Below are 108246 nucleotides of genomic sequence, written 5' to 3' on the forward strand. Positions count from 1 at the left end.
GAACTGCCTTCCATTTCTTATGTTCAAGAAATGGAAGGCAGTTCAAAACGACGCGGAGGCCAAAGGAACTGCGATGCTTACGCAGCGTGTGCGAGCACTTACTTGCGGTTGCAAACCTCTGCAGCAACCTTTGCGCCAAGAGCAACGTTGTTGAAGACCAGCTGAATGTTGGACTCAAGGGAGTTGTTACCAGTGATCTCAGCAACCTTTGCCAGCAAGAATGGTGTGGACTCCTTGCCGTGGATACCGTTTGCCTCTGCCTCTGCAAGGGCCTTCTCGATAGCTGCGTCGATGGTGTCCTTATCCATTGCATACTGCTCAGGAATTGGGTTGGTGACCAGAAGACCGCTGTTCATGCCAATCTGCTGCTGGGTAGTGAAGATCTCTGCCAGCTCAGCAGGGGAGTCAACGCGGTAGTCAACGCTAAAGCCACTCTTACGAGTGTAGAACGCAGGAAGCTCCTCGGTCTGGTAACCAAGTACAGGAACGCCCTTAGTCTCCAGGTACTCAAGGGTAAGGCCAAGGTCAAGAATGGACTTTGCACCAGCGCAAATGACCATAACAGGAGTCTGTGCAAGCTCCTCAAGGTCAGCGGAGATGTCCATGGTGGTCTCAGCGCCACGGTGAACGCCACCGATGCCACCGGTTGCAAAGACGTCAATGCCTGCCATGTGAGCAATCATCATGGTAGTAGTGACGGTAGTTGCGCCGTCCTTCTTCTCAGCAATGATAACAGGGAGGTCGCGGCGGCTAACCTTAGCAACCTCGCGGCCCTTCTTGCCCAGGTAATCAATCTCGTCAGCGGAAAGGCCGGCACGCATCTGGCCGTTAATAATTGCAATAGTTGCAGGAATTGCACCGTTGTCGCGGATGATCTGCTCAACCTTCAGAGCGGTCTCGACGTTCTGTGGGTAAGGCATACCGTGAGAAATGATGGTGGACTCCAGAGCTACAACAGGCTTGTTCTGCTCAAGAGCCTCTTTGACCTCGTCAGATACAACGAGAAAATCCTTCAGGTTAGACATATATACTCCAATCGTAAACGACTAATGGAACCGAAAGTAGTGCCGTGCAGACGTACTGTGCCGTGCAGACGCGCTAAAGACCTGCGCGCTTGATGACCTCTTCAACGTTGAGTTCACCGTTGATGGTGTCCTCACCCTCAATGGCCATGCTGGAAGCAGCCATGCCTATCAGGCCGGTCTGCTCAAGCGTCATGCCCTGAGTATACGCCCAGGTAATTCCTGCCATCATGGCATCGCCCGCACCGGTCATGTTGACAAGCTTTGCAGGAAGCAGTGGCAAGCGAACGGTCTTCTCGTGATCAGCACAAAGAAGGCCCTTCTCGCTAAGGGAGATAAACACGCGCTTCAGTCCTGTTGCAAGCAGCCCGTGAGCTGCGGCTTCAAGGGAAGCGTCGTCAGTAATCTTGATGCCCGAGAGCATCTCGGCCTCAAGACGATTTGGTTTGAGCGTGTGAATCTTGCCCAGGACCCTCTTGAGCTTCTGCGCCTTGATAGAAGAAACGGGGTCGCAGAAGATAGGGCAAGTCACGTTCTTGGCAATAAACTCGATGGTCTGCTGAGGCAGGTTGGTGTCAATCACGCAAGCTGCGGCGTGCTGGATAACATCCAGGCGCTCCTCGATGCGCTCGGGGGTGACATACTCGTAAATCTGCATGTCATTGATGGCTTCCTGCATCTCACCGTGCTCGTCCATAATGAAGAGGTAGGTAGAAGTGGAAGCGCCCGGCACGGTAATAGAAGCATCGATGTCAATACCGCAGTCCAGGCAGCCCTCTTTGAGCTCGCGCGCACGATAGTCCTCGCCAAAAGCGGTGAGCAGACGAACGTCGCTGTCGAGAAGGGCCAGGTTGTGTGCAACATTTCTACCAACGCCACCAAAAGACATGGTGACCTTACCAGGGTTTGAATCTCCCGCCACAAGGGAAGTGTCTGGGCGGCCAGCAATATCCATGTTGGCAGCGCCAATCACAATAAAGTAGGGGCGCTCGCTCAAAATGTAGCGGCGGCCCAAAATTGCGCCCTTTGCGGTAAGGTTGGAGATGTGAACCGAAACAGAAGAACGCGAGATACCTGCTCGCTCTGCAATTTCCTTCTGAGTAATGGAAGGCTGCTCTTTAATCCAGTTGAAAATCATCTGTTCTCGATTGGTGAGCATCAGGCCTCCTAGCAGCAAAAATAGAATCCGACTAAACAGGTGCTTATATAAAACTTCTAAACAGGTGCTTATCTTATTTAAGCTAGTGCTTAAATCTTGCTTTGGACAACGATAAGACAGCAGCTAGAGTCTGTAAAGAATGAATTCATTAAATTTTTCCCTGGTGAGCTCAACGATTTTCTCGCCACATTGGCTTTACCTGCTTGATTTTTCTAAGCATTTGCTGCGTACCGTTTACAGAATTTTAGTATCTGCAAACGGTTGTATCGTGAAAATCTCTCTAAATTGGGCGTCGGCGTTATGCAACTGTAATAATATATTTAATGAATAGTAATGACTCGTCCACATAAGTTAGCTTGCGTATGTATCGTGCGCAAATGCTTGTTTCGGGCGTTTTAGGAGGTAGTATGCCTAAACGTGTTTTTGTAGTTGTTCTTGATAGTTTTGGCATCGGCGAAGAGCCTGATGCAGCGGCATACGGAGATGAGGGCAGCAATACCCTCTGTGCATGCGCAACAAGTGGCGTTCTTAACATCCCAAATATGACAAAGTTGGGCCTTCTTAATATTGATGGCGCGCTTGATACCGTGTATGACGTTGATCTGAAGCCAATTGAGTCTCCTGTGGGCGCATATGCTCGCATGCAGGAGAAATCCGCTGGTAAAGACACTACGGTTGGTCACTGGGAGATGGCAGGCGTCATTTCTCCAAAGAAGTTCCCAACCTATCCTGATGGTTTTCCACAGGAGGTCATTGAGGAGTTTGAGCAGAAGACGGGCCGTAAGGTTCTCTGCAACAAACCTTACTCCGGAACCGATGTTATTAGAGACTTTGGTAAAGAGCACGTAGAGACTGGTGCTCTGATTGTCTATACCTCAGCAGATTCTGTTTTCCAGATTGCTGCTCATGAGGACGTGGTAAGTCCCGAGAAACTCTATGAATATTGCCGCATTGCACGCGAGATTCTTCAGGGTGAGCACGGTGTTGCTCGCGTTATTGCTCGTCCTTTTGAGGGGGAGTGGCCATACCAGCGCACTTCTCGCCGTCATGACTTCTCGCTTGAGCCAACAGGTCCAACTATGCTTGACCGCCTTAAAGAGAACGGCTTTGACGTTCTTTCTATTGGCAAGATTTATGACATCTTTGCTCACCGTGGCATGACTGAGTTTGAGTTTACTACCTGCAATGCAGACGGAATTCAGAAGACTATTGAGGCTACCAGCAAAGACTTCAACGGTCTGTGCTTCACCAACCTCGTTGATACTGACATGATTTACGGTCACCGTAACGATCCTGTGGGATACTCCAACGCTCTTTCTTATTTTGATGAGCGCATTCCTCAAATTATTGAGGGTCTTCGTGAGGACGACCTGTTCATTATTACCGCAGATCATGGCTGTGACCCGGTAACACCATCTACTGATCACTCTCGTGAGTACGTGCCACTGCTTATCACGGGTCCAAAGGTCAAGCCAAACACTAACCTTGGTACAACCACCACATTTGCCGATATGGCCGAGACAATCCTTGATTATTTTGGTGTTGAGCAACTTGGTGTTGGAACTTCTCACCTGTCAGAGATTCTTAAGGAGAACTAATGGCTACTACCCCAACTCCCCATAACGCTGCTGTTGAGGGCCAGATTGCTAAGACCGTCCTCATGCCAGGCGATCCTCTGCGCGCTAAGCTTCTTGCAGACACGTACCTGGAGAACGTTGAGCAGTTCAACACCGTTCGCAATATGTTTGGCTACACCGGCACCTACAAGGGACAGCCAGTCTCCGTTATGGGTTCTGGTATGGGTATGCCTTCCATTGGTATTTATTCTTACGAGCTCTTTAATTTCTACGGAGTTGACAACATTCTCCGTATTGGTAGTGCTGGCGGCCTTGCTCCTGAGGTAAAGCTTAGAGACATTGTTATTGGCATGTCTTCCAGCACTGATTCTAATTATCCATCACAGTACGGAATGCCTGGAACCATTGCACCTACCGCAGACTTTGGCCTGTTGAGCAAGGCTGTTGCTGGTGCAGAAAAGCTGGGTTATCCCGTTCGCGTTGGTAATATCCTGGCAAGCGACGTGTTCTATACCGTAAACAACTCGCTTCCAAAATGGGCAAGTATGGATGTTCTTGCCGTTGAGATGGAGTCGGCAGCCCTGTATCTCAACGCCATGTACGCTCATAAGCATGCGCTTACGCTGCTAACTATCTCTGATTTGCCTCTTACAGGAGAAGCACTTACTGCTGAAGAGCGTCAGACTAGTTTCACGCAGATGATGGAGGTTGCTCTTTCTGTTGTTGCTTAAGGCACTTGTTGTGTAAAGCATCGCAGATAGGCAGTTTGCCATTGCTGTTTGTTTTGGAACCATGCGGATTTTCCGCTTAAGTTAGGGGAGTTTGGTCAACTTCTCATAAAGATCCAGCACTAAAGCTGGATGTTCCCGCCACATGAGGTAAGGAGAGCACGGAATGAACAAGAACGTTTCTCGTCGTAGTTTTGTGACTGGCGCAACCGGCGCTGGCGCATTTGCAGCACTCGCAGGTCTTGCAGGCTGCAACCAGAAGAAGGACGACGGCGGCCAGAAGGCATCAGGTGAGAAGAAAAAGAAGCTCACCATGGTTACCGATACTGGTGGTGTTAACGACCAGTCCTTTAACCAGTCCGCTTGGGAGGGCATGACCGAGCTCAAGGACAAGAACGGCTGGGATGTCAGCTACCTTGAGTCCAAGCAGGATTCCGATTATGCAACCAACCTTGATAAGGCTGTTGACGCAGAGTCCGACCTTGTTTGGGGCGTTGGCTTTGCTATGGCAGACGCAACCCTTAAGGCTGCTAAGGACAATCCAAACACCCAGTTTGCCATTATCGACAACGGCAACGAGTCTGAGGTTTCCAACTTCACCGGCGTAATGTTCCGTGCTCAGGAGCCTTCCTTTGTTGTTGGCTACATTGCTGCTCGCACCACAAAGACTGGCAAGGTTGGCTTTGTTGGCGGCATTTCTTCCGCACTTATCGACCAGTTTGAGTATGGTTACCGCGGCGGCGTTGCTTATGCAAACAAGGAAAAGGGCACCAACGTTGAGGTTTCTGCACAGTACGCAGAGTCCTTCTCCGATGCTGCAAAGGGCAAGGCTATTGCTAACTCCATGTACTCCGATGGTTGCGACGTTGTCTTCCACGCTGCAGGCGGCGTAGGAACCGGCGTTATTGAGGCAGCTAAGGACGCAAACAAGCTTGCTATCGGCGTTGACCGTGACCAGGCATATCTTGCTCCAGAGAACGTCCTGACCTCCGCTCTTAAGCGCGTTAACGTTGCTATCGTTGAGATTTCCGAGAAGATCTTGAAGGACGGCCAGAAGGGCGGCACTACTGTTTCCCTGGGCGCTTCCGAGGACGCTGTCGGAATTGCTGAGGATCACCACCTCATGGGTGAGGACACCTACAAGGCAGCTACTGACCTTCTCGACAAGATCAAGGCTGGCTCCGTTGTTCCTCCTGCAAGCAAGGACGACCTGGACAAGTTTGTTAAGTCTTTGAGCTAAGCTCTGACTTAGTTTTTAAGCCTTAGGGTTTCTCGCCAGATGGTTTTTGACCTCTGACAGGCCCAAAAGGTTGATGAGTTTGGATTTGCTGGTGAGGGGTGCTCTTTGGCACTCCTCACCTCTCGCAAGTGTGTAAAGGAGGTGGCTCGTGGAAGTCAGTTCGGATTACGCTGTTCAGATGCATGGCATTACCAAAGTTTTTGGATCGTTTAAAGCTCTTGACGCCGTAGACCTTAACGTGCGCAAGCAAACTGTCCACGCCATTTTAGGAGAGAACGGCGCAGGTAAAAGTACGCTTATGAACGTACTGTATGGCCTGTATTCTGCTGATGAGGGCGAGGTTTACCTCAACGGAGAGCGTGTATCCATATCTGGCCCAACCGATGCTATCGCTCACGGTATTGGTATGGTTCACCAGCACTTTATGCTGGTCGAGAACTTTACTGTTACAGAAAATATTGTTTTGGGCAACGAGGTCACCAAGGCTGGTGGCGTCCTTGATCCAAAGCGAGCTCGCGAGAAGGTCCTGGAGATTGTTGAGGAATACGGCTTTGACGTAGACCCTGACGCCAAGATTGAAGACATTTCTGTTGGTATGCAACAGCGTGTTGAGATCTTAAAGGCACTATATCGCGGCGCTGATACCTTGATTCTTGATGAGCCTACGGCAGTTCTTACGCCGCAGGAGATTGAGAAGCTTATTCAGATCATGCATGACCTGGTAAGCAAAGGTAAAACCATCATTGTTATTACGCACAAGCTTAAAGAGATTATGTCTTCTGCTGACGAGTGCACTATTATTCGTCGCGGCAAGTACATGAGCACCGTTGATGTCTCCAAGACATCCGAGACCGAGCTTGCAACACTTATGGTTGGTAGAAACGTTAACCTGCATGTAGAAAAGAAGCCAGCAACTCCTGGCGAGGTTGTTCTCTCTATTAAGGACCTCCACGTTAAGGACGAGCGCGGCATTGAGCAGGTAAACGGCTTTAATTTGGATATTCGTGCTGGCGAGATTGTTGGTCTTGCAGGCATTGACGGCAACGGCCAGAAAGAACTTACCGATGCCATAAACGCACTGGTCAAACCTGAGTCGGGCACCATTGCTGTCAAGGGTGAAGAGATTCAGGGCACCACCCCAAAGACGGTTATTGACCACGCAGTTGCAACTATTCCTTCAGACCGCCATCGTTGGGGCCTGGTTCTGCCCTTTACGGTTGCCGAGAACATGGTGCTTGAGCGCCACAACGAGGAGACCTTTGGTAAGAGCATTGCACTTGACCTGGCAAAGATCAAGGAATTCTCTCAGAAGCTGATTGACGAGTTTGATATTCGTCCTGCAGAGTGCGTAGATCATCAGGCAGTGGGACTTTCCGGCGGTAACCAGCAGAAGGTTATTATCGCCCGTGAGGTCTCTTCCAACCCAGACGTCCTCATTGCCATTCAGCCAACGCGCGGCCTTGACGTTGGCGCAATTGAGTTTGTCCATAAAGCGCTAATTCGCGAGAGGGACCGTGGAGCAGCAATTTTGCTGATTTCCTTTGAGTTGGACGAGATTATGGACGTTGCCGATAAGATGGCAATTATTTACGCTGGCAAGAATGTTGGCGAGTTTGACCAAGGTACTATCACTGAAGAGCAGGCTGGCCTGCTGATGGCAGGAGGTGACGCCGAGTGAGTACGCTTACAAAGATAATGAGAAAGCCCATTACGTCAGCAATTGTTGCTATTTTTGTTGGCCTGTTGGTTGCTTCTATTATTTTGGTTGTTGCAGGTTATGATCCTATCAGCTCGTTTGAGGCACTTATTGGCGGCATGGTAGGTAAGCCAAAATACATTTCTAACGTCATTATTAAGGCAACACCTCTGCTCTTTACGGGTATTGCCGTTGCCTTTGCATTCCGCGTTGGTCTCTTTAACATTGGCGCTGAGGGTCAGTACATTGTTGGTACCATCCTGGCCGTTATTGTTGGCTACAGCCTTGACCTTCCTCCTGTGCTGCAGATTCCTGTAGTTGTTTTGGTAGGTACCGCAGGCGGAGCAGGTATTGGCGCCATCATTGGATGGCTTAAAGCCCAGTTTGGCATCAACGAGGTTATTACCAGCATTATGTTTAACTGGATCAGCCTCTACCTCTGCAACTTTGTGGTCTCTCTTCCACAGTTCCACCAGCCAAACTCAACATCTTCGTACCCCATTAATGAGTCCGGTTATACCACGCTGTTCTATGGTATGAAGAATTCCGAGGACGGCGCTGAGGCAATTCGCAATATCCCTGTTATTGGTGACGCTATTATGCGTACCGATGTAAACATTGGTATTTTTGTTGCTATTTTCGCAGCTATCTTCATTGGCTGGCTGCTTATGCGTACCAAGGTTGGTTATGAGATGCGCGCTGTTGGTTTTAACCGCGATGCTGCTCAGTTTACCGGCATCAACGTTAAGAAGAACCTCACACTTTGCATGGCTATTTCTGGTGCACTCTGCGGACTTGCAGGTGCTCTGACCATTACCGGTATTGCTCCTCACAGTATTGCAACGCTGGCAGCATTTGAGAACAACGGCTTTAACGGTCTGTCCGTTGCGTTTATCGCTAACTGTAATCCTGTGGCATGTATTCCTGCATCCTTCCTGTTTGCTGGTCTTCTTTATGGTGGCCAGACTGTTCAGCAGACGGTTGGTGCACCTTCCGAGATTATCAACATTGTTATTGGTACCATCGTGTTCTTTATGGCTCTGGGTGGCGTTATTCCAATGCTTGCCGACCGTCTTGATCACAAGCGTGCCCAGAAGGCTAAGGAAGAAGAGGCAAAGCTTGCTGCTCAAGTGAGTGATGCGTCCGACCCTTCTCAGGAGGAGGCAAACAATGCTCACTAACCTGATTCTTCTTGTTTCCGTTACCCTCATGTACTCGACACCTCTTATTTTTGGTGCTCTGGGCGGCGTTGTCTCCGAGCGCTCCGGTGTTGTCAACATTGGTATTGAGGGCATGATGGGCGTTGGTGCCTTTGCAGGCGTTGCGGGCAGCTACCTCACCGGAAACCCTTGGATTGGCTTCCTTTGCGCAGGTATTGCAGGCGGTCTTATTGCGCTTTTGCACGCCATGGCATCCATTACGTTTAACGCTGACCAGACAGTTTCTGGTGTTGCAATTAACCTGCTGGCACCTGGCATTGCTCTGTTTGCCTGCCGTCTTTTGTTTGATGGCGCCGCAATGTCTCCGGCAGTCACCAAGCTCCCAAAGCTCTTTGGTGAGGGTGCCTTTAACGACACACCTTATTCCAGCTTGAACGTAGACATTACCGTGGTACTTGCACTTTTAACCGCCCTTCTCGTCTGGTTTGTGCTTTACCGTACCAAGTGGGGCCTGCGTATTCGCTCCGTTGGCGAGCATCCACACGCATCCGAGACGCTGGGCATTAGCGTTCGTAAGACTCGCTACCTCTGCGTTATTGTTTCTGGTGTTCTTGCAGGATTTGGTGGCGCTTCTGTAACGCTGGCAATTATTTCTCAGTTTACTCAGACCGCTATTTCTGGTCAGGGCTTTATTGCACTGGCAGCGGTTATCTTTGGTAAGTGGAAGCCTCTGAACACCTATGCAGCTTGCCTACTCTTTGGCTTTACTCAGGCACTTGCAATTCTTCTTGGCGGTGGCGCAACTCCAATCCCAAGTCAGATTATTGCAATGCTTCCATACTTCATCACCATCATTACGCTGGTCCTCTTTGTTGGTAAGTCTGTTGCTCCTAAGGCAGACGGCGTGCCATACATCAAGGGAAGTCGTGCATAATGGCCGGGGTAGAGGGTTCTTGCCACGTTTCTAACGAGGCTCTTGTTCAGCTTGCCATTGAGGCGCGCAACCACGCCTATGTACCGTACTCTCACTATGCTGTTGGAGCTGCACTATTGTGCTCCGACGGTACGGTGTACGGCGGCGCCAACCTAGAAAACGCTGCGTATACGCCTTCTAACTGTGCTGAGCGTACGGCGTTTTTCCGCGCGGTATTTGAGGGTCGCCGAGATTTTGTGGCCATTGCGGTTGTTGGTGGTCCTGAGGGAGAGGCTCCAACAGCTTGGTGCACTCCTTGTGGTGTATGCAGGCAGGTTATTCGCGAGTGGTGCGATCCTGCTACATTCCGTATTGTGCTGGGCAAGGTAGACGCGGCTCCTCGCGAGTATCTGCTCCAGGATATCTTGCCTATGGGATTTGGACCCGAAGATCTGGGTGGGTCCAGTCCTGCCGGCGCATCGGGTGACGACGCCGTGAAGGGTGCCGACGGTGGTCACGAGCACGGTTGTGGCTGCGGGTGCAGATAACCTGATAGGTTACATGAAATTGCGAGCCGGTAGAGTTTCTCGCTACCGGCTCTTTTACTAGAGAGTTAACGCGAACGGCAACGAACGCGCCTGACGGAGCCGCGAACGGCAACGAACGCGCCTGACGGCGCCGCGAACGGCAACGAACGCGAACAGCGAAAAGAGGTTCAACTATGCGCATGTACGACGTGATTGAGAAGAAGCGCGACGGCGACGAGCTTACCGACGCCGAGATTGATTACTTTGTCTCGGGCTATGTAGCTGGGGATATTCCCGATTATCAGGCTTCCGCGCTTGCGATGGCTATTTTCTACAAGGGCATGACCGCGCACGAGACGGCTCACCTGACCATGGCGATGGCTGAGTCCGGCGACATGATGGACCTCTCGGCAATCCCTGGTATCAAGGTGGACAAGCACTCTACCGGCGGTGTTGGCGATAAAACCACGCTGGTAGTGGCTCCAATTGTTGCATCTCTTGGCGTCAAGGTTGCTAAGATGAGCGGTCGCGGTCTGGGTCACACGGGCGGTACGCTGGACAAACTTGAGGCAATCCCAGGTCTTTCCATTGAGATTTCCGAGCCTGATTTCTTCAAGCAGGTCTCCGAGATTGGCGTTGCCGTTGCAGGTCAGACGGGCAATCTTGTCCCCGCGGACAAGAAGCTCTACGCGCTGCGCGACGTTACCGCAACCGTCGACTCGGTGCCTCTGATTGCGTCGAGCATCATGAGCAAGAAGATTGCTTCTGGCTCCGACTGTATTTTGCTGGACGTTAAGTGCGGCTCCGGCGCCTTTATGAAGGACGTTGACTCCGCAATTGAGCTGGCAGATGCCATGGTTTCCATTGGCGAGCACGTCGGCCGCACCACCGCAGCGCTGATTACTGGCATGGATCGACCTCTTGGCAAAAACGTGGGCAACTCCCTCGAGGTTATTGAGGCAGTGTCCACGCTCAAGGGTGAGGGTCCTGAGGATCTGACCGATGTCTGCGTTGAACTTGCTGCAAACATGCTTAACCTCGCAGGTAAGGGAAGTGTTGAGGACTGCCGCAAGCTGGCTCGTCAGCAGATTGCAAACGGCGAGGGTCTGGCTAAACTGGCACAGATGGTCAAGGCTCAGGGCGGCACCGACGAGGTCATCTTTGACACCACTAAGTTTGAAGCTGCGCCATTCCGCCGCGACATTGTGGCCGAGACCAGCGGATATATCACTTCTATGAACGCTGAGCTGGTGGGCATTTCCTCTGTTGCTTTGGGCGCCGGTCGCGAGAAGAAAGGCGATCCGATTGACCCAGCAGCTGGTATTATCCTTGAGCGCAAGACCGGCGATTATGTCGAGAAGGGCGATGTTATTGCAACGCTTCTGACCTGCGATGAAAGCCGTCTTGATGAGGGCGAGCGCATCTTCCGTGAGGCTCTGGTCTTTGGCGAGAACGTTCCTGAGCTGGAACCGCTGTTCTTTGCACGCGTCTCCAAGGACGGCGTCGAGCGCTTCGCGTAAATGCAGGTAGCGGCCGCGCGGCTCCGCGGGGGTCCGAGCTCCACATAACATGCAGGTGAAGAGCGCGCGAGCTCCGAGCTCCACATAACATGCAGGTTAGACCGGTGTTCACGCAGGTGGGCACCGGTTTTTTGTGTGGTAACAGTGTCGTGTGCGGGCAAACTCGCAGGTCAGTGCGCGAAGCGCCGGCGGCGAGTGCACGGGTTTCTCGCCAGGCGCGCCATAACAGCATGCGCGCCTAAAAAGTGCAAAGAATCTGTATTTTGAATACAGATTCGTTAACGAAATCAGGCAAATCCACAGTTTCTTTTACATTTTTAGGCAATATTTACCGATTCTTTGCTGAAATCAGGCGCGCTAGCAGGCCAAAATAGAACCCTAGTGATCAAAGTAAATCTGGCGAGAAAATCGGTCTTCTCGCGGTTGCAGTTATTGCACAGAGTGTGTAATAATACTCAGTATGTGCAATAAGTCGGGTGCTACGGTGTTGTTGTGCTGCAGCGCACCCGCACCGCGCCACCCGCGCCGCTCACACGCGCCGCTCACACGCGCCCGCGCACCCAGTACGTACCTGCAACCAGGAGAGGCTTCAGAAACGTATGACGCAAACATTGTCTGCACCTGCTGTTTTGTCAGCTTGCAAGCTTGATCGACGTACCGCCAGAACTCGTGCGGCGCTTAGAAAAGCCCTGGCAGAAGAGATAGACGTAACCGGCGACCTTACCTCCGTGACCGTCACGGGCGTAACGGAGCGCGCCGGCCTCACGCGCCGAACTTTTTACTCCCACTATAAAGACATCCCGGACCTGGTGCTTCATATCGAAAAGGAAGCGCTGGCAGAGCTGCGACCTGCTGTTGAGCAGCTTGCTCGCGTCAACCTTGTTGAGCTCAGAGAGGCCATTGACTCCTACAAGCCATGCCCCGGCGCAACGGAGATGCTTCGCAGCATTCGCAAACACGGCTTCTACCTGCGTCCTTTGCTGGGCAACGGTGGAGACCCTGCGTTCCAGGATAAGCTAAAGCACCTGGTACACGAGGTTATCGCCCAGCGCGCCCTTCACGACCTTGATCCGCGCGCACTTGGTCCCTTCTTTGACTACTATCTGACCTTTGCAATTTCTGCCGAGGTCGGCGTCCTTATCCGCTGGTTAATCGGCGGCATGCGCGAGAGCGACGAGCAGATGGCAGGCCTTATGACCGGCCTCATGTTTGTTGCACCTGGCGATCTGTACGGCAAGCCAATCAAGCTAGATGTTCCACGATTTGCGCTTGCAACTCTTGTTCTCGGAGAGGAAAACAATGATTAGTCCAAAGTTTGAGCTGGTAGAGAATGGTGCCGAGCTTGCACCAAACGTCCCACTTGACCTGTCTCAGGCCCACCTTATGCTGGGCATCGACGTTGGTTCCACAACCGTAAAGCTGTCCGTCATCGACGAGGACGGCACGCTGGTTTACGCAAACTACGAGCGTCACCACACCGACGTTCGCGCAACCGCGCGCTCCTTGTTCGTCAAAGCTCAGAAGCACATTGGCGAGACACCTATGTACGCCGCAATCACCGGTTCCGGCGGAATGCTCTTGGCGCAATGGCTTGACCTGGAGTTTGTCCAGGAGGTTATCGCTTCCAAGCGCGCCGTTGAGACGCTGATCCCTCAGACCGACGTTGCTATTGAGCTGGGCGGCGAGGACGCAAAGATCATCTACTTTGACAACGGTATTGAGCAGCGCATGAATGGTACCTGCGCAGGTGGTACCGGTGCGTTCATCGACCAGATGGCGTCTCTCCTCAAGACCGACGCAACTGGTCTCAATGAGCTGGCAAAAGACGTCAAGCAGATCTACCCAATTGCATCTCGCTGCGGCGTTTTTGCTAAGTCCGACGTTCAGCCGCTGCTCAACGAGGGTGCCGCTCCTGCCGACATCGCTGCTTCCATCTTCCAAGCTGTTGCAAACCAGACCGTTTCTGGCTTGGCCTGTGGACACCCCATCCGCGGCTACGTCGCGTTTCTCGGCGGCCCGCTGCAGTACCTCTCTGAGCTGCGCCGTCGCTTCTACATCACGCTTAACTTGGACGACGAGCACATCGTCTTGCCAAAGAACGCCCACCTCTTTGTTGCAACGGGCGCTGCTCTGGCGGGCGAGTCCGACCGACCAATCACCTTTACGCAGGTCATGGAGGCACTGGACAACCTTAAGGACATCCAGGGCTCTGAGGTTGCTCGTCTGGACCCACTCTTTGCCACTCAGCAGGACTTTGACGACTTCAAGGCCCGCCACGACCAGGAGGTAGTCCCCAAAGGCCAGCTGGCCAACTACCACGGACGCGTGTTCATTGGCATCGACGCTGGTTCTACCACTATGAAGGCTGCTGTTGTTGGCGAGAAGGGCGAGCTGCTTTACACCTGGTACGACAATAACAACGGCGATATCCTGGGCACTGCTCGCAAGATCATGGACTCTATCTACGACGAGATGCCTACCGACTGCATTATTGGTCACGTCACAACCACCGGTTATGGCGAGGGTATCCTGATTGAGGCTCTGCGCGCAGACTCTGGCGAGATTGAGACCGTTGCTCACCTGCGTGGCGCTAAGGCATTTGTCCCAGACGTTGATTTTATTCTTGATATTGGCGGCCAGGACATGAAGTGTCTACAGGTCAAAGACGGCGTCATTGAGCACATCATGCTGAACGAGGCTTGTTCTGCAGGCTGCGGCTCCTTTATTGCGTCCTTTGCCGACTCCATGAAGATGGACGTCCGCGAGTTTGCAACCGCCGCAACCAAGGCAACACTCCCTGTTGACCTGGGATCTCGCTGTACCGTCTTCATGAACTCCCGCGTCAAGCAGGCGCAGAAGGAGGGCGCAACCATCGGCGACGTTGCTGCTGGTCTTTCGTACTCCGTCATCAAGAATGCCCTGTTCAAGGTCATCAAGCTCCGCGACTTCAGCGAGATTGGCGAGCACTGCATTGTTCAGGGCGGCACCTTCATGTCCGACGCAACGCTCCGTGCTTTTGAGCTGCTCACCGGCAGAGACGTCATCCGTCCTGATATCGCAGGCGTCATGGGTGCCTACGGCGCCGCTCTTCTCGCCCGCGATCGCGCAGGTATTGACGGCGTATCCACCCTGCTTGACCGCGAGTCCATCGACAACCTACAGGTCAAACTTACCAACACGCACTGCCGCATCTGCCCTAACAGCTGCATGCTTACCATCAACGACTTTGGCAGCGGCCACAGGTTTATCACCGGTAACCGTTGCGAGAAAGGCGCAGGTAAGAAGCGTGGTGCTAAGAAGAACGAAGCACCAAACGTCTTTGCGTTCAAGAACAAGCTGCTGTTTGATCGCGAGTCGCTTCCTGCAGACGAGGCACCTCGCGGCACAGTGGGCATTCCTCGCGCGCTGAACATGTACGAGAACTATCCGTTCTGGCACACGTTTTTCACTAAGCTGGGCTTCTCGGTCATTTTGTCCGACCAGACCACCGCAAAGACGTACGACGCAGGTATCGAATCCATGCCTTCTGAGTCCGCCTGCTATCCCGCGAAGCTTTCCCACGGCCACATCATGAATCTGCTGGCCAAGGACCCAGACTTCATTTGGATGCCGTGTATTCGTTGGGAGCGCAAGGAGGACGACTCCGCAACCAACCACTACAACTGCCCAATTGTCATGAGCTACCCTCAGGCGCTGGGCCTCAACGTGGACGAACTCTCCGATCCTTCCATCCAGTACATGGCTCCGTTCATTCCGTATGACAAGAAGAACGAGCTCAAGCGTCGTTTGTACGAGCTCATCAGCGAACAGCGCGAGAAGGACGCCCAGGTAGGCAAGGGCCGCTTCCGCGGCGAGCACATCACGCGCACCGAAATCGACGCCGCTGTTGAGGCTGCATGGCAGGAAGATATCAACGTCAAGGACCAGATGCACCGCGCAGGTGACGAGGCTCTTGCGTGGATTGAGGAGCACGACGCTCACGGTATTGTTCTTGCAGGTCGCCCATACCATAACGACCCAGAGATTAACCACGCCATCCCTGAGCTGGTCTCTTCGTTTGGCTTTGCCGTGCTCACCGAGGATTCCATTGCTCATAAGATGATGCCTGAGCGCCCCATCCGTATTGTTGACCAGTGGATGTACCACTCACGTCTGTATCGCGCGGCTCGCTTTGTTGCATCCCGAAACGACCTGGACCTCATCCAGCTCTTCTCGTTTGGTTGCGGCCTTGACGCGCTGACCACCGACCAGGTCCAGGAGATTCTTGAGGCTTCGGGCAAGATTTACACCATGCTCAAGGTTGACCAGGTCTCCAACTTGGGTGCTGCACGTATTCGTATCCGCTCGCTGATGGCTGCCCTGAACGAGCAGCAGGCAGAGCTGGAGCGACTTGCAGCTGCCGGCTTGGTTACCGAGGCTGTTCCACAGGGCGTTCGCATGGCCGATGGCTCTCTGGAAAAGGCCAGGAGCGCAAGTTCTTCTCGCCGTGCGCCGGTGTACCGCGAGGCAGAATCTGCAGCTTACGAGAAGGTCCGCTACACCAAGGAGATGCAGGAAGCGGGCTACACCATCCTGGCTCCACAGATGGCGCCGATTCACTTTGAGCTGGTAGAGGAGCTGCTGAAGGGTGCGGGCTACAACGTTGTACTGCTGCCTTCGGTTGACCAGGGTGCCGTTGACATGGGCCTTCGCTACGTCAACAACGACATCTGCTACCCATCCATCCTGGTCACGGGTCAGATTATGGAGGCAGTGCTTTCCGGCAAGTACGACCTGACCAAGACCGCGGTTCTGATTTCGCAGACCGGCGGTGGCTGCCGTGCAACCAACTACATTGCACTGATTCGTAAGGCACTCAAAGACGCAGGTCACCCAGAGATTCCGGTCATTTCCGTCTCTGCTGCTTCCGGCCTTGACGAGGACAATCCAGGCTTCAAGCTGTTCAAGCCCGATTTGCTCATCAAGGCAGTCTACGCGCTGCTGTACGGCGACCTGATCATGCAGCTGCTGTATCGTGTTCGTCCCTACGAGGCAGTCAAGGGTTCCGCAAATGAGCTGTATGACCAGCTCATGGCCGATACACGCTCCAAGATCAACGGAATTTCTCGCAAGGAATTCTACAAGCAGTGCCAGCGTACCATTGAGCTGTTTGACAGCCTGCCCGTGGTCAACGACCGCCAGAAGCCACGCGTCGGCGTCGTCGGCGAGATTTTGGTTAAGTTCCACCCAACGGCTAACAATGAGCTGGTCAAGGTCATTGAGTCCGAAGGCTGCGAGGCCAACGTTCCAGGTCTGGTCGACTTCTTCTTGTTTGGTCTCTCCAACGCGATCAACACGCACAAGGAGCTGGGCACTTCGCTTAAGAGCCGCATGACGCACATCGCGGGCATCAAGATGGTCCAGGGACTGCGCGCGCCAATCAACAAGATGCTGGAGAAGTCCGAGCGCTTTGAGCCGTACCCCAACATCGACGAGCTGGCCGAAAAGGCTGGTCAGATCCTTTCGCTCTGCAACACGATGGGCGAGGGCTGGCTGCTCACCGCTGAGATGTGCGACCTCATTGAGACTGGCACGCCAAACATCGTCTGCGCTCAGCCATTTGCCTGCCTGCCCAACCACGTTGTGGGTAAGGCGGTCATCAAGCGCCTGCGCCAGATGCACCCCGAGTCCAACATTGTTGCCGTCGACTACGACCCAGGCGCGTCCGAGGTTAACCAGCTCAACCGTATCAAGCTGATGATTTCGGTGGCTAAGGAGAACTACAAGAACGGCGTAAATGGCGAGTTCAAACTAGAAAACGCTGACGATCCAGTTACCAACGACGCAACCATGCCGTATACCGGCCGCGACAAGTTTGGCCTGGATTCCGTTGTCCGTGAGGGCGGCCATTCTTGCTCTTCGCACCACATGTCTGCGCTGGAAGCAACTGGCGCTAACCTGGGCGATCTTGGTCGCACCGCGCCTGACCACGGAAAGGATTACGGTTCCATTAGGCTTTCCGAGGAGCAGATGGCTGCTATCGAGCGCGCCAAGAAGAAAGCCGGCGTCAAGTAGCGCGATCGACGCGGCGAACGGGCTGCAGAGCTGCGGCGAGCGCGTGGCTGCGAGCGCGCACCCCTTGCCGACCGGTCGTGCAACCAGCGTAATCGGCTGCGAAGTTGGCGCGCAACCAGCTACAAAGTTGTAATTTGCACGTTAATGAGCCCCAAACTTTAGTTTGGGGCTCATTTTTGGCGATTGTGGGCCCAAAAAGGTAAAAAATGCGTTTAGTTGGTGTATTCATTTTGAAAATGAGATGTTTTGACTCAATTAGTAAAAGAAATAGTTAAAACTTTTTTGCTTATCCTGGGCAAACGCTAATATAAAAAGTTGAACTAAATTCCTTCATTCCCAACTAAACGCATTTTTTACCGCCTGAAGTCCCAAAAACGGCAATTTTCCGAGTCCTGTGAAAATTTTGCTTATAAAACGTGTGAAATATGCAATTTCGTGCATAACCAGTAAATCAACGACAAATAGCCGGCGCTTCTATGGTGACGGAATCAAACTGTCGCCGGTAGTCTTACTAAGTTACTCGATTAGGCTGTATTCTCGTGAGCTAGCAGCAACAAAAGTGCTGCTCAACGTTAGCCGCTCAGATGCAGGGAACCAGCGTGTCGAGAAAACCGCACGTCCATCGTTCAGATAAATCTCCACGGTAGACCCATCAACAATAACGCGCAGGTCAAAAAGCTCCTTTAGCCTAATAGAGCGTTGAGTTCTGCCTGCAGCGGTGTCCTCGTCAATGAATTTCAGGGTAAAAGTGCCCTTGGAGTAAGAAAGCACAAGCGCGTCGTTGAGAGTAAGAGTTCCGTCTCCGGATATGTCCGTAATCTCAATATCTGCAGATAGTTGATCTATTTTGACGACAGCGTCGGCGACAAATTCCACACATTCTCGTCGCTTAGCATCAAGCTCTTTAACTGGATGTTGCAGGATAACACCATCATCAGACAACGAAAGTTCTCGGGGCAGAGTAAGGTTGTGGCAGAATTCAATGCCTTCAGGATAACTATGGTAAGTCGGATCGATGATGCCCATCCATCCAATCAAAATGGTTCGGCCAGAATCGTCGACGAACGTTTGAGGTGCGTAGAAGTCAAAACCATGATCCCAGAGCACAAAGCTATCGGTGAAAACAGTTTCGACATTGATAAGCCTTTGGCCCTCTGGAAGCGGAAAATAGCCCGACTGCCAGATGTTTTGCCACTTGTCGAGAGGCTCGCTTGAAGCACTTTCTTGCAAGTTAGCAGAATCGTTTAAGTGCGACCCCTTGGACGCACCGGCGCTTGGCTCCGTACCGGCGCTTGGCTCCGTACCGGCGCTTGGCTCCGTACCAGTGCCTTCTCTTAGCCCCTGCGGACACACAGACAGAAACTCCTGGCCATCTAGCTGCACCAAAAAAGGACATTCCCACATGTAGCCAAACGCCTCGCGCTGACCCAGGGCATTAGTCCCGCGTATAACCGAGTGGAGCGTCCACGACTCGCCACAATCATTTGAGTCGTAAATCAAAACCGCTCCCGAATCATGTCGTTCATCTGCGGTTCTTACGTTACCAGCTGCAGCATCTCTCTCGCGAGCGCCTAACAGCATGCGGAGAGCCCCGTCTTGCTCCCAAACCTTCGGGTCGCGCACGTTGTTTGTGCAGGTATCGGGGTAGTCGGCCGGCTTCAAAACAACGCACTTTGGCGAGAAATTCAGTCCATCTTCAGAGGTCACCATGACCTCATAGGCTTCTCGACCGACGTCAATGCCGTCGGCTTCTGGGTGTGTTTCGTCCATAACGTTGCCGGTGTAGAAGAGTCGCATGACCTCGCGGGCCGCTGCACTGCCGCGGGCGTCGTCGTTGCCGTCGCCGGCTGCCACAATGCCGCCGTGACCGCAGTCGCCGGCCGCCACACTGTCGTGACCACAGCCGCCTGCTGCGTCGTGTGTCTCAATCCAGGCCGAACCCGAAAACACACCGTCCTTATCGCAAGCTGCGTCTGGAGAAATCGCAATAGGTAGCGTCTCCCAAGAGAGCAAATCCTTGCTCACAGCATGTCCCCAGTAACGCAGCTCGTTGGCAGGCCACTCGGGAGTGTACTGGTAAAACGCGTGGTAGACGGACTTAAACTGACAAAGTCCGTTTGGGTCATTCATCCAACCCTGAGGTGGGAAGAGATGAAACTGTGGCGTCCAAGAGTCGTTTGTCATAGCGCTCCGCCTTTCGCATTTCTTGCAATTATTATGGCATGCGCGCGCAAAGTTCGTGCAGGTAGGTTTAATTCGTTTTGAGTTGCGGTACAGTAAATGCATACAACATCCAAGGCCGCCGGCTGCGACCCGCACCCGCGTGACCGCACGACCCGCGCTCGCACCACCCGCACCGCGCCGACCTTGCCCGAACCAGAGAGGATGCCTATGTCTGAAACCGCAACTAACCAGCTCCCCGATGTCGCCGAGCGCTTCATGCGCTACGTGCAGGTCGACTCCCAGTCCAACCCTGACAACGACACCGTCACCCCTTCAACGCCCGCTCAGCACGAGATGGCTCGCTACCTGGGCGAAGAGCTCAAGGTACTGGGCTGCACCGACGTCACCGTCGACGAGCACGCCTACGTCACCGGCACCTTCGCCGCATCCAAGGGCGCCGAGTCGGCTCCCGCGATGATGCTTTGCTCGCACCTGGACTCCGTCATCGACGCGCCCGCCTCGGGCATCAAGCCGCACGTCGTCCACTACGAGGGCGGTGATCTGGTCGCCGGCGTCGTTAACGGCAAGACCATCGCAACTACCCAGGAGCAGGTCCCTGACCTCAAGGATTTTGTGGGCATGGACATCATCTGCTCCGACGGCTCCACGCTGCTTTCTGCTGACGATAAGGCCGGTGTGGCCGAGATCTGCGCGCTACTCAAGCGTCTGGGCGACAACCCCGAGCTTGCGCACCCTACGCTCAAGATTGCGTTTGTTCCCGACGAGGAAATCGGTCACGGAGCAAGCCTGCTTGACCTGGACAAACTCGGCGCAGCGTACGGCTACACCGTCGACGGCGAGGCTCTCGGCGAGTTCAACTACGAATGCTTCAACGCCGCCCACGCTGACGTCTACTTCAAGGGTGTCATGGTGCACCCCGGCAGCGCCAAGGACGTCATGATCAACGCAATCACTGTGGCATCCGAGTTCCAGCAGATGGTCCCCGCTTTCGAGCGTCCTGAGCACACCGAGGGCTACGAAGGTTTCTACCACCCAATCGTCATCGAGGGCTCCGCGTCCGAGGTTAAGCTCAGCTACATCGTCCGCGACCACGACGCCCAGATTTTTGCCAACCGCCAGCAGGTCCTGCAGGATATCGCCGCGTTCTTGAACAAGCGCTATGGCGAGAATACCGTCCGCGTTGAGATTCACCAGGAGTATCGCAATATGGCCGAGAAGTTCGACGGCTACGAGTTCCTGATTGATTATGCGCTTGAGGCAAATCGTGAGGTCGGTATTGAGCCTAAGCCAGTTGCCGCTCGTGGCGGTACCGATGGTGCCCAGCTCACCTTCCGCGGACTGCCATGCCCCAACATTGCTACCGGTGGATATAACGCCCACTCCGTGCGTGAGTTTGTCCCCGTGCCAAGCCTTGAAGTTACCGTTGACCTTCTGGAGAAGCTCGTCGCCAAGTTTGCTGCCCGCAGCTAGCACCTGCGCTGACCGCGCTGCTCGCGCCGCGCGCTGTCCGCGAGTCGCGCCGCCGTGCCGCGCTCGCACTGCCCGCGACCCGCGCCGTCGCATCGCGTGCAACCGTTTGACGTGCTACTTTGCCATTCATAGCTAGATTTCTACCGTCTACGCTCCCGTTCACCCTTGTCAATAAATGGTGTGCGGGGGCGTAGCATAATTATGAAGGGTCATTGTTCTTTTTTCACGGAGTAAGGGAGGTCGCAATGCTCGCAGTGTTTTTTGGAATTGTTGTCGTTGCGGCACCCGTCGTAGCTGCGGTTTTAGAGCACTCGGGAAACGTTGGAATTTCTGAGCGTCGCCACAGCCATCACGATACCTACGTGACTCCCGCCGCGCTTACACGTTCGCTCATTATTGACATGGCATTTGTCAGTGCCATTGCAGTTATTCTCGGCTGGCTTTGCTACGTTAACGTGTTTACGCCAAATCCAGACATTGTTATGGCGTTTTTTGCGTCCTTCTCGGTTGTCATGTTTATGGCGTGGTACATCTTGAGTCGTTATAAGGTCTCGCTTTTTGATGACGAGATGGTTGTAGTGCCCTTTGTAGGCTCTGAAATTTCCATCAACTACCAGGACATTAAGCGCATGGAGTGGGTTGGCGGCCGTCGGGGCTCCGGGTTTAGAGATCTTCTAATTTTGACTTCGAATGCGTCAAAGGTGCGTCTCTCGGGTATGATTGGACTAGACCAAGTGTTGCTCAAGATTGATCGCTTTGACGTCTTGGCACATAGTTCAAATATGTAGAAGTACAAAGATGCAGCTTGGAGCTGTGTCAGCTTTAAGTCACATTGCTTACGTCAACTTGAAGCTGCGACGTACCATGCGTCCACACCAACCTGCGCAGCGTACAGCAACGGGGGACGTTTGTGATTAAGCTTGTTTTATCTGATATGGACAACACGCTGGTACCTTTTGGCAACAGACGCGTGTCGGACTTCACACGCAAGGCTATTCACACGCTCCTGGAAGAAACGGACATCGCGTTTGGCCCCTGTACCGGCCGAGATTACGTTGAGTTGATGCGTCTCTTCAGCCTCGACGAGGCGTGCATGCAAACAGGCGTCATGTCCACGGGCAAGCGCGTGCTGTATAAAGGCAAGACCATCTCGCTCTCCATCTTTGACCACAAAACGTTGCAGGGTGTCGCAGATGCTCTTGCTGACGAGAAGAACATGTTCTTGGTCTGCTATCCAGAGAAGACCAACCTCTTTAACCCGGCATATGTTGTCGGCCCGCTGGACAAAGACATTCTCGCCGATTACGAGCGCAAACTGGTGTTTGTCTCGGGCATTGTTGATCAAGTCCCGGACGACGTCGATTTTGTCGCCGCAACAATTGCGTGCCCAGGCACGGAGGAGGACATGGAGCGCTGTCGCCAAAAGGTGGCCGCAGCTTGTCCAGACGTGTACACCATGTCGGTTGTCCCTCAGTGGTTTGACGTGCTTCCCAAGGGTGTGTCCAAGCTGACTGGTTTTGAGACACTCCTGGAAAGAACAGGCATTTCTCCAGAAGAGGTGCTCGTTTTTGGAGATGGCGAGAATGACGTTGAGATTTTAAGTAAAGTTCCGCACTCGGTGGCGGTGGCAAACGCAATTCCAGAGGTCAAGCAGGTAGCAAGGCACCACGTAGGTGCATCTGCAGATGACGGCGTTGCGCATGCCTTGCTTGAGCTGGTACGCGCAACAAAAGCAGGGGAGACTCCCCGTTTTATGATGGAGAACTAGCATGATTAGACTCATTGCATCGGACATGGACGGTACGCTACTGGACCAGAACTCCGAGGTTCCGCCAGAGACATTTGAGCTTATCGAAGAGCTGTACAAGCACGGCGTTCACTTCGTGGCAAGTTCCGGTCGTCGTTACGATACACTGCGTTGGCTGTTTGAGCCGGTTGCAGATAAGATTGACTACGTGGCCTCTCTTGGCACGCAGGTCTATGTTGAGAACGAGGTCATCGACCGCGAGGTTTTCTCGTCAGCTTCTATTCGTAAGCTGTTTGAGTTGACGTCTGAGTTTGACTGCATTCATCTGGTTGTTTATGACCGCACGCATACGTATCTGTTGGACGATCAGAGTTCGTTTGTGCGTGAGCTGGATAAAGACCTGCCAAACGCCGAGCGCGTGTTTGATCCGCCTTCACCTGACGTTAGTATCATCAAGGCTGCTATTTGCTGCGATTCAAGGGCTCGCTCCATGGATATGGCTATGATTCTTGAGCGCGAGATGGGCGATAGGCTTTCGTTCATGCCTTCTGGAGAGACCTGGATTGACGTGGTGCCTCGTGGTGTGAACAAGGCTACGGGACTTGAGCAGATCCGCAGGTACTATGGCATTTCTCGTGACGAGATTGCCGTCTTTGGCGATTCTATGAACGATTACGCTATGCTGCGTTACGCCGGCACTGCGTACGTTATGGACAACGCTCGCTACGCGCTCAAGACGATTGCCTCCAAGGTTATTGCGCCTAACATCGAGCAGGGTGTCCAGAAAGAAATGCGTCGTATTCTGGAAGAGCTGGCGTAAGATTTGTGCAAAGGTCGTGCAATGAAGGTGCAGAATTCATAATTGCCGCCGAAGAATTGTGGAAGCTGTGATAAACTTCTACAGTCACGGGCGATTGGCGCAGCGGCTAGCGCAGGTGCTTTACACGCACAAGGCCGGGAGTTCAAATCTCTCATCGCCCACCATGGAACCTCACGCGGCGCCCTCGGGTGTCGCGTTTTTTCTTAGGAGTGCAATGAATAACCAGGTAGAAAACGCGTTTTCTGGCGAGAAGCCCGCGCAGACTGACACCGCCGCGCAGGTTGCGCGTTCGTCCGACCGCGCGTGGGACCAGATGCGCCCCGTCACCCTCGAGCGCAACGTTATGAAGAACGCAGACGGATCGTGCCTGGTCACGTTTGGCGACACGCGCGTCCTGTGCACCGCCACCGTCGAGGAAGGCGTTCCCGCGTGGCGACGCAGTTCTCGCGCGGGTTGGGTCACGGCTGAATATGCCATGCTACCTGCGTCGACTAACCGCCGCACCAAGCGAGAGCGCGCCAACCGCAAGGGTCGCTCCATGGAGATTGAGCGCCTGATCGGCCGCTCGCTGCGCTCCGTTGTTGACCTCAATCGCCTAGGCGAGTACACCATTACGCTGGACTGTGACGTTCTTCAGGCAGATGGCGGCACCAGAACCGCCAGTATCACGGGCGCTTGGGTGGCGCTTCACGACGCACTCTATTCACTTGTCGAGAAGGACCTCCTGCCCAGACTTCCTCTTACAGGTCAAGTAGCTGCGATTTCTATGGGATACGTAAACGGTCAGCCGCTGCTGGACCTTGACTATCCCGAGGATTCTCATGCGGACATTGACATGAACCTTGTGGGAACAGAAACTGGACAGATAATTGAAGTACAAGGAACAGGCGAGGGCGGTCCATTTGATCGCGGGCAACTCAACCAGCTGCTCGACCTTGGTCAAGCAGGCATCGCTCACCTTGTTGACCTGCAAAATCAAGTGACTGGATTTAGGGAGTAACCATGAGTCAAAACAGTGAAAATCAAGGTTCTAACGCTGTGACCTTTGATCCAAATACAACCGTGGTAGTTGCAACGGGCAACGCTCACAAACTTGTTGAGATTGAGGCTATCCTCTCTAAGGTAATGACTGGTATGAGCTTTGTAGCGCTTGGTCAGCTGGGCGATTTTCCTGATCCAGAGGAGAACGGTCAGACGTTCCGTGACAACGCTCTGATTAAGGCAATGGCCGCGCTTGACGAGGTAGATTGCGTAGCGGCTATTGCAGACGACTCCGGCATTTGTGTTGACGCTCTGGACGGAGCTCCTGGAATCTATTCTGCTCGTTATGCTGGCGAGCATGGCAATGATGCTGCAAACAATCAGAAACTGCTGGCAGAGCTTGCTGACGTTGCTGATGAGGACCGCACTGCTCGCTTCCACTCCACCATTGCTCTGGTCTACAGAGACGGATCTGTGCTGGTAGGAGAGGGTGACTGCGAGGGCGTTATTGGCCACGAGCCAAAGGGTCACAATGGCTTTGGCTACGACCCACTCTTCTGGCCAGAGGATGCTCCAGGTAAAACCATGGCAGAGCTTGAGCCTGACGAGAAGAACGCTATATCGCATCGTTTCCACGCTCTGCAGGATCTTTCCAAGCAGATTCTGGGATAGGCGACGTCGGCTCTGCGTCAGATTTGCGTCAGGGTCATGTCAGGTTTGCGTCAGATTCCTGACAGATAACTGCCGCTATGTCAGACTCACGTCAGAATCGCGACAGATTCCTGACAGATTCCAGACAGAAAACTACCGCCGCGTCAGACTTGCGTCGGCTTCACGTCAGAAACACGTCAGAATAGCGACAGAATAGCGACAAAAACACGCCATATAACAGGTCAAAACCGGTCAGCGAGATATTTGTTCTTCTCGCCGACCGGTTACTTTTTTGCTTGTTTCAAATGTTAAACTAAATATAACTGTGACTTCTGTCTTGGAGGAAAGCATGAGGATTGTTCGCACTCGCGATTACGAGGACATGAGCAGAAAAGCTGCAAATGTTATTTCTGCACAAATCATTTTGAAGCCAAATTGCGTTCTTGGCCTGGCAACTGGTTCAACGCCAATTGGCACCTATGCTCAGCTCGCTGATTGGTGCAAGAGGGGAGACCTGGACTTTTCGCAGGTTTCTACGTATAACCTTGACGAGTACCGCGGTCTTTCTCACGACGATCCTCAAAGCTATCACTATTTCATGCGCAAAAACCTCTTTGACCTGGTAAATATTGATCTTGAGAACACTCATGTGCCCGATGGCTCTAATCCTGACGTCGAGGCAGCTTGCGCCGAGTACGATAGGCTTGTTGCTAAGGCTGGCTATCCTGACCTGCAGCTTCTTGGTATTGGTCACAACGGTCACATTGGCTTCAACGAGCCTGACGACCATTTTTCCAAGGGTACGCACTGCGTTGACCTCACCGAGAGCACCATTCAGGCAAACAGCCGCTTGTTTGAGCGCATGGAGGACGTCCCTCGTCAGGCTTACACCATGGGCACGCAGACCATCATGTTCGCGCGCAGCATTCTGATTGTGGCTAGCGGCGAGGACAAGGCTAAGGCTGTTTACGACATGTGCTACGGCAACGTTTCGCCTCAGTGCCCAGCCTCTATCCTGCAGCTTCATACTAACTGCACCGTTATTGCTGACGAGGCCGCCCTCTCGCTCTGCCCAGCTGAGTAAAACTTGGTTGATCCAAAACATCCAAAAGGTATCCAAAGGGCATCTTAAAGGCGCCTTAAAAGCTTTAAATAGCATCTGCCGAGAAAACAAAACTCCCATTCAGGTGAATGGGAGTTTTTTCTTGCAGTTTATGATGTGTAAGCGTTGTACGCGGGTGTTTAACGACGCTCTGAAAATTATTAATAATCCTTGAAGTAACGACTGAGAGCAAAAAGGACCTGGTAGTTAAGGCCAAGCACATAGTCGCCGTTATTGGTATGAACCGTGCGAAGCGTAAACTCAAGATTGTCACCAATCGTGATTTTATCGCCATCTTTTTTGCCAACACGAGACATATCACCAGTTGAAAGTGGGAAAACTCTACCGGCTGGATTGACCGAAGTAACAAAGAATATAAAAGGCTCGACGGCGTTTTCACCAGGGTTAATGTGCAACTGTTTGAAAATCTGACTGTTTGTTGACACGTAGACTACTTCGTTTTTGTCGAGCAGCTTCTTCAGTTCAGGAAGAGTCGCTGCTACCCAAGGTAGATCATGATGAACAAAGGGATTGTCGCTCGCGAGCGACTGCGCGATAGGCGAGCCGTACTGATAGACATAAACCATCTTGTTGTAGAGCTCGTTGACGTCATTAACAGAGGTCTGAGCTGGTGCGGCTTGGTTAGCCTGGACAAGCTCGATAAGGTTCATGGAATTGAGCTGTTCAGATGAAGCGCCTTTGGACTGTGCTTCAGAAACAGTCAATCCACCAAATGCGAACGACCCTACGCTAAATACCAGGCAAAGCGCTGATAAAGCAACAAGAGCTTTAGATGATTTCTTTTTGGAAAGGAATGCGATTCCGATAGCAAGAGCAACAAAAATAAGCACGATATACCAGGTCTTACTGATGGCATATCCCAGAGTCTCAGTCATTGGGCCTCCTTGTGTTTTGAAGTTAGTTACTAATTTTATCAGAGGACCCCTATTTGTCATAAATTTGTTGGGGTTCTGACGCGCTGTCGTTGCAAGTCCGATGCCAACCTGACGCAAATCTGCTGTGAACCTGACACGATCTTCTCGCGATCTTGACGCAAACCTGACGCGAATCAGACAGCACGACTGATGTTGTTCCCGTGACATTTGTCGTAAAACCTTGAGATTTCATTTTTTACAACGTATAGTGGAGTTTCGGAAATTCTGACTATTGTTTGTCGACCGGTACATATCTCCGACACATCAACGTGTCGCATCGCAAACGTACTGATTGACTTGGAGGATTGATGGAAAACGAGATTCCACCAGTTAATCGTGTAGACGAGATTCACGAGAAGCTCAGCGCACTTCAGGGTCAAAAACTCAAGGTCAAGGCTAACATGGGACGTTCTCGTATTGTTGAGCGCACAGGTACCCTGGTTATGGCCCATCCATCTCTTTTCATCGTTGAGGTTGGCGAGCGCCGCGGTCGCACTGCCCGTCAGTCCTACCAGTACGTTGACGTCCTGACCGGCACTGTTGAGCTTTTTGATTTTGAGACCGGTGAGCGTTTGTTTGACTTTGAGTTTGAAGAGTAGTTCAGAAGCGCACACATTACTTCGACTAGGCTCACACTCATGGCTGCCTCTTCGTCCAATTTTGGACGCCAAACCATTCAGATTCCTTGCAAGGTTAACCTTCACCTGGGCATTCATGCCCAGAAAGACCAGCGAGGATACCATAAAGTAGATTCACTCATGGTTCCCGTTGCGCTGTACGACACAGTTGTTGTCGATGACGCGCCGGAGCTTACGGTTACGCATGAGCCGCAGCTTTGCGTGTTGCCCGAGCGAACAACAACTTGGAAAGCCGCGGTTCTTCTTGCCAATAAGCTGGGCATTTCTCCAGATGTTTCCATTGACGTGCAAGTGCACATTCCTGAGAAGGCCGGTCTGGGTGGATCGTCTGCCGATGCTGCCGCAACGCTCTATCTACTTGCTCAGCGTTGGGGCATTGACCCACTAGATCCGCTGGTAGTTGAGGTAGCCAAGGCTGTCGGAGCAGACGTTGCGTTCTTCTTAGACCCACGGCCATCGCTTATGCTTGGCGCCGGGGATACGCTGGTAGAAACCTATACGTCTACTGTTGACGCTCCGCTTACCATTGTTTTACCAGCAGAAACTGGCGTTGTTACCAAGGAAGCTTACGACCAGTTTGATGCGTCTCCAGTTGCTCCGGAGTCTTACGAGCAACTATCTGCACTTCTTCGCGCTGCTGGCCAGGTCGTTTCAGACAACCAGCTTATCCAGCAGGTGGCAAAACTTCTCTTCAATAATCTTGCTCCTGCAGCAAAGTCACTAAAGCCACAGGTGGCCGAGGTAGAGGAGTGGCTGAAGGCACAACCTGGCGTTCTTGGTGCTCAGGTTTCTGGCTCTGGTAGCAGCTCGTTTGCACTTTGCGAATCCCAAGAAGCTGCCGATGCAATTGCCGCTGCAGCTCAAGCAAAAGGTTGGCGAGGCTTCTCCACTACCTGCAAGTTGTAGTGGTAACATAGAGCGGCAAATGTTTGACGGTTTTATCCCGTTGGACAAGGCAAAACATAACGGGTTGTGGCTCAGCTTGGTAGAGCGCTCGGTTCGGGACCGAGAGGTCGCTGGTTCAAATCCAGTCAACCCGACCATTTTTCCTCCTAAATCGTGAATCCACACCGTTTTTTGCCGTGAAATAGGCGCTTTTGCTGTCAAAGTGGTAAAAAATGCGTTTAGTTGGAATATACAAAATCAAACGAATTCTATGCAGAGCATCTACCAGCGTAAATCCGCGGGCAAATTTGATTGAAACTTTTATAAGAAAACTCAACTGGGCAAACGTAAGTGCCAAAACGTCGAGTTAGAAAATTAATTTCCAACTAAACGGATTTTTTACCCAAATTAGACACCGCTTTCCAATACATCAATTTCTTGATTAGTTTTCGTGCATATCAGAGACTGTTTATACGGTTTCTGATACAAGTGATAAGTGGCTATTTCCAAAATCTACGAAGACGGCCAATAGCGTACAGCAGGATCGTTTTTGAACTCCCTACCTCCATCATATGAATAATATGAATGTTTTGAACGTTTGACCTTAGCAAAACATAAATAATTTTGCACAAAATAAACACAAATGGATTACAATCAGTTAAAAGCGCCGGGCTCGTACCGTCGTGCTGCAGGACCGCACGTGCACCAGGCTCGTACTGTCGTGCTGCAGGACCGCACGTACACCGGGTTCGTACCATCGTGCTGCAGGACCGCACGAACTCGCAGTTTGTTGTGTCAGTTTGTTATGTCAGTTTGTTATGTCAGTTTATTGTATTGCGTTTTGTTGAAAGGGGTTTTGTATGCCTGTTGTTGAGTTTTTTGTAAACGTGTTATCAACACCAGCTATCCTAGTTGGCCTTGTTGCCCTGCTAGGTTTGGCGCTTCAGGGAAAGCCAATTGAGGATCTCATCAGAGGCACTCTCAAGACCATCGTTGGCTTCCTCGTTCTTTCTGCGGGCGCAGGTTTCTTGCAGACCGGTTCCCTCCTGGCCTTTGGCGAAATCTTCAACTTTGCCTTTGACATGCAGGGCGTCGTCCCAAACAACGAGGCTGTCGTCTCGCTGGCACTTGGCGAGTTTGGTCAAGCAACCGCAATCATCATGTGCATCGGCATGGTCCTGAACATTGTCCTCGCACGTTTTTCTCGCTTTAACTACATCTTCCTCACCGGCCACCACACTCTCTACATGGCAGCTATGCTCGCCATCATCCTGCACGTCGGCGGCCTTTCCGGTTGGATGCTCTACATCTCCGGCGCATGCCTGCTTGCTCTGATTATGGTTCTGTCTCCTGCATACTGCCAGCCAACCATGCGCAAGGTTACCGGCAGCGATTCCGTTGCACTTGGCCACTTCGGCGGTGCTGGTTACTGGCTTGCTGGTATGGTCGGTAAGCTCTTTGCTTCCGATCGCGAGAATAGCACCGAGAATATCAAGTTCTCCAAGCGCCTCATCTTCCTGCGCGACAATACCGTTTCCATTGGTCTGACCATGATCGTCATGTTCTTGGTTATCACCGGCGTTGCTGTTAGCCGCGGCCTTCTAACCCTGGTACCTGCAGGAACTACTGCTGCAGAGTTTGCTTCTAACCCACAGTATGCGGGCCTTCAACACCTCGGCGACCTGCTGAACATTGGTACCGAGACCACCACTAACTGGATTGTCTGGGCATTTACCCGCGGCCTCTCCTTCGCTGGCGGCGTTTACATCATTCTGTCCGGTGTCCGTCTGATCATTGGCGAGATTGTTCCTGCATTCAAGGGCATTGCTCAGAAGCTTGTCCCTGGTGCAAAGCCTGCAATTGACTGCCCAATCGCATTCACCTATGCTCCAAACGCCGTCATCATCGGCTTCCTGAGTTCCTTCGTCGGCGGCATCCTTGGCCTGCTTATCCTGGGTGTTATTAACGCACAGGTCGCAGCCGTTGCCCTAATTCTCCCAGGCGTTGTTCCTCACTTCTTCTGCGGCGCAACCGCAGGTGTCTTTGGTAACGCAGAGGGCGGCATCAAGGGCTGCATTGCTGGCTCTTTTGTCCACGGCCTGCTCATTACCTTCTTGCCTGCACTGTGCATGCCAGTCTTTACTCTCATGGGCTTCACCTCCGCTACCTTCTCCGACGCTGACTTCTCCATCATGGCGCTGATCTTTGGTAACGTTGCTCTGAACGTCCAGGGTGCAGTTCTCACGGGCATCTGCGTTGTCTGCTTCTGCCTCCCAATTCTCTTCAATCTTGTTGCTCCTAAGAAGGCAGAAGAGAAGAAGGCCGAGTAGCATCCGCTCACAGAATTGCAGATAAACATCGCAGTTGCTGCAGAAAATGCGAGTAGAATCTAAGTATCTAGGTCGGGCTTCGTCCTTGGATGGGGCCCGACTTTTTAACCCACGTAACCCACATATCACACGTGGTGAATTGAAAGGGGCTTTTATGGCTATCCAGAAGATCCTTTGTTGTTGCGGAAGTGGACTTGGCTCCAGCCTTATGGTTGAGATGCAGATCCAGGACGTCCTGAATGAGCTGGGCGTGAGCGGCGTCGAGGTTGAGCACTCAACCGTTTCCGACGTTACTCCTGGCGCAGCTGACCTCTTTATTGTTGCTCGCGACCTTGAGGATTTTATCGCCGGCATTCCAGAAGACGAGAAGATCGTTCTCTCCAACATCCTTGATAAGGATGAAATGAAGGAAAAGCTTACCGAGAAGTTCGGTCTGTAAGCGCTGACTCGCACGCAGCTCCGGCTCGCGCGTGGTGCCGACCTGCTGCGGTTCTCGCACGTAGTACGTGAAAGGAAATTACATGGACGTCGACCTTAAACAGGTTGCTCGTGAGGTGCGTAAAAGCATCCTCACGCAGGTCTTTACGGCCAAATCCGGCCATCCCGGTGGCTCGCTTTCTGCAACAGAAATCCTGACCTATCTCTACTTCAAGGAGATGCACGTAGATCCTACCAAGCCTAACTGCCCCTGCAGGGATCGCTTTGTGCTCTCAAAGGGTCACGTTACTCCAGCGCTTTACGGCGTTTTAGCTGAGCGCGGCTTCTTCCCCAAGGAGGAGCTTAAGACTTTCCGCGCGCTCAACTCGCGCCTTCAGGGTCACCCAAACATGAACGATACTCCTGGCGTTGACATGAGCACCGGCTCCCTGGGCCAGGGTGTTTCTACCGCTGTTGGTATGGCGCTTGCTGGCAAGAAGTTCAACAAGGACTACCGCGTTTATGCGCTTCTGGGCGACGGCGAAATCGAAGAGGGCCAGGTCTGGGAGGCTGCCATGTTTGCGGGTAACCACCAGCTTGATAACCTCACGCTTATTGTTGACAACAATAACCTGCAGCTTGATGGCTCGCTTGATCAGATCAACACACCAAACCCAATTGACGAGAAGTTCAAGGCGTTCAAATTCCACGTTATTGATGTAGCTGATGGACACGACTTTGACCAGCTTGCTGCTGCATTTGCCGAAGCTCGTACCGTTAAGGGTCAGCCAACCGTTATCATTGCCCACACCGTAAAGGGCAAGGGCGTCTCTTTCATGGAGAACCAGGTAGGCTGGCACGGCAAGGCTCCTAACCAGGAGCAATACGAGCAGGCACTTAAAGAGCTTGAGGGAGAGGTGGCATAACATGGCAGATGTACAGAAAATTGCCACCAGAGAGGCTTACGGAAAAGCCCTGGTAGAGCTTGGTAAAGAGCACGACGATCTTCTCGTCTTTGATGCTGACTTGGCAGAGGCAACTCGTTCCGGCAAGTACGGCGAGGAGTATCCTGAGCGCTTCGTGGACTGCGGAATTGCTGAGGCCAATATGATTGGCATGGCAGCTGGTGTTGCAGCTACGGGTCACAAGGTCTTTGCAACTTCGTTTGCAATGTTTACGTCTGGTCGTGCGTTTGAACAGATCAGAAACTCGGTAGGTTACCCTCACCTAAACGTCAAGATTGGCGCTACCCACGGAGGCCTCTCGGTAGGAGAGGACGGCGCTACTCACCAGTGCAATGAAGATATTGCTGTTATGCGCACCATTCCTGGCATGACGGTCATTATTCCATCCGACGCTGTTGAGGCTGAGGCCGCTGTTAAGGCCGCTTACGACCATGACGGTCCTGTTTATATGCGCTTTGGCCGCCTCCCTGTTCCTGTTTTCAACACCAATCCTGACTACCACTTCGAACTTGGCAAGGGTATTGTCCTCAAGGAGGGTACTGACGTTACGCTGGTAGCTTGTGGCCTTATGGTTCCTGTGGCTCTTGAGGTTGCCGAGCAGCTGGCAGCTGAGGGTGTCAACGCCGAGGTTATCAACATTCACACCATCAAGCCTTTGGATACCGAGCTGATTACTGCTTCCGCAGCAAAGACCGGCAAGGTTGTGACTATCGAGGAGCACTCCGTTATCGGCGGCCTGGGCAGTGCAGTCTGCCAGGCACTTTCCGAGAACGCTCCTGTTCCCGTTAAGGTTATCGGTGTTCAGGACACCTATGGCGAGTCCGGACCAGCGCTTCAGGTTCTTGCTAAGTACGGCCTGGATACTCCAAGCGTCCTCTCATCCGTTAAGGATTTCTTGAAGTAAGCGCTTCGAGCTCCAGTGGATTTCCGCGCCCCGGAGCACGGCACCGCGCCCGTCGCGTGTCAGCACGTCTCAACAGTGCACGTTACCGTCGCACAAACAAAGCCCTTCTCGTCATCTGGCGAGAAGGGCTTTTTGCATGCAAGTTTATTAATCTGTTAGTAAATCAACTGTAGATAAGTATTCCTGAGTATTAATATAAAAAGAAATCGATTTAGTTTATTTTGCTTTGCAGTGTTGATTTGGTTTAATTCTTTATCAATTAAGGATGGTACTAATGGACGCTAATGTTGATAATCCAATCGTTCTTTATAATATCGTAACTCCAAATCAGCGATTATTACCTGCTCCATCAAGCTTAAGAACGAATTTAGTTTCTAAGGAAGATACACCTGCTGTACCAGAACGACTTTGTGAACAAATTGAATGGGAGTCGCACGTAAATGAGGCAGATAAACTTGACTATATAGTTGCTGTTTCAAGTGGAGTAATTGCTGGAGTAATAGACGTTGTATTTACAGGCAAGTTTTCTCTTGAACGTGCAAGTGAATGGGGCACAAAGCAGGTTAATAATTTTGTACTGAAGATTGCTCAAGTCGATGGTTATAAAGGAGATAACTTAAAAGAAGCAATAGCTTATTTAGAAAATAATCATCCTCTGGCTGCCGATGGAAATATAAATGATTTCGGAGGCGGACGTCAACATCACTTTCGTGATTTTTCTCATCACTTTAGCATCGGTGGATGTGCTGCTTCTATTTTTACTCAATTTACTGAGTTATCAATTGGAACTGACACTAAAGGAAACTTATTAGTCGTCCCTATTCCAGAATCTCATAAGAAATATATTGGAAAAAACATTCAGGAGAAAATTGTATTTGGTGTTATTGAATGGTTCTTCCATATGGTTAGTGACATGGCTGGTTCTAGTGGAACGTTTGGTAAAGGAACGGGAATCCCTGGTCCTATAGTTTCTCTAATAAAAGAGCTATCAGCACTACCATTTTTCAAAGATTCAGCAAATGATGAGGGTAATTTTAGACAATTTATATCCAAGTTGTTTAATGGAACATATTTGGCTAAGAGAGATGCACTTGGCAAAATTATTAAGGGTACAGAAGCTCCATTTGATTTAAGAATGGAGATTGGTTTCCTTGGCGAAATTGCAAGGCAAGCAATTCCAGTAATTATTAATCAATGTGTTGTAAGAGGATTTTATTTTTGTCGAAGACTGACAATGGAAATCAAAGATCTTAATATCCAAAGTATCCGCGATTTGAGTCGAATAGCTCCAGAAGATATTCTTCCATGGAATACACCTGCAGTTTTACGCATGATTACTGTATCGAGCGCAGTATTTACAGGAATCGATATAGTAGCCGCTGGAGTAATGGCTGCTCCCAGGGAGAAAACCGCAGAAGAGTTCTTTTTGCGTATAAATTACGTGGGTATAGCGGTTTTTGTAATAGCATGCAGAAATGATTTTATAGCTATACAAAATACTAGGAAATTAGAGCGAGGAGAATCCGCTGAAGATAGGTATGAACTCGATGTCTCAAAATTGAGTTGTTTAAAATTAGATGATGCGAAAGCTCAAATTCTTTATTCGCTTATCAGACAAATTGTTCTCTATGATATTGAAAAAGAAAAGCATGATAAAAGGGCTGCTAAAAAACTTGAATGGTTGAATGAGTGGACCAATAAGTTCACAGAGATGATGCAATTTTCCTATCAAGTTGATACAGATTATTTAATGGACGAAGCAACTCTTTATGATTCTCTTAAGAGTTCGATCGACGATTCTAATGACTCATCTTGGGTTTTCTTAATAGCTTTGGAAGCAATGATGTTTAAGCCATATTTTGCTTTGCATGATAAAAATGACAAGGATTATAAGGGCTTAACTATCCAGTCTGATTATCTAACAGAAGTGTTTTGCAAAAGACAGAATGTTGTTACCAGTGATGATTTAGAACAGCTAAGGACCTATATAGATCACGCACAGAAAGTATTAGATAAAACTTTCGGTAAACATATGGCTATTGCGGCTGGCACTCTAGCGATTGTAGTCTTAAGTGGCGGTATAGCATTTTATGCAGCTCCAGCCATCGCACCAATAATTGCTGGCGTATTAGGTGCAGAAATTGCCGCGTTGTCGGGAGCTGCGCTTACAAGCGCTAGTTTGGCTTTCCTAGGAGGTGGCGCACTTGCTGTTGGTGGTGCTGGTATGGCCGGTGGGGCTATGGTCATTGCTGGCGGCGGAGTTTTACTTGGAGCTGTTGGAAGTGTCGGAGCGGCAACAGCTGTAACAATGGCTTTTGCAACGAACGGTGGGTACGTTCTAAATGAATGCACAAAATTAATCGCTTTTAGCGAAGAAGTGCTTCTTAAAAGATATAACGACACTTCTGCAGTAAGTGACATCATTGATTCGCTTAATTATCAGATTGTACGTCTAGAATCAGATATAGAATCTTTGGGCAATGAGTCGGCTGATGAAAAGAAAAAAGATTCAGAAACTAAAAAAGATGAGATTAGTCCTCGTCAGATGTTAAAAATACAAAAGAAATGCCATAAATATTTAGTAAGAACTCGAGACGAACTTTTAAAAGCTCTTGAGAAAAGACAGAACGAACAGAACAAGAAATCTAAAGACAATCAATAAGTGATAGATCTTGTTTATAAAAATTATCAGTAAATAAAGACAAGGCCCTTCTCGTCATTTGGCGAGAAGGGCTTTAGAATCACAGCGGACTTCAAGGTTTGACCATCCCCAATAATCTGCCGAACAAGTACAAATTGATGGCCCACTAGATGACAGATACGTTGGTCTTCTCACAGACGGTTCCAATGGAGCATACGGCTATTTGGGCGTTGGCCTAGCGAAGAAACCAAGAGGGCAGCATGACAAGCTCTAGCTGAATTCATCTACTGAGTTGTCAGATGCTTCGTGGCTGGGGCCACGCATAAGATACGCGGCCCCAGCCACTGCGGCATAAAGTGCCCAAGCGCCTACGCAGAAGAGCAGGTTTCCCAGCCAGTCCCCAACGAAAATCTCGTGTGTGTCAGTACTGCGATAGAACGAGTTCGTGACAGCAAGTAGTAATGCTGCTGCCCCGCTTGACAAGAGTCGTGTCCACAGTGCTCTCACTCTCCGTTGTGGCCATCGTTGTGGCGGGTCAACAATCAAAAGAACCAGGCCGGTGAGAAACGCTCCATAAAGTGGAAATACCATCAAAAGAGTGCCAGCTGCGGCGAGCCCCGTGGCGGGGATATAGAAAATCCCGAAGAAGATTCCAATCCATGTCGTGTACGTACGGATCGCATCCCTGTTCGTGAAAGTAGGCGTGGCAAATCGGGCTGAGCTCCTCATGAGCATCCGTCCTGCCATGACCGTGAAGGCAATCCAGCCGAGACCGAGAGATAGGAGCGTCTCACTCCAATGTTGAGATCCATACTGGGTGGAAGCAACTGCATCAAAAGCGACTAACGCGATGGCCGCAACCCCTGTACCCAATACGCGGATCAGTAATGCTCGACAGAGCGGCGTCTCCCATGTTGATGGCCTATCAATGATAAAAAATAGCAGTCCTGCTAGAGGGGCAAGCCACAATGGGGTGCTCACCGGGGCGACTCCACCGATGAAGAGCAGGGAACCGGGCACTATCGCAAAGCCGAGGATGAGCCCTACCCAATACGTGTAGGTCCGAACGAATAGTTTTAAAGACTCAACCACTCACACCTCCCATAAACTTCAGCACCGAAACTATAACGATTCTACAGCGGGGAGGCGACTCATGGCCAGACACACTTCAAACCCCGACACACTTCAAAACCCGCCTGAAATGTGCAAAGAATCTGTATTTGAGCCACCGATTCTTTTGCAAAATCAGGCAAATCCACAGATTCTTTAACGTTTTCAGGCAGAATTTACAGATTCTTTGATGAAATCAGGCACGTTCTAACTAGGGTGCTGTCTCCAAATTTTGCAAGCCTGAAAACCCTACCATGTCTGAGTAAATTCGCTCAGACTTGGCGAGAAAAACCGGCAAATAGCTCAGACATGGTGCGCTTTTCAGGCAAATCGTTCAGACTTGGCGAGAAAATCAGGCTTGCAGTAGGCTCACACTCAGTGCTCCCGCCACCTGGCGAGAAACCCCGTCCACTAGCAGCGCTTTCGCACAAGAAACCCGGCATCCACACGAAATGGATGCCGGGTAGAAATCGCTTGCAACCTGTACGAGCCTTACTTGTACTCGTAGAAGCCCTTACCAGCAGCAACGCCGGTCTCGCCCTTGTCAATCTTCTCTTTGAGCTGGGCAACAATGCGACCCTGTACGGACTCGGGATCCTTCGCTGCAGGGTTCATGACAGCAACGTTATATGCGGTGACCAGGCCAATGATGTCCAAAATCTGGAACGGACCCTTTGGCGAACCGGTGCCAATGCGCCAAGCCCTGTCGATGTCCTCGACGTCGCCGACGCCGTTAGCCCAGAGCTGTTCAGCGGAGACCAGAAGAGGTACCAGCATAGAGTTCAGCAGGTAACCAGGCTGCTCCTTCAGAACCTTGACCGGAATCATACGGATGCTTGCCGCAAAAGCGACGACCATGTCAAAGTTCTCCTGAGCGGTGCCTGCGTGACCCATAACCTCGCCGATTGGGTTGCGCCAAATCTCGTTAGCAAAGTGGAGAGCCAGGTATTTCTCGGGACGACCAGTAGCTGCAGCGAACATGCTTGGAATCATGGTTGAGCTGTTAGTTGCCACAATAGTCTTCTCGGGCAGGTGCTTGGCCAGCTCGGTGTAGAACTCAATCTTCTGCTCTGGATTCTCAGCGACGGACTCGATAACAAAGTCAGCGTCACCAAAAGCCTCGTCCCAATCGGAAGTAAGCTTGAGGTTGCTGTATGCGCGCTCTACCTGCTCTTTAAGCTGGTCGAGCTTCTCTGGAGTAATCTCGTCCTGAGCAATGAGACCGTATGCGTACGCCTTAGGATCGCTCTTCATAGCCTCCAGGGTGTTCAGATACACCTCTCTGAGATGCTCAATCTTTGGACGAGCGCGCTCAATTGAAGCCTCGGACCTCAGCCAAATAGTGGTCTCGTAGCCGCGATAAGCGGTCTGGAATGCAATCTGGCTGCCCAAAACGCCGCCGCCAGCAACTACAACTTTCTTAACCTGTGAAATGTCCATAGGACGTTCCTTTCTACAATCGTGGCGAGAAGTACCGCGCGATTTATCTAACGTCCCTATACCCCAGAAATTCCCCGTCAAACATTCGTTCGGAAAATTTCCAACTTTCATTTAATTCCTACAAATCACCCCTTGGCGAGAAACCACATCTATCCCGCACCGTTCTTGGGTAGAATAGAGGCGTTCAAGCAACAGCCGGTTTTAGCGCAGTCCATTGGCTGCAACCCAATAAAACACCAGGTACAACGCCTGGATAGAATAGAGGCATCATGATCGACGGAACATACAAGATTCAAATGGATTCTCCCGTTGGAGCCAAAGAGGGTACCGCTGTTTTCATCACCTCTGGCGAGAAACTCACTGGTTCTCTGACTGCCATGGGTGTCCAGATTGATATTGAGAACGGCAAGGTTACCGACAACTCGTTTACCTTTGGCGGCAAGCTTGAGTCTTTTGTTGGTCCCGTTATCTTTGCCGTCGGTGGCTCTGTTGAGGGCGACACCATTCAAGGCATTGCCCACATTGCTAACCGAGACTTTGTGTTTACGGGCACAAGAGAGAGTTAAGGTAGTTGCATCATCCCTGTTAGCAGTACAATCAATTTGTTAACTTCTGGGTGGGGATGGAGTATGAAAGTAATCGATACAAAGTCAGATGCAGAGTCTCCTCAAGGAGCCCCGTTTTTTGTTGACCGGTGTCGATTTACTCCGACTCAAGGAATTGAAATCTCTTCTCTTCAATTGGATGATGATAAAGTTCAAAACTGGCCAATGGTTTATATTTTGGCTAACGATAATCCTCGCCAAAAAAGTGCTTATGTGGGTGAGACCACAAGTGTTAGTGAGCGTATGTCTCAGCATAGTAAAAACTCCGAAAAGGATTTATTTACCAGTGTAAATATTATTTTTAATCAAGAGTTTAACCAGTCAGTTATTAAGGATTATGAAAATCGTCTGATTGGTCTTATGGCTGCTGATGGAGTCTATAAGCTCACTAATAAAAACGAAGGTCATAGCAACTTAAATTACTTTTCTAAAGAAAAGTATGAATCAATGTTTGATGATCTTTGGGAAGAGCTCCGTAGGATGGAGTTAGCAGATAAGACTATCAGCGAAATTGAAGAATCGGAAGTATTTAAATACTCTCCTTACAAAAGCTTGTCGGTTGATCAGCGAGTTGCTCTTAATAAAATTTATTCTGCAATTGAATCTGACCTGTCAAAAGCCAAACCTATCGTTGTCCAAGGAATGCCTGGTACAGGTAAGACGATTCTTGCTATCTATCTATTAAAAGCTCTTCGTGATGACGAGAAGTTCAAAGACTTGAATATCAAAATTGTTGAACCTATGACCTCCTTAAGAGCAACTTTAAAGAAGTCGTTAAAGGGCGTTGGCGGACTCAATGCAAGGGATGTTATTGGACCCAATGACTTGGCAAATCCCAAATTTGGCTATAACCCCGAGGTAGAGAAACCATTTGATATTCTGCTCATTGATGAGTCACATCGTTTAACGGCACGTCGAGGGATTACTGCTTTTGGCAGCTATGATGAAGTAAATAAAAAGCTTGGTTTGCCAAAAGAATCCACACAGTTAGATTGGGCATTAAAGCTCACTAAACTTCCAATCTTCTTTTACGATGCATCACAGTCAATTAAGCCTGCGGATATCGACCCTAACTCGTTTGAAGAAAAACTTGGAGATGCCCTTAGGCATCCTATTAGACTAGAAAACCAAATGAGAGTTCAAGGTGGAGCGGAATACCTGAATTACATTTCAGACATTCTGAATGATAAACACCCCGCGAGAAGAACATTTGATAACTATGAGTTTGTCCTTCATGACTCAATAGATGATTTCACAGATAGTTTTGAACAGAAATTATCAGAACATAATCTGACAAGAATGCTTGCTGGATATGCATGGGATTGGAAAACAAAAGGTAAACCAGTCGCTTCCCCTCTGAAAGATATTGTTATAGGAGACAAGTCGTTCAGATGGAATTCTATGCTTGCTAACTGGGTTGGTAATGGAGTGGCTAATCCGATATATGCTCAGGAAGTCGGATGTGTTCATACAGCCCAGGGGTATGATTTAAGCTACTCGTACGTAATTATTGGTCCAGATTTAAAGCTAGATCCGATAACCGGAAGACTAATTGGCGATAAAGACCACTACTTTGACAAAAAGGGTAAGGGTGGAGCAACTGCTGAGCAGCTAACCCAATACATCAAGAACATCTACTACGTTCTTCTTACTCGAGGCATCTACGGAACGCATGTGTATGTAGTGGATGATGCCTTGAGGGAATATTTAAAGTGTTATTGTTATATCATGAAATAATCTATAAATACATTCATTAGGGTGTTTATCATATTAGCTATTTCTTGAGGGAGGGGTGGTGTGAATGCAGAATCAACTAAATAAAGAAGTTTGTTTATGGGCTGCGAAGCGCAGTAATATAAACAAAGACGAGATAGTAAAAAAATTTCCTAAATTTGATCAGTGGTTCGAAGGCACTCATTCTCCCACAATTAATCAAATGAAGAGGTTTGCGGCACTCACGCATGTAAGCCTATCTGACTTGTTCTCTGATCAAATGCCTGACTTTAATTTACAGATTGCAGATTTTAGAACAGTAGATGATGTATCTACTGTCGAGCCCAGTCCTGAGCTATATGACACAATTAGTTTGATGAAAAGACGCCAAGAGTGGATGAAAGATTATTTCTCTCATGAGAAATATGAAGATGTTAATTTCGTAGGATCTTTTGCGGCACTCGAAATGGATAAAGAAAATATTAGTAGCTTATCTAGTAAGCTCCATTCTTTATTAAAGCTGGAAAACGACTGGGCAACAAAATTTAAAACGGTGGATGAAGCGTTTAAATTCTTAAAAGATAAGATAGAAAGTCTTGGCATTGCCGTTATTGTAAATGGAGTGGTAAAAGATAATACTTCTAGACCACTGAATGTAAGTGAATTTCGTGGTTTTGTTTTGGCAGATAAAAAAGCTCCGTTAATCTTCATTAATGGAAGAGATGCTAAAACTGCACAAATTTTTACACTAGTTCATGAGCTTGCACATTTAGCATATGCTCAAACAGGAGTTAGCAATCCTAATGACGAAGAAGAATCCGATAGTAATTCCATTGAAAAATTTTGTAATGGCGTCGCTGCAGAATTTTTAGTTCCTGCTGATTTAATTTTAAAGTATTGGAATGAGTCCAATACAAACATCTACAATAAAACTAAAATAATCGCCCAGCATCTTAAGGTCAATTTTATTGTAGTTGCACGTCGTATTCTTGATTTAGATTTAGTTAATCGTGAGAGTTTTTTTGAGCTGTATAAAAAATATAAATCTACGCTTAGCCCTATTAAAAAAACTAATAGTGGCGGAAATTACTACAGAACTAAGCAATATCGCTTAGGAAATGTTTTTTCCGATGCCATATGGTCTGCAGTTAATTCGGGTTTTATTAGTTATCGCGATGCGGCAGATTTGACATGCATGAATATAAATAGTTTCAATAAATTTTTTGAGAAGGTATCTTAGATGTCTACCGTATATCTTCTCGACTCAAATTATTGGATCTATGGAATGAAGGCTTATCCGCTTGACCTCTTTCCAAGTTTTTGGGATAAGATGGAGTCACATATTGTTAATAAGGATGTTGTAATTCATGAAACTGTTCTTGATGAAATTAGGCGTAAAGACGATGCTTTAAAAAAATGGTTTGACTCTTTAAAGTCATATAAGCCAATGAAAACATCTAAAAATATTTTGCCTGACTATTTAGAAATTATAGACTGGGCAAAAAATGCTGGGTATACAAAAGAAGCGATTGCGGAATTTGAGAATCAGTCTCGCGCAGATGCATGGCTGTGTGCTGAGGCTAAATTGAACAATTATGTTTTAGTTACAAATGAAGTAAGCAGTAACTCAAAGAATAAAATTAAAATCCCTAATGTCTGTGATCAATTTAATATTGATTGTATTGATAATTTTGAATTTATGAGAAATTTTAATTTTATATTTTAAATTGATGACCTTATCACCTTTCTCCACCCACCGATAAAACTTAACCGTTCATGTAAACCCTACCCGTTTTAACAGGTGGGGTTTCTCGCCAGACATATAGTTAAAGCACTGTGCTTTTGACATGCAGAAACAAGAGAAAAGAGGCGAGAAATGCAAAAGTTACAGAAGCGGTTTACTGCGGTTTTGAGTATGTTCATGGCTCTGGTGCTCTCGTTTATGTTGGTAGGGTGCAACGTTGCACCTTCTCAGCAAGAGAACAAGCCCGCGGAGCAAACGCAGCAGAAAGAACTTACAACAGGGGCGCTTGCTGCTACGCATGAGACCAAGTTTGGTGGTGTTTATCTGGATATTACCATCGAGGACTTTAATAAGATGGGCTTTGAGTTTGGCGATAGCGTGGATGTTACGTTTAGCAACGGCTACAAGCTTACCGATATTCCGTACTATAACGGCTACTATACTAAGACTGGTGAGGCTTTGATTAGCGGGTATCCCGGATATCCTCATATTGACGTATGCGTGAACAACGGAGACCCTCTGTGGGAAACCGCCGGTCTTAAAGAGGGCGATACCGGTACCGTAACTCTGCACGAGAAGCAAAAATACGCAACAGTTCAAAAGGCTCTTGGCGCAACATACACTAAAAATCGTTCCGACTATGCAAGTGACGAGGTCTTTGCTAACTTCCGTGCTATGAGGGGCGGAAACATGGCAGAGAATGTGATGTATCGTTCGGCATCACCTATTGATAACCAGAACAATCGTGCACCTTACGCTGCTGAGCTTGCTCAAAAATGTGGCGTTCAATACATTTTGGATCTTGCTGATAGCAATGAAGAGATTGAGGGTTATTACCAGAAAGCCGATTACGATGTTTCTTGGCATAAGGGACTATATGAGGCCGGAAACGTTACTGCTTTGGACTTGAATGCAAATTATCGTAGTAAAAAGTATGCTGAGCGTCTGGTTGCAGGCTTGCGCGAGATGATTAAGCATGAGGGACCGTATCTTACTCACTGCACGGAAGGCAAGGATCGCACGGGCTTTACTTGCGCTTTGCTTGAAGGTCTTTGTGGTGCATCGTATGAGGAAATGCGCGATGACTATATGGCCACTTATGACAATTATTACGGTATTAGCGAGAAGAACGACAAAGCTCGCTACGATGCTGTTGTAGAGGTTAAATTCAATGACATTGCTCTTTGTGTTGGTGGGCAGCCTCTGGGTGGCTCGCTTGACGGTTTAGATTACGCGGCTGGTGCTCGTAAGTATCTGACCGACGCTGGAATGACTGATGCCGAGGTTGATCAGCTCATTGCAAGACTGACAAAGAAGTAGTGGTTGTGGCTGCAACTGCAAAGAACTGACAGGTTAGTCACCTGGCGAGAGGAGCGATCTTCTCGCCAGGTTTTTAATAACAAATTTAAATAATGTTATGTGAAGTTGATTTCCTTTTACCGTTGGCGGAATTGGAAATGGAAACGTCAGAGCCCCTTTTTATAATTTGTTAAAAAGGAGGGTGCGTCATGGATGACAAACTTGTTCGTCTCATAACGTGCTTGGCAAAACAGGAAGATGTTTCTACATCAACGCTGTCTGAGTCCTTATGCGTCTCCGAGCGCACCGTGCGTGCATATATCAAGCGTGCAAAAGAATTACTCTCAGGTATTGCTGAAATTACAACAATAAAGGGTCAGGGTTATCATCTTGAAGTTCTTAATCCTGAGCTCTTGGATTGCTGGCTTAATAAAGAAGATCAGTTACCTCAGACTTCTAATGAGCGTGTGGCATATATATTGGACGATCTGCTTAATCGAAGCGATTGGGTTACGGTAGACGAGTTATCAGAGATTCTTTACGTTTCTCGTAAGACTATCTCGGCTGATTTAAAACAAGCTGAAGAGTTTCTCGCCAGATTTGACCTGCGCATCATGCGTAAATCGCATTATGGAATTCAGATTGGAGGCACTGAATTTAATAAGCGACTCTGCCTGGCAAGTCTGGTAACAAGCGAAGCATATTCGGGCAGCTGTCACGCCACGGTAGAAAATAATGAACTTATTGCTGATGTAACAAAGCTGGTTGTCGAATGCATTGAATATCATGGCGTTAGCTTAAATGATTTTGCTATTAGAAATCTTGTTATCCATATTGTTGTAGCAATTAATCGTATAAAAAAGCAACGCTATATTGTTGGTCAAGAAGACTCGCTTAAGAGGATTCAGTGTTCGTATGAATACACCGTGGGGCAAAAGCTGGTAAATCGCTTGTCGTCTGAGTTTGATGTTGAGTTTCCTCAGACAGAAGTTGCCTATATTGCAATTCATTTGGCATCTAAGAAGATGTTTAAAGATATCTCTGAGTCTCCAAATCTAGTAATTACCGATGACGTATTTGCAGTTACGCGTCAGATGATTGATCTGGTATGGAGTAGTTTCAGATTTGATTTTAGGAATGATCTTGAACTACATATGAGTTTAGCCAGACACATTGTGCCACTTTCCGTTCGATTGCACTATAACCTGCAGATAGAAAATCCACTGCTTACTGACATCCAGTATCGAATGCCTTTGGCATACTTGATGGCCATGGAGTCGTCAACAATCTTGGCCAAAGAGTACGAAGCAACTCTCAGTGAGCATGAAGTAGCTTATCTGGCCCTGGCATTTGCATTGGCTTTGGAGCGTAAACGTACTGAACTGCCAAAAAAGAATGTACTTTGTGTATGCGCAACAGGTCTAGGTACTTCAAAGATTTTGGGAATTCGTATCAAAGAGGAATTTGGACCTTATATCGGGTCAATTACTACGTGTAATTTGAGTCAGATTTCTCAGATTGATTTTTCACATATTGATTACGTGTTCTCTACCGTTGAGATTGAATCTCCTTTGCCAGTTCCTGTGTGTTATTCGGGGTTCTTGCTCGATGACATTAATAAAGACTTGTTAGTTAAAGACTTGCTTCGTCGAGATGAACAAGAGGAGTTTGCTAAACACTTTAGCGAGCATCTTTTCTTCTCACATCTTGCGTATAGAAGTAAGGAAGAAGTACTTAACTTTTTGGTCAATCAATTATGCAACAGTGAGAGATCAAATATCTCTGTTTCTGAAGATGAGTTCAGAGCTCTGGTTTTTGACCGCGAAACTTTAGCAATGACTGCTTTTGGAAACTTAGTTGCACTTCCGCATCCTTCGCGCCCGGTATCTGAACGTACTTGTGTAGCAGTTGGTTTATTAGATAACCCAATTGACTGGGACGGTCATGACGTAGCTGCTGTGTTTTTGATTTCAGTTTCTTGTTCAGAAGACGAGAAGACCCGTCTATTTAACAAGAACATGGCGTCCCTTCTTATGGATAAAGAGGCAATTTGTTCACTTGTAAAGCATCAAAGTTTTTCGAATTTTGTTGATCAGATTACATCGTCAGGTGATGGTTTGAGAAAGAGGGGATAGGAATGGATGAAAGAGAGGTAGAGGCTATTGTCACCAACTTGGTTGTGCATGGTGGAGATGCAAAAAGCTATGCAATACAAGCAATCAAGTGCGCTCGTTTAGGAAAGTTTGACCAGGCAGATGAATTGTTGAAACAGAGTTCAGAATCGTTAAATCGAGCGCATGAGTTTCAGATGGAACGGATTCAGCAGGAAATTATTGGACAGGATAACAAGCCACTATCTTTGCTGATGGTCCACGGACAAGATCATTTGATGTGTGCTCTTACCACACACGATTTGGCAGTGCAAATTGTTGAGCTTTGTAAGCAAGTAACTACGAGCAGCGGTGAGTGAAAGGAAGTAGGTATGAAAAAGATTGATTTGTTTTGTAGTGCAGGTATGTCCACAAGTATGCTTGCAAACAAGATGCAAGAGGTTGCTGATGCCCATGGCATTCAAGTAAAAGTCGAGGCCTTTTCTTCTACCGCGATTGATTTCCAGGTAGAGCACGACACTCCCGATTGCATTTTACTGGGACCCCAGGTTCGTTTTAGCTTTGACGATGTAAACGCAAAATACGGAGCAAAAATTCCTGTTGGCGTTATTGAGTCAGCGGATTATGGCAACTTGAACGGCGAGCGTGTGCTTAAGATGGCCATTTCTTTGATTAAGCGTGGTTCTACTGCATAGGGTTTCTCGCTATACGTTTTATCTGTGATTTTATAAAAAATGGAGAGTTGTTAGTTTGGAGGGTTCTATGAAAACGATGGATGTGTTTGAAAAGCGACTTATGCCGCTGGCCGAAATGATTGGTAAAAATAAATACCTTTTGACCATGCGAGATTCGTTTGCAATGGTCATGCCAATCCTGATTATTGGCTCTATGTTTACTTTGCTTCGCAACTTCCCAATTCCTGCATGGATTGATTTTTTGAAGACTACGATGGTTCAGCCAGATAAATCGCTGTTTGCTCTGCTGGCTATTCCTTCCGCATGTACTGTTTCGCTCATGGCAATCTTCCTGGCCTTTAACATTGGCTATAACTTTGCCGAGCACATTGGTATTAAAGACCGTGCGTCAGCGGGTATTGTTTCTTTGGTAAGTTGGTTCATCCTTATGCCTCAGGTAACTGAGTTTTCACCTGAAGAAGGCGTAGAGCCATTCCTGGTAGACAGCATTCCTCTTGCATGGACGGGTGCAAAAGGCGTCTTCATTGCCATGATTGTGGGATTTTTTGCAGTAGGCGTGTTTGGCTACATCATTAAAAAAGACTGGACCATTAAGATGCCAGAGGGCGTTCCACCTACTGTTGCCCGTGCATTCAGCGCTCTTATCCCTATGACCGTTGCATTTACCGCCGTATGGCTGGTTGGTATTGTCTTTATCATTTCCCCATGGGGCAATGCCTTTAGCTTTATTTATGCAATCCTTCAGGCTCCTCTAACTTCACTTGGTGGAACTGTTTGGGCATTGGCATTTAGTTATGTTTTGGCAAGTGGATTCTGGTTTATTGGTATTCATGGTTCCAGCGTTACTGGTTCAATTTACACACCAATTCTTACCGCACTTTCGCTGGAAAATCAGGCCGCATTTGCTGCTGGTGCAGCTCTTCCTAACATTGTTAACCGTGAGTTCGAGACCTTCTTTGCAACCTTTGGCGGCGGTGGCTCGACGCTCTCTCTGCTGATTGCAATGCTTCTATTCTGCAATTCCAAGCGTATTAAGGATTTGGCAAAGATTTCTGTTGCTCCTGGTATCTTTGGTATCAACGAGCCTATTATCTTTGGTCTTCCTATTGTTCTTAACCCTGTTATGTTGATCCCCTTTATTCTTACTCCAGTGGTCAACATCATCATTGCGTACTTCATCATGGATCTTGGTTTAGTACCTCTGTGCAATGGCGTCATGCTTCCTTGGACTACTCCTCCTCTGGTTTCTGGTTTCCTGCTGAGTGGTTGGCAGGGCGCTATCCTGCAGCTCTTCTTGATTATTCTGGGAATCTTTATTTATCTTCCTTTCATCAAGACATTGGATAAGGAATACCTGAAGGAAGAAGCTGCAGCTTCCGAGGAATCTTCTACTGAGCTGGAAGACTTTGACTCTATCGATCTTGATTCTGTCGTGCTGTAAAACTTTTGTATTTGAGCTGTGCCTGGTGCAACGCCTAAACGCTGTGCCAGGTATCAGTCTGTATGCTTGATTGGAGGAAGTGATGCATAGGCTTGGAATTTCTCTTTATCCAGAGCACTCAACACCTGAAGCCGATGATGCCTACATGGCATTAGCAAGTAACTATGGTTTCTCGCGCATTTTCACATGCTTACTTTCTGTGGATAAGTCACCAGAAGAGACAGTAGCTGAGTTTTCACAGTTTATGGACCGCGCTCATGGGTATGGGTTTACTGTTGCAGTGGATACCAACCCGCGCGTATTTCAGCACTTAGGGGCAACGGCAACTGATATTTCTGTTTTTGCCAAGATGGGCGTTGATATTATTCGTCTTGATGGGCATTTGGGAGATCGTCAGGACATTGCTCTGACAAGAAATCCTTACGGCATTGCCGTTGAGTTCAACGCCAGTCAGATGCTGTCGCTTGATCTACTTATTGAGCGCGGTGCATATCGTCGCAATATGTGTGTTTGTCACAATTTTTATCCACAGAGATTTTCTGGCTTGAGCGAGAAACGCTTTATTGAATTCTCCGAGCATTATTTTGGTATGGGTTTAACTCAGGCAGCATTTGTAACGAGTCAGCAGGATAACACGTTTGGTCCATGGCCGGTTTATGACGGTCTTCCTACCTGCGAAGATGATCGTACTCGTTCAATTGATTTGCAGGCAAGACACCTGTTGGCAACTGGCCTTATTGACGACATTATGATTGGCAATTGCTTTGCTTCTGAAGAGGAGCTTGCCACATTAGCCGCTGTTGATACTACTAAGGTAACGTTCAAGGTTGAATTTGATTCTGGTGTAACTGAGGTCGAGAAGAACGTTTTGTATCAGTTCAACCACGTAACGCGTGGTGATGCATCTGAGTATTACCTGCGTTCTTCAGTACCTAGGATGTTTGAGTATTCCACTTCGATTCCTGCTCGCGAGCGCACAGATTGTCATATTAAACGCGGAGACGTATTAGTAGTGAATGACAACCTGTCTCATTACCTGGGAGAAGTTGAAGTTGCTCTAAGAGATTTTGAGGACGACGGAACTCGTAATGTTGTAGGACGTATCCCAGAAGACGAGCTTTTCTTGTTGGATTATGTGAAACCTGAATTCCCGTTTGGATTTGTTAAAGACTAGCGGGGTTGTTTGGTTGTAACGTCCATGCTGAAATGGAAAATTAGTCGCCTGGCGAGAGGAGCGATCTTCTCGCCAGGTTTTTTAATAACAAATTTAAGGTATTTGGAATGGGTTTGGTGTTGTTTGCAGGTGAATTTTATGTGAATGACCCTGTGCTAGACGGCTATCGTTGCATTTGTTATAAGATTCTCATTTCTGAATTTTGTAGGGATTTACGTGCTGTTTTTGGGGACTGTATGAATGTAGCGCAAGGCCTAGAGAAGAAGCTTATGCCAATGGCGGAGTTGGTGAGTAAGAATAAATATCTTCTTACTATGCGCGACTCTTTTGCCATGCTCATGCCAATCCTTATTATCGGATCAATGTTTACGCTGGTAGGCAATCTGCCAATTCCTGCGTGGGTTGATTTCTTGAAGTCCACTACGATTCAGGGCAAGTCGCTTTTCTCGCTGTTGGCCATTCCTTCTGCCTGCACTGTTTCGCTCATGGCAATATTTTTGTCGTTCGAGATTGGCTACAACTTTGCTGATCAACTTGGTTTAGAGGATCGAGTTTCTGCTGGTATGGTTTCGCTCGTCAGCTGGTTTATTTTGATGCCTCAGGTGACTGAGTTTTTGCCCCAGGGAGCTTCTCAGCCATTTTTGGTGGAGAGCATTCCTCTTGCGTGGACCGGCGCGAGGGGTGTGTTTGTAGCGATTATCGTGGGCTTTTTGTCGGTGTCCATTTTTGGATTTGCTATCAAGAAGAACTGGGTCATTAGGATGCCGGAGGGCGTTCCTACGTCTGTTTCGCTTGCGTTTAGTGCTCTGGTTCCGATGGCTCTCACGTTTGCCGCAGTGTGGGCGAGTAGCGTTTTGTTTGCACTTACCCCTTGGGGAGATGCGTTTAACTGCATTTATTCGATGTTGCAGATTCCACTGACCATGCTTGGCGGAACCGTGTGGGCCTTGGCGATTGCTTACATCATTCAGGGCATTTTCTGGTTCTTTGGCATCAATGGGTCAAACATTACTAGCCCCATTTTTACTCCAATTTTGACTGCACTTACGCTGGAAAACCAGGCCGCCTTTGCCGCCGGCACTGCGCTACCCAACATTATCAATCGAGAGTTTGATGCGTTCTTTGCGCTGTTTGGTGGCGGAGGATCAACCCTTTCGCTGTTGATCGTGATATTTTTGTTCTGCAATTCTCGCCGTGCAAAAGACATTGCAAAGATCTCCATTGTGCCTGGTATTTTTGGTATCAATGAGCCGGTTATGTATGGACTGCCGATAGTTTTGAATCCCATCATGGCAATTCCTCTGATTTTTACGCCGGTTGTTAACGTTTTAATTGCGTGGTCCGCAATGAGCGCCGGCTTGGTGCCTCTGTGCAACGGTATTATGCTGCCTGGAAGTACCCCTCCATTGGTCTCGGGATTTCTTCTGTGCGGATGGCAGGGTGCTTTACTTCAGCTCGTATTGATTTTGCTTGATATGGCAATCTACCTGCCGTTTATTAAGGCTCTGGATATGCAGTTTCTCAAGGAGGAAAAGGGAGCTGAGACAGAGCACGCAGTCTAGGTGCTGCGGAGACATAGTGTGCGTTGAAGGCAGCTCTGGGTGAGCTGCCTTTTTTCTGTTTTTCAATGTTATGAAAATGGCCCACCGCATTTCAGGACGCATTGCGTAGCCTTGGGTGGGCGCTGATGGATTAACTATAAACCAAATAGCAAGATTGCCTAGAGCAATAGGGTGGAAACCGTAAATTCTCTATAGCAATCATTTTTATTCACTTTCGCAGTTTACGTGTAGAGTATGGGCTTCAAAGTGTTTATCGCCAGCCAAGGTTTTGATTAGGTACTGATGTATATACGCGCCGGTAGATAAGTCGGTGCATAAAAGTTTTGCGGGGTTGGGACTTGCGCTGTTTGCGGGCGTGGCTTGGCGTATAGTTATAGAGTTACAAGAAGAAATATTGGCGTGATACAAGGCGTTTTTACGCCGAGAAGAGTGTTTATGCTTGCTATAAAAAATGAAACAAACGTAGTGCTTGCGGTTGATACGTCTACAGACATGCTGGCGTGTACGGTCGCGCGTCTGACCAGGCGTGATGCCGCTGCGGCGGACAGCGTAGCGGCCGCGGACGGCGGGTTTGACGTTGAGGTGCTAGCGTCAACGGATCACCTGTGCCGTCGCCAGGCAAACGTGGAGCTTGTGGGCTCGGTCCAGGAGGTGCTTAAGGCTGCTGGTCTGACCATGACCGACGTTGACGCTGTTATCGCAGGTCGAGGACCTGGATCGTTCACGGGAGTACGCATTGGCGTGGCTACCGCAAAAGGCATTGCGTGCGGCTCTGGCCTGCCACTTTACGGCGCAAGCGCACTTGATGCCATGGCGTTCAGCGCGTGGAAGGCGGGCGTGCGCGGCACCGTTGGTGTTGTTGCAGACGCCATGCGCGGCGAGGTCTATCCGGGCATCTACCTGCTGGATGACGCTGGAGCACATAGAACTTTCCCGGTGGAGACCGTCCTCAAGGCAGACGCTTGTGTGGAGGAGTGGTCGAGCAGGACTGATAAGGACCAGATCACGCTTACGGGCAATGGTTTAGTGAAGTACCGTGAGCGTTTTGAGCGCGCGGGTTTCTCGACATATACCGATGAAGCAACGTGGTTTCCAACAGGAGAAGGCCTGGTACGCGCGGTATGTATGCCCGAGTATCAGCAGGCGGGTGCGGGCGATCCGGCGTTGGTGCTGCCCATTTACACGCGACTTTCGGACGCGGAGGAGTCGGAGCGCAAGCGTTTGGGTCTCAAGGAGCCGGCAACGGTGACTTTGACCGGCGTGGATGATGCGCTGGCTGATATTCACCTGCAGCTTCGTCCGATGACGATGAACGATCTGGATCAGGTGGCGGAGCTTGAGGCGGCAACATATGCCGACGCTGCGCATTCGGCCTGGTCAAAGCAGGTGTTCTATGACGAACTCTCGGGCGTTGGGCGCAGCTGGTGGCTGGCTCACGACCGCGGAACGGTTATTGGCTTTGCGGGTGGTCGCCTGGCAGGAGCTCAGTTTGAGGTGGAAGAAGTGGTGGTAGCGCCCGAGCGTCGTCGCCAAGGAATTGCATCCAAGCTGGTAGAACGCGTGGCATACGATGCCCAGATGCTGGGCGCATCTACAATCACTCTTGAGGTGGAGGAAGATAACGCTCCAGCTCAGGGCGCCTATAACAAGCTGGGATTTGTTGAGGTTGGTCGTCGCCCGGGATATTACGGTCCAGATTGTGCGGCGCTTTTGATGACGGCACAGCTGCCTCTAGCAGTTGGTGTTGGCTTTGAGGCCAGAAATCCCGAGCCCCATGCGTCAGTGCGTCCGTGGCCTATTGTTGCAGGTGAGCGTTCTGAAGAGACGCTTGCAGCACTGCGCAAGGCGGGGGATTTGATTCTTAGTCTTGAGTCCTCGTGCGACGAAACTGCCATGTGCATCATGGATTCGCATGGCGTGGTCTGCGCAAACGTTGTCGCAACGCAAATTGACTTCCACGCTCGCTTTGGCGGCGTCGTGCCCGAGATTGCTTCTCGCAAGCACACCGAGGCTATTGTGGGTCTTTTCGAGGAGACCTTGGCCCGCGCGGGCGCGCACTTTGGTTGCGACACGCTGGTGCCGTCTGACCTGGCCGCCGTTGGTGTTACTGCAGGTCCAGGCCTTGTCGGCGCGCTTGTTGTAGGCGTGGCGTTTGCCAAGGGCTTCTGCGTGGCCACTGACCTGCCGCTTATTCCCGTTCATCACCTGGAAGGCCACTTGCTGGCCAACCTGTTTGAGACGCCTGACCTGGAGCCACCATTTGTGGCCAGCCTGGTCTCGGGCGGCAATACTATGCTGGTACACGTGCGCGCCTGGGGAGATTACGTGGTCCTGGGCTCCACTATTGATGACGCTGTGGGTGAGGCATTTGATAAGGTTGCCAAGGCGCTTGGCCTCGGCTATCCAGGTGGCCCTGTGATCAGCAAACTTGCAGCTCAGGGCAATCCTAAGGCCATCCGCTTCCCGCGCGCGATGATGCACAGCGGCGACTATTCCTTTAGTCTTTCCGGCCTAAAGACAGCCGTTATTACCTACATTGAGGGCGAGAATCGCGCAGGTAGAGCAATCAATCTGCCTGATTTGGCTGCCTCTTTTGAGCAGGCAGTTATTGACGTGCAGGTTGCAAAGGCTAAAACCGCTGTTGAGGAGACGGGCGTCTCCGATTTCTGCGTGGGTGGCGGCGTAGCTGCAAACCCCGCACTTAGAGCTGCATATAAGGAAACCTTTGGTCGTATGGGCGTTCGAGTAACGGTGCCTCCGATGTCGGTTTGTGGCGACAACGCCGCAATGATTGCCGTGGGCGCACTTCGTAGCTACCGTACGAAGGGTTTCTCGCCATTGACCTTGGACGCAAACCCCAACGCGCAGCTGGGATCGTGGTCGTCGGATGCGGCACCCGTTGTCCCAAGCGGCATGTAAGGAGGCAATTGTGCAAGACGGATTCATCAAAGTTGCAAGTATCACGCCGCGCGTTCGCGTGGCCGATGTGGCGTTTAACGTGGAGAGCTGCCTGGCCGCCATTGAAGAAGCCGCAGGTAATCGCAGCGCCAAGGTGGTCGTGCTGCCCGAGCTTTGCATCACGGGCTACACCTGCGAGGATCTGTTCTGGCAGGACGCCCTTCTGGACGCTGCCGAGCGCGGCTTGGTCTCGATTGCCGCTCGCACGGCCGACGTCGACGCGTTGCTGCTGCTAGGACTGCCTGTTCGCGTGGCTAGCAAGCTCTACAACTGCGCCGCCGTTCTCTTTAGGGGAGAGCTGTTGGGTCTGGTGCCCAAGCGTTACGTGCCCATGTACAACGAGTTTTACGAGGGCCGACACTTTGTTCCTGGTCCCAAGACCGTCACGAGCGTGGACTTTGGCCTGCTCGGCGAAGTGCCGTTTGGTACCAACCAGCTGTTTGCGTGCGACACCATTCCTGAGCTGGTCGTGGGCGCAGAGATCTGCGAGGACCTCTGGGTGCCCATGCCGCCGTCAAATGCGCACGCCGTCGCCGGCGCCACGCTGATCTGCAACTTGTCCGCCTCGCCCGCGCTGGCTGGCAAGTCCGCGTACCGTCGTCAGCTGGTTGCGCAGCAAAGCGCGCGTCTGATCTGCGGCTACGCTTACGCGAGTGCAGGCGAGGGCGAGTCTACGACTGATTTGGTTTTCTCGGGCCATGATCTTGTTGTCGAGAATGGCCGTGTGCTCGCCGACTCCGGCGTGTTTGGCGAGGGTATCGCCGTGTCCGAGATTGACGTGCTGTCGCTGGCGGCCGACCGCAGGCGCATGTCGACGTTTGAGGTTGCTCCGACGCCGGAGGATTACAAGCACCTGACCACGTATTTCTCGCTGGAGTTTGACGGCGAGGGCGGCAACGAGCACGCCGCCGCAGGTCACGGGCACGACAGCGAAGGCGAGGGCGTCGAACTTGCTATCCGCACGCCGCTGACCAGGTACGTTGACCCACATCCGTTTGTGCCCGCGATGGATGACGCTCGCACAACACGCTGCGAGGAGATTCTGTCGATTCAGGCTCACGGTTTGGCTTCAAGACTGGCGCATACCGGCTCTGACCACGCGGTTATTGGCATTTCGGGAGGACTTGACTCTACGCTGGCCCTTCTCGTCACGGTGCGAGCGTTTGACCAGCTGGGATACGACCGCTCGGGCATTGTAGCTGTGACGATGCCGGGATTTGGCACCACGGACCGCACGTACACCAACGCTATTGAGCTGGTGCAGTCGCTTGGCGCTGACCTGCGCGAGATTTCCATTGTGGATTCCGTGCTGCAGCACTTTGCCGACATTGGCCACAACCAGGATGTTCACGACGTCGTGTACGAAAACGCCCAGGCTCGTGAACGCACGCAGATCCTGATGGACGTTGCCAACCAGGTGAGCGGCATGGTTATTGGCACGGGCGACCTATCCGAGCTGGCGCTTGGTTGGGCAACGTATAACGGTGACCAGATGTCCATGTACGGCGTGAATGCTTCGGTACCAAAGACGCTGGTCAGGTACCTTGTCGATTACTGCGCAGACGCTTATGAGGAGCAGGGCGAGGACGAAATTGCTCACGTTTTGCGCGACGTTCTGGACACACCGGTTTCTCCTGAGCTGCTGCCATCCGCGGCAGACGGTTCCATTGAGCAGAAGACGGAGGACCTGGTTGGCCCATACGAGTTGCACGATTTCTTCTTGTTCCACGTGCTTCGTCATGGAAGTGGTCCACTCAAAGTTCTACGTCTTGCTGAATGTGCGTTTGGCACAGGCACTGACCAGGAGATTTACGACCACGAGACTATCGTGCGCTGGCTAAAGGTGTTCTACCGTCGTTTCTTCTCGCAGCAGTTCAAGCGCTCGGCGATGCCTGATGGACCAAAGGTTGGCTCGGTTTCGCTGTCTCCGCGCGGCGACCTGCGCATGCCATCCGACGCTTCTAGCTCGCTTTGGCTCTCTGAACTGGAGAGCTTGGAGGCGTAAGCGCGGCAGATCGTAGCGCGGCAGATCGTAGCATGCGGCGATAGCGCGGTAGCACGCATTTCTTAGGCGTTCAGTACCCGGCTATTCATGTATATGAATAGCCGGGTACTTTTATGCAGGTTGATTTTTGCTACGGGTGGGGAAGAGATGGTTTTGGCCCAAAAATGACCCCGAAGTGGTAAAAAATGCGTTTAGTTGGAGTTTACAGAAATAACAGGATTCTATGCATCGAGTCTACCTGCTGTTTTGCTTTGGACAAATAATCAGAAATCTGGATAGAATTTGCCACCTGGTAAAATGTAGATGCGATTTTTCTGAATACTCCATTTCATCCCCAACTAAACGCATTTTTTACCCAAATTGGACCCTCCCAAAGAGGCGCTCATTTTTCCTATGCAAAATCACGAATATCACTAGAAGAATATGCACGCAGCGAATATTTGCACCAAAAATTATGCTAATGGCAAGAAATTGCAGGTGAAGACCACCTGGCGCTCGCGCCTGCCGACGCAAACCGCGTCTACCAGCAGCTCAGCAGCATCGCGCGTCTGTACGCAGCCCGCACGTCGCCCGCGCTCTGCCCGCACCTACCAGACTGCGCATAACCGTTGACGGCTTATACTGCACACCTACAGAAAATCTAAGTCGGTTTTGTAAGATTTTCACAATATTTCGTATAAATTGTTTTCCCGTGTGGAATAACTAATAGCGTTGGAAAAGGGCGCTTGGCGCCAATATCGGGCTTGGCCCGAAAGGGAGGTTTTCATTATGAATTTGAAGCCACTTGGAGATCGTGTTCTGGTAAAGCCTGCTCCAAAAGAGGAGAAGACATCCTCTGGTCTCTACATTGCATCTGCAGCTCAGGAGCTTCCTCAGCGTGGCGAGGTCCTCGCAGTTGGAACTGGCAAGCTTGATCAGAATGGCAATCGCATCGCTCTTGATGTTAAAGTCGGCGACCAGGTATTTTATGGCAAGTTCGGCGGCACCGAGGTCAAGGTAGACGGCGAGGAGCTCCTACTTCTTCGTGCTGACGACATCCTTGCAGTCCTCGAGGACTAATCGCTCGTAGCTCGTTTGCTCTCAGCTCGTTTGATCGTAGCTTGTTTGCTCGCAGCTTAGTCGCTTGCATCTTTGTTCGTCCGCTTTTTACTTGTAAGTTCAGCTATTTTGGAGGAATACCATGGCTAAAGATATCGATTTTGGCACCGACGCTCGTGCCAAGCTTGCTAAGGGCGTAAACACCCTGGCAGATGCCGTAACCACCACTCTTGGACCTAAGGGTCGCTACGTTGCTCTGCAGCGTTCTTACGGCGCACCAACCATCACTAACGATGGCGTCTCCGTTGCTCGCGAGATTGAGCTCAAGGACCCAGTAGAGAACATGGGTGCTCAGCTGGTCAAAGAGGTTGCAACCAAGACTAACGACACCGTCGGCGACGGTACCACCACCGCAACCCTGCTTGCACAGGTCATCGTTAACGAGGGCCTCCGCAACGTTGCAGCTGGTGCAAACCCAATCGCAATTCGCCGCGGTATCGACAAGGCCGTTGAGGCTGTCGTCGCTCAGATGAGGGGCATCGCTAAGGAAGTCTCAACTAAGCAGCAGATTGCTTCCGTTGGTACCATTTCCGCAGGTGATCCAGTCATCGGTGGCAAGATTTCCGACGCTATGGACGTTGTCGGCAAGGACGGCGTCATCACCGTTGAGGAGTCCCAGACCTTCGGCATCGACATCGACACTGTTGAGGGTATGCAGTTTGACAAGGGTTACGTTTCCCCTTACTTCGCAACCAACAACGAGACCCTCACCGCTGAGCTGGACAATCCTTACATCCTCATGACCGACAACAAGATTTCCTCCATCCAGGATATCCTGCCTATCCTTGAGGCTGTCCAGAAGCAGGGCGCACCTCTGCTCATCATGGCTGAGGACGTCGACGGCGAGGCTCTGACCACCCTCATCCTCAACAAGCTCCGCGGCGTTCTGAACGTCTGCGCAATCAAGGCTCCTGCATACGGCGACCGTCGTAAGCGCATGCTCGAGGACATCGCTATTCTCACCGGTGGCCAGGCAGTCATCAAGGAGCTCGGCGTCAACCTCAACGAGATCAGCGCAGAGATGCTCGGCCGCGCTAAGTCCGTCAAGGTTACCAAGGAGACCACTACCATCGTTGGTGGCGCTGGCTCCAAGGAGGCGATCGACGACCGTATCACCCAGATCAAGGCTGAGATTGAGAACACCACCTCTGACTTTGACCGTGAGAAGCTCCAGGAGCGTCTTGCTAAGCTCGCCGGCGGCGTCGCAGTCATCAAGGTTGGCGCAGCTACCGAGGTTGAGCTCAAGGAGATCAAGCACCGCATCGAGGACGCACTTCAGGCAACTCGCGCAGCTGTCGAGGAGGGCATCGTCGCAGGTGGCGGCGTTTCCTTCCTGGCTGCTTCCTCTGTCCTTGATAGCGTTCAGACCTCTGACGCAGACGAGAAGATCGGCGTTGAGATCATCCGCAAGGCACTTGAGGCTCCAGTCCGCACCATCGCTAACAACGCTGGCTTCGAGGGCAGCGTAGTTGTCGAGAAGATCAAGGCACTCCCAACCGGTCAGGGTCTTGACTCCGCTTCCGGCCAGTATGGCGACATGATTGAGATGGGCGTTCTTGACCCAGTTAAGGTCACCCGCACCACACTCCAGAATGCAGCTTCCGTTGCATCCCTCATCCTCATCACCGAGGCAACTGTTTCCGAGATGCCAAAGGACACCACCATCGAGGAGTCCATTTCTCGCGCAGCTGCTCAGGGCGGCCAGGGCGGCATGTACTAATCCGCGCCTTCGCGTCATTTCAATCGGGTCCAGCCTCTCGCTGGGCCCGATTTTTTCTACCGTCGCAACAACTTGGCGAGAAACCCGTCTTGTCGCAGGCGAGAAACCCGTCTTGTCACGACTGCAACGTTTATCCGCTCATCGTCCATTAATCGAAATCGTATGAATGTGACGTCATTTGAGCGGAATTATTGGTCGCTACAGGTTAGAATATTTATTTGCGACTACGCTTGGTCCATGCGACCAGCTCGCATACTTGAACCATCCGCCACGCGCCAAAGGAGAGGAGGCACCATGGCTCAGAACCAGAATCGTAACGAGGAGCGAGATTTTCTCGACGACCTCATTGATATCCAGGACTCCCTCCAGGTGCTCTCTAACCCGCTCGACGCGCTGATGGGAAGCCTGTCTATTGACCCAAACACGGACAAACCGTTCGAGCCAATGGACTACAAGGAAATCCCCTGGTCAAACGCTAATCGCTGCCTGAGGTGCGCCTCGGGAAAAGCCGAGGCATGTTCTCGCTGTCTTGACGTTTGCCCAGCTAATTGCATTGATATCCACAACCAGTCCGTGCGCATCGACGACGAGGCGTGCCTGCAGTGCGGCCTCTGTGTTGCTGCGTGCCCAACCGAGACGTTTAATACGCGTCGCCACACGTCCCGCATGCTATATGACCAGGTAGCTCGCGCGGCTTCCGCGTACGAGCAGTGCTACATTACCTGTACGCGTGCTCTGGCGAGAAAACCTGAGGGCAATGAGATTTGCCTGCCTTGCGTGGGTATGCTCTCGGCCGACATTTGGTTCTCGATCCTTACGGACTTTGACAACGTAAGCGTTTACCTGCCGTTGGGTGTTTGCGACCGTTGTCGCACCACCACTGGCGAGGAGGCATATACCCAGGCAATCGCTACCGCTGAGGAGTGGACGGGTGCTACAGTTGGCCTCGAGGTCGACGGCAATAACCTCAACCACAACTTCACACGCGCCTATATTCGCTCACAGTTCATCTCCAACGCGATGAACGGTGCAGAACGCCTGGTATCTGCGTCGACGCCTATTCTCGCAGGCGCCAAGGCAATTGCTGATCGCATTAACAATCACGCTCGCTCCCTGGATAAGCTTCAGACGCAGCTTGATGACGTGATGGGTCTTCGCACCACCGACATGAGGCAGTCCATGCTCACGCAGGATCGTCGTCTGGTCATGGGCGCCCTCCAGCACGATCCAGACCTGGCTCCTTACGTGAAGCTCGAAGCTCCTATCTGGGATTCCAGCAAGTGTACGGTTTGCGGAGACTGTAAAAACACCTGCACAACGCATGCAATTGACATCGACGAGCGCGGTAAGTTAACCATTAAGATGCCGTTCTGCGTCAACTGCGGCGCCTGCGAAATTGTCTGCCCAGAGCCTGGTGCGCTTACGATGGTGCCGATGAACACTTCTGAGCTAGTTGTTCGTGATCGCAAGGCCGAGGAGACCGAGCGTCTTGAGGCTTTGGCTCGTCGCAAGGCTCGCTTCATTTTTGACACCGGCAAGGAGCAGCTCAAACACCTGGCGGATTCAATCACCGAGGACTCGAATGAGGAAGCCGCCGCACATCTTGCTACAGACGCTGCTGCGGGCTTCGCTGCGGATTCCACCAGTGCTTCGAGCTCGGCTACCGCCGCACAACAACCTCCAAAAGAGGATAATGTGGAGTAGCAAGTAGCGCGTACACAGCACAACGCTTCTAGCTGCTCGTTCTTCTCGCCAGAAACGCAAGTAACCGTAACCGTCCACCGACAACAAGAGGACTCACATGTCGCTTTCAATTGGTATCGTTGGCCTGCCAAACGTTGGTAAATCCACGCTGTTCACCGCGCTGACCCGCAAGGGTGGCCTGGCCGCAAACTATCCGTTTGCTACCATCGACCCTAACGTGGGCATCGTTGACGTACCAGACGCAAGGCTTCAGAAGCTGGCCGAGATTGTCAATCCTGGTCGCATCATGCCTGCAACCGTTGAGTTTGTGGACATCGCTGGCCTGGTCAAGGGTGCAAACGAGGGCGAGGGTCTGGGCAACCAGTTCCTGGCAAACATTCGCAACACCGACGCTATCTGCGAGGTTGTTCGTTACTTCAAAGATCCCGACGTCATCCACGTTGAGGGTCGCGTCAATCCTGACGAGGACGTTGACATCATCCAGACGGAGCTCATCCTCGCTGACCTGGGCACCATTGAGCGCGCCTTGCCTAAGCTGGAGAAAGAGACCAAGCGCGATAAGGACCTCCAGCCCAAGCTTAACGTGGCAAAGCGCCTTCAGGAGTGGCTGAACGAGGGCAATCGCGCCGCTGACATGGAGATGACCGACGAGGAGCGTCTGGCTGCTCGCGATCTTTTCCTGCTTACCATGAAACCAATCCTGTATGTCGCAAACGTCGACGAAGACATGCTCACCGAGCCCGCTCCTGTCATTAATGGCGTTCAGTCCATCCCTGTTTGCGCAGGTGTCGAGGCTGAGCTTGCTGACCTTGATCCAGAGGAGGCTGCAGAGTACCTGGAGTCCCTGGGACTGGAGCACTCCGGCCTGGAGACGCTTGCCCAGGCAGCATACAAGCTACTTGGCCTGCAGAGTTACTTCACCGCTGGTCCTATGGAGGTCAGGGCGTGGACCGTCCGCATTGGCGCTAAGGCTCCCGAGGCCGCCGGCGTCATCCACTCCGATTTTGAGCGCGGTTTCATCAAGGCTGAGGTTGCCAGCTACAACGACTACGTTGAGCTGGGCGGCGAGGCCGGCTGCAAGACTGCGGGCAAGCTACGCATCGAGGGCAAGGAGTACGTGGTCGAGGACGGCGACGTCATGCACTTCCGCTTTAACGTCTAAGCCACAAAACTGCTTACGGTAAACGTAAAACGGGCGAGAAGACCGATCTTCTCGCCCGTTTTTGTGTGGGGTGGGGTAGCGCGCTGTGTGGCGCACGCTGTAGCGGGTCGCAGGCTGCGTATCACCGCGTGTCGTCAAGTCGCCGCGGGTCGTCGTGCGGACCGCTAGCGCTTAGGAGCCTGATCGGTGCCCAGGACCACGGTGATGTCCACGTCAGTTGGGTAGGAGCCGTCGTTTGCCTTGATGTTAGCGGTAGGAATGTCCAGCGCTTTTGCAACGCCAACGGCCTTTGCCAGGCCCGTACGCGTGCCGTCGTAGATGATAATCGAGTCGGTTGGATGCTCCAGAGAGCTGTCGGCGTAAGCGGTGTAACCCTTTGTCTTGAGGATGCCAGCCTTCTGAGCTGCAAGCCCTTGAACGTCGGTGCCGTTAAGCACGGCAACTTCACCGGTATAGTCAGGCTTGATGCTGTCGATAGCAGAAGGGTCTCCTCCAACGGTGCCCACAACGCCTGTGGTTTCGTCAGTACTTGCATCCTCCAGAGGAGGCAGCGCCTGGTTTACGCGGTCCATCATGGTCTTCCACGCGCTCTTATCGACAATCTCATACCACACGTCATCAATGAGCTCGGACGTTGTCGGCGTACGCGCGGAATACATATCCTTGGAGGTATCCATGCCCCTGAATGACATGGCCAGGCCCACAATATCGGTAACGTTAAAGTCGGTAGTCACGCTCTCGGCCATGGTCGAAACGGCACCGGACATAGAAACAGGGTCCAGCTGCAGGACTTTCTTAGCAATGGCCGTCAAAATCATGCGCTGGTTAGCCGCGCGGTAGAAGTCGCCTGCGCCGTAGTTGTCGTATGCGTGACGACTGCGAGAAAGGCCGAGCGCTTGCTGGCCGTTGAGCTGCTGCTCGCCGGCAGGAAGGTCGATACCTGAGTATTGCATGTCAGAGACGGCTACGGGCAGGTTGACCGTAATGCCGCCGATGGAGTCCACAATCTTGGTGAACGACTCAAAGTCTACCTCGGCATAGTGCGAGATGTTGACGTTTGCCAGCTTGGAAACGGCCTCGACCATTCCGGATGCGCCGCCATAGCTGTATGCGGAGTTAATCTTTTGCTTTCCGTGTTCTCCCAGGTCAACCATAGTATCTCGGGGGATAGAAATCAGGGTAATCTTCTTATTCTTGGGGTCCACGCGAGCCAAAATGATAGTGTCGGCGCGGAAGTTTGCGTCGGAATCACCCCAGTTCTCTGCACGCCCCTCGTCCTTATCGACACCAAGAAGCAGCATGTAGAACGGGTCAGACGGAGCAACCTGTACCAGCGTAGCCTGCAGGTTTGCGTCCAAGCCCTGTCGGAGCTTTGAGTTAGTATCCAGCATCCACCACGCAAACGCTACGCCTGCTACCAGCAGCAATGTTCCCAGAATGCCGGCAAAGATCTTAAGACCACGACCGCGAGAAGAACCTTGGCGCTTCTTGGAATATGCGCCCACGCCTTCTGCGCGCGAAGGCGCATGGCTCACGGCACCCGCTCGATGTGCAGCAAAGTGGGTGTGTTTTTGCTGCTGAGCTGGGGCTTCTTCGGGCCACTCGTCGCCAACGTTGGTCTGGCCAATCAAAGGCTCGCGCGTAAACCTGGAGCCGTGGGATTCGTGATTGTTGCGAGCAGAACTTGCACCTGCGCTTCGAACGCTGCCCAGCGTGCGAGGTTGATATGCGCCCTGATTATAAGCGTCATAATCGTCCTGTGCGAAGTCCTCTGTATCGTACTCAGGGGTATCTTCGTACCTATCACGGCTGTTGTGACCGTGATTTTGAGATGAATGTGACCTTCTGGCCATTGGGGCTCCTTTGTGTTTAATCTGCGTTTGCCCAATGCGTTTTGTCAAACATCTACTATACGCAATTTTGCGTCTTTGTGCTGCATGGAAACAAACCTGCCACAAAAAATCCCCGCTTCAACGTGTGAAGCGGGGATGTGTGCGAGAAGTTCGTGGAGCTTGGCGCGAGAAGTACGAGCAACTATTGCTCATGTCGTTACTTACTGCGCAACGCTGTCTTACTTACGACGATCCTTCAGAGCATAGCCAAGCGTCGTAATAACGCTGCCCACGGTAGCTACTGCAACAAGAGCGATCTCGGAGAGGTCACCAGTCTCAGGAAGCTTTGGCTGCTTCTTCTTTGGCTTCTTTGGAGTCTCTGATGGAGGAGTTGCAGGTGGGGTGTTTGGTGGTGTATTTGGTGGGGTATTTGGTGGCGTGGTAGGAGGAGTGTTTGGTGGAATCTCGGTGTTGGTAACCGTGAAGCCATCAGTCTGGTTGCCCGAGACTGCACTGGTATATCCAGCAGGAACATTCTCTTCTACTACGGTGTAAGCAATAACGTGACCGTCTGTTGCATCGTTGCGGAGAAGACCGCTAAATGTTGCAGCCCAGTTATTGGTCTGGTCAAGAGTGACTGTCTCGGTGCTAGCAACGCCGTCTTTGTAGAGCCTGACGGTAACAGGACCGCCGACAGTTCCCACCCATGTCTTGTTGACCTGTACGTCAACTGTTGGGGTCTTCTCGTCTTCAACGGTCTTAATAACGCCGGTGGTTGCAGAAACGGTGAGGTTATACGTATCGGTATTGAGCTGATAGCCATCAGGAGCGGTAATCTCCTGAACACTGTAGGTGCCAGCAGGGAGTTTCTCGGTGGTAGCGGTACCGTCTGCACCAGTGGTAATAGTCCAGGTCTTAGATGGATCAGTGGTGCTGGTTACCTTAAAGACTGCGCCAGCAAGCTTGGTGTTGTGGTCGTCCTTATCCACCTTGATAATGCGGATTCGAGCGATGATGGTAGAAGTACCTTCTCCACCGGAAGTTGCGTTGCGATATACCCAATCGGAGCTCCACTCAGGCTTGTCGGAGTACATCTTGATGAGGTTACGCAGAGCAACACCTGGAACGTACGTGGTGCGATACTTGAACTTAAAGCTCTGACCGTTGCTGAGGTCTATGCCAGAAAGGTCAAGATCAAACGACTGTCCATCAGGAGAAATAGTGAGCATACCTGGGGTAATAGGGATACGCGTATCGGTTCCTGGGATGGTTGAGCCGTACGAGTCAAAGCGAGCGCTCCAAAGCTCAAAAGAGCCTGGAACATACCTAATCTCTGCAGGAAGATCTCCGCCGCCCTGGTCAAGGAGCTGGTCGTGTAGACGGACGTTGTGGAAGTTCCCACCAGAGTAGTTGATGCGGCCGGTCCATTGAATCTCGTTTGCGTTGCCATCAACAATCTTGCCCCACTTGGAAAGGTACTCAGTACCAATGGTGCCAGGAGCAGTGACATCAAACGTTACAGGAACAGGGTTGCCAGAGACAGTAAAGATAAAAGACTTGCCGGTACCTGTCTGAACACGCTGCGAATCAATGGTAAAGCCAAGTCGAGCGGTACCGCGCAGGTCAGTGTGGTTGTTAACGTAGTTGGTAAAGACAACACGCATGTTTCCACCAAAACCACCGGTACCAGGGTTGACATGAGCTACTGCCATAACCTCGCCGGTTGCTGCATCGGTGATGTTAAAGGTAGACGCAGGATTAGCTGCGGTAAACCTCATCTCGTTAGGGAGGGTGACGTCAAAGTAATCGCCCGGCTCTACGTTAGCGTTTGCAGAGGCGTCCCACGTCATAGCAATGGCATACACATTTGCCTTGTTAACTTCGGTAGCTGTTTTACCAAAACGATCTTCAACTCTAAACTCTGTAATGGTTGCGACAACCGCTTTAGGGGTGCCTGTAGCAGCTTCAGTGCTTGCAGTCTCAGCAAAAGCTGATTTTGCAGCAAGCGGAAGCGCCAGGACCAGCATGAAGACAAAACTTAACAGCTTAAACAGTCGTTTGTTCATCAGGACTCCTTTGCAATAGATGCGTCTATTTTCACCTATTACAAAGAGAATTTATTTGAGATTCTGTATATATTTATATAGCTTTTTTAAAGTTCAAATATTTATGCAGGTACAAGGAATTTATCGGTTCTTTTTCTGATACCTTTTAAATAAAGTACAGCTAAATTCACAGGTTCTTCACAATTGTTCACAACAAACATTCTGCACTATGTGCAGCTTAACGTAATAAAAATGGATAAATATTACCTCTAGTAAATTCAAATGCTGGACATTAGTCACTTTTTATACGTGATTCCGAATAGGTCATTTTTCTGTATGCAATTAAGGAGGCGAGAAGTTCTGTGGAGCCTTGCAAAATAGACGGTTTTCTCGCCAAAAAAGAACGCCTTGCCACGAGGACAAGACGTTCTTGTAACGTTGCGTGGAGCTGCGCGCCTGTGCTGCTACAATTGCGTGCCAGACTTACTTGCGACGCTTAAGTGCAACTGCGCTGCCCAGTGCTGCCAAAGATCCAAAGAGGACGCCTGCGACAGAAGATGCATCTCCGGTGTAGGGGAGGTTGGACTTCTTGCGAGTCTTAGCAGGCTTCTCTGGAGTTGGAGGAACCTGGGTGTTGGTGACTACAAAGCCCTGAGTTGCGTCGCCAGTAATCTGGCTGGTGTAGCCGGCTACCTCGTCTTCAGAGATGGTGTAGGTAATCTCGGAGCCGTCAGCAGCATAAGCCTCAAGACCTGTGAAGGAATCCTGCCAGTTGTTGTCAGAGCTCAAGGTAAGGGTCTTACCAGTGTCAACGCCGTTTGCAAGCAGGTGAACAGTTACTGCTCCGCCCTCTGCACCATTCCAGACTTTCTGCACAGGAATGTCTGCATGAGCGTTCTTCTTGTTCTCAATAATCTTGATAGTGCCGGACTGATTGTCAACGTTTACGGTGTAGACCGTAGCGTCACGCACATAGCCATCTGGAGCGGTGATCTCTTCGATGGTGTAGGAGCCGGTAGTGAGCCTCTCGGAGGTTGCAGTTCCATCGGCGCCTGTAGTAAGAGTCCAAGAATCAGCTGGGTTAGCAACGCTTGTTACCTTAAAAGTTGCGCCTGGAAGCTGGGTAGTTGCGTTGTCAGCATCAACCTTGATAATGCGGATGCGGCCGACAAGATTGCCGATTGCGCCGCCGGAGTTGCTTGGAGAGTAGTAGGTAAAGCCAATCTCACTTCTTGGAGCACCGCCAGCGTTGGTAAGCACACCATAGTTATGCAGAGCCATACCTGGGATAAAGGTGGTGCGATACTGCAGGAGGTAACGCTGACCCTGGGAGAAGTCAACGCCGCTCAGGTTAAGGTGGTAGGAGTGGCCGTCAGCTGCAATAGAAAGTGCACCATTAGGAATGGTGACCTCCTGAAGGTTGCTGAAGTTACCCGTTCCATCAAAGTCTGCACGATAGAGGTGGAAAGAGTTAGCAATGTAGGTTACCGATGCTGGCAGGTCGCCGCCGTTTCTATCAGAGAGGGAGTCAGAGAACTCAACGCCAGTCATGTTAGAAGCGGAGTAGTTAAGACGAACATACCAAAGTACCTCGGACTCGGTACCGGTAACAGGGCCGCCCCACTTGTTGAGCCACTCTTGGCCAATGGTGTTCTTTGGACGAATAATCATGTTGAGAGGAACAGCGGTGCCGTTAACGCCAAAATCAATGTGGGTATTATCGCCAGCGTTGATGGCGTCGCGGTCGTAGAGAGCGGACAGCGAGAAAGTACCCCTAATCTGGGTGTGGGTGTTTGCATAGTCTGTATAAACAACATGCAGAGTTCCACCGAAGATGCTACCTGCTGCTGGAGTTGGATAAGCCCACGCTACGGTTGCACCGTTAGGATCTTTAACTTCAATTGGAGTTGTGTTTTGTGTGGCAGTGAACTGGACTTTATCGGGCAGAGTAATATCAAAATAGTCACCTTCTGCCACGGTAGATGCGGTAGATTCCCAGTTAATTGTAATATGGTACAGATTATCAGTGGTAATCTCATTTACTGGTGTATAGGTATCATCAGCCACAGACATGCTGGTAATTTGAACCGGTGAAACAGTTGCAGCAGAAGCGAATGTTGTCACAAAAGTAACAACAATCATAAATGGCACAAGAAATGCACCTAGTCTGACCAGTACTTTTTTCATAAACTAAACTCCAATTCGTCTTGCGAGCGTGAGAAAATTATTACAGATAGGTACTTAAAAACTGTTACCAGTTTTTGTCGTCACAAAACAATTACATTTTAAATTACCGTACTTTTGACCTGCTCTTCTCGCCATATTCTGTGTTTTATAATTGTTAGAAATTAGTAGCATATCTCGTCAGATTATAGAACTTTGCCGTCTTTTGTTTGCGCAGAATAAGAAGACTTTTTGGCGCGCGCAATCTCTCGTGGTGTTATCGGCTGGTTGAAGGTATTATTAATAGCAATAAATTCGTGGTAGAGATATGTGTCCATACGTGCGGCGTTGTGCGTTGGCACAGAATCAAAAGTGACCGGGAAACCGGAGAAGCGGAGTCATGCATGAGCGAGTCCAGGCCCAAGCAGTTTGTTGCAGTTCTAGACTTTGGTGCCCAGTACGGCCAATTAATTGCACGTCGCGTGCGTGATCTTAACGTCTACTCCGAGATTGTTCCTTGTGATATTTCCGCAGATGAGCTTCGTGAGCTCAATCCATCTGCGCTCATTTTGTCCGGCGGCCCTGCTTCTGTTTACGCGGAGGATGCGCCAAAGATTGACCCCGAGATTCTGGAGCTTGGCCTTCCTGTCTTTGGTTTCTGCTATGGACAGCAGATTATGGCGGTTACCCTAGGTGGCACCGTTGGACATACCGAGAAGGGCGAGTATGGCCCAGCTCATCTGACCCGCGCGGGGGAGAGCCGCATTTTTGACGGCACCGCTGAGCAGCAGACCGTTTGGATGAGCCACCGTGATGCTGTGTCTGAGGTTCCAGAGGGCTTTACCGTTACCGCTTCTACCGACGTTTGCCCTATTGCAGCTATGGAAAACGCTGCTAAGAACCTGTATTCTACGCAGTTCCATCCAGAGGTTAACCACACCGAGTGCGGTTCTCAGATGCTTTCTAACTTCCTGTTCAATATCTGTGGTTTTGAGAAGACGTGGACTATGGACAACATCATTGAGCAGAAGGTAGAGGAGATTCGCCAGAAGGTTGGTGATGGCCGCGTTATTTTGGCGCTTTCCGGGGGCGTTGACTCTTCTGTTGTTGCTGCCCTTGTCCACCGTGCTATTGGCGATCAGCTTACCTGCGTGTTTGTGAACCACGGCATGCTCCGTAAGGGTGAGCCAGAGATGGTTGAGCAGGTCTTCCGCAAGCAGTTCAACGTGCCTCTGATTCATGTTCATGCGGAGGAGCGCTACGCTAAGCTTCTAGCTGGCGTTACCGAGCCAGAGATGAAGCGTCGCCTGATTGGTACTGAGTTCTGGAAGGTCTTCTTTGACGAGGCTCAGAAGCTGGACGGCGTTCAGTTCCTGGCACAGGGCACCATTTATCCTGACATTATTGAGTCCGGTGCTCGTAAGACGGGCGGCAAAGCTGCAACTATCAAGAGCCACCACAACCTGATTCCATTCCCAGAGGGCGTTCACTTTGACCTGATTGAGCCTCTGGATCACTTCTTTAAGGATGAGGTCCGTGCGCTGGGTGTTTCTCTCGGCCTGCCAGAGAACCTTGTCTACAGGCAACCATTCCCAGGTCCTGGTCTTGCTATCCGCATCATTGGCGACGTTACCCCAGAAAAGCTGGAGATTCTCCGCAACGCAGACGCTATTGTCCGTGAAGAGATTGATGCTTACAACGCCAAACTCTTTGACGAGACAGGCGACCGTAACTCCGAGCACAGTGTTTGGCAGTACTTTGCCGTTCTACCCGACATTAAGTCCGTTGGTGTTATGGGCGACGAGCGTACGTATGCCCGTCCGGTTATCCTGCGTGCCGTTGAGTCCAGCGACGCTATGACCGCTGACTGGGCAAAGCTCCCATACGAGCTGCTGACCCGTATTTCTTCTCGCATCGTTAGCGAAGTTGCTGGCGTTAACCGTGTAGCCTACGACATCACTCCAAAGCCACCTGCGACCATTGAGTGGGAGTAGGCCGATAGGGTTCTGACCTGCGATTTTGAGTGCCGCACTGTGCCGCTGAGTTTCGTTTCGTACGAGAGTCATGACAAAGCCACCAGCGACGGAGATGAGTAAAAGCGATTAAAGAGCCTCCGTTCCCTGCGTTGGGACGGAGGCTCTTTCTTTGCCGTTTTACTCCCTTGTCTCCGTTCGGGGATTATTTCTTGCTCATTTAGGGCTATTCGCGCTGAAAGATTTTGACTAGCTTGGTGTCCTTTATTTCGTAGACAATGTCTGCGACGTTCTCGACCAGCCTCTTATCGTGGGAGACGAACACTATCGTTCCGGCATAGGCGCTCATCATCTGCTCGAGGGCTTCGGCGCTCTTGATGTCCAGGTAATTTCCAGGCTCGTCCATGAGCAAGATGTTGTATCTGCCCAGCAGCATCTTCGCGAGTAGCAGCTTGATGACTTCGCCTCCCGAGAGAACGCCAACGTCCTTTGTCAGGTCGCGCGGTCCGATTCCCATAGAGGCGAGGATGCCTCGAATTTCGGTCATGCTGTACTCGCAACCATCCTGCATGAACGAGATCGCAGACTGACGGGCGTCGAACTTGTAGCCTGTTTGCTCGAAGTAACCGATCTCTGCCTTGGGAGAGATGTTGATACCGTCGGCGCGTCGAGCGATTGCCTTCAGCAGGCTGGTCTTTCCTGTACCGTTGCCACCGGTGATGGCCACTTTGGCACCGAGCGGTATCTCGAATTTCGCGTGGTCATAGAGCATGCAGTTGCCGAAGCTCAAGCTGAAATCGTCTGCCGAGATGGGAAATTTACTATGCAGTTCCAGGGCCTTGCTCTGGCGGAACCGCACGGCGCGAATGCTATCTGGGGCCTCAATCCCTTCGAGCGCTTCGAGGCGCTTCTCCATGTCCTTAGCCGCCTGGTACATCCTCTTCTGTTTGGTGCCGGTTGCTTTCTGATGCCCCAATCGACCTGCATACTCGTTGCTTTTTTTCGCAGCCTTCCGCTTGGCGTCGACCTGCCGTGCTTTTTTCCGTTGTTTTTCGATGGCGGCTTCGAGGCGATCGCGCTCGCGCATCGCCTCTTCGTATCGAGTCGCCTGAGCTTTGCGCTCTTCTTCTTTCTGTCGCAGATAGTCGGAGTAGTCACCCCAGAATTCGGAAATACCGCCGTCTTTGAGCTCCCAGATCTTGTCTACCACCTGGTCGAGAAAATGACGGTCATGGCTCACGATGAGCAGAGCCCCATCAAATGCCTTGAGTTGTCCGACGAGAAGGCGGATGCCGTCTTGGTCGAGGTGGCTCGTAGGCTCGTCGGCGAAGATCGCGCTTGCATGCTGGGAGAGTGCAGAGGCAATCTTGGCGCGTGTTTCCTCCCCGCCGCTCATCGTCTCCTGCGCCACTCCGGCGACGTTGAGACGGGAGAGCATCTCACCACTGTCCTGAGCCGCATCAAGGTCGAGTTCATCGAGTTGGCCGATGAGGGCAATGCTGCCGAAGCGCCTGACGTCGGCGTCCGCAATGGTAAGATTGCCGCTCAGAATTTTAAGCAGGCTGGTTTTGCCTGCGCCATTGTCTCCCACCAAGCCGATGCGATCGTAGGAGTAGATTTCCAACTCTTCGATATCTAGGATATCGCGGCCGGCATATTCCAAAAAGATGTCTTTAGCTTTGACTATGAGTTCCATAGGTTGAACCGCCTTTTGTGTATTAGCGTTTTACTGGAAGCGCAGCCATGCCAAAAAAGATTGCTCACGTCGATTTTTCGCCTTTGCCCAATTGCCGGCGCGAGCGTTTTGACCTTGCGCAAGCCGGCAAATCCGAAAATGATAGTTGGCGACGAATAAGGAGCGCGATGCGGAATGTCGGTGCAATACCTCGTCGTCGCAAGGGCTTGAAGGCTGACGCTTGAACCGATGGCTGCTGCCTCTTTTTTTCGAATACTTGGGCTATTGAATCTGCCCGGTATCTCTTTTCCCCGCGTTTCGGACGCTCGGAGCAAGCAGCATAGCCATCGCAAGCAGTACCATGGTCGCTCCAGAGCCGACGAACCATAACGGAGCTCCAAGCAGATCCGCAAAAACGGAGGGGGCTGCGAGGCCCATGGGCATGGCCCACGCCATGATGGTTCCGTAGAGGCCGAAAACGCGGCCTAGGTACTCAGGAGGTATCTGCTCCTGCATAAGGGCAGTCTGGGTTCCCGCGTACAACGGGGAGCATGCGCCCATAAGAAAGCTCACCGGCAGGAAAGCAGCGAACAATGACGGGCCGAGCGATCCGGATACGATTGCGGCAATGCCGAAGCCGGCAATCGCGGCGACCATGGTGAACGACCTATTGCGGAACCCTCCCGTGGCCGCCAAAATGCCGGACCCAGCCAGCATGCCTGCAGAAAAAAGGATTTCCACCAAAGCGGCATCCCCCGTGCTACCGCCAAAATGCCCCAAGGTCATTATTGGGAACAATGCCGCGAGCGGAGAGAACGCGAAAGCGAAGACGAACCCGCACCAAAGAAGGGCGAACAGCCCCCTGTACTCCCTAATCAGCTTGTAGCCGTCCGAAATCTCAGAGAAGAGCTCTCGAACCTTATTGGAAAAGGACAAGCTGCGGTCGGCTTCATCGAGGCCCCCTGCGTCTATCTGTGCGGCGAGGACGGCTAAAGAAGCGAAAAGCGCTCCCAGCACGTCGAGGACAATCATAGCGGTAATGCCCGCCACGGGATAAATCACTGCTGCAAGCGCGGCGCCAAGAATGTATCCGCCGGACTGAATCGCCTGAGTCACCCCCGATAGGCGAACGAGATGCTCTGGCGGGGCGAGATGGGGCGTGAGAGATTGGGAGGCTGGCGTGTAGAACGAAGTACCAACTGGACGGAGAAACAGGGCGATGAGAATTAGCCATGCAGGTAAGCTGCCGGCCAACGAGGCAATCGCCAAGGCGGCACCCACCGCGGCAATGAAGAGGTCGGCGCCGATGAGGACACGTTTCAAAGGCAGTCTGTCGACAACGGCGCCCGCAAGGATTCCGAACAAAGCAATCGGCAGAAAGCCTGCCAGCGATGCTAAGGAGAGGAGAGAAGACGACCCTGTCGTGAGGGCGAGATGCCAAATAAGACCCATTTGGAGAATCGAACTCGTCAATGTCGAAACGAGCTCCCCGCCCCATACGAAACAAAGCTTGAATTGCCATGAATGGCACAGCAGAACAGACCTGCCCCGAGAGGTTTCAAATATCATGGTTATGTCCAATCGTGAAATGGCGTGCAGAAAAACAGCGCGACGCCACAACAGCGCCGCTTTCTAGGCGCTCATCCACGTGCGGAAAAGACCAACCACGACACCCCTCCTTTGTTAATTCGGTCTGGCAAACCATGTAATATTAACGAGGCTTGAGTTTGCCTGTCAAGAATCGAGCATCGGTAAGGGCAATCCTCTCTGGCCATTCGATTCCTTTTGTATCTTTGGTTGCATAGGTGACCCGCCAGGGCTATTACGCGTGGAAGAGGCGCCTGCCGAGCTGGCCGATGAGGCGCTGAAGATGGCCCTGGTCAGGCGAAACGATCCCAAGGGATGCGTACATCATTCGGATAGTAAGAATGTTGCCAGCAGGTTTTGCGGCAACCGCAAAGGAGCCGTATCCTGCAGCTGGAATCACGTTGCAGCATCCTGACCCGCATTCCGATTGGCGGACGGCCCGCTTCGGCATCCTGACCAGCACAGCGATCGAGCCTTGTCATTCCTTGGATATGCCGGTTGCTCGGGGCGGTCCCGACGGAGGCCCTCGCCTCCCCGGTCCGTGACCCAAGAAGGGCAAGCATGCTGATCTGCATGGCTGGTTCCTCCTTTATGTAGACGACCATGCAAAGAAGGGACAACCGAGGAGGCAGGTTACTGATGCGGGCTCCCGCACGCCCATGACTACCCGACGGGCTGTTTTTCATCTCCGATGCCCGCATTGCAGCATGAACGAATGTGCCTCGACATCTCTGCTGGCATGGTACGACTGGGATCGCACCTCGACGCATCCTTGCGCATACTGCCTTCCAAGTTTCGAAACCGGGAAGGAAAGTGTATGTGAGCGACGATATCGGCGCCGATTCGACGCTCGAGAGGGAGATTGCGCCGATTCTATCCATCGGGGATGCATTCCCGAAGATTCTCATCACTCGCACGAGGCATGAGCCCCATACCCGGGAGGGCGTGCTCGTGCTGAATTTCGCGAGGTGGCTGCTTGGCGGGTAGGGTTCTGAACGTCGCATTGGGATATCGCGCGACAGGGCACGCAGGGCTGTTTGTGCCCGCACGGGAAACGCCGTCGCCATGCGGGCGGCCTGTCGTGTCCGATTAGCCTTTTGCTAAACAGGCTTACGCCAACTCATGGGCAAGCCACCTGAGACTATTCACTTTGCTTATCGTTGACAAAGACCTGTGGCCTGCGGTTTTGTGAACGGCTCGTAAGCCACCCGCGTCGACTCACTTACTGTTGAAGCTGGTGGTTTGCAGGCTCAAAGGCGGTTGAGTTTCAAAACGGGCGTTTTTCGGCGATATCGAGCCTCCAAAGGCGGCTCTCCGTGCCCCTTGGGACAAAAATAAAAACTCAATACTCTGAGTTTGAAAATGGTTTTTGAAGTTGTCCCAGCTTTTGTCCCCGAAGCCGATGAAACGCGACGTCGCGTCATTCAGCGGCACTCACTTCGAGATGCCGCCGAAAACTGGGTGCAATTGGAGTGACGAGACGGCAAAACTATAACCACCGAGTGGGAGTAAGACGATAGGGCTTTGACCTGCGTTTTCCGTCCGTGGTGTACCGTCTGATGACGCCATGTAAGGAAAAATGCAAAGCCGCCTGCGATTTAGGTAGAGTAAAAGGATTTGAACCCCCTGAAATCCATGCATTTCAGGGGGTTTCTTTATGCCTTTTGAACTGGTGTTTTAATCGTTTTTACTCTAAATCGCCGTACGCCTCGGACATGGCGACACCCAGCGAACGGAGAGTAAAGGAAAAACCGAAGAGTAAATTGTCCCAGTAACTTGTCCCACAACCCTTAAAACGGATGCGAAACTCAAACGAAACTCAACGGGACATAATTTGGTGGCTTTCTGACAAAACCGCAGTCAACGTTAGAACTCAATAGATACGGGGGCCATTGCGGCCCCCGCATTTGTCAATCGTTTCGCTAATGACTAGAGCCTAAGGAAAGCCTTCTTGATCATTTCAGACATGAGCTTACAACGCTCCCTCATGAAGTCAGGGTATTCCATATTCTCAAAGTCATACGGCAAAGCGTTGTCATAGCAAGTTGCGCGGTAAGCATCATCACCCAAGGCTTCCCTGTATTTCGTAACGTATAGCTTCGGATCATCGTCACTGATGTAGATATTGTTCTGATAATCAACGCAGACGAAATTTGCTCTGCGATCTTTCGCATATTCGTATGGGCCGCCTTTCAAGAAGTTCGCAGGGAAAATATGGTGCTTGTCATACGCCTTCTTGGTACCACTACTGCTAGGAAGCAGCAGTTGCGCAACAGTGCCGGTATTGAACAACACGCGAGAACCAAGGACAACTTGGGCCGCGAGGAACCCATTCCATACAGGGCCACTTGCGCGATTCTTATCAAGCTCATTAGGAAGCGTAACACCAAAGTAGTCATCGGTAAGTCGTGAGGCAATCTCGGAGTCTACCCAAGCCCTAAACGAATCAACGTCGGAAAGCTCCTCGATGGAATTCATTTGCTGTTCGAACACCGACTCGAAGTTGCCGGTGTACATCTGGGTGAGGATCGCCATCGAGAACCAGCGCTTTGATACCTGCTGAAGCTCAACGCCATTGATACCGAAACGATGCTTCGCGATAAGTGCGATAGTGTACGTCAACGGTATCGTGTTCTCGGAGCTAATCATTCTGCTATTCACATAGCCAGCCTCGCCTAGCGCATTGATGAAGGCGTGCCAAACGTTAAGGTTCAGGACCTTGTCCAAAGCAGCATCAAACTTCTCGAAGTTCTCCTCGCGCTTGGCGGCGCTTGTTTCGCGTGTTTTAAGATCTCGACCGTTCAGAATCAGTCGAGCATAGCGCAACCGGCCGCGACCAAAGCCGAGTCCTACAGTTGCCCTAATGACGTGACTAGGCTTAATCGTCAACAGGGCGTTGTAGGAAGTCCCGATGCCGGGCTTATGGCTCGCCTCGCACCAATCCTCAATACGCTGCCTTGTCTTTGGCTCATACACCGAAAGCAGAGTCATGATGAAGTCGTCCTCGTTAAGCTTCGTGCCGCCTGAATTGACTCGAATGAAGATTTGAGACATCTGCTCTTCGTCTGCTTTGTTCGAAATCGACAGGATGGGAATAAGATACGTGGTCTCAAGATTGAGAAGTTCGTTAATTCCGTCCTCGATAGCCGTTTTTGCATTGTCATCAAGCGCTTCGGCTTCACGCTTTTCGTTCGCCTCATTCAGTCGCTTGATAAACTCACGCCTGAACTTCGTTGCTTCGTTATTTCTTTTCGCCTCGAAAACCTTGCTAACGTCTGAAATATAGCGAGCATCATTGGCAATCGCCGCGTCCCACGTATGGAATTCCCTTGTGATTGGATCGTATGCGATTCTGATCGTCCTGTCAGAGAACGTCTGATCCTTGACCGGAACTCCGTAAAGCGAAGACACAAGCGCAGTAAGGCGTTGCTGGCCGTCGATTACAAGCTCTTTTGGGGTTGCATAGTTCTTCTCGTTGAGACCTATCGAGGACTTCTTGTCCTCCTGATCATCAGGAGCTTCCCAAAGAATGCAATATCCAATTGGATAGCCTCGAAGCATGGAATCAAGCAAATCCCTAACATCGCTGTCTTTCCAGACAAAAGGACGCTGGAGGTCAGGTAGACCCACCCTGCCCTCTATAACATCACTGACCAAATTCCCAACCGGACGGTCAACTCTTGTAAATAATGGTTCAGCCATAACAAACCTTTTCAGTCTCTGACATCTAAGCGGTTACATAGTGATACGTAGTCTCAACGTCATAGATGACATCCTCGATTACCAAAGCCTCGAAATGCTTCCTAGCGCAGTCGATTTTTGCTTTCTCGGCAGGACGCAAGCTGGGTGTGCCGTTGCCACCGCCCTTGGTCTCCATGACGAAGTAGACGCGCTCCTTGCCGTCCACCTCTTCGACGTACGTCCAGTCAGGGTTGTAACTGCCCAGTGGGGTGTCGATCTTGAACTTAGCGGGGAGCTTTGCAAACACCTTCACCTGTTCGGACTGGTCAAGCGCCAACGCGTACGGCTTCTCCACGGTTGAGGAATCGTACACGACGTAGTTATAGATGCTCTTACCGCTCAAAGGCTCCCAGGCGTTCTGGTCGAGATACGCAGTAAGATCCTCAACCGCCAGGATGTCCATGGTGTACCACTCGCTCTCTGGGAGCTTCGTGTACTTGATGCCCTGGGAGACCACCTCGTTCTTCGCGGCCTCGATCTTGGCAGCTACCTGCGTGAGGAACGTCATCGGGTCGATGGAGAACTCCTTGAAGCGGCCGCACTGCTCGAGGATGCGCTTGATGGTCCTGCGGGTCAGGCCCACGGCGTCTTGGAGCTCGGCTATTGGATCAGGCAGGTCGTATACGCGTGCGACATCTGTGGTTACCACGCTGTGCGCCACGTCATCATCGGCGGTGTCCTCACCCAGCAGGTTCTTTTTCTTCTTAGCGGCCACGCCCGTGTCATCGATGTTCAGGCCCGCGCGGGTACTCATGACCTCGAGCGGCTTGATGCGTGGCATGCACTGGATGCCCTCAATAGCCTTCTCAACAAGCTTGTCGGTGTCGATGTCCATCTCGAAACGGGTGGTCTGGCGGATACGTTCCCAAAGCTGCTGGAAGGCAGGGTCAGCCGTAACGTCCTTCTGCAGCTCGACCTCTACCTGCTTCGCTTTGTCCTTGATCTGCAGCTTCTGGGCCTTGTGCAGAATGACGTCGCAGACCTGCTGAGCCACCTGCTCCAGGCCCTCGGGCATTTCGACCTCGCCCTTCTCGGCCGCAAGCTTCAGCTCAGGCGTGATGGCGCCCTTGGAAGTAATTCGACCATCTGCGGCCAAGGCGTCGTAGACCTTCCTGGAGCGGTCGAAGCCGAGTCTCTCCTCGGAGCCGTCCTCCGCCTTGAAAGTGAGCTTGGTGAAGGACTCCGCGGTGAGCACGCCGAAGCGATAGCCCTCGCGTTCGAACTCGGTCTGCAAACCGTCAGCAAAGGACTTGTAGGACTCGTTGGCGATGACAGTCAGCACGTTGATGTCAGGGTCGTAGCAGCGCTCGCCGTCCTGGTTGACGGGCAGGCGCAGGCCTCGGCCGATCTTCTGGCGCTTGGTCAGCGAGTCGTTGGTCTCCACCAGCGTACAGATCTGGAATACGTTGGGGTTGTCCCAGCCCTCCTTCAGGGCGGAGTGACTGAAGATGAACTGGATATCCCTGACGTCGTCCTCGCCGTCAGGGAAGGAAATCAGGCGCTCCTTCGCCTTCATGATGGCTTCGAAGGCGCTGGTGTCGGCGGCGTTGCTGGCGCTCTCCTTCGTGTCCTTGAACTTGCCCTTGCCATCCTTGGCGAAGTAACCCTGATGAAGGCTGGAGGGGTCGGTCGCCAGCGGCACACCGGCCTTCTCGTACCTGCGCTGCCACTTGGCACTGGAGGCGAGCTCGCGGTACTTGCGCTCGAAGATCTCGGCGTACTCGCCGTTGTGCACGGTCGGCGCGTAGAGGCGGTACTTCTCCACCTTGTCGATGAAGAACAGGGACAGCACCTTAATACCGAGCGGGTATAGCTTCAGCTGGCACTCCAGATGATCCTCGATGGTGCGGGTAATCTGCGCCTCCTTGATTGCGAGCGCTGCGGTGTCGCCCAGCGCCGGGTCGTCGGGCTCCAGGTACTCACCGTTGGTGAACTCGATGAACTGGTTACCGACCTCGGTGCCGATGTTGCTGATCACCCAGCCGCTCTCGTAGTCGGTGTTCTCGCCGGACTTCATGTAGAGGTCATCGCCAGTCTTCACTGTGACGGCCTTGCGCTTCTGGCTGCCGTCCTTCTGGCGCACGTCGATGGTGACCTTGGCTTTGTAGCCGCCTTTGTATTCTGTTGACTCGAGCTTCACGTAGGCGCCGTTCAGGTCCTCCTGGCTCATGACGGAGTCGACAACGATGCCCTTGACTAGGTTGCGTTGGAACGCGTCCACAGGGCCCAGGCTGTAGAGCATGTTGTATGGCTCCTTGTGCGTCGCGGAATAGCGCAGCACGAACAGCGGGTTCAGGCTCTTGATGGCCTTCTTGGCCTTTGCGGTGTTGTCAACGCTCTGCGGTTCGTCGATGATGACGATGGGATTGCACGAGCTTACCAGCTCCTGCGGGCTGCGTCCGCCGATGAGCCTCTCGCTCGGACGATGGAAGATGTTGGTGACGCCCTTCTTCTCGTCGGAGTCCATCTCCTTATTGAAGGCGCCGATGTTGATGATCATCACCTGAATAGCCGAGGACGTAGCAAAGTTGCCAACAGGGCCCATGTCCTTCGAGTCGTAGACGAAGAACTCAAGCGGCCTGTGGTCGTAGAGGCCCTCAAAGTGTTTTTTCGTGCTCTCGAAGGATTTCTTCACACCTTCGCGAATGGCGATGGAAGGCACCACGATAACGAACTTCGTAAGGCCATAGCGTTTGTTGAGCTCGTAGATGCTGCGGATGTAGACGTAGGTCTTGCCGGTACCCGTCTCCATCTCGATAGTGAAGTCACGCAGGCGGCCATCCGTCATCTCGTTTGTACGCTGGAGGCTGTTTTCCTCCTGGATGGCATGGAGGTTCTCCTCAAGCTGTCTAGCTGAGACGCGGAGGTTGTTTGCGTGGCCGACGACGATGGCATCGCCGAACAGGCCGCCAACGGTGCCAGCGGTGAACTCGGACGACATGAACTCCTGCCCGCGGAACAAATCGCAGGTGGCGTTGATGGCATCGACCTGGTGCTGCTGGTCAGACGAGTATTTGAATTCCAAGGATGGCATGTCTACACCGTCCTCAAGTCGATCTTCTTCTGGGTTTTCTCCTCAGTGCGCTTGAAGATTTGGAGTGCGTTGAGTTTGAGGGTGTCATCGAGAATAGAGTCGAGCATGAGCACGCGATCAGGCTCCATATCCGCGATCTCTTGAATAACCTGAACCGTCAGGCCTTCCGACATACAGCAGATGAGCGCGTCACCCGCTACGGAGTAGCAGGGGTAGCCGCCGATCTCAGTCTTCTCGATGGGATAGGTAAGCTCCAAACCCCACTTGAGCATCATCTCGAAGATGATGTCCTCGTCGGAGCGCTCAGGCTTCACGCGGTCGAGCAGGAGCTCGCCGGGCCTCGGCGTCTCGATGCCCGACTCGTCGAGCTTGAGCACGCGGAAGCCGATATCCGGCACCTTCTTGGGTTCCTCGCCGAGTTTGAGCTGTCGGTTAGCTTCCTCGACCTCGGCGGCGATCATCTTACCGGCACGACGGATGCGTTCTTTCCCGATTTCTGTAAGAATATGAGGTTTACCAATAGAGCCAAGCATTTTACAAGCTCGCTCGATAGTCTTCCTAGCGTCAATCGAAGCTTTTTCTTTTGCTTTGTCGAGGTTCTCGTCAAGCTGTACGGCAATGAATGTGCGAGTGCCGCCATCTTTGGCGTTCTTGGAGATGACCGCATGAGAACTCGATGCGGAACCAGAAAAGAAGTCTAAGAAAACGCCATCTCCTGAATGCATGCCGTAGTCAAGCAAACGCTCGATGAGGGACGAGGGCTTCGGAAAATCAAAGACCTTATCTCCAAGGAGGCTCATTATTTCTTCAGTGCCATTTTTCGTAGTTCCGGCGTCAAGGAGCACTGAATTGGGCGTTTTTGTATCGCCTTTTGCTTTTCTTTCATTTAGAAAGAGTTTGCGCTTTGGAGCTGATGTCCCGGTAGTTCCGAAAGCTATCCTGTTATCTGACATAAGTTCTGCAACAGTATCGCGATTGTAGGCCCAACTACGCCCATTAGGGGGATAGTAATCAACGCCGGTATTTGGATTGCGAATCGGGAACTGGGTGTCTCCTCCAGCATGATTTGCGTCAATAGGCACACACTTCCACGGACCCCTCGGATCATTGTCTGGATTGGAATAATCCGAGTCATCGATTTCGTCCCCGCCGAACTCGAGAGCACTGCGTTTCTTTGAGAAAACCAGAGTATGGTTGTGATTGCTTGAAATCTCGTCATCGTTGGAAATGGATGTTCGCGATTGCCAAACGATATTGCCGACAAAGTTACTGCCACCAAATATCTCAAGGCAGATGGCCTTGAGAGTGGAGACTTCCTCCTCTCCGATACTGATAAAAATAGACCCCTCATCGCAAAGAAGCTCGCGCGCAAGTCGAAGCCGCGGATAAATCATCGAGCACCACTCAGAATGGAAGCGCCCGCTTGACTCAGCATTTGATTGCCCGGTTGAGCTTGTCTGCAAATGGTAGTTTTCGATCGAGTCACCAAAGTTGTCTTTGTATACAAAATCCTTGCCCGTGTTGTACGGCGGATCAATATAAATCATCTTGACCTTGCCGTGGTAACCGCGCTGCAAAAGCTTCAGCACCTCGAGATTGTCGCCTTCGATGTAGAGGTTCTGGGTGGTATCCCAGTCCACGCTCTCCTCGGGGCAAGGGCGCAGCGTGGCGCTCGAAACCGTCTGTGCCTGCCTGATGGCGTCAGTCTTGCCTGGCCAGGTGAACGCATAGCGCTCATCGCCCTCATCAATCTCGTCGCCGAGAATCAGACGCAGCTTCTCGAAGTCGATGCTTCCGTCGCCCTCAGTGGCGATCTCCGGGAACAGCGCCTTCATCTGTTCGATGCGTTCGGCCACCAGGTCTTTGGACTCGAGGTCCATTTCCTTGATTTCATCCATTGCAGATCTCCTTTATCTCTTGGGCGACCGAGTCGCATTCCTTCTTTATCTTCTTGAGCTCCATGCGCAGCTTCGCCGCGTCATTGAGCGAAATGTCCTTTTCACGCCTCTTCTCCTCGATGTCCTTGATTGACACTCTCAGGGAATCGTGCCTACCGACGGCTTCGATGAGCCTTTGGCGCGAGACCTCGGGACAGCTCGGGAAGAAGCCCAGGGCCGGTACCGTCCTGGAGAGCCTGATGTTCCAGACGATTGCCTCCAGGTACCTGAGCAGATCCTCCTGGCTCAGTTTGGCGAATGCCAGCGCATCCAGGAAGCCCGCATAACCCCGGTCATCGCGCCCGAAGGCGCCGCTGGACTCAATGAGCTCAATGACGGTGGCGCCCCGCTCGGCATGGCTCTTCCTGGTGACCGACGCCGATATGCAACATGAAGCCCCACCGTCGAAGAGGATGACCGTAGGGTTCGGGAAGCACTTGTGCAGCAGCCTCCCCACCTCGGCGTATGCCTCCGAGGTCCCGGCCATCTTGCACCTCAGGAAGATGATGCCCTGGATGTCGTGCTCGTCGTCCACGCGCGGAAGCATCCTGGCGGTGGACTTCTGCACTGTCGCGCAGTGCTCCAGCCTCTTCACCTTGTCCAGGACCTTCTGCTCATGCCTCGTGAGCGCCGCCTGCTCCACGAGCTTCGTCTTCGGGATGCGCCTGTTGCCTGCCAATGCCTTCTCGGGAAGCTTGAATATGTCGTTCATGCGCATGCTCATCGAATCGCCACGAAGCTCACCAGCGAGTAGTCGTCGAACGAAAGGCTTCCGGAGCTTCCGACTTCGCCCAGGGTGAACAGGCTGTCCATGCCCTTGCTCTCCTGCACTCCCGTGATCTCATCAACCACGTCATCCAGCAGATCGGTGTAGCGGCCCATGTTCTGACCGTCCTTCGTCTTCTCGTTGAACGAGCAGCAGAGCTCGAAAATCGGTTCCGCCTGCCCCGAACAAGCCGCCCTCATGATATCTAGGGCAACCTTGGGGTTAGTATGCTTGCTCTTCACAATGCCAGAATCCGTGACATAGGAAACGTAGTATGGGAACGTCGGGTTGGTGTCCTTCGGGTCACGGGTCTCGTCGTTCTGCTTCAGACAGAAGACCACGCCAGGCTCCACCTCGCCCGCAAGCTCGTCCGGGATGCGCGCCACGGCGTGCAATCCCTGAGGAGAGCCTTCGAGCAGGCCAGGGTGCTCCTTGGCGTATCGTTGGAGCTCCACGCGGAAATCGTCGAAGGCGAAGTCAGTGATGGAGATGCCGCCGGAGATGTCCTCCAGGTCCAGCACCTCGTTTTGCAGCTGCTCGAGCTGCTTGCGGCGGTACATCAGGTCGTTCATCTCGGAGTTCGCCTTGGCCTCCAGCACGTTCTCCTCACCAGTTGCTGAAGCGTCCATGAGGACCATGCGGCCTTTCACGCGACCCTCGAGCTGGATATACTCATCCAGAGCGATATCGGGCCAGAAGTTTACCAGTTGAATCTGGTCGTTTTCGGAACCTAGGCGGTCAATGCGGCCGAAGCGCTGGATGATGCGCATGGGATTCCAATGGATGTCGTAGTTCACCAGGCAGTCGCAGTCCTGGAGGTTCTGGCCTTCGGAGATGCAGTCAGTGGCGAATACGATGTCGATCTCGCCGAGCGCCCTCTCACTCTCAGAGAGCTCCTTGGACTTCGGAGAGAAATGGCCAAGCACCCTCTCGAAGGTGGTCTGACGCAGCTTCAGCGAATGGATCCTGCTGCCATCGCCGGTCACCTCTGCGCACTCGAGCCCGAGCTCCTTCTTCAGGGGGCCAGCGAGCTGCGCGAACAGGTAGTCGGCGGTGTCGGTAAACGCGGTGAACACGAGGATCTTTCTGTTGCCGGCGTTGTATGGCTGGCGCACCTTCTCCTCGACGAAACTCTTAAGCTGTGCGAGCTTCGCGTCGCGCTCTGGGGTAACCAGTTCGGCGTATCCCAGGAGCTGCTCCAGCTTGGCGATGTCGTACTCCAGGTCCTCGCGCAAGCGCAGCGGGTCCACGTCGCGCAGGTCCACCTGGACCTTTCCGCCGGATACGAACTCCTCAGCGTCATCATCGTCGTCGAATTGGCCGTCCCAACCCGTTGAATCGTAAGAAACCGACGCGCCGACATTGTCGAGGCGCGCGAGCATGTCCTCGCACGTGCGCAGGATGCGCTCGAGCGTGATGCGGAAGCTGTTCACGGAGGACTCTATGCGCTTGAGGACGTTGATGCGCATGAGGTTTGCCACCGCCGTCGTGCGGTGGACTTGGCTCTCGAAGTCCTTGCCCCACGTGTCCCCGTAGCGGTCCTCGTACTTGCGGCGCTGGTCGGCGCGCACGTAGGAGAGCACCTGGTACTGGGCGAACGTGAGCTGGGCGATCATGTCGTTGAGCTCGGCTATCGGCGGCAGCTCGCCGTCGAGGTCGATGGGCGTCTGGAACGACAGGGGCGCACGGCGTGCCGGGAATGTCCCGCTCGCGGCGCCGTAGTACTTCGTGATGTGCTTGCGGCTGCGCGCGATGGTCAGCACGTCGAGCAGCTTGAAGTAGTCGGCGTTCACCGCGTTCACAAAGCTCTCGGTCGTGCGCTCTGAGTCGGAGAGCTTGCTCCACTCGTTGAATCTCTGCTGGGCGACGCGCGTCACGTGGGTGATCGACGGGATGCCGTCGGTCTCGGCGAGGTACGCGTCGTCTCCCTCGGTGATGAGCTCGATCTGGTTGCGCAGGTCGAGCAGGCGGTTGTTCACCGGGGTGGCCGAGATCATGAGCACCTTCGTGCGCTGGCCCGACTTGATGACGTCCTCGATGAGGCGCGTGTAGCGGTCGGTCTTGTCCGCGTCGGTGCTCTTGTTCCTGAAGTTGTGGCTCTCGTCGATGACAAGGAGGTCGAAGTGGCCCCATCGCAGGTGCTCGAGGTCTACCTCGCCGCTCATGCCGTGGTAGCGCGACAGGTCGGTGTGGTTGAGCACCGTGTAGCTGAAGCGGTCGTCGGCCAACGGGTTTCGGTCGTCGTTGTCCTGGGTCCACAGGGTCCAGTTGTCCCGCAGGCGCTTCGGGCACAGTACGAGGATGCGGTCGTTGCGCTCCTGGTAGTACTTCATGACGGCGAGCGCCTCGTAGGTCTTGCCCAAGCCCACCGAGTCGGCGATGATGCAGCCCTTGTACTTCTCCAGCTTGCGGATAGCGCCCACGACGGCGTCCTTCTGGAAGTCGTAGAGTTTGTTCCAGACCACGGACTCCTCGAACTTGAGGCCGGGGCGGATGCCGTTGTCCTCGTCGTCCTCCATGAAGTCGCGGAACAGGTGGTACAGGGTCAGGAAATAGATGAACTCGGGCGGGTTCTCGCGGTAGAGCGTCTCGACCTGGGCGGCCACCTGCGCGGTGACCTCCTCGACCATCGCGGGGTTGTCCCAGACCGACTCGAACATCATCTTGAGGCCGACGGCCTCGGTGGCATTCTCGAAATGGCTCACGCAGGTGACGGTTCCCGGGCGGCGCTCGTAGCCGAGGCCCTCCTGCGTGAAGTTCGCGGTGGCGCCCATGAAGGCGTGGTCGTCGCCGGAGGGGTTCTCCACCACGTACGTGCCGCCCGGCTGAATGGTGCCGGACGCCTTGGCGGATTTGAATACGCCCTTCTCGCGGATCCACTCGGCGCATTCGCGGGCGAGCGCGCGCTGGTTGAGGTTGTTGCGCAGCGTGAGCTCGAGCCCCGAGCCGCCGACGCCGACCTCGCGCGCACGGCGGGCGACCTCGAACTCGCGTGGCTCCTTCGAGTCGGCCATGCGCTTGACGAAGGTGGGCTCGCTGAACAGGAAGCGCACCTCGTCGACCTTGGAGAGCTCCTCCTTGAGCTCTCCGTAGGCGAACACGGTGAAATACGAGCTGATTATCGACAGCTTCGCGCCGTCGTCGATGGATTCGCCGAGGGCGTCTCCCAGGCGCTCGGCGCCGACGTTGTTTAGCGACTTCACGCCTCTATGCCCCCTTCTTCGCGAGCTCTTCGATCATGCACGTGCGCACGAAGGCGGAGAAGCTCATGCCCCGCAGGGCCGCCTCTTCCTTGGCCGCGTCGCGTAGAGTGTCAGGGATGCGCAAGGTCACGGAGACCTGGTCGCCGTCCACCAGGAAGCTCCTGATCTCGGTCTCGTCGGGATTGCTCTGAATGAGCTTCTTGTAGCTATCGGGCATCTGCGCTCCCATCGCTCGAAATGCAATACAAATGCGTTTGTAGCATTATAACGCGGCGGCACGGGGCGGCACTGGGAATGCGAGGAACATCGGCCGTCTAGGTTCAATACGAGGACGGGCGGTAGATCAATCCCTCAATCGGAGTCAAAGAGCAGCTTCCGACTCGGGCTTCGTTCCTCGCTATTCGTGGGGTTTGGCCTTGGTTCGTTCCTCGGCGTAGAGGACCTCGTTCTGCGCCTCCAGGATGCGTTCGGCGCATCTCTCGCTTATCGACCTCAGAGCCAGGATGCCCTCGACGTCGAGTAGCTCCAGCTGGTCGGCGTGCGCCAGCGACTCGGCAGCGATCGGCGTCTGCTACCGCGAACACGTAGGCTCTCCCTCAAAACCGTTGAAGTCGCAGATAAGGGACCTGCAGCGCGTACTGGGGAGGGAGGAGGTCCCGGGTGTGCCAGACGAGCTGGCGAGGCTGCTCGCGGAAGAGAAGGAAGAGGTCGCCGAGGGGGGGTGTCCACGAGGTCAAGGAAGAATGGGGTGACGTCGACGAGCAGAGGCTTGGTAGGTTCCTCATGGCGGATCTTAAGGTCACGCTGGGCTTTTCGTCTGGCTGTTCCGCGCCGTGTTCAAGTGGGTCATGTAGACGACGGCTGTTTGTCTGCCTAGGTAAGTATTCGCTGTTGTGAGTATGATGGCAGTACGGGAGATTCATCCGTTCTAGACGGCAAATGGCCGAGTGATTAAGTATCGCTTGGCCGTTGTTCCTCTAACCTGGATGATTTTAATTTAGGAAGAAATCATCGACTTCTTCGCGCGTGTGCAGAATTTCGCTATCCGGAACGTTAAGGCTTACCGCCAGTTCAACGGAGCCGGAAAAAGCCATGGCGGAATTCGGGGAGAAAGCCTTTCCGAGGAGACTGATGTATGCGCTCATATTCTCACGAAGACTGTTGATACATGCGGCGTATTCGCAATCGAGCTCTGTATCGAGGGCGTTCAGCTCCTGAGCATAGTGCGCGAGCAGCTCAGCCTCTCGTTTGCTATAGAAGTCCTTTCCCAATTCGTACACGGTCGTGCCCACGGCGTTGCCGACAAGGGCGCCCAGAATGGGGACCGGAATGACGGCCTGGCCCACGAAGCTCGAGAACGCGCTCACGGACGCATCAAGACATGCGATTTCGGAGTTTTCTATGAACTCAATCTCTGTAAGTTCGCCGCTGCGGAACCTGTAAGTGCAGTCGGCGACGCCGAAAGATGCCGTGACTAGCGCGCTTGCGACAGATGAGGGCGTGGCTGTGTAGTTGTTCAGTCCGTAAATAGCTCCGCCGCGAACTCCGCCCTTGACTAGTCCCATGCCGGAATCTTTGGCGATTTCCTTCCAGTCATTCTGGGTTAAGTCGCCGATACGTTTCCCGTTCCCTAGATGGCGCTTCACTGAAAGCGCGAATGCCGTTCCCGCTTCCAGAACGGCACCAGCCGCAGCGGCCTTCGCACCCTCTTGGAGCGTCGGCTTGTGTTCCTCGTAGATGTCCTTCTTTATCCGCTCGCTCTCATTTGCGAGCCTGCTTTTCTCCTTGGCCATCTTGTCGGCGATAGCGTTCTTCTGGACCTCCGAGTACTCGAACTTGGAGGCCTCTAGGTCATCGATGCTGAACCCGCTCGAGTCGAAGAACTCATGGATGCTCTTCCAATTTGAGTAAGACGGACCGCCGGTCGAGGAGACCAGCTTGGCCGCTTCCTCCTTGGGCATCTCATATAGGGTGCGCACAGCGTCGAGATGGTCCTTCGGGATTTGATAGACGCCGCCTTTGTCGAGGAAATCGGGGTACTTCTGTAAATGGGCGGCCACTGCGTCCAGGGAGAACTTGCCACCGGCGTTCGTGAATTTGACCTGTATCTCGACACCGTTGCGCAAAAGGTCGGCGGGCCCGTTGTCGTTCACCCATTCCATTACCGATTTATCACCATGGAGGAGGCTCTGCGCGTTCTCCAATCCGCATTCGGCCACCTCGGCGATGAAGCCATGGACACCCCAGTTGCCGCCCCTGTTCGCAACGACGAGGTCCTCGATCTTCCCGAGCGCCCAGTTCATGGACTCCATTGCGGAATCGAGGTTCTGATCTTGGCGGTTGAGATTCTCGATAAGGTCGTCGATTCTCATCTGGTTGATTAGGCCGATCCATGCGGCGATGGCCTGCTCCTGGGAGCTCTTGGCTACCTTTTCTGCTTTCATGATTATTCACCGTTCCGGGTGGAAACCCTCTCGACGATGAGGCTGCTCAGGGACTTCGCGTTGTTTACCAAGGAACCCAGAACCAGTTTCTCGTCGTCGGAAATGGAGAGGTAGTCGGCGCCATGCAGACGACATGAGGACACAAAGGACATGGACAGATCTTCACGAAGGGCATCGGTTTTTGTCCTGAGCGCTTCGATTGCTGCAGACGTCTCCCTAAGAGCCTCGGTGTTCCGCTTTACCGACAAGAGCTCCTCGTGCTTTTCCCTGGCGATCTTGTGTTGCTTTTTCACGAAGAGCGCGATGGAGGTCAGCAACGTGGCGCCCGCGACACCCCATCCGATGGGGCCGGCCATTGCTAGGAAAGCACTGCCGGCGGCCATTCCGCCGCCTCCGGCAGCCAATGCGCCTCCGCCGAGCCAGGCCATTGCTGCGTTTGTTGCGGCAGCGCCTGACAGAGTAGAGATTGCGGCGCCCGTGGAGGCGGTGCCGAAAGTTGTGGCAACCCACATAGCGGCGGATGGGGCGATGCTGGCAACGGCCATACCCGCCGCGACGCCGGCGCCGGCGCCGGCCGCCGATTTCCGTGCTGAGTTCAGCTCTTCGCGAGCGAAGGCCTCCGACTCCTTGAAGCTTCGCTTCTTGTGGGATACCTCCTTGATATCCTCCACGAACGACTTCGGCGTGTTCGCGATCGAGTTCACCAAGTCGGTAATGAGGTCCAGCAGGTCGATGCTTCTCAGCCTAGACTGGTAGAGCTCGATTCCTCCCGATTCCAGATCGGTGTAAGTTTGGTTGTAGTCGATGACGGCGAGCTCGTACTCATCCGGTTCTTTTGCCCTTGCATTCTCGACGCCTTGCTTGACCCCATCGGCGATTTTCCCTGCTTTACCTGCGACGGCGACGACGGTGCCTTGAGCACCGGCGGCCGCAGCGCTTGCGGCATTAACGGCTTCTTCAGCCACATCGCCGAGCATTTTCGCCATATGTTCCGGAGCTGGATTTTGGGATTGGACCGATGCGACAACGTTTTGCTCGTCGACAAATTCAGTGTTGTATTTGAAGCTCTTCGGCTCTGGGCCGTTCCCGATTGCATCTCCAATGCTCTGAACAGCACCCTTTGCCTTGCCTGCAATGTCCCCGATGGCCTGTCCCGTCTGATCGGCGGCGCCTTGAGCAGCATTCGATGCCTGCTCGGCAGCGCTTGCGATTCCTTTTCCTGCAGCGGCCGCAGTTTTCTGTGCCTCTTTTATTGGGTCGAAGCCTTTATCGAAGAAGCCCATCGCCCCTACCTTTCTCCATTTGCAATCTAAGGCCATTATCTCACCAATAGATTTGATATCTACCAGCGTTTTAACCACCGATCATTATCTGCGCGAAAAACATTGTCGGTGTACATCGTTTTGGACACTAAATTCTGTTGTCAGCTGAGTATGTGACGTAGACGACGATTCAGGAGTTGCTCGTCTGGTAGGTGCAGGTCACGAAGGCCCATGCCTGAGCGACGTCCGCCGGCTCTTCCAGGACATCCTCACGTCGAGCCTGGCGACGCTCGAGCGCAAGGACGCCGAGGCAGCCGAGGGGAGGGTCCTCAGCGCGGGTCTGGGCTGTTCGAGACGGACGACGAGTACTTCTTCCTCAAGATCATCGACGGGAGCAGGAAGAGGTACGTGCGGAACCCCAAATCACACAGGTTTTGTGACTGACCTACAATTTGACCGCACGAAAAAGCGGGGTAGTATACTGTAAGGATATGTGAAACAACAGGAGGAGCACCCGAATGGCGCGCACGGACAAAACGCAGAACGCGGCGAAGCCCAGCATCAAGGAAGTTGCCGCCGTGGCAGGGGTTTCGCCCACCACCGTGTCACGCGTGCTCAACAACCGCGGCTACATCAGCCAGCAAACGCGCGACAACGTCCACCGTGCTATGGAGCAGATCGGCTACACACCCAACGACGTCGCCCGCGCTATGCTCAACGGCCGTCTCAACCTCATCGGCGTTATCGTTCCCTTTGTGAGCAACCCCTTCCACGGGCAGCTTGTCCAGGTCGTTGAGCGTACCTTGGCCGACAACGGCTTCAAGCTGATGCTCTGTAACAGCGGCAACCGCCCCGACCTCGAGCGCAGTTACGTCGACATGCTGCGCCGCAATATGGTCGACGGCATTATCGTGAGTTCCCTCAACCCCGAGATCCGTGAGTACATGGGCCCTGGCATGGCGCTCGTGGGCATCGACTGCGACCTCGGCAAAGACGCCGTGCAGATCGCCAGCAACAACGCGCGTATCGGCGAGCTCGCCACGCGCCGTCTGCTCGATGATGGCTGTCGCCGTATCCTATGCATCCGCAGCAACAGCCGCATGCGCATGCCCGGCAACAAGCGCGCCGACGCATACCTGCAGGTCATGCTCGAAGCAGAGCTTGATCCGCTCGTCTGCGAGATTGAATTCGTCAAGTCGACGGAGGAGAAAGCCGCAGCCGTTGCCGCCGTACTCGACGAGCATCCCGGCATCGACGGTATCTTTGCGGGTGACGACTCCATGGCGGCAATCTGCCTGGGCGTCCTCCATACGCGTGGTGTTCGCGTTCCAGAGGACATCCGTGTGGTGGGTGTTGATGGCGCGCGCCAGACCCTCACCTTTTTGCCTGAGCTCACCACAGTCTGCCAGCCCATCGACCTCATCGCTCAGACGGCTGCCACGGCCATGATCGACCTCATCGACGGCAAGCGCAGCGAGGATCGTCTCGACCTGCCCGTCACGCTCCGCGAAGGCACCACCGCCTAAACCTCGCTCAAACGCAGGCACCACCCTGCAACTCGCACTCCCAAACCCTACTCAAACGCAGGACCCTTCCCATTTCTCACCTTTTTCTCACATACAATCTACCTGCACTTTTTACCGTTCACCGAAATATGTCATACGTTTGCATAAATCCTCTTGCGTTTGTATGTCATACGTTTAATATATGAAAACGATTGACATACTCAACATGGTGAGGAGACCCAACTATGTACAAGCTCTACTACCAGCCTGAAGGCGTCTGGGTGGGCGACATCATGCCCTACGCAGAGGACGGCACCTTCTACCTGTATCACCAGCGCGATACGCGCAAAGGTGGCGTCGTGATGGGTGAACCGTTTGGCTGGGCCCTGGCTACCACCAGTGACTTTGCCACGTACGAGGACTTTGGCGAGAGCCTCGTCCGCGGCACCGACGATGAGGTCGACCAGTACGTTTACGCTGGCACGGTCTTCAAGATCGGCGAGACCTACCACGCGCTTTACACCGGCTGCAACCGCGACAAGGTTTACGCTGGCACCGGCCAGCAGGTGCTCTTGCACGCCACAAGCACCGATGCCGTGCACTGGGAGAAGAACATCACCGAAACGCTCCTTCCCCCGCAGGAGGGCTACGACGTCCGCAACTGGCGCGACCCCTACGTCCTCTGGGACGAGGATGCCGAGGAATACATGCTGATCCTGGGTTCGCGCATCGGGCAGGACAAGGCATGCCAAACCGGGCGCATCGTAAAGTTCACCTCCAAGGACCTCGAAACTTGGGAGTTCCAGGGCGACTGGTGGGCACCTAACCTCTACACCATGTTTGAAATGCCCGACCTCTTCAAGATGGGTGACTGGTGGTACCTGGTGTTCTCTGAGTACAGCGATGGCAACAAGACCCGCTACCGCATGTCCAAGAGCATTAACGGCCCGTGGATTACCCCGGTCGACGATGCCTTTGACGGCCGCGCGTACTATGCTGCCCGCACCGCCTTCGACGGCGAGCGTCGTGTACTCTTTGGCTGGGTCCCCACGCGCTCGGAGGCAAACGACGGCGCACCTTACCTGTGGGCCGGCACCTTCATGCCACTTGAGATTGTCCAGCGCGAGGACGGCACCCTGGGTACCAAGGTCCCCGACAGTCTGCGCGCTGCGTTTGGCGAGGGCGAGAAGCTCGAGCCCTTCGAACTCACCGGCACCTCCGCCAAAGAGGAGCACGTCTTTTCTGCCAACCCGGGATCCGAGACCTACTGCCTCGAGACCTCTTTCACCTTTACCCCAGGTACCGGCGGCTTCTCCATCAAGTTGCATGAGAACGCCGAAACTGGCGTTGCCTTTGAGTACCGCGTCGACTTGGGTCAGAAGCGCATGGAGTTCCACAAGAGCCCCGAATACCCGTGGTTCCAGACCATGAACATCGGGCTTGAGCGCCCCATCGACCTCACCGCCGGCGAAACCGTCAATGTCCGTCTCATCGTCGACGACGACATCGCCACAATCTTCGTCAACGACGTCGCCCTCAACGCCCGCTTCTATGACAAGCCTGGCGACGGCATCGCCATCACCGTCACCGACGGCACCATTGCGTCTGTCAGCGCGCCTATCCTGGCCGTGCTGTAGTACAAATAAGTCCAGACAAGGGAGGAAGCATGGACTACACGAACATATCCAAAGAGGTGCTCGCCAACATCGGCGGCATCGACAACCTCGAGGGCGCCACGCACTGCGTGACACGCCTGCGTCTCGTGCTCAAGGACACGAGCGCCTACAACCAGGCGGAGCTCGAGAAAATCGACGGCGTCAAGGGCGTGCTGTTCAACAGCGGCCAGCTCATGATCATCTTTGGCACGGGCACCGTCAACAAGGTCTACGACGCGTTCATGGAGCTCACCGGCACCAAGGAGATCAGCGCCTCCGAGGTCAAGGCCAACGAAGCTGACAAGAAGGGCAAGTTCTTCGCGGTGCTGAGGGTGTTCTCCGACATCTTCATCCCCATCATCCCCGCCTTCGTGGGCGCCGCCATCATCATCGGCCTCAAGTCGCTGCTCACCGCCAAGGGTCTCTTTGGCATGGAGGGCAGCCTCGCCGAGAGCAACGAGTTTCTCGCGAGCATCGCCAGCTTCTTTGCGATCATCGCGACCACTTTCGATTTCCTGCCCATCCTGGTGATGTACAGCGCGGTCAAGCGCTTTGGCGGCAACCCCATCCTGGGCATCCTCGTGGGTATCGTCATGGTGCACCCCAGCCTCGTGAACCGCAACGCCTACGTGCTCGATCCCACGGGTGCCGCGAACTGGAACTTCTTTGGACTCATGATTCCGCAGGTCGCCTTCCAGGGCGGCGTGTTCCCGGCTATCCTTACCGCTTGGTTCATGGCTAAGGTCGAAAAGCTTGCTCAGAAGTACATTCCCGAGGTCGTCTCCTTTGTATTCGTCCCTACGGTCACACTGCTCGCCGCCAACATCGCCCTGTTCACGGTCTTCGGCCCCGTTGGTAACCTTATTGGCGACGTCCTCGCCGGCGTCATCGACGTGCTTTACAACCGCATGGGCGTCTTTGGCGCGTTCATCTTCGCGGCCTTCCTGCAGCCACTCGTTGTGACTGGCACGCATCAGTTCATCCAGGGCATCGAGGCCAACCTCGTCGCCACCACCGGCTTCAATTACATCCAGGCCATCTGGTCCGTCTCCATCATCGCCCAGGGCGGTGGTGCCATCGGCATGTACCTGCTGCACCGCAAGCACTCCCGCGAGCGCAACATCTGCATGTCAAGCTTCATCCCCACTCTCGTGGGAATCTCCGAGCCGGCCATCTTCGCTGCGAACATGCGCTACTCGATCATCCCGTTTGTCTGTGCTTGCATCGGCGCGGGCTGCGGTGGCGCCTTCGTTAAGCTTATGGAGGTGCGTGCCATTGGCCAGGGCCTGACTGGCGTGCTCGGCCTGCTCATCGTCACGCCCGAAACCCTCGTGTGGTACGTGGTCGGCAATCTGATTGCCTTTGTGGTTCCTATTGCGCTGATCTTCGCGTATAACAAGGCCAAGGGCGTCCCCACCACCGACGACGGCAACAGCGCGCCGGGCTTCCAGGTCTCGCTGTAATCACGAACTAGGCTGTTCCCGGGTGGGGTGCGAAGGATGGTATAACGCCGTTTTCGCGCCCTACCCGGGATGGCTCTTTTGCAAGGAAGGCTCTTTTTATGAACACCTTCTCCACCCAGATTGACCGTGCAGCATACGAGGCCTGGCGCGAGAACAGCGCCGAGGAGCGTGCGCGCGTCGCCGCCGACCCCGACCGCCTGGCGTTTCACATCCAGCCCGAGGTCGGCTGGCTCAACGACCCCAACGGCCTTGTGCAGGTCAACGGCATTTATCACATATACCATCAGTACAATCCCTTTGACGCGGCACGCGGCGGGGCCACCATGTGGAATCACCTGTCTACGCAGGACTTCGTGCACTACCGCGATCACAGTCCGGCGCTTTTCCCCGACGCTGCGGTTGACGCGAGCGGCGCGTACTCGGGCTCGGCTTTTGTGGAGCGTGAGAGTTGTGCGGGCGGTGCTCGCGAAAGCGCTGAGAGCGGTCGCATCCATTACTTCTATACCGGAAACGTCAAGCACACCGACCGCGACGACTATGATTACGTGCTCACAGGACGCGAGGCCAACCAAATTCATCTGGTGACCAATGACCCTTGTGAGCTGGGCGAGAAGCGCGTTTTGCTAACAAACGCCGACTACCCGGCAGACATCAGCTGCCATGTGCGCGATCCCAAGGTCCTGAAGCACGACGGCACTTACTACATGGTGCTAGGTGCTCGCACGCGCGACGACATCGGCTGTGTGCTGGTCTATACCTCGCGTGACCTTGATCACTGGACCTATACCACGCGCATCACGCTGCCTGAGCGCTTTGGTTACATGTGGGAATGCCCCGATCTATTCTTCCTTGACGGCGAACTTGTGCTGGTGTGCTGTCCGCAGGGCGTGCCCGCCGAGGGGTTCGATTACCAGAACGCGCACCAGTGTGTGTTCTTCCGCGTGCAGGCAGATTTTTCCAAGTCGAGCTTTGAGCTGGTGGACGATGGCCGGCCGCGCATGCTCGACCACGGCTTTGACTTCTATGCCCCGCAGTCCTTTGAGGACGAGCAGGGGCGTCGTATTGCGTTTGGTTGGGTTGGCTTACCCGACCCCGACTACGACAACCCCACGGTTCCTCGCGGATGGCAGGGCGCGCTTACCGTGCCGCGCGAGCTGCACCTGCGCGACGACAAGCTCGTGCAGCTGCCCGTTGCCGAGATGGAGGACCTGCGCGGCGACGCGCACGAGCTCGCATGCGGCGAACAGATGGATGAGCCCGGCCGCGTGTTCGAGTTGCTCGTATCGTGCGGCGGTGCGAAGGAGCTCAAGCTCAATTTGCGTGCCGGTGTGAAACTGACCTGGCTCGATGGCACGCTGACGTTCGACATGGTCGGAGACGGCCATGGTCGCACCGTTCGCAGCGCGGCCCTCGATCGCTTGGACGATCTGCGCATTCTTTCGGACACATCCGTGCTCGAGATCTTCGCCAACGGCGGCGAGACGGTATTTACCGCCCGCACGTACTCGGACGCCGCGTCCGCTCTTTCCTGCGAAAGTGACGTGCCTGCTGAGGTCACGTACTACCAGCTCGCGCCCATCTCCATGGACCGCAACAACTAGCTCGTCCAATCCACCAGCCCATCATCATCGAAAAGGGACGGAATCACTTCCGTCCCTTTTCACTCTTATCGCTCTTACGCATCCCATCTGTCCTGCGGAAATGCAAGACGACAAAGCCGCTAGCTACGATCCACTTCGCTAGATAGGTGCTAAAGAGGAAGACCACCCGTTTTGGCATCCATTTCGGGCTGTTCCGAGCCTCAAAACCAAGCCGTTTTTCTCCCCGGAAAAAATGAAACTTCGGGCTTGTGGTTTCGAAATAGTTGCGAATTTGTCTCAGGATTTGTCCCAATCACCTACGCGAAGACGCGAGGAGGGATTCGGCGGCAAAGCAGTCGAAGCTGACGACCAAACTAGGACCAACTTGAATGACGCCACGGCAAACGAGCGCGAAAGAGTGGGAATAAGATCCAGCGGAGATTCTTTTTAGTTCCAGTTTGAATTAACTCCTCGGTCACGTTGCGAGGAGTTTTTTATTAGTAAATAGTTGCGGATGATATCACGTTATCGTGATATATTTATTAAAAGAAAGGATATATATGCCTACACTTGCACGGTTTTACGGGATAGTTATACGTATGTATTTCTTGGGTTCAGAGCACAATTCACCGCATATACATGCAATTTACGGTGAGGATACTGCAGCCTTTGATATTAATTCGGGCGAGGAGATTGATGGGAGTCTGCCGCTTCGTGCTGCTGGTATGGTGCGCGAGTGGATAGAGATTCATCAAACTGAGCTTATGGTTATGTGGGAGACGCAAGAATTTAAGAAGATCGAGCCACTCGTCTAAAGGAGGCAGATTATGAAATTTCATAAGGTCAAAGAAGTCTCTGCTCTGACTGACTTAAAGTTGAGTGTTCAGTTTACTAATGGGACTACAAAAATCTACGATGTAGCTCCACTTATGCATCGTTTTTCGGCTTTTAAACTTCTAAAAGATGAATCATTGTTCAGAGATGTTGCGGTTGATCAAGGTGGCTACGGTATTATCTGGAACGATGACCTTGATCTCTCTTGTGATGAAGTATGGGAGAACGGAACGGAAGTTACGACTCCGTTCGATGGACTTATATCGTTTTCAGATGCTAGTGAACTCTGGGGCTTAAGCGAGTCAACTCTGCGCAAGGCTGTTGCATACGGCAAAATAGTTCTAGGAGTGGATGCTCGTAAATATGGTAAGCAGTGGATTGTTAATCGTGATGCTATGTTGCGTGAGTACGGCAACCCTGTGTGCTAAGAGCTACAAATACTTAACCTCAAAATACTGCTCATTTTAGTGGACAATATTTTTGTATGGTTAGATTTCAAATCTTGCCGCTATCGGCAATAAATATCCTCTTTTGTTATAATAATCTCGTCAGTTTTTGCCGATAGGGAGGTAAAGCTCGATGGGATTTCTTTCTGCAGCCCAGATTGCTGAGCTCTGGGGCATATCCGAGAGAAGTGTGCGCAATTACTGTGCAACAGGTCGCGTACCCGGCGCTTTTCTCGTGGGAAAAACTTGGAACATTCCAGCTGATGCGGTAAAACCTTCTCGAAAAAACGCTAAAACATCGTCAACAAGTCCGCTGCTTTCGCGCTTGATTGAAGAAAAGGTCTCAAAAATAAAGGGCGGCATTTACCATAAGCTCCAGGTCGAGCTTACCTACAACTCTAATCACATTGAGGGAAGCAAGCTCTCCCTCGATCAGACACGCATGATTTTTGAAACGGCAACTATCGGCGTTGATGGAAATCCTGTTTATATTGATGACATTGTAGAGACTCAGAATCACTTTCGTGCTATCGATTACGTGATTGACCATGCAAAAGACCCTCTTTCAGAGGTCATCATCAAAGAACTTCACCGTATTCTAAAAATGGGAACAACAGATTCTGCAAAGGACTGGTTTGCTGTTGGAGATTACAAACACCTACCAAATGAGGTCGGTGGGCGAGAAACCACTCTTCCAGAAAATGTTGCTAAAGAGATGAAATCGCTGTTAAAGGCTCATAACTCAAACAACTCCCATTCCTTTGAAAATATTGTTGATTATCACGTTCGCTTTGAGCGCATTCATCCATTCCAAGATGGCAACGGACGTGTTGGTAGGTTGATTATGCTTAAAGAATGCCTTGCTCATAACGTTGTTCCGTTTGTCATTACTGATGACATGAAGTCTTTCTATTATCGAGGGCTCTCTAAGTGGGATAAGGAGAACGGCTATCTTCTTGATACGTGCCTTACAGCTCAGGATAGATTTAAAGCAACACTGGATTACTTCCGAATTCCGTATGGTGATAAGTAGGTGTAACTGCTTTTCTCGCTTTGAGGTTATATTGCTGTTTTTGATCAATAGACGTCAGCTTGTTGCACATGCAGTCGATGAGCTCCTTTTGGATAACGAAAGACCCTCGTGAGCCGTTGCACCACTTCCTCAGGGGAGGGGGGTTCACTGCGTCTTTTGCGTAGTGGTAGTCGTCCAAGGGGTTAGGTAAACGGCGTGAATGCCAAGTTCACGCATATACTTACCAACAGTTCGTTCAGCGATCTTATATCCTTTTGAGCGAAGTTCTTGGGTGATTTTGCCGGCACCGTAAATACAAAGGCTTTTGATCCAAATCGCTTTAATTTCACCTTGAATAAACTTCTTCCGAAGCTTTCGCGGTGATTGGTGATTATGACGCTTTTCTCGTTGATAGTAACCACTTCTTGAGATTCCAACATAATCACACATACCATTGATGGAAGGGTGGGATTCCAAAGCGTGCTGAACGTCCATTTCTTGGTATACCTTTTCGGTAGTTACTTGCTCAGAATTCCGATTGATTTTTTTAATACTTCGATCGCTCCTTCAGCGTCACGAAGTTGACGCTTTAGTCGTGCAATCTCCTTGTCCTTATCGCTGGCAAAATTACCAGAGCCACGGCCAAACTCCCCAGTCTCAGTAACTACTTCCTTAATTATACTAAATCAGAGTCTCTATTTAACTTGTACACTTTTTATTCTAGGCCCATACAAAAAACTGACTTACTCAAGCTATGAGATAAGTCAGTTTTTTAGTTTTTAGAATTTGAATAAGTCATTAAGAGCTTCAGTCATAGTTGGGTGAGCGTAAATTTGGTCACGCAAGTCTTCAGCCTTTAAGTGGTGCTGCATTGCTAAAGTAATGACATTGATAGTTTCGTAAGCTTCTTCAGCGTAAATAGTAGCACCTAAGATTTCGTGAGTTTCTGGGTCAATCAAAGCCTTGTATGAGCCTCTTGGGTTGCCGATGACTTGGGCCTTTGGCACACCAGCTGCAGGCATTGTTAAGACCTTGTAAGCTTTACCTTGGGCCTTTAACTCGCTTTCAGTTAGTCCAGCTGAAGAAATTGCTGGCTTAATGAAGATTGAGTTAGCAAAAACTGGACGATTCTTCTTAGTTCTAGTCTTGTCACCAAAGAGTTGATTGTCCATAATCCGCCAGTCATCAAGCGAAATGTAGGTAAATTGCAAGCTACCGGCAACATCACCCATAGCGTAGATATTAGGAACACTGGTTTCAAGCTTATCGTTAACGACAATTTCGCCTCTTTGGCCAACTTCAAGACTGGTTTTTTCTAGGTGAAGGGCAGCAGTGGCTGGGTGGCGGCCAACTGACACAAGCATCACGTCTGCTTGCAAGTCCTTAACACCATCTTCGGTTTCAACAGTTAAGTTAAGACCAGCTTCAGTTTCTTCAACCTTGGTCAAAGAAGACTTAAGCATGAAGGTAACGCCATCTGCTTCCATATCAGCCTTAGCTGCCTGAGCAATTTCTGGTTCAAACCGGCCCAAGATACTTGGCATTGGTTCAATTACAGTTACTTTACTGCCAAAGCCAGCGTACATTGAAGCAAATTCAAGTCCGATTGGTCCACCACCTAAAATAACCAGATTCTTAGCAAGTTCTTTTTTAGCAAGCATTTCAGTTGAAGTAAATATCTTATCGCCAATCTTTAGGCCATCAATATTTGGTACATTACTTTCGGCACCAGTATTAATGAAAAGACGGTCGAATGTTAATTCTTCTGTACCTGATTCATCAGTTACTTTGATTATCTTATCATCAATAAATTCAGCACTTGCATCAAGCACAGTTGCCAAGTCTTGGTCTGCTATCTTGTGGTAGTTCTTGTTGCGTAGTTTTGCTGTCATAGCTTCCTTAGTTTCGAAAGCTTCTTCATACTTAACTCCTCTTTGAGAGTTAATCACCAAGTTCTTAGTTGGCAAACATGCGATGTTGATACACGTTCCGCCGTACATCATTGGATCTTTTTCAATCAAAAGCACTTCTTCGCCATGACTTGTCAGGCTCCCTGCCAAAGTCTTACCAGCTTTGCCAAAGCCAATAATAATATTCTTAAAATGTCTCATACTTAGACTCCTAATCCAAATTATCGCTACTTATTTTTTGTCAGTAACATATTTTTTTACAAAATATCACGATAGATGTCAGCCGTCTACAATTTTGCTTATAAAAAGCTTCTAAAAGATGAATCATTGTTCAGAGATGTTGCGGTTGATCAAAATAGTTCCAAGAGTGAATGCTCGTAAGTATGGTAAGCAGTGGATTGTTAACCGTGACGCTATGTTGCGTGAGTATGGCAATCCTGTGTGCTAGGGGCTACAAATATACATCCTCAAATACTGTCCATCACATTAGACAGTATGATCAATAGACTTCAACCTGTTGAGAGCGTTCTCGAGAAAAACATAGAGTCACCCGCAGAGCAGGTGACTCTAATTGTTCATTCATCTGTGCTTATTTCCCAAAACTTCGCATATAGCATGCCCATTACTTCGAAATCTGCCAGCCTTCAATACGTGAACGAGCTTCAACAAAGTCATGGTAGGGGCCACTGTGCGAGATAAGCTCCTCATGGGTGCCCTGTTCTGCAACACGTCCATCTCTAAGGAAGAAAATCTGGTCAGCTTCCTCAATTGTTGAGAGACGATGTGCAATTTCAAGCACAGTTTTTCCCTTACAGAGTTGGGCAAGGGCTGCTTGAATTTCTGCTTCGTTTTCTGGATCAACACTTGCCGTGGCCTCATCGAGAACAACAAGAGGCGCATCTTTCAAAATTGCGCGAGCAATTGAGATGCGTTGTCTCTCGCCTCCAGATAGTCGAGCTCCACCTTCTCCAACTTTTGTCTTATAGCCCTCGGGCAGAGCTTTTATGAACTCATCGCAGCGTGCGGCCTTTGCTGCTTCTACAATCTCTTCAAACTGTGCATCTGGCCTGCTTAAAGCAATATTGCGCTCAATCGTGTCATCCATAAGATAGACGTCTTGGAAAACCATGGAGAAGTCCGCAAGAATACTGTCGCAAGAAAGCTCGCGTACATCGTGGTCTCCTATGCGTACGGAGCCACCTGTTGCATCGTAGAAACGTGCAAACAGCTTGGCAACAGTTGTCTTACCTGAACCACTTCCTCCAACAAGAGCTGCAGTTGTTCCCTCGGGAATAGTCAGAGACATTCCGTTAAGTACAAGAGGTCCATCTCCGTAAGCAAATGAGACGTCATGCATCTCAAGGTTGTGATACTCAAGTTTTATAGCTTTGCAATTGTCATCGATCGCGGGTGCGGATTCGATAGCGTCAAGACGGTCGATAACTTCTCCGATGTGTCCAATTACGTAGGCAGCATCGCCACAAGCCTCGATTGATTGGAACAGCATAAAGGAGAACATCACCAGTGTGCAGAAGTTAAGAAGAGATATCGTGCCGTTCAGGAAAGAGATACATACGATAACAATGACGCCAACCGAAGCACTGCGTGTCACAAAGAGAAGCAAGGCATTGAAGGGTTGGAAAGCAAGCTCGGTTTTGAGATTTACATTTCTAGAACGTGCGTATGCGGAGCGTACTGCTGAAACAGCAGCATCTACCTGCCGGTAACTCTTAACAACAGGCATACCGTGGATGTATTCCAACGTTGCCTGAGACATATCCTCGCGTGCGTCATTTTGTGCGGGCGACAAACGCGCGGAATTTTTGAACATCAGCTCCAGTACCACCGTTGCTACCGCAATTGCAGCCAATGCGAGGATGCAGGCCCGCAGATCCATGAAGGCGAGAAACGCCACCATTGCAGCTGCGGTTATGTATCCGTTGCCAAGCATGTCTACCATGCGCATACCGTGGATTTCCACGAATGACAGCTCGGTTGTGAGTGCCGAGAGAATTTCTCCTGATGGGTGATTGTCAAAGTAACCAAGAGGGACGCGTTTCAGCGCTTCTCCGATACGTACACGCACCTCGTTGGAACGTTCTGCAGCTACGGTTTCCTCGGCTCGTGCTCTTAGCCACATGAGCGCAGCGCGTAGCGCAATCGAAGCAATAATGGCCAGTCCAGCCGTAAGTGCAATTTTAAGATCGGGTTTCTCGCCATTTGATAAGCCGAGAAACCCGCACATGGCCCAGGCGGCAATAGCGATGGGTGCTGCAGAAACAAGTGAGATAAGAAAAGAGTATGCAAAGCCAAAGAGAATTCGCGTTTTCTTGTTGCCCGTCCAACGCACCACTTTTATAAGCGCACTAAACATTACGCTGCTCCTTTTTCACTTCATGGGTTCCATTGGAAATGTGTGCTTCCCACATGCGGCGATAGAGATCACTTGAGCCAAGGAGGTCCGTATGTGTTCCCTCAGCGACGATGTTTCCGGAATCCATGACTACTATCTTGTCAAAATTACGCACCGTTGAGATTCTGTGCGCGATTACAATCAGCGTCTTTCCACGTGCAAGTTCTGAGAGTGCCTGTTGAATGAGCTCCTCACTCTCGGGGTCTATGAATGCAGTTGCCTCATCAAGCACAAGAATCGGCGCGTCTTTTAGATAGGCGCGCGCGATAGAGATGCGCTGGCGTTCTCCACCCGAAAGAGCTCCTCCGGCTTCTCCGGAAAGGGTTTCAAATCCATTTGCAAGCTTATCTGCCAATTCTTCACAGTGCGCAGCGGCAAGCGCGCGCTCTACCTCGGCGTCAGTTGCGCCCTCACGTCCGAGCCTTACGTTCTCAAAGATTGTTCGATCAAAGAGGAAATTGTCTTGAGTCACAAAGCTCACAAGACCAGCGAGCTGATCAAGTGGTATATCGCGCACGTCAGTTTCCCCGATGCGGATTGCTCCTGATCCTGCATCCCAGAATCGAGCAATGAGCTTGGCCATTGTTGACTTTCCAGAACCACTTGGTCCCACCAGAGCACACGAGGTACCTTCAGGCACTTCAAGAGAGATTCCGTGGAGCACTTCTTCGTTGGAATATGAGAATCGGACGTTTTTGAATGAGATATCGTGGGACGAGATGAGTGCGGGAGAAGAGACTTCGGGCAAGGGTTTCATCTCTAACAGCTTACTAACGCTGTCCATTACCTTCTCGATTTCCTTGAACATATTGGTGTACTGCGTAATTTTAGTAAGAGGACCAATGACGCCGATTGACAACATACATGCAAGAGCCATCTGAGCTACGTCGATACTGCCCGAAGCTACAAGAATGCATCCAACTGGTACAACACCCAGAAGAAGCGTTGGCAGTATTGCAAACATGGCGTTCATGGGGATACGAGCAGACTTATACCAGGCAAGCGTTAGTTTCTCAAATTCAGAGATGTCGTTACGAAAGCGAGCATACGAGGAGTCGGCTTGGTTGAAAGTCTTGATGACTTCGATTCCATCGATGTATTCGACGAGTGTTGAGTTAACGCGCTCACTTGCTGTCCAGTACGCTGCATAGTCTCGTTCAAAGTTTTTAAAAAGGAGTGAAAGGGGCACAATTGACAAGGCTGGTGCGATGAGCATAGAGAGAGCGAGCCGGATATCAATTGAGCACACGATTGCAAAACACAAGATGAGAAGAAGCACATTGCTGGTAAATTCCGGGATAACGTGGGCAATGGGCAGCTCCATTTGCTCAATATCGTCAATGATTATTTTCTTAAGTGCTCCAGAAGGCGCTGATTGAACATCGCCTAGGGAGCATGCAGCAAGATGTTTGCAAGCGGCGTTTCGCAAGTTTTCAAGCGTATGGTAGGCAACGCTGTGTGATGTCGATGTTGAGGCTAGATAGCCTATTGCCTGAACTGCCACTCCGAGAAGGGCAATGAGTGCCCAGTGTCCAACTTCACTGATGGCAAGGGTGCCTGATATTGAAAGCGCAATCAACTTGTAGGCGGCAAAAAAGGGAACAATGCCTCCAACAACACCTACCACAGCAAATAACAGTGAGGCTCCAAGTTTTAGACGCTGTCCGTGTGTAAATGAAGCAAGCTGCTGTATCCAACTGCTCTTTTCCTTTTTGCTAGGGTCCATGGGTCCTCCCAAACGACGAGTATGAGCAAATTGTATTCATAGCTCGTTGCATGAGAAAAGCCCGATTGTCGCGGCTAGCTCCAAGTGTATCTATGCGGGTGGATTATCTTTCTTGTCCAGCGCTTTCACGGTAATCGCCAGGTGCCATGCCAACGACATTACGGAATGTGGAAGCAAATTTTGAGGCATTGGTATATCCGACTTCAAATGCCACCTCACCAATTGGCTTGGAGGTTGTCCGAAGGAGTGTCGCAGCTTGTGCCATGCGATAGCGTGTAAGGTATACGTGCACACTGGTGCCATAAACCTCCTTGAACCACCGCTGCATGCTGGCATAGGGAAACTCGAACTCTTGTGAGAGCTCTTTGAGTGTCTTATGGGAAGAAAGATCAGAGGTTATAGCTCGTTCTATTTCCTTTACCTTATCAACCTGTGCGCGTGTGAGACCGTACTGTCCAATGCGTCCGCCTTCAGGAATATTACTGCCGAGAAACAAGAGAAGCTCCATAATCTTGAGTTTTAGGTAAGCATCTCTAAAGCGGTCATGAGCGTTATATATCTCGCAGAAAATATGCTCGACCGACGGTCCGCTACGGAGCACACTTGGTTCATCGCCTGAACAGAACCTCTCGTAGAGCTGCTTAACACTTACAGGAAAGCCCTCGGGAAACATTGATTGCAGCGATTTATCTGCTATGTCGGGATCAAGACAGACGGTGACACCACGGTAGTGTCCAAACGGAAACCGAAAGAGACTTTCATGTCTTGCGTGATCGTCAATACCAAGATCACCTACGTCAAGGTACAGACATGAGTCAGTTCCGGACTCCCACTCAATTCTTCCTTCTCGACAATAGTTCAGGCAGAGCATGCGTGATCCTGGGGTAAGCTTAAAGCCCGACTCAAGGTTCCATACACTTGTGAAGTCATTGAACATGAGGGTAATTCCAGGCATGACATCGTGCATTGTCATGATGCCCTGTCCGTCAGTACCTTCTGCCCTCCATACAGAATGATCTGTATCGTGCGTCACGCGACGGACGTTGCCACCCATGTCAGCATAGTTAGCAATGTCCATCGTGTCTCCAATCCTCTTCGTTTCTCTGAAGAGTGTTCTCAAAAAATGACAGCACCTTTGACCAGCCCGCATCATCGAGCGTGCCTTGGTCTACAAACGATCCGTCTTCCATGTGGGCAAAGTCGGTGCAACATGCTCTGATGAACTCAGGATCGTGTGTTACAACCACGACAGCTCGTCCTTCCTCCGCTGCTGCGGTAACGCTTGCAGCAACCTGTTCCATATGGGCAAGGTCAAGTCCACTGGTAGGTTCGTCAAGCACGAGTAGGTCACGACCTGATGCAAGTGCCGTAGCGAGGGCAACGCGTTGCATTTGGCCTCCTGAAAGCGACAGCGGATGGCGTTGTGCCAGTTCAGTTAAGTCCAACGATGCAAGTATAGTACGGGTAAGGTGCTCGTCAGCACGACTCGTGGAGTCGAGTACCTCATCAAATACGCTCTCTCGGAAGAGCTGATGGCTTACGTCCTGCATAACCAAGGAGCCGTTTCTTGGTCTGCTTGAGAATGGGCGAGGACCTTCTCCAACATCTTTGGTCCCTTTGCAACCGCTCACAAGACCGCAGATGCAGCGTGCGAAGGTAGACTTTCCAGCACCATTGCTTCCGATGATGGCAGTGACACCTCCTCGCCTGAAGGCGATGCGAGAAACGTTGATGCCGCGGCTCGATTGCGGGTAGTGGTAGTCCATATCCCGTATTTCTACAAACTCGTTCTTCTCGCATCGTGCGCAGCACTGTTCAACTGCAATGGCTGCAAAAGTTGGTGCGCGCAAACCAAGCGCTCGCGCCTCGGCAGCAGTGGATGCATAGAATTGCTTGGAGTCAATCTCGCGTTCCACGCTGCCTGAGCGCATCACAATAATGCGATCGGCGATGCCCTCCAACCAATGAAGTCGATGTTCGGAGATGAGCACAGTACGGCCCTCAGCCTTCCATTTTGCGACAATCTTTCGGAGAAGTCCTATGGAAGCGAAGTCAAGGTTGGAGGATGGTTCGTCAAGGACGAGAACATCCGGGTCAAGCATAGTGGCCGAGCCACAGGCAACACGTTGTTTTTCTCCACCAGAAAGTGAGAGGCAGCTGCGGTCGATAAGATCTGTGAGCTCAAGCGCGTTGGCGACGTCCTTTAAGCGCGTGCGTATCTTGTCAGGCGTTATTCCTTGGTTCTCACATGCAAATGCAAGTTCACCGGTTGTATCTAAACAGAAGAATTGAGTCTTAGGGTTCTGGAAGACTGATCCGACCTTTGGCGCTAGTTCCCAAAGCTCGTGGTTGGAAGGTGTAAGACCACAGACCTCAATCTTCCCCGAGAGTTTCCCCTCATAATAATGGGGGATGAGTCCATTGACGAGCCTTGTTAGGGTTGTCTTTCCAGATCCCGAGGCGCCTGTCAGGCAAACAACCTCACCAGGAGCCACGTTAAGGTTGACTTCGGAGAGGCTGTTTTTCTCGCTTGCCTGATAGCAGTAGCATGCATTTTTTATCTCGATCATTTCAATCCTAGTAGTAGAGCAATGGCGTGATCACCGCGCAGATAACGGCTATGGCGAGAAAGGCGATTACTATCCAGTCTCGTACACGCATGCGCGCTTCGTTTATGTTAGTGCGAGCTGTTGGTCCACCGAGCCCTCGCACAAGCGCCGAAGCAGAGAGATCTTCACCGCCTCGCACTGCTGAGACAAGCAGCGGTACCAGGCAATTCTCGATAGCGGATATAGGGTTTCTGAACGTCTTGCTGCTGCGCATGCGTATAGCAGCAGCTATCTGTCGGTAGTCGTCGGCTATCGCTGGGAAGTATCGAAGCATTACGACAAAGGGAATTTCTACTGCCTGAGGCATGTGCATATGGTCGCATGCTGCCATAAACTCACTCACTGACGTGGTTGTGACTAGCCAGGTTCCCATGGCAATACCAGGGGCGAACTGCCTTACGATTCCCGAGATGCCTAGCGTGGCAAAGAGAGCAACTCCAGTGAGGCATGATTCCGCGATTGCCGCTACAGCGCTTGCAGCCCCGTATAACGTGAGGTAGGTGATTGCTGAGCGGAAATGGTGAGAGAGGGCTAGCATGATGAAAGGTGTTGCGATAAGCAGCGGCTTAACCACAAGAAGAGGCCCCACATTATAAGACCCAAGCATAATTGTTGAGACGACGAGTGTGGAAAGCACTTTAGTGCGGGGATCAAGCACGAGCCCTCGGTTATTGGCAGTTGAGAGGAATAGCCCCTTTTTCATTATGCGATGCCGGCTCGCTCAAAGTGCTTGTGGAGGAGTTTCTTGCCGATGACGGCTCCGATACACCCTGCGACAAATGCAGCAAGAGCAAGAGGTAGAAGGCTCCAGTCAGGAATGTAGCTGGAGAGGGCGTCGGCATATTCCTGTCCGTAGCCAGAGGCGATACCTGCGAAGTAGCTCGCGCGATTCATGACGATGGGAATATAGTTGCCTATCAACCATACGCTCAGGACTCCGTGTGAAAGTATGGCGCGCCCTACGCTGTTATAGTTACCGCTTCTGAGGACAAGGTCGGCGAGAAGACCACATACTGGCCCCGTAATAAAGGCATATACGCCCATGCCGCCGAGACCCATAAGGAGACCGAGGATGGTTCCCATGATGAAAACCATTCCGAAATGCCTTACTTTTGTGATGTAGAGCATGTACGGAATGCCTCCGATAAGCGGACAGATGACGGAGAGCAATGGAATGAATATAGGAACGTAGCCCAGCATTGCCACAGCCATGATGATTATGAAGTAGAGAGCGGTGAAGATACCGATGTTTATAAGGTCTTTCGGTTGCAGCCCTTTTTTCTTGACTGAGGGTGTTTCAGACATAATGCGTCTCCTTTCGGTTAGCTCTATCTAACTTATAAAGGATAGACACAGAGAAACTCAGTCAATAGCCCATTTGTATCATTATGTCCCGTTTGAATCGCACGATAATTTATGATTCATGGAATAAGAGAGCAAACGAAATTGTTAAAAAGTATAAAGCTGAACCTTATGACTACTTTGAGGGTCTCGGATTAATAAAATAAATGTAGAAGTAGGAGCTAATAATTATTTATTCAACTAAGTCTTCAAGTAGTGTTCGTCCCATACCGTTTAAATCTAATTTGTGATCTTGGGTGTAGGAGAGCTCAGTTTCGTGTAA

Annotated in this window: 77 protein-coding genes and 2 tRNA genes; 52 read left to right on the forward strand and 27 right to left on the reverse strand. The window is 51.8% G+C overall.

Annotated elements, in window-relative coordinates:
- Positions 1-98: 98 nt before the first annotated feature.
- Both HMPREF1647_RS04470 and HMPREF1647_RS04475 read right to left on the reverse strand, forming a co-directional pair.
- Positions 99-1025, reverse strand: coding sequence for a pseudouridine-5'-phosphate glycosidase (locus HMPREF1647_RS04470; RefSeq protein WP_035428532.1), 927 nt, complete (start codon positions 1023-1025; stop codon positions 99-101).
- Between the two features lie 73 nt (positions 1026-1098).
- Positions 1099-2181, reverse strand: a complete 1083-nt coding sequence (locus tag HMPREF1647_RS04475) for a PfkB family carbohydrate kinase (RefSeq protein ID WP_035432451.1) — start codon at positions 2179-2181, stop codon at positions 1099-1101.
- Positions 2182-2588: 407 nt separating this feature from the next.
- On the opposite strand from HMPREF1647_RS04475, the gene HMPREF1647_RS04480 reads away from it, so the two are divergent.
- From HMPREF1647_RS04480 to HMPREF1647_RS04525, 10 genes are all read left to right on the forward strand, one after another.
- Positions 2589-3779, forward strand: coding sequence for a phosphopentomutase (locus HMPREF1647_RS04480; RefSeq protein ID WP_035432453.1), 1191 nt, complete (start codon positions 2589-2591; stop codon positions 3777-3779).
- The gene (gene deoD / locus HMPREF1647_RS04485; protein ID WP_035432456.1) at positions 3779-4489 is read left to right on the forward strand and encodes a purine-nucleoside phosphorylase; all 711 of its coding nucleotides are present in this window, start codon (positions 3779-3781) and stop codon (positions 4487-4489) included. Before HMPREF1647_RS04480 ends, deoD begins: the two co-directional genes overlap by 1 nt.
- 163 nt (positions 4490-4652) lie before the next feature.
- Positions 4653-5726 (forward strand): BMP family lipoprotein, encoded by a 1074-nt coding sequence (locus HMPREF1647_RS04490; protein ID WP_035432459.1) that lies wholly within the window; start codon positions 4653-4655, stop codon positions 5724-5726.
- A 148-nt stretch (positions 5727-5874) separates the two neighbouring features.
- A complete protein-coding gene (locus HMPREF1647_RS04495) occupies positions 5875-7404 on the forward strand; it encodes an ABC transporter ATP-binding protein (protein ID WP_035432461.1) in 1530 nt (509 codons plus the stop codon).
- On the forward strand, positions 7401-8603 hold the full coding sequence (locus HMPREF1647_RS04500; protein ID WP_035432463.1) for an ABC transporter permease: 1203 nt from the start codon (positions 7401-7403) through the stop codon (positions 8601-8603). The genes HMPREF1647_RS04495 and HMPREF1647_RS04500 overlap by 4 nt, the downstream gene beginning before the upstream one ends.
- The gene (locus tag HMPREF1647_RS04505) at positions 8593-9516 is read left to right on the forward strand and encodes an ABC transporter permease (protein WP_035432466.1); all 924 of its coding nucleotides are present in this window, start codon (positions 8593-8595) and stop codon (positions 9514-9516) included. Before HMPREF1647_RS04500 ends, HMPREF1647_RS04505 begins: the two co-directional genes overlap by 11 nt.
- The gene (locus HMPREF1647_RS04510; RefSeq protein WP_035432468.1) at positions 9516-10043 is read left to right on the forward strand and encodes a cytidine deaminase; all 528 of its coding nucleotides are present in this window, start codon (positions 9516-9518) and stop codon (positions 10041-10043) included. Before HMPREF1647_RS04505 ends, HMPREF1647_RS04510 begins: the two co-directional genes overlap by 1 nt.
- Positions 10044-10216: 173 nt before the next feature.
- The gene (locus tag HMPREF1647_RS04515) at positions 10217-11542 is read left to right on the forward strand and encodes a pyrimidine-nucleoside phosphorylase (protein ID WP_035432470.1); all 1326 of its coding nucleotides are present in this window, start codon (positions 10217-10219) and stop codon (positions 11540-11542) included.
- Between the two features lie 599 nt (positions 11543-12141).
- Positions 12142-12849: a TetR/AcrR family transcriptional regulator gene (locus tag HMPREF1647_RS04520; RefSeq protein ID WP_035432472.1), complete on the forward strand. Its 708-nt coding sequence runs from the start codon at positions 12142-12144 to the stop codon at positions 12847-12849.
- Positions 12842-17596: a 2-hydroxyacyl-CoA dehydratase gene (locus HMPREF1647_RS04525; protein WP_035432474.1), complete on the forward strand. Its 4755-nt coding sequence runs from the start codon at positions 12842-12844 to the stop codon at positions 17594-17596. The genes HMPREF1647_RS04520 and HMPREF1647_RS04525 overlap by 8 nt, the downstream gene beginning before the upstream one ends.
- Before the next feature lie 516 nt (positions 17597-18112).
- Here HMPREF1647_RS04525 and HMPREF1647_RS04530 read toward each other — a convergent pair.
- Entirely contained in the window at positions 18113-19780 is a 1668-nt protein-coding gene (locus HMPREF1647_RS04530) for a glycoside hydrolase family 32 protein (protein WP_035432476.1), read from the reverse strand.
- A 207-nt stretch (positions 19781-19987) separates the two neighbouring features.
- On the opposite strand from HMPREF1647_RS04530, the gene pepT reads away from it, so the two are divergent.
- The 8 genes from pepT (at position 19988) to nagB (ending at position 26533) form a co-directional block, all read left to right on the forward strand.
- A complete protein-coding gene (gene pepT / locus HMPREF1647_RS04535) occupies positions 19988-21250 on the forward strand; it encodes a peptidase T (RefSeq protein WP_035432478.1) in 1263 nt (420 codons plus the stop codon).
- Between the two features lie 245 nt (positions 21251-21495).
- The gene (locus HMPREF1647_RS04540; RefSeq protein WP_035432480.1) at positions 21496-22038 is read left to right on the forward strand and encodes a hypothetical protein; all 543 of its coding nucleotides are present in this window, start codon (positions 21496-21498) and stop codon (positions 22036-22038) included.
- Between the two features lie 122 nt (positions 22039-22160).
- Complete coding sequence (locus HMPREF1647_RS04545; protein WP_035428501.1) at positions 22161-23018, forward strand: HAD hydrolase family protein; 858 nt, start codon at positions 22161-22163, stop codon at positions 23016-23018.
- 1 nt (position 23019) lies between these two features.
- Complete coding sequence (locus HMPREF1647_RS04550) at positions 23020-23817, forward strand: HAD family hydrolase (protein WP_035432482.1); 798 nt, start codon at positions 23020-23022, stop codon at positions 23815-23817.
- 88 nt (positions 23818-23905) lie between these two features.
- Positions 23906-23981, forward strand: a tRNA-Val gene (locus HMPREF1647_RS04555).
- A 50-nt stretch (positions 23982-24031) separates the two neighbouring features.
- Entirely contained in the window at positions 24032-24817 is a 786-nt protein-coding gene (gene rph, locus HMPREF1647_RS04560; protein WP_081933321.1) for a ribonuclease PH, read from the forward strand.
- A gap of 2 nt (positions 24818-24819) precedes the next feature.
- The gene (rdgB, locus tag HMPREF1647_RS04565; RefSeq protein ID WP_052039142.1) at positions 24820-25470 is read left to right on the forward strand and encodes an RdgB/HAM1 family non-canonical purine NTP pyrophosphatase; all 651 of its coding nucleotides are present in this window, start codon (positions 24820-24822) and stop codon (positions 25468-25470) included.
- Positions 25471-25798: 328 nt separating this feature from the next.
- The gene (gene nagB / locus HMPREF1647_RS04570; RefSeq protein ID WP_035432484.1) at positions 25799-26533 is read left to right on the forward strand and encodes a glucosamine-6-phosphate deaminase; all 735 of its coding nucleotides are present in this window, start codon (positions 25799-25801) and stop codon (positions 26531-26533) included.
- Between the two features lie 179 nt (positions 26534-26712).
- On the opposite strand, the gene HMPREF1647_RS04575 is transcribed toward nagB, so the two are convergent.
- A complete protein-coding gene (locus HMPREF1647_RS04575; RefSeq protein ID WP_035432486.1) occupies positions 26713-27447 on the reverse strand; it encodes a hypothetical protein in 735 nt (244 codons plus the stop codon).
- A 347-nt stretch (positions 27448-27794) separates the two neighbouring features.
- On the opposite strand from HMPREF1647_RS04575, the gene HMPREF1647_RS04580 reads away from it, so the two are divergent.
- The 8 genes from HMPREF1647_RS04580 to HMPREF1647_RS04615 all read left to right on the forward strand — a co-directional run bounded on the left by HMPREF1647_RS04580 (position 27795) and on the right by HMPREF1647_RS04615 (position 36287).
- Positions 27795-28085, forward strand: a complete 291-nt coding sequence (locus HMPREF1647_RS04580) for a Veg family protein (protein ID WP_035432487.1) — start codon at positions 27795-27797, stop codon at positions 28083-28085.
- Between the two features lie 39 nt (positions 28086-28124).
- Positions 28125-29030, forward strand: a complete 906-nt coding sequence (locus tag HMPREF1647_RS04585; RefSeq protein ID WP_035432489.1) for a 4-(cytidine 5'-diphospho)-2-C-methyl-D-erythritol kinase — start codon at positions 28125-28127, stop codon at positions 29028-29030.
- 60 nt (positions 29031-29090) lie between these two features.
- Positions 29091-29167, forward strand: a tRNA-Pro gene (locus HMPREF1647_RS04590).
- A gap of 702 nt (positions 29168-29869) precedes the next feature.
- A complete protein-coding gene (locus HMPREF1647_RS04595; RefSeq protein ID WP_035432490.1) occupies positions 29870-31339 on the forward strand; it encodes a PTS ascorbate transporter subunit IIC in 1470 nt (489 codons plus the stop codon).
- A gap of 154 nt (positions 31340-31493) precedes the next feature.
- Positions 31494-31778, forward strand: a complete 285-nt coding sequence (locus HMPREF1647_RS04600) for a PTS sugar transporter subunit IIB (RefSeq protein WP_035428482.1) — start codon at positions 31494-31496, stop codon at positions 31776-31778.
- An 82-nt stretch (positions 31779-31860) separates the two neighbouring features.
- On the forward strand, positions 31861-32682 hold the full coding sequence (locus tag HMPREF1647_RS04605) for a transketolase (protein ID WP_035432492.1): 822 nt from the start codon (positions 31861-31863) through the stop codon (positions 32680-32682).
- Between the two features lies 1 nt (position 32683).
- Positions 32684-33625 carry a transketolase family protein gene (locus HMPREF1647_RS04610; protein WP_035432494.1) on the forward strand — a complete coding sequence of 314 codons (942 nt, stop codon included), beginning with the start codon at positions 32684-32686 and terminating at the stop codon, positions 33623-33625.
- A 274-nt stretch (positions 33626-33899) separates the two neighbouring features.
- Positions 33900-36287 carry a hypothetical protein gene (locus HMPREF1647_RS04615; protein ID WP_222926891.1) on the forward strand — a complete coding sequence of 796 codons (2388 nt, stop codon included), beginning with the start codon at positions 33900-33902 and terminating at the stop codon, positions 36285-36287.
- A gap of 249 nt (positions 36288-36536) precedes the next feature.
- Here the strand turns inward: HMPREF1647_RS04615 and HMPREF1647_RS04620 are convergent, their stop codons facing one another.
- Both HMPREF1647_RS04620 and HMPREF1647_RS04625 read right to left on the reverse strand, forming a co-directional pair.
- The gene (locus tag HMPREF1647_RS04620) at positions 36537-37358 is read right to left on the reverse strand and encodes a hypothetical protein (RefSeq protein ID WP_035432497.1); all 822 of its coding nucleotides are present in this window, start codon (positions 37356-37358) and stop codon (positions 36537-36539) included.
- Positions 37359-37868: 510 nt separating this feature from the next.
- Positions 37869-38816, reverse strand: a complete 948-nt coding sequence (locus HMPREF1647_RS04625; RefSeq protein WP_035432499.1) for a 3-hydroxyacyl-CoA dehydrogenase — start codon at positions 38814-38816, stop codon at positions 37869-37871.
- 269 nt (positions 38817-39085) lie between these two features.
- Between HMPREF1647_RS04625 and HMPREF1647_RS04630 the strand changes: the two genes are divergently transcribed.
- From HMPREF1647_RS04630 to ychF, 17 genes are all read left to right on the forward strand, one after another.
- Complete coding sequence (locus HMPREF1647_RS04630; protein WP_035432502.1) at positions 39086-39382, forward strand: hypothetical protein; 297 nt, start codon at positions 39086-39088, stop codon at positions 39380-39382.
- Between the two features lie 63 nt (positions 39383-39445).
- A complete protein-coding gene (locus HMPREF1647_RS04635) occupies positions 39446-41158 on the forward strand; it encodes a DUF2075 domain-containing protein (RefSeq protein ID WP_051479363.1) in 1713 nt (570 codons plus the stop codon).
- Positions 41159-41222: 64 nt separating this feature from the next.
- Positions 41223-42374 (forward strand): ImmA/IrrE family metallo-endopeptidase, encoded by a 1152-nt coding sequence (locus HMPREF1647_RS04640; protein WP_035432504.1) that lies wholly within the window; start codon positions 41223-41225, stop codon positions 42372-42374.
- The gene (locus HMPREF1647_RS04645) at positions 42375-42860 is read left to right on the forward strand and encodes a DUF4411 family protein (protein WP_035432506.1); all 486 of its coding nucleotides are present in this window, start codon (positions 42375-42377) and stop codon (positions 42858-42860) included.
- 150 nt (positions 42861-43010) lie between these two features.
- Positions 43011-44198 carry a tyrosine-protein phosphatase gene (locus tag HMPREF1647_RS04650; RefSeq protein WP_035432509.1) on the forward strand — a complete coding sequence of 396 codons (1188 nt, stop codon included), beginning with the start codon at positions 43011-43013 and terminating at the stop codon, positions 44196-44198.
- Between the two features lie 188 nt (positions 44199-44386).
- A complete protein-coding gene (locus HMPREF1647_RS04655; protein WP_052039143.1) occupies positions 44387-46312 on the forward strand; it encodes a BglG family transcription antiterminator in 1926 nt (641 codons plus the stop codon).
- A gap of 2 nt (positions 46313-46314) precedes the next feature.
- Positions 46315-46647 carry a PTS sugar transporter subunit IIA gene (locus HMPREF1647_RS04660; RefSeq protein ID WP_035432511.1) on the forward strand — a complete coding sequence of 111 codons (333 nt, stop codon included), beginning with the start codon at positions 46315-46317 and terminating at the stop codon, positions 46645-46647.
- 12 nt (positions 46648-46659) lie between these two features.
- The gene (locus HMPREF1647_RS04665; RefSeq protein ID WP_035428454.1) at positions 46660-46983 is read left to right on the forward strand and encodes a PTS sugar transporter subunit IIB; all 324 of its coding nucleotides are present in this window, start codon (positions 46660-46662) and stop codon (positions 46981-46983) included.
- A gap of 67 nt (positions 46984-47050) precedes the next feature.
- Positions 47051-48424, forward strand: a complete 1374-nt coding sequence (locus HMPREF1647_RS04670; protein WP_156095549.1) for a PTS sugar transporter subunit IIC — start codon at positions 47051-47053, stop codon at positions 48422-48424.
- Positions 48425-48506: 82 nt separating this feature from the next.
- Positions 48507-49598 carry a DUF871 domain-containing protein gene (locus HMPREF1647_RS04675; protein WP_035432515.1) on the forward strand — a complete coding sequence of 364 codons (1092 nt, stop codon included), beginning with the start codon at positions 48507-48509 and terminating at the stop codon, positions 49596-49598.
- Between the two features lie 236 nt (positions 49599-49834).
- Complete coding sequence (locus HMPREF1647_RS04680; protein WP_035432517.1) at positions 49835-51160, forward strand: PTS sugar transporter subunit IIC; 1326 nt, start codon at positions 49835-49837, stop codon at positions 51158-51160.
- 435 nt (positions 51161-51595) lie between these two features.
- A complete protein-coding gene (tsaD, locus tag HMPREF1647_RS04685) occupies positions 51596-54079 on the forward strand; it encodes a tRNA (adenosine(37)-N6)-threonylcarbamoyltransferase complex transferase subunit TsaD (protein ID WP_035432519.1) in 2484 nt (827 codons plus the stop codon).
- Between the two features lie 10 nt (positions 54080-54089).
- Positions 54090-56123: an NAD(+) synthase gene (locus HMPREF1647_RS04690; RefSeq protein WP_035432521.1), complete on the forward strand. Its 2034-nt coding sequence runs from the start codon at positions 54090-54092 to the stop codon at positions 56121-56123.
- 768 nt (positions 56124-56891) lie between these two features.
- A complete protein-coding gene (locus HMPREF1647_RS04695; protein WP_035428429.1) occupies positions 56892-57182 on the forward strand; it encodes a co-chaperone GroES in 291 nt (96 codons plus the stop codon).
- 121 nt (positions 57183-57303) lie between these two features.
- On the forward strand, positions 57304-58941 hold the full coding sequence (groL, locus tag HMPREF1647_RS04700) for a chaperonin GroEL (RefSeq protein WP_035432523.1): 1638 nt from the start codon (positions 57304-57306) through the stop codon (positions 58939-58941).
- 294 nt (positions 58942-59235) lie between these two features.
- Positions 59236-60645: a 4Fe-4S dicluster domain-containing protein gene (locus tag HMPREF1647_RS04705; protein WP_035432525.1), complete on the forward strand. Its 1410-nt coding sequence runs from the start codon at positions 59236-59238 to the stop codon at positions 60643-60645.
- A 97-nt stretch (positions 60646-60742) separates the two neighbouring features.
- Positions 60743-61807 carry a redox-regulated ATPase YchF gene (gene ychF / locus HMPREF1647_RS04710; RefSeq protein ID WP_035432527.1) on the forward strand — a complete coding sequence of 355 codons (1065 nt, stop codon included), beginning with the start codon at positions 60743-60745 and terminating at the stop codon, positions 61805-61807.
- Positions 61808-61971: 164 nt separating this feature from the next.
- Here ychF and HMPREF1647_RS04715 read toward each other — a convergent pair whose 3' ends face one another.
- The 3 genes from HMPREF1647_RS04715 to HMPREF1647_RS04725 form a co-directional block, all read right to left on the reverse strand.
- A complete protein-coding gene (locus HMPREF1647_RS04715; RefSeq protein ID WP_052039144.1) occupies positions 61972-63660 on the reverse strand; it encodes an LCP family protein in 1689 nt (562 codons plus the stop codon).
- A 218-nt stretch (positions 63661-63878) separates the two neighbouring features.
- Positions 63879-65705: an Ig-like domain-containing protein gene (locus HMPREF1647_RS04720; protein WP_035432529.1), complete on the reverse strand. Its 1827-nt coding sequence runs from the start codon at positions 65703-65705 to the stop codon at positions 63879-63881.
- Between the two features lie 462 nt (positions 65706-66167).
- Positions 66168-67871, reverse strand: a complete 1704-nt coding sequence (locus tag HMPREF1647_RS04725) for a Cna B-type domain-containing protein (protein WP_035432532.1) — start codon at positions 67869-67871, stop codon at positions 66168-66170.
- Between the two features lie 380 nt (positions 67872-68251).
- Here HMPREF1647_RS04725 and guaA point away from each other — a divergent pair, with 380 nt between their 5' ends.
- Positions 68252-69841, forward strand: a complete 1590-nt coding sequence (gene guaA / locus HMPREF1647_RS04730; RefSeq protein WP_035432534.1) for a glutamine-hydrolyzing GMP synthase — start codon at positions 68252-68254, stop codon at positions 69839-69841.
- A 205-nt stretch (positions 69842-70046) separates the two neighbouring features.
- Here guaA and abc-f read toward each other — a convergent pair whose 3' ends face one another.
- Together abc-f and HMPREF1647_RS04740 are read right to left on the reverse strand one after the other, a co-directional pair.
- Positions 70047-71516 (reverse strand): ribosomal protection-like ABC-F family protein, encoded by a 1470-nt coding sequence (gene abc-f / locus HMPREF1647_RS04735; RefSeq protein ID WP_005987409.1) that lies wholly within the window; start codon positions 71514-71516, stop codon positions 70047-70049.
- A 261-nt stretch (positions 71517-71777) separates the two neighbouring features.
- The gene (locus HMPREF1647_RS04740) at positions 71778-73064 is read right to left on the reverse strand and encodes an MFS transporter (protein ID WP_052039145.1); all 1287 of its coding nucleotides are present in this window, start codon (positions 73062-73064) and stop codon (positions 71778-71780) included.
- A gap of 837 nt (positions 73065-73901) precedes the next feature.
- Here HMPREF1647_RS04740 and HMPREF1647_RS07000 point away from each other — a divergent pair.
- Complete coding sequence (locus HMPREF1647_RS07000) at positions 73902-74069, forward strand: hypothetical protein (protein ID WP_157966984.1); 168 nt, start codon at positions 73902-73904, stop codon at positions 74067-74069.
- 942 nt (positions 74070-75011) lie between these two features.
- On the opposite strand, the gene HMPREF1647_RS04745 is transcribed toward HMPREF1647_RS07000, so the two are convergent.
- The 8 genes from HMPREF1647_RS04745 to HMPREF1647_RS04785 all read right to left on the reverse strand — a co-directional run bounded on the left by HMPREF1647_RS04745 (position 75012) and on the right by HMPREF1647_RS04785 (position 89490).
- Positions 75012-76784, reverse strand: coding sequence for a GmrSD restriction endonuclease domain-containing protein (locus tag HMPREF1647_RS04745; RefSeq protein WP_035432537.1), 1773 nt, complete (start codon positions 76782-76784; stop codon positions 75012-75014).
- A gap of 25 nt (positions 76785-76809) precedes the next feature.
- A complete protein-coding gene (locus HMPREF1647_RS04750; RefSeq protein WP_035432539.1) occupies positions 76810-79857 on the reverse strand; it encodes a restriction endonuclease in 3048 nt (1015 codons plus the stop codon).
- A gap of 2 nt (positions 79858-79859) precedes the next feature.
- Entirely contained in the window at positions 79860-81755 is a 1896-nt protein-coding gene (locus tag HMPREF1647_RS04755) for a site-specific DNA-methyltransferase (protein ID WP_035432541.1), read from the reverse strand.
- Entirely contained in the window at positions 81748-82506 is a 759-nt protein-coding gene (locus HMPREF1647_RS04760; RefSeq protein ID WP_262363810.1) for a DUF4391 domain-containing protein, read from the reverse strand. The genes HMPREF1647_RS04755 and HMPREF1647_RS04760 overlap by 8 nt, the downstream gene beginning before the upstream one ends.
- Positions 82507-82514: 8 nt before the next feature.
- Positions 82515-85763 carry a helicase-related protein gene (locus HMPREF1647_RS04765; RefSeq protein WP_035432546.1) on the reverse strand — a complete coding sequence of 1083 codons (3249 nt, stop codon included), beginning with the start codon at positions 85761-85763 and terminating at the stop codon, positions 82515-82517.
- A 4-nt stretch (positions 85764-85767) separates the two neighbouring features.
- Positions 85768-85980, reverse strand: coding sequence for a YlcI/YnfO family protein (locus HMPREF1647_RS04770; protein ID WP_262363811.1), 213 nt, complete (start codon positions 85978-85980; stop codon positions 85768-85770).
- Between the two features lie 775 nt (positions 85981-86755).
- Positions 86756-88207 carry a hypothetical protein gene (locus tag HMPREF1647_RS04780; RefSeq protein WP_035432551.1) on the reverse strand — a complete coding sequence of 484 codons (1452 nt, stop codon included), beginning with the start codon at positions 88205-88207 and terminating at the stop codon, positions 86756-86758.
- A 2-nt stretch (positions 88208-88209) separates the two neighbouring features.
- Complete coding sequence (locus tag HMPREF1647_RS04785; RefSeq protein WP_156095550.1) at positions 88210-89490, reverse strand: hypothetical protein; 1281 nt, start codon at positions 89488-89490, stop codon at positions 88210-88212.
- Between the two features lie 497 nt (positions 89491-89987).
- Here HMPREF1647_RS04785 and HMPREF1647_RS04790 point away from each other — a divergent pair, with 497 nt between their 5' ends.
- From HMPREF1647_RS04790 to HMPREF1647_RS04820, 7 genes are all read left to right on the forward strand, one after another.
- Positions 89988-90995, forward strand: coding sequence for a LacI family DNA-binding transcriptional regulator (locus HMPREF1647_RS04790; protein ID WP_035432553.1), 1008 nt, complete (start codon positions 89988-89990; stop codon positions 90993-90995).
- Positions 90996-91219: 224 nt separating this feature from the next.
- Positions 91220-92611 (forward strand): glycoside hydrolase family 32 protein, encoded by a 1392-nt coding sequence (locus tag HMPREF1647_RS04795; RefSeq protein WP_035432555.1) that lies wholly within the window; start codon positions 91220-91222, stop codon positions 92609-92611.
- A 29-nt stretch (positions 92612-92640) separates the two neighbouring features.
- Positions 92641-94092: a PTS transporter subunit EIIC gene (locus HMPREF1647_RS04800; RefSeq protein WP_052039147.1), complete on the forward strand. Its 1452-nt coding sequence runs from the start codon at positions 92641-92643 to the stop codon at positions 94090-94092.
- A 98-nt stretch (positions 94093-94190) separates the two neighbouring features.
- Positions 94191-95693 carry a glycoside hydrolase family 32 protein gene (locus HMPREF1647_RS04805; RefSeq protein WP_052039148.1) on the forward strand — a complete coding sequence of 501 codons (1503 nt, stop codon included), beginning with the start codon at positions 94191-94193 and terminating at the stop codon, positions 95691-95693.
- A 539-nt stretch (positions 95694-96232) separates the two neighbouring features.
- A complete protein-coding gene (locus HMPREF1647_RS04810; protein WP_035432557.1) occupies positions 96233-96487 on the forward strand; it encodes a DUF4160 domain-containing protein in 255 nt (84 codons plus the stop codon).
- Positions 96488-96499: 12 nt separating this feature from the next.
- The gene (locus HMPREF1647_RS04815; protein WP_035432559.1) at positions 96500-96934 is read left to right on the forward strand and encodes a DUF2442 domain-containing protein; all 435 of its coding nucleotides are present in this window, start codon (positions 96500-96502) and stop codon (positions 96932-96934) included.
- Between the two features lie 151 nt (positions 96935-97085).
- Entirely contained in the window at positions 97086-97985 is a 900-nt protein-coding gene (locus HMPREF1647_RS04820; RefSeq protein WP_035432561.1) for a Fic family protein, read from the forward strand.
- Positions 97986-98129: 144 nt separating this feature from the next.
- On the opposite strand, the gene HMPREF1647_RS04825 is transcribed toward HMPREF1647_RS04820, so the two are convergent.
- From HMPREF1647_RS04825 to HMPREF1647_RS04860, 8 genes are all read right to left on the reverse strand, one after another.
- Positions 98130-98459 carry an IS3 family transposase gene (locus HMPREF1647_RS04825; protein WP_222926892.1) on the reverse strand — a complete coding sequence of 110 codons (330 nt, stop codon included), beginning with the start codon at positions 98457-98459 and terminating at the stop codon, positions 98130-98132.
- A 284-nt stretch (positions 98460-98743) separates the two neighbouring features.
- Positions 98744-100075, reverse strand: a complete 1332-nt coding sequence (locus HMPREF1647_RS04830; RefSeq protein ID WP_035432564.1) for an FAD-dependent oxidoreductase — start codon at positions 100073-100075, stop codon at positions 98744-98746.
- A 421-nt stretch (positions 100076-100496) separates the two neighbouring features.
- Positions 100497-102248 (reverse strand): ABC transporter ATP-binding protein, encoded by a 1752-nt coding sequence (locus HMPREF1647_RS04835; protein ID WP_035432566.1) that lies wholly within the window; start codon positions 102246-102248, stop codon positions 100497-100499.
- Positions 102241-104013 (reverse strand): ABC transporter ATP-binding protein, encoded by a 1773-nt coding sequence (locus HMPREF1647_RS04840; protein ID WP_035432568.1) that lies wholly within the window; start codon positions 104011-104013, stop codon positions 102241-102243. The genes HMPREF1647_RS04835 and HMPREF1647_RS04840 overlap by 8 nt, the downstream gene beginning before the upstream one ends.
- Positions 104014-104116: 103 nt before the next feature.
- Positions 104117-105091 carry a helix-turn-helix transcriptional regulator gene (locus tag HMPREF1647_RS04845; RefSeq protein WP_035432571.1) on the reverse strand — a complete coding sequence of 325 codons (975 nt, stop codon included), beginning with the start codon at positions 105089-105091 and terminating at the stop codon, positions 104117-104119.
- The gene (locus HMPREF1647_RS04850; protein ID WP_035432573.1) at positions 105078-106583 is read right to left on the reverse strand and encodes an ABC transporter ATP-binding protein; all 1506 of its coding nucleotides are present in this window, start codon (positions 106581-106583) and stop codon (positions 105078-105080) included. Before HMPREF1647_RS04850 ends, HMPREF1647_RS04845 begins: the two co-directional genes overlap by 14 nt.
- Before the next feature lie 7 nt (positions 106584-106590).
- Positions 106591-107325 carry an energy-coupling factor transporter transmembrane component T gene (locus HMPREF1647_RS04855; RefSeq protein ID WP_052039149.1) on the reverse strand — a complete coding sequence of 245 codons (735 nt, stop codon included), beginning with the start codon at positions 107323-107325 and terminating at the stop codon, positions 106591-106593.
- A complete protein-coding gene (locus tag HMPREF1647_RS04860; protein ID WP_035432576.1) occupies positions 107325-107927 on the reverse strand; it encodes an MptD family putative ECF transporter S component in 603 nt (200 codons plus the stop codon). The genes HMPREF1647_RS04855 and HMPREF1647_RS04860 overlap by 1 nt, the downstream gene beginning before the upstream one ends.
- Positions 107928-108246 lie beyond the last annotated feature (319 nt).

This window comes from Lancefieldella parvula DNF00906, assembly GCF_000758945.1.
In the GTDB taxonomy this organism is placed as follows: Bacteria; Actinomycetota; Coriobacteriia; order Coriobacteriales; family Atopobiaceae; genus Lancefieldella; species Lancefieldella parvula_C.

Excerpts from the sequence above, each read along its gene's own strand:
- HMPREF1647_RS04680 (WP_035432517.1), top strand. The coding sequence starts at position 49,835 with ATGAATGTAGCGCAAGGCCTAGAGAAGAAGCTTATGCCAATGGCGGAG.
- HMPREF1647_RS04755 (WP_035432541.1), bottom strand. The coding sequence starts at position 81,755 with ATGGATGAAATCAAGGAAATGGACCTCGAGTCCAAAGACCTGGTGGCC.
- HMPREF1647_RS04655 (WP_052039143.1), top strand. The coding sequence starts at position 44,387 with ATGGATGACAAACTTGTTCGTCTCATAACGTGCTTGGCAAAACAGGAA.
- rdgB (WP_052039142.1), top strand. The coding sequence starts at position 24,820 with ATGAGTCAAAACAGTGAAAATCAAGGTTCTAACGCTGTGACCTTTGAT.
- HMPREF1647_RS04540 (WP_035432480.1), top strand. The coding sequence starts at position 21,496 with ATGCTCGCAGTGTTTTTTGGAATTGTTGTCGTTGCGGCACCCGTCGTA.
- HMPREF1647_RS04695 (WP_035428429.1), top strand. The coding sequence starts at position 56,892 with ATGAATTTGAAGCCACTTGGAGATCGTGTTCTGGTAAAGCCTGCTCCA.
- HMPREF1647_RS04745 (WP_035432537.1), bottom strand. The coding sequence starts at position 76,784 with ATGGCTGAACCATTATTTACAAGAGTTGACCGTCCGGTTGGGAATTTG.
- HMPREF1647_RS04770 (WP_262363811.1), bottom strand. The coding sequence starts at position 85,980 with ATGCCCGATAGCTACAAGAAGCTCATTCAGAGCAATCCCGACGAGACC.
- HMPREF1647_RS04660 (WP_035432511.1), top strand. The coding sequence starts at position 46,315 with ATGGATGAAAGAGAGGTAGAGGCTATTGTCACCAACTTGGTTGTGCAT.
- HMPREF1647_RS04515 (WP_035432470.1), top strand. The coding sequence starts at position 10,217 with ATGCGCATGTACGACGTGATTGAGAAGAAGCGCGACGGCGACGAGCTT.
- HMPREF1647_RS04550 (WP_035432482.1), top strand. The coding sequence starts at position 23,020 with ATGATTAGACTCATTGCATCGGACATGGACGGTACGCTACTGGACCAG.
- HMPREF1647_RS04740 (WP_052039145.1), bottom strand. The coding sequence starts at position 73,064 with ATGATATTTGAAACCTCTCGGGGCAGGTCTGTTCTGCTGTGCCATTCA.
- guaA (WP_035432534.1), top strand. The coding sequence starts at position 68,252 with ATGAGCGAGTCCAGGCCCAAGCAGTTTGTTGCAGTTCTAGACTTTGGT.
- HMPREF1647_RS04510 (WP_035432468.1), top strand. The coding sequence starts at position 9,516 with ATGGCCGGGGTAGAGGGTTCTTGCCACGTTTCTAACGAGGCTCTTGTT.
- HMPREF1647_RS04840 (WP_035432568.1), bottom strand. The coding sequence starts at position 104,013 with ATGGACCCTAGCAAAAAGGAAAAGAGCAGTTGGATACAGCAGCTTGCT.
- HMPREF1647_RS04715 (WP_052039144.1), bottom strand. The coding sequence starts at position 63,660 with ATGGCCAGAAGGTCACATTCATCTCAAAATCACGGTCACAACAGCCGT.
- HMPREF1647_RS04600 (WP_035428482.1), top strand. The coding sequence starts at position 31,494 with ATGGCTATCCAGAAGATCCTTTGTTGTTGCGGAAGTGGACTTGGCTCC.
- HMPREF1647_RS04605 (WP_035432492.1), top strand. The coding sequence starts at position 31,861 with ATGGACGTCGACCTTAAACAGGTTGCTCGTGAGGTGCGTAAAAGCATC.
- HMPREF1647_RS04635 (WP_051479363.1), top strand. The coding sequence starts at position 39,446 with ATGAAAGTAATCGATACAAAGTCAGATGCAGAGTCTCCTCAAGGAGCC.
- HMPREF1647_RS04800 (WP_052039147.1), top strand. The coding sequence starts at position 92,641 with ATGGACTACACGAACATATCCAAAGAGGTGCTCGCCAACATCGGCGGC.
- HMPREF1647_RS04785 (WP_156095550.1), bottom strand. The coding sequence starts at position 89,490 with ATGGGCTTCTTCGATAAAGGCTTCGACCCAATAAAAGAGGCACAGAAA.
- HMPREF1647_RS04855 (WP_052039149.1), bottom strand. The coding sequence starts at position 107,325 with ATGAAAAAGGGGCTATTCCTCTCAACTGCCAATAACCGAGGGCTCGTG.
- HMPREF1647_RS04525 (WP_035432474.1), top strand. The coding sequence starts at position 12,842 with ATGATTAGTCCAAAGTTTGAGCTGGTAGAGAATGGTGCCGAGCTTGCA.
- HMPREF1647_RS04530 (WP_035432476.1), bottom strand. The coding sequence starts at position 19,780 with ATGACAAACGACTCTTGGACGCCACAGTTTCATCTCTTCCCACCTCAG.
- HMPREF1647_RS04795 (WP_035432555.1), top strand. The coding sequence starts at position 91,220 with ATGTACAAGCTCTACTACCAGCCTGAAGGCGTCTGGGTGGGCGACATC.
- HMPREF1647_RS04820 (WP_035432561.1), top strand. The coding sequence starts at position 97,086 with ATGGGATTTCTTTCTGCAGCCCAGATTGCTGAGCTCTGGGGCATATCC.
- HMPREF1647_RS04670 (WP_156095549.1), top strand. The coding sequence starts at position 47,051 with ATGAAAACGATGGATGTGTTTGAAAAGCGACTTATGCCGCTGGCCGAA.
- pepT (WP_035432478.1), top strand. The coding sequence starts at position 19,988 with ATGTCTGAAACCGCAACTAACCAGCTCCCCGATGTCGCCGAGCGCTTC.
- HMPREF1647_RS04830 (WP_035432564.1), bottom strand. The coding sequence starts at position 100,075 with ATGAGACATTTTAAGAATATTATTATTGGCTTTGGCAAAGCTGGTAAG.
- HMPREF1647_RS04720 (WP_035432529.1), bottom strand. The coding sequence starts at position 65,705 with ATGAACAAACGACTGTTTAAGCTGTTAAGTTTTGTCTTCATGCTGGTC.
- HMPREF1647_RS04475 (WP_035432451.1), bottom strand. The coding sequence starts at position 2,181 with ATGCTCACCAATCGAGAACAGATGATTTTCAACTGGATTAAAGAGCAG.
- tsaD (WP_035432519.1), top strand. The coding sequence starts at position 51,596 with ATGCTTGCTATAAAAAATGAAACAAACGTAGTGCTTGCGGTTGATACG.
- HMPREF1647_RS04790 (WP_035432553.1), top strand. The coding sequence starts at position 89,988 with ATGGCGCGCACGGACAAAACGCAGAACGCGGCGAAGCCCAGCATCAAG.
- HMPREF1647_RS04760 (WP_262363810.1), bottom strand. The coding sequence starts at position 82,506 with ATGAACGACATATTCAAGCTTCCCGAGAAGGCATTGGCAGGCAACAGG.
- HMPREF1647_RS04805 (WP_052039148.1), top strand. The coding sequence starts at position 94,191 with ATGAACACCTTCTCCACCCAGATTGACCGTGCAGCATACGAGGCCTGG.
- HMPREF1647_RS04490 (WP_035432459.1), top strand. The coding sequence starts at position 4,653 with ATGAACAAGAACGTTTCTCGTCGTAGTTTTGTGACTGGCGCAACCGGC.
- ychF (WP_035432527.1), top strand. The coding sequence starts at position 60,743 with ATGTCGCTTTCAATTGGTATCGTTGGCCTGCCAAACGTTGGTAAATCC.
- HMPREF1647_RS04665 (WP_035428454.1), top strand. The coding sequence starts at position 46,660 with ATGAAAAAGATTGATTTGTTTTGTAGTGCAGGTATGTCCACAAGTATG.
- HMPREF1647_RS04845 (WP_035432571.1), bottom strand. The coding sequence starts at position 105,091 with ATGGACATTGCTAACTATGCTGACATGGGTGGCAACGTCCGTCGCGTG.
- HMPREF1647_RS04575 (WP_035432486.1), bottom strand. The coding sequence starts at position 27,447 with ATGACTGAGACTCTGGGATATGCCATCAGTAAGACCTGGTATATCGTG.
- HMPREF1647_RS04860 (WP_035432576.1), bottom strand. The coding sequence starts at position 107,927 with ATGTCTGAAACACCCTCAGTCAAGAAAAAAGGGCTGCAACCGAAAGAC.
- HMPREF1647_RS04675 (WP_035432515.1), top strand. The coding sequence starts at position 48,507 with ATGCATAGGCTTGGAATTTCTCTTTATCCAGAGCACTCAACACCTGAA.
- HMPREF1647_RS04705 (WP_035432525.1), top strand. The coding sequence starts at position 59,236 with ATGGCTCAGAACCAGAATCGTAACGAGGAGCGAGATTTTCTCGACGAC.
- deoD (WP_035432456.1), top strand. The coding sequence starts at position 3,779 with ATGGCTACTACCCCAACTCCCCATAACGCTGCTGTTGAGGGCCAGATT.
- HMPREF1647_RS04815 (WP_035432559.1), top strand. The coding sequence starts at position 96,500 with ATGAAATTTCATAAGGTCAAAGAAGTCTCTGCTCTGACTGACTTAAAG.
- HMPREF1647_RS04480 (WP_035432453.1), top strand. The coding sequence starts at position 2,589 with ATGCCTAAACGTGTTTTTGTAGTTGTTCTTGATAGTTTTGGCATCGGC.
- HMPREF1647_RS04750 (WP_035432539.1), bottom strand. The coding sequence starts at position 79,857 with ATGCCATCCTTGGAATTCAAATACTCGTCTGACCAGCAGCACCAGGTC.
- HMPREF1647_RS04725 (WP_035432532.1), bottom strand. The coding sequence starts at position 67,871 with ATGAAAAAAGTACTGGTCAGACTAGGTGCATTTCTTGTGCCATTTATG.
- HMPREF1647_RS04850 (WP_035432573.1), bottom strand. The coding sequence starts at position 106,583 with ATGATCGAGATAAAAAATGCATGCTACTGCTATCAGGCAAGCGAGAAA.
- HMPREF1647_RS04835 (WP_035432566.1), bottom strand. The coding sequence starts at position 102,248 with ATGTTTAGTGCGCTTATAAAAGTGGTGCGTTGGACGGGCAACAAGAAA.
- HMPREF1647_RS04610 (WP_035432494.1), top strand. The coding sequence starts at position 32,684 with ATGGCAGATGTACAGAAAATTGCCACCAGAGAGGCTTACGGAAAAGCC.
- HMPREF1647_RS04825 (WP_222926892.1), bottom strand. The coding sequence starts at position 98,459 with ATGGACGTTCAGCACGCTTTGGAATCCCACCCTTCCATCAATGGTATG.
- nagB (WP_035432484.1), top strand. The coding sequence starts at position 25,799 with ATGAGGATTGTTCGCACTCGCGATTACGAGGACATGAGCAGAAAAGCT.
- HMPREF1647_RS04520 (WP_035432472.1), top strand. The coding sequence starts at position 12,142 with ATGACGCAAACATTGTCTGCACCTGCTGTTTTGTCAGCTTGCAAGCTT.
- HMPREF1647_RS04630 (WP_035432502.1), top strand. The coding sequence starts at position 39,086 with ATGATCGACGGAACATACAAGATTCAAATGGATTCTCCCGTTGGAGCC.
- HMPREF1647_RS04810 (WP_035432557.1), top strand. The coding sequence starts at position 96,233 with ATGCCTACACTTGCACGGTTTTACGGGATAGTTATACGTATGTATTTC.
- abc-f (WP_005987409.1), bottom strand. The coding sequence starts at position 71,516 with ATGGAACTCATAGTCAAAGCTAAAGACATCTTTTTGGAATATGCCGGC.
- HMPREF1647_RS04650 (WP_035432509.1), top strand. The coding sequence starts at position 43,011 with ATGCAAAAGTTACAGAAGCGGTTTACTGCGGTTTTGAGTATGTTCATG.
- HMPREF1647_RS04595 (WP_035432490.1), top strand. The coding sequence starts at position 29,870 with ATGCCTGTTGTTGAGTTTTTTGTAAACGTGTTATCAACACCAGCTATC.
- HMPREF1647_RS04580 (WP_035432487.1), top strand. The coding sequence starts at position 27,795 with ATGGAAAACGAGATTCCACCAGTTAATCGTGTAGACGAGATTCACGAG.
- HMPREF1647_RS04505 (WP_035432466.1), top strand. The coding sequence starts at position 8,593 with ATGCTCACTAACCTGATTCTTCTTGTTTCCGTTACCCTCATGTACTCG.
- HMPREF1647_RS04780 (WP_035432551.1), bottom strand. The coding sequence starts at position 88,207 with ATGAAAGCAGAAAAGGTAGCCAAGAGCTCCCAGGAGCAGGCCATCGCC.
- HMPREF1647_RS04470 (WP_035428532.1), bottom strand. The coding sequence starts at position 1,025 with ATGTCTAACCTGAAGGATTTTCTCGTTGTATCTGACGAGGTCAAAGAG.
- HMPREF1647_RS04645 (WP_035432506.1), top strand. The coding sequence starts at position 42,375 with ATGTCTACCGTATATCTTCTCGACTCAAATTATTGGATCTATGGAATG.
- HMPREF1647_RS04625 (WP_035432499.1), bottom strand. The coding sequence starts at position 38,816 with ATGGACATTTCACAGGTTAAGAAAGTTGTAGTTGCTGGCGGCGGCGTT.
- groL (WP_035432523.1), top strand. The coding sequence starts at position 57,304 with ATGGCTAAAGATATCGATTTTGGCACCGACGCTCGTGCCAAGCTTGCT.
- rph (WP_081933321.1), top strand. The coding sequence starts at position 24,032 with ATGAATAACCAGGTAGAAAACGCGTTTTCTGGCGAGAAGCCCGCGCAG.
- HMPREF1647_RS04615 (WP_222926891.1), top strand. The coding sequence starts at position 33,900 with ATGGACGCTAATGTTGATAATCCAATCGTTCTTTATAATATCGTAACT.
- HMPREF1647_RS04640 (WP_035432504.1), top strand. The coding sequence starts at position 41,223 with ATGCAGAATCAACTAAATAAAGAAGTTTGTTTATGGGCTGCGAAGCGC.
- HMPREF1647_RS04585 (WP_035432489.1), top strand. The coding sequence starts at position 28,125 with ATGGCTGCCTCTTCGTCCAATTTTGGACGCCAAACCATTCAGATTCCT.